This window comes from Bradyrhizobium sp. (assembly GCF_016213215.1).
Taxonomy (GTDB): Bacteria; Pseudomonadota; Alphaproteobacteria; order Rhizobiales; family Xanthobacteraceae; genus Bradyrhizobium.
In genome coordinates this window covers 54,284-169,626 of sequence record NZ_JACRAW010000008.1, presented here as the reverse complement: position 1 = coordinate 169,626, position 115,343 = coordinate 54,284, and the positions used below count along the sequence as shown (strand labels likewise).

Below are 115,343 nucleotides of genomic sequence, written 5' to 3'. Positions count from 1 at the left end.
CAGCGAGCGCCTGGATGCGCTCGGAGAAGCGCTTGACAAACTGATCGCGGTCGGCGCCCTTCGTCAGCCGAGCAATCGCCTGCACCACGGCCAACATGTTCTTGGCACGGTGGTTGACTTCTTTCAGCAGCAGATTCACCTGCTCCTCGCGGCGCCTGCGCTCGCTGATGTCGCGCATGATGCCGGTGAAGTGGCGCTTGCCGTCGAGACGCCACTCGACCACCGCGAGGTCGGCCGGGAAGCTGGTGCCGTCCTTGCGCCGCCCATTGACCTCGCGGCCGATGCCGATGATCCGGGCCTCACCGGTCTTGAGGAAACTGCGAATGTAGCCGTTGTGCTCCGACCGGTACGGCTCGTCCATCAGCATCGAGACGTTATTCCCCACGATCTCGGCCGGCGTGTAGCCGAAGATGCGCGCGGTGGCGGGATTGACCGACTCGATGCATCCCGCGTCGTTGATGATGATGATGGGATCGACAGCGGTGTCGACGATGGTGCGCAGGCGCTCCTCACTGTCGCGCAGCGCCTGCTCGGCCGCCTTCTTGTCGGTGATATCCTGGCAAGTGCCGATTGCACCGAGCAGCTTGCCGGACGCATCGAACTCCAGGGTGGCTCGTTCGCGCACCCATTTAACCTCGCCGCCCACCACGATCCGGTGCTCGATATCGTAGGGCACACCATTAATCGCTGCTTGCCAATTGCGGTCGACAAGGGCGCGGTCATCCGGATGCACGGTGCCAAGGAACGTTTCGTAGGTCATGAGCGTGCCCTCGGGCAGCCCGAAGATGCGATGGCTTTCGGCAGACCAAGAGAGCTCGTTGCGGTTGACGTCGAGCCGCCAGCTCCCTGTGTGAGCGACGGCCTGGGCGCGGTCGAGGTCTTCGAGGCTGCGGATCTCGCCTCTGCGCGCCGCAGCCTCGGCTCGCTTGCGCTCGGCGATGAGCGCGGCAATGGCGAGGGCGACGAAGGTGGTGACGAGGATGCCGAATTGCGTGGCGAGCACGCGCTCAGCCAGCGTGAAGTCGGGGTCGGCAAAGCGGCCGCGCCCCAGGGCGAACGAGCCGAGGATGGCGAGGCCCAGCACCGTCGATCCGATGGCCGCGAACAGCGGCCCGCTGCGCACGGCGAGCCACAGCAGCAGCGGCAGCTCGTTCGACAGCGGTGCGACCATGATCCAGCGCCCGAGGTCGACGCCAAGGAGGCCGAACGCGTGCACCGATACGAGCGCGTGCAGGCTGAGAACCAGCGTGCCCTCGATCAGCTCCTGCCGCGGCGGCGGCGAACGCAGGGCCGCAGCGAGCGTGACCAGCACCGGTGCCAGCATCAGGATCCCGACTACATTCGACCATACCAGCCGGTGCCAGAGCATGAGGAACGGAAACGCCATATCGCCGGAGGCCTGTAGCGCCCATGCGATCAAGGGTTGCCAGAGGCATGTGGCGACCGCGACGGCGCCGAACAGACCGAGCACGCTCCTCAAATCCGTGAGGGTGAGCGGCCGTGGCAGCCAGCGATCGATCAGCGCCACGACCAGCAGCGCCTCTCCGGCGTTGGCGATTGCGTAGATCAGGCCGACGCCGATCTCGAGCCCGGCGAGCAGGGCGGCTGGCACGGTCGCGGCAATGACAGCCACCGCGATCAGCGGACGGACCGCCGGTCTGAGGATAAGCATGGCGCCGACGGCGACACCCGCGGCCGGCCACACCTGCGCCACGCCCTCCGGCGCTTTGATGACAAGACCCAAGCGCGCGGCGAGGAGGTAAGCGATGGCGACCACGAGCGCGGTGCCGAAATCGACAGCACGCAGATCCCGCAGCTTGCGCCACGTATCCATCCGATCACCGATCATGCCGGGTAGCTTCAGTATCGGGCACCCCATTTCCGGCAGATTAGGGAGTGCTCGCGGAAGCCACAATGGCAGAGTAAAAAAATTGCCACCAAACGCGCTGCCACAAGCCGCGAGGCTAAAGGGGGCGGATGCCCATCGTATGACGGCGGAGGCTGCTGGTTCCAGTGGCCGGAGCTCAGCATCAAGCCGCCACTCGGTCGTTGCCCGGAACCAGCTACGCGTCCGATTTGTGCGCTACGGCCGCGCCAGGTACGCCTCAAGATAAGTCTCCTTGATTTCCCGCTGAGGCATGAGCTGCTCAGGCACCATGTCTTCTACGAAGGTCCTTTGGGGTCAGATTACTATCGTGTTCGCGATTGTGCTCATCACGATGTGGGCTGCGACGCAATGAGTTGCCTGGAAGCTCGGATTCCAGGCGCAGCTCGGAAAGCCTTGGTTTGAGTTGAGCCAGGGATGCCCGGTGTACCTGCCACCCGGTCGGCAAGACGGAGGGATCGACCCCGTTCCGGTTTTCGCTCCACGTCGGCGATGTCGGACATACGTTGGTCGTCGGACCGACCGGCGCCGGCAAGTGTGATCCCAATAACTACGCACAGAATGTGCTGAGAATTACTGTGACATTGCATCAATTCGCCAGCCTTGCGCTCCGGCTCTGAGGGCTTCGGTCCACGCTTGCCTGGTTTGAGGGGCGCCCGGTCAGTCGCTCGAGCCGGGCGATGAAGCGATCTCCGAGCGGCCGGCCGATGCTCGCCGCGGCGCGCATCCGATCGAACAGGTCGGCGTCCGGAGTGTCGTCGAGTAGATCGGCGAAGCGCCTGAAGCGATCCCTGATCGGTGCCAGCAGTCACACCGTCATCCTTGCCGCGCAGATGCGCGGGCGTGCTCGACCATCGCCAGTCCTGCGCCCGCTGCACCAGCCGTGCGCGCACCGGGTTGAGCGATACATAGCGCAGTGCCGCCGCGAGATATTCCTCATCCATGGCAACCGCGCCGAACCGGTCTTGCCAGAAAGGACCCGTGCGTTTGCGAGCGGCTATTCGCGCAACATCGGTCGTCTTCTGCCGCATGTCACCAAAGGTGCCGTTCGATAAGAGCAGTCGGAGTCAGCTAGAATATGATAAGCATCATGCCTCGCCCTTGACGGGCGGCAACAATGCCGAACGTCGGCGGGATACGTCCTTCTTCAGCTCCGTTCGGAGGATGCGAAGCGACCCTGATCGCAGGCGCAGTTCCCGCGAGTTCTTCCAGGCTCCGTTATCCTTCGGGTCGCCTTCGCCCACACTGGTATGCCTTAGACTTGATTTGTATCAACCTGGTTCGGTGAAGTATCCCTACGGTGAAAATGGTCAATCACACCTAGTTGCCGCGCCGTGCCTTCTTACGAGATCAGGAGAGTTCAATGCATCTGTCTCGATCGTTGACATTCGCCGGGTTGGCAGTAAGCGCATCGCTGGCAATCGCCGGCATCGCAGTGTCCAGCGGACCAGCGGAAGCCGTGGTCTACTGTCAATACGTAGACTATCCACCAAGCTGCGTCGCAAGGGCGGGCGTTGTGCTCAGGCCGCGTCCAATCGCGCGTGAGGCCGTGCGACCAGGAACGCCAATGAATCGTGGCGGTCCGGTTGACCGAGCTGGCCGTCGGTAGATTGCGGATCGAAATGCTCGGCTATCAGACCAATGGCCCGGCTGTGCAGCCGGGCTACTGGCCGTAGGTCGAGATGGCAGCCTGCTATCGAAACCCGCCGAGATGCCGAAGCAGCGTCCGTTTGCAGCCATATTGGGCTGCTCCGAAGCCCGCGTGCCCGTCGAGCCGGTTTTTAACGAAGGGCCGATGACCTTTTCGTGGTCTGCATTGCAAACGCACTCATCGGCCTTCTTCAAACGATCGTCCAGTCGCGCATCAAATCCTACATCTACGGAGAAGGGTGACCCTCGGGGCGCTGCTCACGGCACCGACGTCCGATCGGTCATTTCCCGCCGCGTCAGCCCGTCGCTGTCTGATTGACAGAGATCAAGAGGGCCGCTCGCCGTTCGTGGCGAAGTGACCGGCAGCTCCCAGGAGATCAGGCAACCATGCTTCGGCAATTGGTGTTTGGAGGTGCTGTCAGTCTCGCGAACATCGCCGCTCATGCAGCGGCGATGGCGTTGGTCATTGGCACGGCGCGGACTGTCGCCGCCAAATGGACGTCGGCAACGACGGTGCACCTGGCTGCCGTGATGATGGCAACCGCCGCAGTCTTGATGATGGCTCATACCTGCGAGATAGCAATCTGGTCATTGGGATACGCACTCGTCGACGCGACGCCCGAGACGTCGGATCGACTGTACTTTGCATTCGTGAACTTTACGACGTTGGGATACGGAGACATCGTTCCTGTACCGCGGTGGCGGCTGCTTGGACCAATGACGGCGATGAACGGTGTACTCTTGTTCGGATGGTCGACGGCTGTGATTTTCGAGGTGTTGAGATCGACGCTTCAGAACGCGAAAGCGCCGCCGCCATAAGCAAAGGGAGCTACTTCTCGCCGGGAGCACATGTTGCCAGGACGTCTTCCAGCGTCAGCGTGCGGCGTAAGCCGCCAACTTTCTCTTCCAACCCTTCGGCTCTCAACAGATCGCGCACCGAACCGTGGGCGCCAACGATCCGAAGGACGATACCGTGGGCCGAAAGCTCGTCATGCAACTCGTGCAGCATCTTCGCGCCTGCGAGGTCGAGATAGGGCGAAGCCGAGAGATCGCACACGACCAGGCGAACCGGCGCGGGGGATTTTCGGATACGTTCGAGCACGGATTGGCAAACGCCCTCAGCGTTCACGTAGATAACGGAGGATTCAGGGCGGAAGGCAACAGCCGAATCGAGCGGCTCATTCTCCGGATGCCGCGTCACATCCGAATAGCTGTTCGTGCCGGGAATGCGACCCAGGAAGGCGATATGCGGTTGGGACACGCGCATGAGCAGAAGCAGTACGGATCCCAAGGCAGCGAGCAGGATGCCGTTCAGGATGCCGAGCGCCAACACGCCCACCAAAGCGATAGCTGCCGCATAGAAATCAAGCCGGCTGACTCGCCACATGCGCATTAGTGCCGGGAAGTCGAGCAGCCCGTAGATGGCGGTGAGGACGACGGCGGCGAGCACGGCTTTCGGGAGAGTGTCCAGGAAGCCGGTCAGAAACAGCAGGCACAATGCAAGTGTAGCCGAAGCGAAGACAAGTGCGAGCGGCGTCCGCGCGCCAGCCTTGTCGTTGACAGCCGATTGCGACAGACCGCCGGCCACCGGATAGCCCTGACCTAGGGCCGCCATCAAGTTGGCGCCTCCGATGCCCAGAAGCTCCTGGCGGGGGTCAAGGGTATATTTGTGCGTGGCAGCGAAGGTGCGCGCGGCTGAGACCCCCTCGATATAGGCAAGCAAGAGGCAGCCGGCTGCCAGCGGGATAATGCCTTCGACATCGACTATCCTGAGTCCGGGCAAGTTCATGCTGGGCAGACCCGGTGGAATTTGTCCGGTCGTCGGCACGCCGAGGGAAGCGAGCCCGAGCCGGTCCGCAAGCAGGATCGAGAGGGCGACCACCCCGAGGGCGATGGGACGTCCCGGCGCGAACCGTTCTCCGACCACGATCAGAATGATGGCCAGCACGCCTATTGTGAGTACAAGCAGATGCGATTGGTCGAGTTGTCCCGCGAACAGCCAGGCACGATCAAAGAAGTTGTGTCCTCCGCCCGGCACGCCGAACAGGCCAGGCAGCTGTGTCATGGCGATCGTCAGGCCGGCTCCGGCCTTGAAGCCAACCAGAATACTGTCGCTGATCAGCTTGACGAGCGCGCTGAGCCGCAGCAGCCAGGCAAGGAAGCACAATACAGCGACGGTCAAAGCAGCAAGGCTCGCGATCTGGGCATAGCGTGCCGCATCTCCCGCCGCCATCGCGCCCACAGTTCCGGCGATCATCAATGAAATGGCTGACGTCGGCCCCACAGCAAGCTGCCGGGATGAGCCGAGCAGGGCGTATCCGAGGCCTCCGAGCAGATAGCCGTAGATTCCGACCTGGGGCGGTAGCCCGGCCAGACCGGCATAGGCGAGTGAGACGGGGATGGCATAGGCCGCCAGCGTTATCCCTGCAACAACGTCACCAGACAACCACTCAAGGCGATAGTCCCGCAGCCATGCGGCCGGCGGAAACCAGCGGAGCAAGCGCTTCTCTGCCTGCGGATGGATCGGGTCAATCATGGCTAAGCATCCCAGCAAGTGAGGGATTTGGCTGGTGATCCAATCGAGGACGCGTCGATGCCATCTTGATCCACATCAACATCATTACTCTCTGCTGAGACTTACATCGAACTCATTGCTCTCTGCCGGAAGTGTGTGTTCCAACCGCGCTGAAACATCTCGGCTGGCGATGAAACATCGAAATCAGGCGTCCAAACGTGCAGATGAAAGAGACTTTGTTCATATTGTGTCTCCGGATGATCGCGCCGAGGAATCGCGTGGGCTGGGTGCTTGCGCGCGGGCACGCGAAGGTCTGCGAGAGTTCTGCGACGACCAGCGGTTATCCGGGGACTTCGAGTGAGGAGTTTGACGAAGCGAGTTCGCTTCGGCCTAATGCCGACCAGACCGAGCATGACTATGCGGCCTTGAAAGCCGCCGTGCGAAAGGGCGAGATCACTGCCTGCAACGAGGCATGAGAGCGATGCGGAACCACGGCACTCGAGAACTCAGTCTGGTGCCTCGCAACGGTACCTTGCGTGGGCTGGTTATCCTTGGCCTGCTGACCATGGCATCCGCGGCCGAAGCTTTACCGCTGACTCCGTTTCGTAACGAATATCAAGCCCGCCGCTATTGCCCCGATGACGTTGTTGTTTGGCTCGATTTTCGCAAAGAGATCTACTACTTCAAGCGGCAGAAACGTTACTCGCAGGGGAGCGCAGGCAGTTTTGTGTGCGAGAGGGAGGCGCGCGCCAGCGGGTTCCGGCGTTCGCTGCTCGGAATTCGATAGCCTGTTAGTTGGAAGCGCAGCATTCGGGTTAGACGGCGTATTCCGCCTTTACGGTCCTGACGTTGATCAAGCAGCGATATGTCCGATCATATCGGCCTTGTTCACGCAACACTTGGGAGCTGCCATGGGTCAGAAGCCGAAGATGGCTCGCAGCCGTTTCGACGTGAACGATGAGGTGATTCATTTCGCGATCAGAATCAGCCTGCTTGCGCTGCTTGTGTACTGGACGTTCGTGCTGGTTCAGCCGTTCCTGGCAATCCTGGCATGGAGCGTGATCCTGACGGTCGCGCTGTATCCAGCTTACGAGCGGCTGGCCAGAGCGCTGGGCGGTCGCCGCGTGCTTGCAGCTGTGCTCGTTACCGTCGCCAGCCTGGCCATCGTGATCGGGCCGGCGACCTGGTTCGCCGTGAGCCTGGTGGACGGCCTGCGAACAATCTCCGACAGCGTTAGTTCGGCCGAAATTACGGTCCCGCGGCCACCGACCTGGATCAAGGAATGGCCCCTTGTTGGTGGACCCTTCTACGAGTTCTGGAGTCTTGCCTCGACGAATATCGCCAGCGCACTTGCTGAATTAGGGCCACAAGTGAAGGCCGTGGCCAAACCTCTTCTCGGCGTGGCGTCAAGCGTCGGCGAGGGCATGCTCAAGTTCTTGCTGGCGGTGGTCGTGATGGGATTCCTGTTGCTGCCGGGGCCCCGGATCGTTGAGGGCGTGAGGGCGCTCCTGACCCACGTCATTGCCGATAGAGACGATGAGTACCTCAAGCTGACGGCAGCAACCATCCGCTCGATCTCGCTTGGAGTTCTCGGCGTCTCGCTGCTTCAGGCGTTGTTGGCGGGCATCGGGTTCGCCATGGCGCAGGTACCCGGAGCGAGCGTTCTCACGTTCTTTGTGTTGCTCCTGGCTATCGTTCAGATTGGGGCGGCGATTGTGATGCTCGGTGTCCTTGTCTGGGCCTGGACCACGATGGACAGCACAGCAGCCCTTATTCTGACCCTTTACCTGGTGCCCGTAGGTCTGTTGGACAACATCCTGAAACCTTTCATCATGGGGCACGGTCTGAAGACACCGATGCCTGTCATCCTCGTTGGTCTATTGGGCGGAACGATTGCTCATGGCGTGATCGGCCTGTTCCTCGGTCCCATCGTGCTGGCTGTCGCATGGCAGCTCATGCTGGCGTGGATGCGTGACAATACCTCGAAGGTCCCAACAGACGGGCCGGTGCACGAGCGCGTTGGGTTGTAGGGATCTGGAATCCGCATCGGTGCAAGGCGAGCCGGAGTTGCCCTGTCAGTCGTTGTCGAACTGGCGCTCGAACCGCTGAGCCGGGGGGCCGCGGTGCGCCGCCGCAAACTGGTGGAGGGGCACCGTCGTTGTGATCGTCAAGATATTCGAATCGACGGCTTCCAGTGTCAGCCTTTGGCCGTTCTCCAAGGCGTTGATCAGTTTTGCGTCGGCCGCCGTTGCCGCAACGCAAGCGTTGGCCAGGCACCAGGAGTAGGGAATTGTCATCGGGACGTCCTGATCGATGCTCAGCCTAATTCCCGGCGGCAAATAGAGGCCCACCGGCATGAAGACCTGCAGTCGAGCGTCTCCGTTCGGACTGTCAATCAGGTCAACTCGGATCGCGACTTGACGAGTATCCCACGTACCAGTCGTCGTCGTGCGACACACGACATTCGCCGAAGGCGGCGTGAAGCACAGCTTCTGCCAGGCGGAATACTCGATTGGCCGCGGCGCACGCTCGCCGCGCGGTGCGACGTCAGCCGCGGGAGAGTCTGGACGGGGTGGCGGCAACCCCTCGGCCAGCGAGCCCTGTGGCGCCATGGTGCAGATGCAAATGGAGATGCCAAGGCAAATCCGCTTTGCCGGGCGAGCGATCCTGCGGCTCATGTTGCCTCTCCCTTCCTCGTCAGGGGTGCTTTTGAAGGAATTCGCTGACCAGAGGGCCTCGCCGTGCAATGCCAAGTCTCGCCGTCGCCTTCATTAGCAGTGTTGATCTGGATCAACCACTCTGAGATATTGGGCCGTGTACGCGGCGCTGGTGAAACCGCTGAACCGGGAAGGGAGATTCGGATGAAGTATCTCGTCTGGCTTAAGAGATCAGCCGCTTCGATCGCCGTCGCGGTCGTGGTCACTCTCGCATCGACAGCGACGCCATCTCAAGCTGAAACCGGGTCGGTCAGAGTCGTATTCACCAAGGCCGGCTTCATCGTCGGTGTCGGCGGCGGCCGCGGGGTCCTGACGTTTCGAGGACGGCATTATCCATTCAACGTATCCGGCATGAGCTTTGGGGCGACGATCGGGGGGTCCACCAGTCAACTTGTCGGGCGTGCCTTGAACCTTCGAAGTCCGGGAGACATCGTCGGAAGCTACACGGCCATAGGCGCCGGTGCCGCCGTGGCAGCCGGCGCCGGCGGCGTTCAGCTGCAAAATGCCAGAAACGGCGTCATTCTGCAGTTGAGCGGCGCCAAGGTTGGCGTCGAACTGTCTGCGGCGCTGAGCGGTGTGCAGATCACAATGGAGTGATTGAGCGTGGGCAACGGCGCCTGCCGAAGCTGAGTAAAGTTCGGCAGGCTCTTGTGAGAGGACTAGTAGCGTTCCGGAACGAAGTTCATTTTGTGCAGCGAAGCGTTGTCATCGTAACGGGCTTTCGTTGATCGCTTCGGAAGCTTGATCTGCTCGCGCGAGATGCGCTTGTACGGAATCGTCTTGAGCAGGTGCGAAATGCAATTCAGGCGCGCGCGCCGCTTGTCATCCGAACGGACGACATGCCACGGCGCGTGTTTCGAGTTCGTCGCCTCAAACATCAGATCGCGGGCTCGGGAATAGTCGTACCAGCGACGGTACGACTCCGTGTCCATCGGGCTCAACTTCCACTGCCGCAGCGGATCATCGATCCTGGCTTCGAACCGCCGCTCCTGTTCATCCATCCCGACTTCAAGCCAGAGCTTGATCAGGTTGATGCCGCCGTCGACGATGTACTTCTCGACTTCGGGACAAAGGGAGAGAAAACGCTTGTGTTCGTCGGGGGTACAAAACTCCATGACGTATTCCACGCCAGCGCGATTGTACCAGCTGCGGTCGAAGATCACGATCTCTCCGGCCGCCGGAAAATGTTGCATGTAACGCTGAATGAACATCTGTGTCTTTTCCCGGTCCGAAGGAGCGGGAAGGGCGACCACGCGAAAGACGCGCGGGCTGACCTTTTCGGTGAGGGCTTTGATCGTGCCGCCTTTTCCAGCGGCATCACGACCTTCGAAGATAACGATTACCCTCTGTCTTCTTTCGACGACCCATTGCTGGAGATGGCAAAGCTCGACTTGAAGCTTGCGTAGTTCCTTCTCGTAGGCCTTTCGCTTCATTTTCGAGTCTTGGTCATCCTTTGCCATCAAGGCCTCCCGGTGCCGTCGGACCGTCGCGGCGCCCTGAGTGGGGCACGTTAGCCCCACTTCAGGGTGATGCCGATGTCGCCGGGCATGCCGCCCGGGAAATCGATGATTTGGAAGGCTATCTTGTATCCGCGCGGACGCAGGTAGTCGTACCAGAGCTGATACATTTCCTTCGGTAGTCCGGTCAGCGTCTTCTCCCACCCCGGTTCCTGCTGGTTGATTGCGCGACCGCGATCGGTGCAAAGCGCATTCGGGAACCGGTAGACCTGGACCTCGTGGAGTCCGTTTCTTACAGCGCGCTGAATGACGTTCGACGCGCGGCGGATCTTCTCTTCCTCCGATAAGCCCGATGGCTTCTTCAGCTCGTCGAGGAGCGCTCTCTTTTCGGCATCTGCTGCGGCTGTTTGACGCGCTTGCTCTTCGGCCTTTTCGGCCTCGTTAAGCGCCGCCTGTTTCTGGATGTCCTTTGCGGTTGGCAGCAACTGGTCAATGTCAACCATCGTCAGTCTCCTCGACGTTTGCTTGCTTATGGAAGAAACGAGATTGTTACGTAGCGTGACAGCTGGTGTTCTGCTTGAGGTAGATCAATACAACAAAATAGCGCATCATACTAACTGCAGCGATCGGGCGCAGCACAGCATGGAGCGGAACAATGTCGGCAGAGAAACCGCAGTTACCTGTCAATCCGTGGCTAGGCGCCTTTACGCCGGCGCTGGAATACATGATCGACGCAGCCCAGCGCGGTGTGCTGTTCTCCGACATTCTCCGGCAGCGCGGGAACCAGTATCGGGAACATCTTGCCGAAGAAATTCCTCACGTACTGAATTACGATGCAGAATTGGTCATTGATGGACGAACTCTGCCACGGCCGGTGAACTATTTGCTCGTGCGCATTCTTCCGCCAAAGGGCGTCGAGGTTGATCTGAAGCGGCGCCCCTTTGTGGTGGTGGATCCGCGCGCGGGACACGGTCCAGGCATTGGCGGATTTAAGGCAGACAGCGAAATCGGAGCTGCGCTGAAGGCCGGCCACCCATGCTATTTTGTCGGGTTCTTTCCCGACCCGATGCCCGGACAGACGATCGAGGACATCGCAAGAGCTGAGGCGGTGTTCCTGGAAAGGGTGATCTCGCTGCATCCGGATGCAGACGGCAAGCCGTGTGTGATCGGCAATTGCCAGGCCGGATGGGCAGTGATGATCCTGGCATCACTCAGGCCGGAGCTGTTCGGTCCGGTTATTCTGGCGGGCAGCCCGCTCTCGTACTGGGCCGGCGTGAAGGGCAAATATCCGATGCGCTATTCGGGCGGGTTGCTTGGTGGCAGCTGGCTGACCGCGCTCACGGGGGACATGGGCGCCGGCAAGTTCGACGGCGGCTGGCTTGTTCAGAATTTCGAGAACCAGAATCCAGCGAACACGCTGTGGACCAAGCAATATAATGTGTATTCAAAAGTCGACACCGAAGGTCCGCGTTACCTTGAGTTCGAGCGGTGGTGGGGCGGCCATGTCAATCTGAACGCCGAAGAAATCCAGTTCATCGTCGATCAATTGTTCGTCGGTAACCATCTCGCGTCGGGTGACATAACAACATCGGATGGCGCAACCATCGATCTTCGCAATATCCGCTCACCGATCGTCGTGTTCTGCTCCGAGGGTGACAACGTCACCCCGCCACAGCAGGCGCTGGGCTGGATTCTGGATCTCTACGACGATGTGGACGAGATCCGCTCGTACGGTCAGACCATCGTGTACACCGTGCACGGAACCGTCGGGCATCTCGGAATCTTCGTCTCCGGCGGCGTTGCAAGGAAGGAACACAGCGAATTCTCCGACAATATCGACCTGATCGATGTGCTTCCGCCCGGGCTCTACGAGGCAACTTTCGAGCAGAAGTCCGCCGATACGCTCAACCCGGATCTTGCCCTCGGAGACTGGGTGATGCGTTGCGAACCGCGCACCCTCGACGACATCAGGGCCATGGGCGGCAATTCGGCAGAAGATGAACGACGGTTCGCGACTGCCGCGCGCGTATCCGAGATCAATCTGGCCCTCTACCGCGCCTTCGCACAGCCGTTTGTCAAGACGATGTTCACTCCACAAGTTGCGGAGTGGTTGCGCCGCTGGCATCCGGCGCGGCTGCAATACGAGCTGTTCAGCGATGCCAATCCGTTCATGAGTTGGATCGGAAAGGCGGCCGAGCAGGCGCGGGAGCATCGCAAGCCGGCCTCGGCCGATAACCCGTTCCTGGCTGTCCAGGCGAAGATGTCGGAGCAGATCGAGAAAGGCCTGGACGCCTGGCGCGAGGCTCAGGAAAAGCTTTCGGAGTCGATCTTCCTGGCCGTCTATGGCTCGCCGGCCTTGCAGGCTGCTGTCGGCATTGATCCGGCGGTGTCCAGGCCGCGAAGGCCCGGAAAGTCACTTCTGCATCGTCAGTTGATCGAAGCGCGGATTGCCGAACTGAAGTCGCACATCAACCAGGGTGGTTTGCTCGAGTGCACGATCCGAGGTCTTCTCTATGTCGGAATGGCACGTCGCAAGGTGGATGAGCGAGGCCTCCAGGCGCTCCGCCGGGTCCGGCTTTCCGAGAAAGAGCCGCGGCTGACGTTGGCCCAGTTCAAGCAGATCGCGCGAGAGCAGTATTTCCTCCTGCTTCTGGAGCCTGAGGCAACGCTTGCTGCCATTCCCGCGCTGCTGCCGGCGAGCCCGGAAGAGCGTCAAAACGCGCTCAATCTTATGCAGCAGGTACTGAGTGCGGTCGGAGAACTCTCCGGAGAGGCGGCGGAGCGGTTCAAGCGCGTTGTATCGCTATTTGGCGCGAGCGGACCGGCGCTGCCATCGCCGGGTCAAACCAATGTTCCTTTCGCCACCGTCGAGCGGGCGAAAGCGTCTTCGCGACGGCATTAGGGGAGAACCATCGAAATGAGCGCCAAAACGAAAGAGAGTGCGGCGGTCCAGTCCCACGCGAAGTATGGGCGCTTGATCGCCGCTGCGAAGCAGGTACCGCCAGCGGCAACCATTGTCGTCTATCCGTGTGATGAAACCTCGTTGCGCGGCGTTTGCGAGGCGGCCGAAGCCGGACTCATCGAGCCGACGCTGGTCGGTCCAACGGCCAAGATCAGGGAGACGGCTGCCAAATTCGGCTTGAACATCGCGGGATTCGAGATCGTTGAAGCGTCGCCCAGCGAGGCAGCCGCGGCGAGGGCGGTCGAACTGATCCATGAAGGAAAAGGCGAGCTGCTGATGAAAGGCAGCCTCCATACCGACGAACTGATGCGCAGCGTCACGGCGAAAGGCACAGGGCTGCGGACGGAACGGCGGATCAGCCACGTCTTCATCATGGATGTGCCGACCTATGCGGAGACGCTCTTCATCACCGATGCAGCGATCAACATATTTCCCGATCTGGATTGCAAGCGCGACATCGTCCAGAACGCCATCGATCTGTACACCCAAACGGTCACTGGCACTCCGAGAGTGGCCATTCTGTCGGCGGTCGAGAACGTGACGGCGAAAATTCCGTCGACTATCGAGGCTGCGGCGCTCTGCAAGATGGCTGAACGCGGGCAGATCACGGGCGGCGTGCTCGACGGTCCGCTGGCGTTCGATAACGCCATCGACGAAGAAGCGGCGCGGATCAAGGGGATCAAGTCGCCAGTGGCGGGCCGCGCGCAGATCCTGGTCGTGCCGGATCTCGAGGCCGGCAACATGCTGGCAAAGAATCTCGCATATCTCGCCAAGGCGGATAGTGCGGGCATCGTGCTTGGCGCCCGGGTTCCGATTGTGCTCACTTCACGTGCCGATTCCGTGCGGGCGCGAATGGCATCTTGCGCCGTAGCCGTTCTGTACGCCGATGCCCGCCGTCGCTTGCACCCAGTAGCAGCCTGACGGGGATCATCATGGATACAATCCTGGTCACGAATGCCGGCTCTTCGAGCGTAAAGTTCCAGGTGTTTGCCCTGGAGCCAAATGGCGCATTGAAGCGGGAGGTTCGAGGCCAGGTTGATGGGATCGGTAGCCGCCCGCGATTGCGGGCGACCGGGGCCAACCGTGCCGTCCTGGTCGACCGTACCTATGAGAACGACAAGCTCCGCGACGTTGCAGCAGCCCTTGCGACGGCAGGCGCATGGCTTCGCGAGGAGCTGCGCATCGATCCGATCGCGATCGGACATCGGGTTGTCCATGGCGGGCCGGACTACAGCCGGCCCGTACGGGTAACCGCTAGTGTCTTGCACCGACTCGAGCGCTATATCCCGCTGGCGCCGCTTCATCAACCTTATAACCTCGCGCCGATGCGGTCGATTCTGGCCAGTATGCCCTCTTTGCCGCAGGTAGCGTGTTTCGACACGGCCTTCCATCGCGGGCATAGCGCGCTTGCCGATCACTACGCCTTGCCCGTCAGCCTCTATGAGGAGGGCGTGCGCCGGTACGGCTTCCATGGTCTTTCCTATGAATATATCGCCAGCGCGCTGCCGCAGGTTGCTCCTGAGATTGCTGCCAAACGCGTGATTGTCGCGCATCTGGGGAGTGGCGCTTCGATGTGTGCTCTCGAGCATGGGCGGAGCGTCGAAAGCACGCTCGGGTTTACGGCGCTCGACGGCCTGCCGATGGGTACGCGGCCCGGTCAACTCGATCCGGGTGTCGTGCTCTATCTGATCTCGGAGAAGGGGATGTCACCGGCCCAGTTGCAGGATTTCCTTTACCGGGAATGCGGCCTCAAAGGGCTCTCGGGCATCAGCAACGACATGCGGGAACTGCAGGAGAACAGCGACCCGCGCGCAGCCTTTGCCGTGGACTATTTCGTCTACCGGGTTGGATTGAATGCCGGGATGCTGGCTGCCGCTTTGCAGGGCGTCGATGCGTTCGTGTTTACGGCCGGGATCGGTGAGAACTCGCCGAAGATCCGGGCGGCCATTGCCAGCAGGCTGAGCTGGCTCGGGGTGTCCCTCGACGCAGCCGCCAACGCCGACAACAGAACGAAGATTTCACGATCCGATAGCCGCGTGCCGGTCTATGTCGTGCCGACCGACGAAGAACTGATGATTGCGCGCCACACCCTGTCGCTGTTGCAAGAAGGATCAACGGCTCAATCAAGCACCGCGAGGACGCCATGACCATTCCAACCTTCCCAGAGACCAAGGTCGCCCTTAAGGGACGAAAGGGCTTGATCGTCGGCATCGCCAATGATCAGTCGATCGCGTGGGGCTGCGCCAAGGCATTTCGCGCGCTCGGCGCCGACCTCGCCGTCACGTATCTTAACGAAAAGGCGAAGAAACACGTCGAGCCGCTCGTCCTCGAGCTCGAGGCACCGATCTTCATGCCGCTCGATGTCATGACGGCCGGGCAGACCGAGGCCGTATTTGACAGGATTGCGAAGGAGTGGGGCGAACTCGATTTCCTCGTTCACTCGATCGCCTTTTCTCCCAAGGCGGCGCTGCACGGACGGGTGATCGACGTTGAGCGAGACGGCTTTCTCGCAACGATGGACGTCTCGTGCTGGTCCTTTATCCGCATGGCACATCTGGCGGAGCCGTTGATGAAGAACGGTGGGACGATGTTTACGATGACCTATTTCGGAAGCCAAAAAGTGGTGGAAAACTACAACATCATGGGCGTTGCGAAGGCGGCTCTCGAATGTGCGGTTCGCTACGTCGCCGCCGAAGTCGGCCCCAAAGGCATCCGGGTCCACGCGATTTCGCCCGGTCCGCTCGCCACGCGCGCCGCTTCAGGCATCCCTGAGTTTGATGAACTGATGGCGAAGGCGCAGGCCAAGGCTCCCGCCCGCAGCCTCGTCAGCATCGACGACGTCGGCAAGGCCGTGGCGTTCCTGGCTCTGGATGGTGCGAAGCTCATCACCGGTGATACGATCTATATCGATGGCGGCTATCATATTATCGACTGAGCGGGCACCGGGAGACCGGTTGCCTGAGAAAGGAGTGTGCCGTGGCAGCACAGCCTAACCCAGTAGCGACGCACGACCTTCCGTTCTTTATTACGGCGCCCGGCGACACCGACACGTTGTTTAATGTCGTGGCAGTGTTTGTCCTGTTGTGCGTTATCGGCCTGGGGGTCATCTTTTTGACGATCCATTCGCTGCCGGAGCGAGTGGCGCACAAATCGAAGAAGGTTCAGTTCGATATCGTCGCGATACTTGGCCTGCTCGCGCTGCTCTCGCACGAGCACGTGTTCTGGGTCGCCGCTTTGCTGCTGGCCTTCATCGATATCCCGGATTTTTCCACGCCCGTTAAGCGGGTCGTAACTGCCGTGGAAGCGATCGCGAGGCAGCAGGCTCCCGCAACTCTCAAGACATCGGATTCGGGCGAGGAGATGCCAAAGACACCGATCGAGGGGCAGCCTCAACCCGGCGGCCCAGTTTCCGATGATGCCGCGCCGGAACGCAAGAGCAAGAAGGGCACCATCCATGCTTGAGCTGATGCTGTGCTCGATGCTGACCCTGCTGCCGGATTATCTGGTCCGGCGCTACGTGCAGGGCAAGCGCATCGGTTATGAAATCACGCTCTTCTCGGTCTGGTACGAGCTCCGCTGGGGCATCACGCTGTGCCTCATCCTGACGGTGCTTCTCATCACGATCGTCCTTTACCACCATCCCTCCTCGACCAACGTAAATTCGCTGTTTCGGACCATTTCGATCTTCCCTGAGATCGGAGGGCGGGTAGAGGCGGTCTATGTCGGCTATAATGACATGGTGAAGAAGGGCGACCCTCTGTTCAAGATGGACACCACCAGGCAGCAGGCGGCCGTGGAGACGGCGCGCGCCCGGATCGCCGAGGTCGACGCGGCGATGGCGACTGCCAAAGCGGATGTCCTGAGCAGTGAGGGCAAGCTTTCCGAGGCCAAGGGAGCCTATGAACAGGCTCTCGATGAGTTGCGCACGAAGACACAGCTTCAGCAGCGTAATCCGGATATCGTGGCGGCGCGAGAAATCGAGAAACTGCAGACGTTGGTGGCGACGCGACAGGGAGCGGTGGATTCCGCTGCCGCAGCCAAGGAGTCTGTAGAGACACGTGTTGTTTCGGTGCTGCCGGCACAGAAGGCGAGCGCCCAGGCGGAGCTTGCCGCGGCAACGGTCGAACTCGAAAAGATGACAACCTATGCCAGTGTCGACGGTCGGGTTGATCAGTTCGTCCTTCGTGTCGGTGACCTGGTGCAGCCTGCGCCAGTGACCAGGGCCGCCGGCATTCTCATTCCCGCCGGCGCAGGCGAGGACCGCCTGTTGGCGGGATTCAACCAGATCGAAGCACAGGTGCTGAAGGTCGGGATGGCCGCCGAAGCGACCTGCATCAGCAAGCCGATGACCATCATTCCCCTCGTGGTGACGAGAGTGCAGGACGTTATCGCTGCGGGCCAGATCCTTCAAACCAATCAACTCACCGATCTGTCGAAGATCGGACCGCCCGGCACCGTCCTGGCTTTCCTCGAGCCGCTCTATCCTGGCGTTCTCGATGACGTCCCCCCGGGTAGCAGCTGCATCGCCAACGTCTATTCGAACCACCACGATGAAATTCTGTCGAAGGACACCGGATCCCTGAAGCGGGTCTATTTGCACCTCGTGGATACGGTCGCTCTTGTCCACGCCCTCGTGCTTCGTCTGCAAGCCACAGTGTTGCCGTTGAAAGCGCTGGTATTTGGAGGTCACTGAGCAGGTGGTCTCAATTCAGCGACCAGGCGAGAGTCATTACGCTCGCCCCTGAAGCCGTTGTTTTTGATTTCGGAGAACAGCGATGTTTTGCATGAGGTTGATGAGACTAGCGATAATGGTCCTTTCTGCGGTCACGCTGGTGCCGGCCAGTGGGTTTGCATTTGAGCTATCCGGTGCCTGGGCGTCACAGCAAGATCTCTGCAGCCGGGTTTTCACCAAGAAGGGCAATGCAATCGTGTTTGCCGAGCTCTCTGACCTTTTCGGGTCCGGTTTTGTGATCGACGGGAAACGGATCAGAGGCAGGACAGCAAAGTGCACGATCAGTTCGCGTAAGCAGGAAGGAGATAACATCGAGCTGGCGGCATCCTGTGCGACCTCGGTTATGAGTCAAAGCGTGAGATTCAATCTGAAGGTACTCGATGACGATACGATCGTTCGAAATTTCCCGGACATTCCAGACATGACGCTGAGATACAGCCGGTGCAGGCTGTGACTGCGCGGCACGCATGCCCGATCTGCGGCTTTCGTGTGTCAGGTCATGTATTTGAATGATGCTTGATGTGGATCAACCTGATCATATGTCGATCGGCGATCTTGGGGGCTGCGTAAGGGAGGCGATGACGATGAGTACAGATCTAGCTCAATGGACGTCCCGAAGCATGTCCTGGCTGGGCAAGTGTGCCATGACCGGTGGGCTGGCGTTATCGCTCTGTGCGACGGCGCGAGCGGATGATGCCACCAAGATACTCAAGGCGATGTCCGACTTTGTCGGCGGCCAGAACACGATCGCGGTCACCTTCGACAGCGATATCGAAGTCATCACAACCGAATTGCAGAAGATACAATTCACCAGTTCCGGGCAGGTGGTTCTAAACCGACCCGATAAGATGCGTATTCGCCGCACAGGCGGCTACGCCGATGTCGAGCTCGTCTATGACGGGAAGACGGTTACGTTATTCGGTCACAACACGAACCTGTACGTTCAGGAGCAGACATCCGGCTCGATCGACCGGGTTTTTGACGAGCTTCAGGGTCGCCTGGGCACCGCAATGCCCGGGACGGACCTGCTGGTTGCGAACTCGTTCGATACGCTGATGACCGACGCTGTCGATGCCAAGCACATCGGCCAAGGTATGGTGGACGGCGTAGAGTGCGAGCATCTCGCGTTCCGTACGCCGGAAGTGGATTGGCAGATCTGGGTGGAGACGGGAGCGCGGACGATACCGAGGAAATATGTGATCACGAGCAAGACGGTGACCGGCGCTCCGCAGTACACGGTCAGGATCAAGGAGTGGAAGTCCGAGGTGCCGGGGGACGCCAGCGCTTTCGCTTTCAAGGCGCCGAACGAGGCAAAGAAGATCCCGGTCGAAGCCCTGCGCGATTTTGATGAAGTGCCCGCAGGCGTTCCGTTTGTAGGAGGCAAGAAATGAGCCGCTCAATCCGCAAGACCTTCACTTTTGCTGCTGCGATCGCCACGATGTCCGCAGCTCTGATCTGCAGTGAGGACCTGCTCTCCGGTGGTGCAGCGGTTTCGTCCGCCGAGGCGCGGGTGGGCCGTCCGTTGACGCCGATGAGCTACGCCGGCGTTGCGCGCCGAACCACGCGTCGGGCTGTGGCTGTCGGAGCAGCCGCGACGGCGGGCGCCGTCGCGTACGGAGCTGCAGGCTGTGCGCAGGTCGTGGACGCGTATGGCCGCGTCGTCACCCGGTGTTACTGAGATCCAGCGCCCCCACGCTGCGAAAGCCACGAGGTCGCTTGAGCTCCCGAAACGCGCTGGTTCGACGTGAGTCAACCGAAGGCATCCCGAATGTGAAATGATGATCGATGCGTGGAGAGGGCAACATGCAGCTCTGGCTGATACCGACTTTCTATGCAGTTGGAAGTGTTGTGGGCGGCTTCGTCGTGCCGCGTCTTGAGACTGCTTTCTTCGGGTATAGCCTCAATCTATCGACCTCCTCAGCCCAGGCGTATCTGTCCTCGGTGGCATCGGGCATGATGGCGCTTACGGGCATCGTGTTCTCGATCGCTTTCGTCCTCGTCCAATTCAATGCCATCGTCTATTCGCCGCGACTGGTTGTCTGGTTTGCGCGCGATCGGCTGCTGTTTCATTCCCTGGGCATGTTCGTGGCGACGTTCATGTATAGCCTCGCCACGCTGGCCTGGATCGATCGCACGGATACGCCCGGAGTGCCGCTGGTTTCGGGGATTGTGGTCGCAGGGATGCTGATTGCAAGCGTGCTTATGCTGTCGCAGCTAGTAGAGCGGCTGAACAATCGTCAGATCATGCGCGTGCTCCATATCCCGGGAGATACCGGCAGGGAAGTGATTCGCAGCACCTACCATGCCGTGCGATGGTCGACATCAGGCAAGCGCGGGCCAGACCAGCTGCGGCTGCAATCCGAAGCGGCACTTATCATCAGGCACGAGGGAAAGCCGCGAGCGGTAACCTCGATCGACATCGAAAGAGTGGTCGACTATGCCCATGACATCGACGGCGTCATCGTCGTGGAGTGTGCCGTCGGCGACACTCTGATTGAGGATAGCGCCATCCTGCGACTTCACGGAAAGACTGGGCTCTCGGAGAAACGGCTCAAGGGGTGCATTCATCTGGGAGACCAGCGCACGTTCGAGCAGGATCCGAAATTCATTGCGACTGCTGGTCGACATTGCGATCAAGGCGCTGTCTCCGGCGATCAACGACCCGACAACGGCCGTGCAGGCGATCGACCAGATCGAGGACTTATTGCGACGGCTGGCCAAGTGCGATCTCGAGACTTGTCATGCGTTCGATGGGCAAGGCATCCTGCGGGTCATCTATCGGATGCCGACATGGGATGACTTCCTCGCACTCGCGTTCGACGAAATTCGCCAATTCGGATCGACCTCTATTCAGGTGATGCGGCGCTTGCGTTCGGCCCTGGTCGAACTTGCCGGCTGCGTCGGCGGCGAGCGTGCAAGGTTGGTGCGTACCTACCTAGGTCATCTCGATTCCACTATCGAGCGATCTACCTTCGACCCGCAGGATCGGATTGCGGCTCGGGTTGAGGACCGCCAGGGCCTAGGCTTGTCGCGCCAGCAAGAGAACGGCCAGCAGTCAGCCGCCAAGTCCGGCACAGCAGATTAGGCATCAAACGTTATGACGCCGCAACAATCACAGCCGGCAACTAGCGATAATGTTGCCCAATGACCTCGGCAACACAGGCGGGGCGCTCCCCGCCCTCGATCTCGATTGTGACCTTATAGACGACCCGCAGCGCGTCTGGCGGTACATCCTCCGCCTGGACAACCGCGACACGGCCGCGCAGGCGGGAGCCGACGGCGACGGGGGACAGATAGCGGATCCGGTTCGCCCCGTAGTTCAATGTGTTTCGCAGACCCTTCACTCCAACGATGGAACGAATGAACATAGGAATGAGGGACAATGAGAGCAGGCCATGCGCGATGGTCTTGCCGGCCGGCATTTCGCGTGCCGCGCGTTCCGGGTCGACGTGGATCCATTGCTCGTCGCCGGTGGCATCCGCGAACTTGTTGATGCGCTCCTGGGTGATCTCAAGCCAGTCGCTGACGCCGAGCTCGCTGCCGACGGCTGATTTGAGTTCGCTCAAATCGTTGAACACGCGCATCTTCGTCCTCCAGCCTCGGTTTGCTCTCAGATCGCCATTGCCGGAACAGCGGCGGGTACAATCAGTTCTGCTTCAGTGTTGGACACAACGTCGGCGACGCTGACACCAGGTGCAGTTTCGATCAGCGTGGCGCGGCCACCAGGAAACCCGATCACGGCCATCTCGGTCACCACGAGATCGATCACCCGCGCCGACGTCAGGGGCAGAGTGCATTTCTTGACGATCTTCGACTTTCCCTTGGCGACATGCTGCATGGCCACTACGACGCGTCTCGCGCCGGTGACCAGATCCATTGCGCCGCCCATGCCAGGCACCATCTTTCCCGGGATCATCCAGTTTGCCAGATGTCCTTCTCCGTCGACCTGCAGTCCACCCAGCACGGTCATGTCCACGTGACCGCCCCGGATCAGCCCGAACGACGTCGCGCTGTCAAACGTGCATGCACCGGGCAGGGCGCTGATCGGCCGACCGCCTGCGTCCGTCAGCAATGGATGCTCAAGTCCCTGTTCGGGGATCGGACCGGTTCCAATCAAGCCGTTTTCTGACTGGAAGAAGACGTGCAGGCCTTCGGGGACGTAGTTCGCAATCAGGGTCGGAATGCCGATCCCGAGATTGACCAGCATGCCTTGCCGAAGCTCCAGCGCGACACGCCGCGCGATAATGGTTTGTGCGTCCATGATCTCACCCATTGGCGACGAGATAATCCACAAGCGGTCCCGGCGTAACCACGTGGTCTGGCGCGATGACGCCAACCGGCACGATATTCTCCGCGGTCACAATCACGGTGTCCGCGGCCATTGCCATGACCGGGTTGAAGTTGCGGGCTGTCAGTGCGTAGGAAAGATTGCCCTGATAGTCTGCGAGAAACGAATGGATAAGGGCAAAGTCCGCGCGTAGCGCGGTTTCGAGCAGGTAGCTCTTGCCGTCGAGGTCGATTTTGCGCTTGCCGGCCTCGACCACCGTGCCGACGCCTGTCGGCGTCAGCACGCCACCAAGACCGCAGCCCCCGGCCCGAATGCGCTCTGCCAGCGTGCCCTGCGGAACGAGATCGACCGCCATCTTCTCGGCCATCATCTGCTGCTGGGCTATAGGGTTCAGCCCGATGTGGCTTGCCGTCAGTCGCGCGATCTGCGCGCTGTCGACGAGCTTGCCGATCCCCTTGCCGGGAAGGCAGGCATCGTTGGCGATGACGGTGAGTCCGGATTTCCCTTGGCGCGCCAGCTCGTCAAGCAGGCGTTCGGGCGCTCCCACGCCCATGAAGCCGCCGATCATGATGCTTGCGCCATCCGGGATCATGGCGACCGCGTGTTCCACGGAAACGACCTTCATTGCGCACCTCCCTTGGAGAGTGTCAGGAATGACTGTGCGCTGTTGCCTAACGCCAGTCTTGATGTGCCTCAAGCCGAGCGGCCGAGCGTGTCACGATGTCTGTCGCTCGGCAACACCGATGCCTTTCAACATACCGAGCCACAACATGCGCACCTCCTCGTGACGGCGCTCGACGGCGGCGCTCACGGCATCGCGATGCGACAACAATGCCGGGCTTTTCAGGAACAGGATTTGCGCCTGCATCATCCGGCCGCTCTCGAACTCAATGCGGCGCAGCGCAAGAACGAACGAATCCTCCGCGGGTGCTTCAACCGGCAGCAGCGCAGCCGGCCTGATCGCGGCATGCAAGGCGTGGCCGAACGCCGCCAGATCGATCAGAGCCCCCTGGCCAGCATCGTCAAAGCCCGGGACCGGCTTTGGCAGCCATGATGTCTCCCAGGAAAGCGCGAGCAACGGCAGTTCGAGATCGGGTACCCAGGAAGTCGCGTGCAGGAGCAGGGATACAATCTCCGTCTCCCGATAGAGTTGCGCATGCAGTTCCGTCTCCCAGCCGCACTGAAGGTGTGGCGGCAGGGCGAAAGCGAGCTGCCGAGCCAATGCGCCGTGCGCCGAGATCAGGAATGCCGATATCCTTGTTTGCTGGCGGGCGGGCACGCGGCCGGCAGGGTCGAGGGGACCAAGGAACCTGCTCATGGTTTCGCAATCCGTACAGGGATGGCACGCAGGTGGTCGTAACCGGCTGGAAATGCGGTAATCTCGCCACCGGGCTCTTCGGGAGCGATACTCACCCGTCCTCCGCCGATCCATCGTTTGGCGATCACGTCAGTGGCAAAGCGCGCGAGCAGATCCGCGGTAAGTGCCGCCTTTTCAAGCGTGAAAGCGTGAAAGGCGCGGGGAATGATCACGAGCTCGCTATCCGGGATATGCGTCCGCAGCGTTTCATGCAGCGAACGTGGCGTGAGGAAATCGAACTCCCCATTCAGGATCATTGTGGGAACCCGAATGGCGCCGAGCCGCTGGGTGAGCGGCTTGAACTCGAGAAAGGACTCCATCAGGTTCTGCAGCGCGTAGACGTCGTTGGTCAGCCACCCTTGCCGCTTCACCTCGTCCAGCTTGCCCACTAACGGCGCAAGCCACGCATCCGACAGATTCATGGGAAGCAGCAGGTCCTGCAGGAAGCCGGTCCCGCCGAGGATCAGCCCGGTGCGCATCGCATTTCCCAGCAGGAGCAATTGCGGCGAGAGCTCCGCAAAGGTGCTCATTGGCACGAGCCCGTTCAGCGTCTCGCCGTGCTCGATGGCGTAGCGCAACGCGACAAGGCCGCCGAAGCTTATCCCCGACAGAAATATTGGTCCGGATCCGAGCTGTTCGATCAAGAGCCGCAACACGGCTACGTGATCGTCCTGGCTGATGAACAATGTCGGCTTGTCGGATTCGCCTTGTCCCAGCAGGTCGAAGGTGACGACACGAAAGCCCCTCGCCGCGAGCGCGTCTCGATAGGCCGTCCAGAGTTCCGCGTATTGTGTCAATCCGTTGACAAGCACGTAAGCCGGCCCGGTGTCCGGACCGCTCAAGTCATAACGAATGACATGAGAACCGTAAGACAAAAAGGCCATGCGACAATTCTCGCCAATATCGCGCGCACTAGACCGCGACTGGATGTCGACGAGTTGATGTATGTCAAGCAATGGGTTGAAGTATCGTGCCTGCTGGAGATCTGCTGTCAGTATGTTGAGGGAGGAATGCCATGCGAAGGCTACTACTCAGTCTGATGATCGTCTGTGTCGGCATATCTGTTGCATCTGCGCAACCCTATACTCGCAGATCTTCGCAGATGCAGCATGACGCGCTGAAGAAGAGCTACGAGATTGCGAACTTCCGCCTCGGCGGAAAGTACGATTTGAACGATCCCTCGAAATGGGAGAACGGAGGAGAGGGCGGTACGACGCTGGAGTCGCTCGGCGCAGGAAAACTGCGCACCTCATACATCGCGATCGGCACGGCGCGGCGCAATGCCGCGGGTGAAATCACCAACGCCGTGATCATCAACTCGTACTACTCGGGCGATTCGACGGACATGTACGAGCAGTGGGTCAAGGGTACTGCCCTGTCGGGCGGCGTGCCGATCATCGGCCCGGGCAGGCCGATCGATACTGATCGGTACTACGTCATCATGGTTGACCCGCTGGGGACATGGGGCGCCAGCAAACCGTCCGATGGGCTCGGCATCAAGTTCCCGCAATACAGCTATTATGACATGGTGCAGGCAAACTATCGCATGCTGCGCGACCATTTGAAGGTCGCACGTGCGGCGCTTGTGACCGGCGTCTCGATGGGCGGCACCCAGACCTATGTCTGGGGCGTCATGCATCCGGAATTCATGGGTGGGCTGATGCCGATCGGCGGCACCACGCAGTCCGACGCCGAAGATCCCGTCGGCAACTGGACCTTCCAGCTGATGACCGCCGCGATCGAGTCCGATCCGGTGTGGCAATCGACAAAGGGCGATTACTACAAGCTGCCCAAGGAAAAGCATCCGATGCCTGGCGTGGCATTCGGCTGGTCGGTGCTTGGCTTGACCGGTTACGATTTTGCATTCCGAACGACACAGAGCTTCGCCTCGGTGCAGCCTGAAGTGTTCTATTGGGACCCGCCGAACGAGAAGGCCGGCACCAGCGTTACGAATCGCGCCAAGCTGTATGACGCCGTCGATCTCGTCTGGCGCAACCGGGTGGGCGAGACTCACAACGTCAACCCCTATCTCGGTCGCATCCAGGCCCGCACCATGGTGATGCATATCACCAACGACTTGTGGTTGAACTTCAAACTCGCGGAGCGTGCGGTTGACCGCGTGCCCGGCGCTCAGCTGATCGCCGAGGAAAGCCCTGTCGCCCATTACGGCGTGTTCTCGATCATCAACCATCGGAAGAACGATCCGAAGTTCGTTGCATTCATGGATGATGTCGCGGATCTCGACCGGGCGCAGAAGTTCGAGGACAAGAACTATCGCGTGCCGGGCGTGGCGGCGAAAATCGATCCCAATAAGTCGTTCTGGAAGGACTTCGTGACTTATCCCTATCCGGTCAAATACGCCAACGCGAAGGATAGTCGCGGCACGTCGTGGCAGATCGGCTACATGGACGAATATGCCGGCACCGACAGGGATCCGAAGGTGCTTGTCATTATCCATGGCAAGGGTGCGTTTGGCGGCCACTACGGCAACGTCATGCAGTATGCCCTGAACATGGGTCTGCGCGTGATCGTGCCCGATCTGCCGCATTATGGTATGTCCGGGCCCGGCAATCTCGACAAGAGCCCGGCGCGCACCATGCAGGATATGCGCGATGTCGTGCATGACCTGGTCGTCAACCAGCTCGGCGTCAAGAAGGCGGTCTATCTGGGACACTCGCTCGGTGGCCAGCTCGTCATGGGCTACGCCCTGACTTGGCCCGACGCGGTGCAGAGCCTTGCCCTTGAAGCGCCTGCCGGTCTGGAGGAGTACCCGCGCGAGATCGCCATCTCCCAGGACAAGAAGCTACGCCTGTTCGACGCGTCCTTCGCCCGCGATTTCGACAAGTGGAAGCAGACGTGGGATCAGACCGGAATCCTGGCCGCCGAGATCGCGCGTCCGGAACAGAACGTCCGCGACTTCTTCTACTTCAAGAAGCGTGATCCGAATACGGGTGCGGTGTCGGCGTCGAAGAGCGGCTACTTCTACAGCGACAGCGAGTATGCCCGCTTGCACACCGAGCAGCGCGTCGGGCTGACCAAGGGTAATCCCAAGGAGCTCGAACAGTGGGCCAATATCTTCATCTTCGACATCTACACCATGGTGGCGGAGTTGCAGCAGGACGATCCGAAGAACCTTTACGAACGGCTCACGCAGATCAAGATGCCGATCTTCCTCGCGTTCGGCGACAGGGAACCGTTCATCCCGGGAACTGCGTTCAACGGATTGACGGACCTCGGACGCGACATCATCACGCCGTTCATGACTCGCATGACCAATGCGGGTAACCGGCCGATTCTCAAGATCTATCCGGAAACGGGGCATTTCATCCATACGGACAACCCGGTGGCATATCCCGTTGACGTGGTCGATTTCGTGACCAAGGGCACCGTTGATACCAGCTCACCGCTTGCGACCGATCGCATGATCAAGGGTTCGGTGGTGTCCGCTCTGCCGGTGGCGCCCACACCGCCCGGCCCGTCGCCGACGGCGGGTCTGAACAAGTAGGTGCCACATGCCAAAGGTGCGTGCCGGTGAAGTCCAGCTGGGCTGGCGGGAATGGGGAGAGGGGGACACCACCGTCCTCTTCATCCACGGCAATCTTGCCAGCAAGGACTGGATCGATCTGGCCGCACCGCTCTTTCCCCGCGGCGTACGCGTCGTGGGAATTGACTGGCGCGGCTGCGGCGACAGCGATCGCCCGCTGCCGACAAAGGACTACGCCAACTATTCGATGCGCCAGCATGCCGCCGACATGCTGGCGGCTCTCGATGAGCTGAAGATTTCCGTCTGCCACCTGGCGACCCATTCCACCGGCGGGATCATCGCAGCGCGCATGCTGCTTGAGCAGCCGGAACGCTTCGGAAGGGTACTTGCCCTTGATCCGATAACTCCGCTCGGAATGACTTTCAACGACGAGCAGATCGATCTGTTTCGCGCGATGATGAAGAGCCGTGAAGTCACCCGCGCAGTGATGGCAACGGCAGCATCCTCCCTGTTCGTGCCGGAAAGCCTTGCGCCAAACGTGATGCCGCAGTTTCGCGCCGGGCTCGGCGAGCTGCAACCCTTCTTCGAGCGCATCCTGGTGCAGACCTTTGGCGTCTCGGAAGGAATATGGATCGGCACACCCTTCAATCTCAACCTCGAGCGGGAAAGTCGCGAGTTGGAGCGGCGAATGGCAGAAATCAGCCACCCGCATCTCGTGATCTGGGGCGAGAAGGACGGATGGATTGCACCAGCGGATCTGTCAGCAATGGCGGCGGCGATGCCTGACTGTCGGGTCGTGACCATACCCGGCGTCGGACATTCGATGAATGTCGAAGCACCAGCTCTCTACGCCGGCTATTTCGGCGCATGGTTCGGTGGCTTGAGAGGCAAGGGAGCAACTTGAAGGAAGAAGGCGCCAGCGCCGGACTTTTGCGCTGGTCGTCGCAAGATCGATTGACGCAGCACGGATGGCGCCTCGGACAGGCGCTCTGTATTTACTGGGAGCTAGCGCAATGGTGATCCTCAGGAGCGCACTGCTGGTCCTCGCATTTCTGACTGCGGTCATACTGCCGGCGAGGGCGCAACAAGGCACGAGCGATGCAGCGGCGGCGCAGACGGGCCAGCCTTTGCTGAACCCGCAGCAGCTGGAAGCGCTCGTCGCGCCGATCGCGCTCTATCCGGACGAACTCCTCGCCAATGTGCTGGCGGCATCGACATATCCATTGGAAGTAGTGCAGGCCGATCGGTGGCTCAAGGAGCGCAAGTCGCTGAAGGGTGATGCGTTGAAGAAAGAGGTCGAGAAGCAGTCCTGGGACGACAGCATCAAGGCGCTTGCGAGCACCGCGGACGTCCTTGCGATGATGGGCGAAAAGCTCGACTGGACCAAGGATCTGGGAGACGCGGTGCTCGCGCAGCAGCCGGACGTGATGGATGCGATCCAGCGGCTGCGTACCAAAGCCTATGACAACAAGAAGCTCGTCACCACCAAGCAGCAGAAGGTTAGCGTTCAGACCCAGGAAAACAGGCAGATGATCGTTATCGAGTCGGCCAATCCCGAGACGATCTACGTGCCGTATTACGATCCGGGCACGGTCTACGGAACCTGGCCCTATGCGGATTATCCGCCGTATTACTTCGGTTACCCGTCTTATATCGGGGCTGGCGTGATCGCAGCGGGTCTCGCCTTCGGTGCCGGTTGGGCCATCGGACGTTGGGGCAATTACTGGGGCGGTGGATGCAACTGGGGCAACCGCAACCTCTACATCAACCACTACAACAGGACAAACAACTTCGGAAACAACTGGCAGCACAACCCGGCGCACCGCCAGGGCGTCAGATACAACAACGCCAATGTGCAGCAGAGATTCGGCAACAACAATCTGCGGACCGGCGCCGCGGACCGGATGGACTTCCGTGGCCGAAGCGGCGACCAGGTGCTCAAGCCCGGCGGCGATCGTGCGGGCGCAGGAGATCGTGCAGGAGACCGTGCGGGTGACCGCGTTGGCGACCGGGGAGGTGATCGCGCAGGCGATCGCGGCGGCGCCGATCGCGCCGGCGCGCGTGACCGGGCGGGAGCCGATCGTGCCGGCGCTTCCGACCGCGGTGCGGGCGCTCGAAAGGGTGGCGGCGAACGAGCCAAGGCGGCCGATCGGGGCGCTAAAACAAAAGGCAGTGCGAAACGAGGTGGTGGCCGCGACAGCGCCTTCTCCAATGTTTCTCCAGGCAGAGCCGCCAGCGCGCAGTCGGCGCGTGGCAGGCAGAGCATGGCCAGCGCCGGAATGCCGAGAGGGGGTGGCGGCGGTCCCCGCGTCAGCGCCGGTGGCGGTCCCCGCATGGGTGCCGGCGGCGGCGGAATGCGCGGTGGCGGCGGCTTCGGCGGTGGTCGGGGCGGCGGCGGTGGCGGTGGCCGGCGCTCGGATCTCGCGCTGAAGCATGACGTCGTCCTGCTTGGGCACCTCGCCAACGGCCTTGGCTACTATCGCTTCAGCTATCTCGGCGGCAACACCGCGTATGTCGGCGTGATCGCCCAGGAGGTGGAGACGGTGAAGCCCGAGGCGGTTACGCGGGGACGGGACGGCTACCTGCAGGTCTCTTACGACAGGCTTGGTCTCAAGTTCCGCACCTACAAGGACTGGCTTTCGGCTGGTGCGCACATCCCGGCGCAATCAAGGTGATGACGATGGCACTCTCTCATTCGACACACGCCTGGTGCTTGTGCCTCGCGGCGACCGGAGCGATCGTCTGCCTGACCGCCGGGCCTATTCATGCGCAACAAGCGTTTCAGAGCCCGGATGCGGCTGCCGGTGCGCTGGTCGCCGCGGTCAAATCCGGTGCCAGGCAGGACGTCGTCAAGGTGCTGGGCAAGACCGGCGAGGACATCATCGGATCCGGTGATGAAGTAGCGGACGCCGCCGGGCGGGAGCGCTTCGTCAAGCTCTATGACGACAAGCATTCGATCAGCCAGGAGGGTGAGGGCAAAGCCACGCTCATCCTGGGCGCGGAGGATTTCCCGTTCCCCATCCCGCTGACGAAAAAATCGGCGGGATGGGAATTCGATGCCGCCGCCGGCCGTATCGAGATCCTGCAGCGACGTATCGGACGTAACGAGCTTGATGCGATTCAAACCTGTCTTGCCTACGTCGATGCACAAAACGAATATGCGGACAAGGATCGCACCGGGGCAGGGCCCGGTGTCTATGCAGGGCGGATCGTCAGCAGCCCCGGCAAGAAGGACGGCCTGTACTGGCCCTCTGGGACAGATGACAGCCCGCTAGGCGAGCTCGCAGCGCAAGCGTCGGCTGAAGGCTACAGGGCGGGCAGCGAACCCAGGCCCTACCATGGCTACTACTACCGCATCCTGACGCGGCAGGGGCCAAATGCTCCGGGCGGCGAACTTGATTATGTCGTCAGGGGCAAGATGATCGGCGGCTTCGCGCTGGTCGCCTATCCAGCCGAGTATGGCAATTCGGGCGTCATGACTTTCGTGGTAAACCATGCCGGTGCGGTCTACCAGAAGGACCTGGGTCCGCGTACCGCCGAGCTCGCGAGACGGATGACGGCGTTCGACCCTGATCGCACCTGGAGCAAGGTCGACGCCTCGAGCAAATGAGATGCAGTTCTGTGCGGTCGCGAAGCGAGTCGGCACAGTGGTTCTGGCAATTTCAGCAAGGAGGCAGTGATGGCGAGTCAAGCGCATTTCTACCTGAACTGGGCCAAGGAACGGATCGACGAGATGGATGCCGTCCTGGAGACGTTCGAAGGGAAGGCCACACAACTGACCGCCGACGCCCGAGCGGTCGCGGACAAGGCAGTTGCGGATCTGCGAGCGAAACGCGATGCTTTCTTCAATGACATGAAGAAGCAAGCCGAGGAAGGCGAGGCCGCCTGGACGCAGGCGAAGCAGCAGCTCGAGTCGCAATGGAACGGTTTTCAGGGCGAAGCTAACAAACACTTCGAAAAGCTCGTGCAGCAGGCCAACCAGCAGCGGTCGGCATTCGAGCAGATCGCAGCCGCGCAGATGAAGGCCTGGCAGGAAGCGGCCGAAAACATGCAGGCGGCCTCGGCGGAGTTTGCGGCAGACCGTCGGGCGAAGCTGGAAGCGACCGCAGAGCAGATGAAGACGGAAGCGTCTGCCGCGCAAGCAAAGCTCCAGGAACTCGCCAAGGCTGGCGCGGCCTCCTGGAACGTCTGGAGCGCCGCCTTGACGGAATCTCGCGCAGCCTTTGACCGCGCCAACCAAGCGGCATGGGATCAGTTCAAGCGCGCTTCGGCAGCCTAGGGTAGGACCTGTTCCTATAATGGATTGGAGTTCGGAATCAGCCGGTCGTCGCCACGCCCCGGCTGTTTTCCTCCATTTTCAGCCCCCCGCGTTGGGGAGGGGGCGCCGCGCGCCGAATGCGTACTGGCGAGTCGAACTTTGACGACGGCGTCTCGCTCAATAAAACCAGCATCCGTTTCAACATTGAAAGCTCGGACGTGCTATGCTCGCTGGCATCGCATCTATCGTCACCGGTCGCTATCCAGAGCACGAAGCGACTGATGGCGCGACGGAGCGGGATTGATTCAGATCAACTGGCCGTTGCATCGATGCCTCTCTCGGAGGCGCACGGCTTTCCCGGATTAGCTTGCTTGAAGGAGTGCGGACATGACTGGTCTGAGTGGCAAGACAGCCGTTGTGACGGGCTCGACGACGGGCATAGGTCTGGCAATTGCACGCGCATTTGCCGGAGCAGGAGCCAACATCGTGATGAACGGTCTGGGCAATCCGGATGACATCGAGAAAGTGCGCAGACAGATCGAGGCAGATTTCGGCGCCAAGGCGGTCTATTCGCCTGCGGACATGTCGAAGCCGGCGGAAATTGCGGAGATGGTTGCTCTTGGCGAGAGAACGTTTGGCGGAGTTGATATCCTTGTCAACAATGCCGGTATCCAATTTGTCTCGCCGATCGAGGAGTTTCCGATCGAAAAATGGGACGCCATCATCGCGATCAACCTGTCATCGGCGTTTCACGCGATCCGGGCTGCGGTGCCGAGCATGAAAAAGCGCGGCTGGGGCCGCATCATAAACACGGCCTCGGCGCACTCGCTCATCGCTTCCCCGTTCAAGTCCGCCTATGTCTCCGCGAAACACGGCATCGCCGGGCTCACCAAGACCGTCGCGCTGGAGCTCGCGACGTTCAAGATCACCTGTAACTGCATCAGTCCCGGCTATGTCTGGACGCCGCTGGTCGAGAAGCAGATTCCCGAGACCATGAAGGCGCGAAACCTGACCAAGGAACAGGTCATCAAGGACGTGCTGCTTGAGGCGCAGCCGACCAAGGAATTTGTCACTTCGGAGCAGGTCGGTGCGTTGGCTCTCTTCCTCTGCGGCGACGATGCAGCCCAGATCACCGGGACCAATCTGTCGATCGACGGCGGGTGGACCGCCGGGTAGGGCGTTCGGCTCCATGAGGCGAGGGGAGCCCCATCTGCGGCGACCAAGGTGCAGATGCCCGCGAAATGAGTCCATTGGCTTGAGGTCGTTCGAAGGAAGACGACGGGTCGATGCCGGAATTCATGGATCAGGTCCCAGCGAATTGGTGGCGGGCGTGGCCACCGGCTATTGTCGCATGATGGCGGTCCAAGGTGCCGTCGCCTGGTTCGTTGCGCCTTAGTACACCCGCTGCGGCCGAGGTCGACCGTAGCCTTGGGGCCGTGTCCAATACGGGTTTTCCTGGCACATGGCCGAGCGACCAGATGCTGACGCTCTGCACTGGGCCATGGTCGTATAGCGGCACTCGATGTAGCTGCCGCTGAGGATCCAGACCTGCAAGCAAACGGGATAGCTTGGATCATAGGTTTGGGCGTGAACTGGGGCCGCCATGAGTCCAAACGCGAGGATGATCGGATATAGCAGGTGCATGGTGTGGTCCATCCACGTTAATCGGTGCAGGGGCAGGGAGACGACGCCTCAGTCGCAATCTAAAGTGGAGAGTGCGGCAGCGGTCCTTACGGCTGCATTGACGAGCTGATCAGCCTTCTTCGACTGCTTATTCGCAATCGATGAGAGGGTGACCAGGATCAACCATCCGCTCAATGCGGTACCATGCCATGATGAAAACGTGATCGCCATCGCGACCGCATTTACCCTGAAATATTGGCTCCTCCTCGCCTGCGCGGTCGCATTGGTTCTGGTCGTAAGCTCTCGTTGGGTGTTTTCACGGTAACAGCACGGCCGATCCAGAGAGGATCGTGCCGCATCGTTTCATTCAATACTGCCTCGTTTGCCAGTGGACAGGGCAGGTGCTGGTCGGCTATGAGAAGCGACAGCACACCTGTCCGTTTAAGCCAACAACAAAGCTCTAAGCGCGCATCAAGCTGAGCCGACCATCCGTTGTCGTGGTCGACTGGAAATCATTACGCTCGCGAGAAACGGCGCAGCTAGTCGAGCAGATTCACTTGGGCGCGGGAATACATCCTCTCTGCAAGCAATCACCCGAAAGCGATCGCAGGAAAGTCGAAGGCGCGAGTTGCAGGGAGCTGCAACGCCGATCATTCCACTTGATGTAGTTCAAGCGATCAGGAGTATAGTTTGCCCGCCAACGCATTTGCAGCAATATGAAAATGAGAAGCAGTTACTGGTACCGCATAGACGAGGAAATCTACCGTCAAGGTGATGTGGCATCCAACATCTACCAGGTTCTGAACGGCGCGATCCGCATGTCGAGAAGGCTCCCAGACGGACGTCGTCAGATTGGCGCCTTCTATTTTCCCGGAGACGTTTTTGGATTCGAACCGAGCCAACGCAATCGTTGGAGCGCCGAAGCCATCGTCCAGCCAACAATAGTTCGTCGGGCTAAACGGCTCGAGTTCATGCGGAAGGCTCAGACAAATTTGGCGCATGCTCATATTCTTGCGACCGTAACGGCGCGGGATCTGCTGCACGCCCAGGAGCACGCCGTTGTGCTTGGTCGGCTCGCTGCGGCAGAGCGTATGGCGGCCTTCTTCCTGCAGATGAATGACCGGATCGGCGCTAGCGGGGAAATAGAACTGCCGATGAGCCGCGAGGACGTCGCTGATTACTTAGGCCTCACCGTTGAGACAGTCGCCCGCGAAATCTCGAAGCTCCATGCCCAGGGAATTTTGAAGCGAAACGGACCGCCGGCTTGGGTACGTCGGCTCAGCCTTCGACGCCCAGAGCGTTTGCAAGCAATGCTGCCTCCGCTGTTGACGCTGGAGATGCCAGCGGTCAGCGAAGACGTAATTGACACGATCTTTCCTACCACAATAGGTGCGGCGAGCGCACGTGTGCCGAGGAGCAAACGCCGTCGGCCTACGCGTCATGCGTCCACCGACTTGGCCGGTCAGTCCGGCAGCGCCCGAAGAACGAAAGTCGGTGGTGCCGAGGGATGACATCATCCAAGGTGCAGAGTCCATTGGCTTGAGGTCCTTTGATCGTGTCCCCTGGCGTGGTGCAGGTGAAGCAGCCGAAGTATTGCCCCGACACACAATCTCATCAGACGGACTGTCCTCATGAGACGAACTTCCGTCGTGTCTGGACGAACGGTATGACGGTTTCAGCAAAGCTTGATGGCAGCAGCCGTTTCGACATCTCGATACTCGCATTCGGGACGCGTTCGAGGAAATCATCGGAATCGGAAAATGTGCTCATCGCACCTGCCAGCGCCTCGACGTTACCTGTCGGTACGATGAATCCGTTGACATTCTGCTGCACGAACACGTCTCCGGCTCCGCATTCATCTGTACAGATTACTCCCAGGCCCGCCGTAACAGCCTCCTGAATCACGACACCCCACGGCTCCAGAATGCTGGGCAGGACGAGGCACGCCGCATCCGCCAGGACCTCGGGCAGCTGTTTGGCCTGGACGAATCCAATGTCCTGGATTCCGGGTACTCCGGGAAAGAGATGCTTGAGGGGCCCGTCACCGGCAACAATCAGTGGCCATGGGTCCCGGCTGTGACGGCTGTACAACCGATACGCCTCCACCAGGACTGGAACGCCCTTCACGGGCGCATAACGGCCCACGAACAGGAATTTCTTCCGTTTGCGAACATCGGTGGGATGCCGTCCGGGCGCCAGCGTGTGCCAATCACAAACAGCAAAGCCCTCAGAAATGTCGTCAGGACGAAAGCCCATTTTGAGCGCGAACTTCATCTGTCTCGTCTGCCGCGCCGCAGGACCTCCTTGACCGTCGACATATTTGGGACCGCAAAGAAGAGCGCCGTCGAACACGGAGTGGAAGAAATGTCGCCGCAGCGCCCGTCCTCCCCACTGTTTCAGAAGAAGCGGAAAATCCCTCCTGCTTCGCAGAGCTCCGAAATGGCCGCGCCATTGGCTGTCAAGACACACAACGCGCACGGCCCGCCCCGCCCACCGCTTCATCAACTGGCGATAGGCGCGCCTGCGCCATGACAGAACGATGATCCCGTCCGGCTCGAACTCGCGCAGGGCACGGTCGAGAGCGTCAAGTTCTATTTCAGCGCCGTAGGTGAATTCGGCCTCGACCGGCCCAAAGCTCTCCTCGGCAAACCTGTATTGGCCATTCAGACTGCCGACGTGTCCGTGCTGACGCGCACGAAAGACCATCACGTGATGTTCGGACCGAAGGTATTGCACGGTCGCGTCGATATAGCCGGTCCAGTATGCCCAAAGGAATGCAAGTCGGATCGGCCGACAAGAACCATCATGCGCAAGTCGCCCGGCAATCTCCAGAACGGGATTTCCATGCATGTCGCGCTCCAAATCGTCGCGTCCTAAATCGCTGGCTGGTTGGAAGTGCTCACCCGATTACAGGCCGTCGGGAAGCGCTGCGCGCCGACTTGCCGGTGCCCGCAGGGCGAGCGTTCGTCCAGCCAATCGTAAGAGCAGCGATGACAAATAGGGGAGTCCACGCCGGAGCGATGACGACTCCTCCCATAGTTTGCCCCATAAGCGTCGCCCCGAGCAGCACAAAGCCAATTTCGCTCACGCCCAGATTTGCCAGCGCGAGTGCCACGAGGGCAGCGACAACGGCGCCTCCGAGAATGCCAAATGAAATCCAGAACTGCCAAAACGAGTTTGTAAGCAGATGACTCGTCTTTCCCTCGCTGAAATTGATCGCCATGCCCGGAACGCTGTCGACGTCCGCCGCATTGGCACCCGCTATCATGTTTTCGATGACCGGCGAGAACGCGTCCATCACGTAAGGCGCCATTTCCGCATCGCCTCCCAATCCGAAACCAAAGAAGGGACTCGTATCCGCCATGCTGGACGCAAGACGGTGCGGTCCAATCTGACGAGAGTAGAAGCTGTCTCCCTTGACTATGTCCTCGATCACGCCTCCGAACTCGTCGCCAGCATGCATGAGCAGCGAGGTCGAGGTGGTGGTCACGACGAAACAGGCAAACAGTAGTGCCGATTTGGCCAATCGCACGCCGGGATTGGCGCTCCTTCTCAAGCCGTGAACGATCAGCCCGATCACGCAGATGGCAACGGCATAGAATATGGTAGGCGAGCGAATCACAAAGATCGCAGCTGCGGTCAGCAGCGCAGCGACAACAAGCCTTCTGAACCCCCAACGGTCCGTATCGGCGAGCAGCCACCCGCACAGAGACAGGCCCCAGAAGATGCCGACGAGCGAAGGTTCGGAGGCAAAGACGGTCGGTCGCACGGCGCCGTAGAGCTGCAAGTCTCGGGCTGTGTCACGGTAATACTCCTGATGAATCAGCGACCGGATTGCGTCGACAAACGGCCTCAATCCGAAATGCACCTCCAATGTCGCGACGACCAGGATGAGGACAGCGATAGACAGGAACACGCGGGAAACCGTGCGCGAGTCCAGCGAAGATAGTCCGAGAAAAAGGCCGCAGTTGGTGATGAGGGCCACGTACAGCTGCGCCAGCGAGAGCAGGCGACGTGACGGGGCGACCGCGTACGGGATCGACAAAGCGAAGAACGCCACGGTTGCCGTCAATAGCAGACCGGCGGCGACGACCACCCCCGTCGAGATCCGCCGCAACTCGAGACAGATCAGGGCAAGGGACGTTGCGAACGCCGCAGCGTAGGGGAACAGGAGACTCCCTGAGGCCGAAAGATTGATGGACCAGAAGATCGAGAGTAGCGTGACGACGGACAAGATTACGCGGAGGTGCTTTCTGCCAAGAGGACCAGCGGTCGCGCTTGATCGCGCTGGAGCGTCCATGTGCCTTCCGGCATACGTTGAGAGCACCGGATCACCCCCCGGGCGGCTGAACTGGTCCGAGATGGCCAAGGGCTGCAGTTGGAACGGATCTCAGCTTGGACCTGCCGCATATAAACGGAGGCGGTGGGGATCGGTTCCCCTCCGACCGAGGACCTCGAGGAGCGGTTTGCGTCGGAATTCAGGGCTTAAAAACTGAGCGCTCGGCGACGCCTCAACCTCAGGTTCGAACGGCGGTTGGCGAAGCCGTTGTCGCGGCTGGTTTCAATGGAACTCGGGCAGAGGAACTCCGGGCCGGTGGGTCTCGTTGTAGCCGGCAGTATCCCCGGGCCATGGTGGAGGGCAGATGAACACAATGAGCTTACCCAAGCTCCTGTATGACCTTTGGCGAGTCTCGATGATTTTGGCGGTTCTGCTCGCCCCGGTCGCTGCGCGCTGCGAGTACCTTCTGGCTCCCGGCGACGTGCTCGAGATCGAAGCAGTCGGAATTCGCGATTTGCGGCATCGGGTCATGATCGATCTGAATGGCCAGGCCTCATTTCCATTGATCGGGGATATCAAGGCGGCGGGCCTCAGCGTGGCCGAATTGCGCAAGCAGGTGAAGTCGATCTTTTCAACCAAGGCTTTTCGGTCCCGCGAACTGGATCAGCAGGGGCGCCTGACGTCGCGGGACGAGGTGGTCACCGTCTCTCCCGACGAGGTTAGTCTGACGGTGGCTGAATATCGGCCGATATACCTCAATGGCGACGTGGCCAATCCAGGGACACAGGCATATCGGCCTGGAATGACCGTGCGCCAGGCCATCGCGCTTGCCGGGGGCTATGACACAATGCGGTTCAGGGGACGGGACCCTTTTCTGGACTCATCGGATTTTCGCGGTGAGTATTATGAACTGTGGACGGAATTCGCCAAGGTGCGGGCCCAGGCTGAACGCTTCCAGGCCGAACTCGATGGGAAGACCGCCCTTGGACAAGCTAACCTGGACGATCTCCCGCTTCCATCGGGGGTGACGTCGAAGATCGTGGACGTCGAAGCGCAACGGCTCAGCGTCGACAATTCCGATCATCAGAAGGAAAAACAGTATCTCGAGAACGCCGTCCAGGCGGAGGACGAGCGAATTGCCACGCTTCAGCATCAACGAGAGACCGAACAGAAGAATGCGGATACTGACGCTGCCGAATTCAAGGAAGTGCAGACCAATTTCAGCAAAGGGCTGGTGCCCATGACGCGGCTCTCGGACTCGCGCCGGCTGACGCTGTTTTCAGCCACTCGGGTGCTTCAGACGACCGCGCTCATAGCCCAGGTGGAGCGCGAGCGCAGCGAATTCGCCAGACGATTGGAGCGCGTGCAGGACCAGAGGCGGGACAACCTGCTGGCAAAACTACAGGACGCCAACGTCCGACTCGCCACGATCCGGGCTCGACTCCAGGCGGTCGGCGACAAATTATTGTACGCGGGTGTGGTGCGATCTCAACTAGCCCGCGGAGCCGGTCGTGAGCCAGACATCAAAGTGTACAGAAATGACAACGACACGTTCGGCAACATGACTGCCAACGAAGAGACCAGACTCATGCCGGGCGACGTTGTCGAGGTGCGGCTGCGACTGGAGGGCTTGCCCAAATTCACTGAGTCTGGATCACCCGCGGCGGGCAACGAAGGTCAAAGAGAAGCCGGTGGGGAACGGAAATAGCACTCGCTGTTGTGGGGTGTATAGCGATGCATCGAGCCAAGATTGGTCTTGTTCAGAATCGCACCAAGCAGCTTGTGGTGCACCTCTTGCGCTGAAGCCAAGGCGCATTGCACCGTCTCGGTCAAGGTCTTGCCCCACTCGACCACCAGCACGTACGCGTCGATCGTCACGGTTGAAGCCCGGACCTCGATGACCGGCGCAAGGGACGGCAAATCCACGATAACATAGTCGTAGCGCTGCCGCAGCCCTTCAAACATCGTACGGACGCCATCCGATGTCAGAAACTCCGTCGCCTCGAACGGCCCGGGCATCTCCACGAGAGGGAAGAAGTGCATCTTGCTCGCGCGATCGATCTGCAGGACTTCCTCGATGGCGACGCCCCCAAGGACCAAGTCGCACCAGCCCTTCAAGGCACGCGGGGTCATGGAGCGTGACAGCGTCCTCTTGCGAAAGTCCGCATCAACGAGCAGGACTCTGCGTCCCGCGCGCGAGACGAGCTGCGCAAAATTCGCGGCAACGGTCGACTTGCCTTCCCTGTCGAGCGCGGATGTGAATCCGACGATCCGCGACGGCTGATCCGGCAGGAGAAGATCGCACGACAGCCTTATCGAGCGGATTGTTTCGGCGAAATGTGACGTCGGATTTGTCAATACATAGGAGAGGATGCCCTCGGACTGCATAAGTTTGGGATCTGCTGTCTTCTTGCGGGGCCACATGCGCATGTCCAGCGGTCGCCAATAGGGCTTCTGGATCCACTCGAGCGCGCCGAGACAGTCGGTCTCCAGCCGCTCCGCAACGTGCTCGGGCGTCCGAAACGTCCGATCCGACAGTTCCGCCCAGGCCGCAACCCCAAGGCCGATGCAAAGTCCGCCGAATACCGCAATCGGCAGCACGAAGACGGGACTCGGCCTGCTCTTCTGGGCCGGCGGCAAAGCCTGGCTGACGACTTGACCTTCGGCGAATTGAAATGACTGCTGCTGACCGGATTCGGCGTACCGCTCGAAAAAGCTGTCATAGAGCCTTCGGTACGTCCTTGCGTTTGCCCGAAGCTCCGTCAGCCTTGCCTGCTCGTCAACTTCATTCTTTGATTGGAATTCCTGGACTTGCTTCTCTGCATCGGCCGCCTTCTTCTGAAGGTCACGCAGCCGGGCTTCCAGCCAATTGGTCGCGGTCTCTGCGGCATGGTTAGCGGCATTGATCCGATTTTCGATGTACGCGTTGGCGACGGCATTCGCAATTCGGGCGGCTTGCCGGGGATCAGAATCGGTAAAGTTGATCTTGATGACCGCCGAAAGGCCGACCCGCGACACTGACAGATTTCGGCGCAGGACGCGCATGGCGTCCTGTTCGGCAGTCAAACCTGCAGTCCTCGTCCTCATGAAAGCCGCGTTTTCCGCCAGTTGAAGGCTTCTGATAACGGACACTGCGATTGCATCCGATTTCAGGATCTCGACCTGGCTGTCGACCGTCTTGGAATCGACAGAACTATCGCTGCTCGCCGAATCGAGCTGAACAGGGCGAATTTTCGGTTTCTCGATGTATAGAACGGCTTCCGCCGTGAAGCGCGGGGTAGCGAAAAGGAGATAGGCAGCGGATGATCCGACCGTCAGTGCAAGAAATGCCAGTATCACCCGTAGGTTGCGGCGGATAAAGGCGGTGCCGGATCTGAGGATCTCGGCCGCTGGAACAGCGGGGGGCTGTTCCACGTCGCCGAGCAGAGCTGCCGACTTGCGGGCTTGCAACATCTAGGGCCGAAAACGGTGGGAGCCAAACGCGTACTAACGCCCTTCATGTTCCAATGTTCCGCGTTCCTTACGGAGGCGCCCCTGGCCGATGCTGCCAAACGAAAAGGCGCCGGGGAACCGCGATCAAATGTCCGCTTGGCTGGGAAATCGCGGTGGCGCGGAAGTCCCGTTCATGCCGACCTGTCGTAGGCTAAAGGCTCCTGAACGGCCTCCCGCGAACCTCCTCCGAGTTCTCAGCGCGCCCGGTTCAGAGATCCGTGACGAGCGAGCGCCGCCTAGATGTTCGCAACGATGAGATTGAAGATCGCGTTCTTCGGGCCAGCAAACGATTGGCTAGTCGAAATCTCGAAGTGAACCCGATCCCCGGGGGCTACACGATAATCCGGATGGTTGGTGTTCTTGATCACGGTCGCAGCCTTCACGCCACTGGCGCCCTTTGTTATGGCGAGCTTCATCGCTCCGGAATCGATCGGGCGTCCGTTCTTGTGGAGAGCCAGCTCGATCTGTCCGGCCGTCACCTCCGCGTCCAGGCTGACCTCGATCGCCCATATCCACCCCGCAGCCGCCACAGCCTGGACCTTGAACGCGCTGGGTGAGTCGTTCGGCACGCGATCCATCCCCGACGTCAGGCTGTTCTTGTAAAAGCGAAACACTTCCGTGGTCGCGAAGCTGACGTCAGTCAAATGCGGGTTGTCCAACAGAAAGACATGGGGAGAAACAATGTCGGCAACACTGCGGAACTGAACCCGTGCATTTTGTGTGGTGGCCAAGGTAAGCGCACCCGACTTGTGTCTGGTCGCAACTTCCTGACAGCCGTCGATGACCACTTCCGCCCCGGCGCTGGCGTTGAATACGGAGTGCGGCTGCGTGCTGTCGATGGTTGTGAATCGCATCTCAACGCCTTGGAAACGGTAGGTGCCCTGTTGAGTCGGGCCATTGCCGCTCAGGTCAAAAATGACATTCCGCGGGCCGTCGGCTATTGTGCATTGCTCCATTCGCCACGCGCGCACGTTGACCTCCGTCGTTCCGCCCCAGCAGACGAGCTGAGGGCCGCGGCCGAAGTTGATCTCGACATTGTCGATATTGACGCTTGCGCAACCCGCGAGGTGAATGAGTTCCTCTTCCGCCGCATGCCGAAGCGCGTAGACGTGCGAGATCAGGATATTCGGCATTCCCTCGACCGGGTTGGTCCTCAGGCGAACGGCTGCGCCACTCGCCTCGTAACCGCTGAAGAGGTGCGACATAACACATCCCCATACATTCAGCTGGCGACCGGGCGCCTGCACTTCCCGAGTTGAGACCAGTCGACAGCCGTTGTGGTTCTCGCAATTGTCGATCTGAAAATCAGCGTACCCGCCGTCGTCGAACAGGAACATGTTGGAGTCCTTGTTCGCAATAGGTTGTTTGCGCGACCACGCCGCTCGGAGGTTTCTTACGCTGAAAGCACGGTTGGTCGTATCACGATAATCGTGACCACGGCTTGAAAACAGGAAGATTGGCTTGTTGTCGGCGGTCTGCGTGATCGTGACTCGCCCTGCCTCTCCGGTGATCGCCCAATCGTGCTTGCCATGTGGAATGGATAGTGCGTCGGAGATCAAATATGATCGGGGCGTTCCGGGAATCAGCAGTTGCATCTTGTTGTTGCAGGCGTAATCGATCCCCCGTTGAAAGGCGTTCGTGTCGTCGTGTACACCATCGCCGACCGCTCCGAATTTCCGGACGTCTAGTCGAGCTTCAGTGCTTTCGGGCTGGTTTGACTGCGCACGAACTGAGCCCAAAAGGCCGCCCGAAGCCGCTAACGTGAGCAAGGCGCGCCGGTTCATGTCATTTCTCCCTTGGATTCTCGTTCACCTCCGGGCACTCCCGGCCGGGGCACGTTGAATAGCCGCAGTCGTCCGTCCGGATTTCCGGGGCATCCGTTTCCAACCGGCGGAAAGGCACGGCATGCAGACGCGAGCAACACGTCCTACGCGCTCCGGCGGGATTCGCTTTCCCAATGAGGAGGGCGGAGGTCCAGCCCCTGCGCGTCACGCAAATGTTGGATAAACGACTCCAGTCCCTTCGAGGCTATCATTCGACGGGCCTCATAGAGCTTGGCGTCCACCAGAAATAGGTTCCAGAACGCCTGCAGGAAACAGAAGACGAGACCCTGCTGCCCGTCGAGAAACCCCAGTCGAAACACGTAGCGATACAGGTAGTACGCGAAAGCTCGAAGGTAGGGCGGGAGAGCGGGATATATCCTGGTTTTGACCCTGTGGTAAATGACCTGTCGCCTGGACATCTTGCCGCTCAACGCATGCTGCGAGAGGCCCAGCTGCAATTCGCGGTCGAGCAGGTCGATCACCCTCCGGCTCGAGTATTTGTTGTGCTTGTCCGTCCACCAAGTCAGGTCGTGCAAGTTCTCGTCGATCAGGTCCCCCGGGCAGTAATCCACCTGTCCCTCCTTGACGACGCAGTACTCGTCGATCCAACGCTGTTCCACCTGGCCAAGTCCCGTCCGCCAGATTTTCAGGACCTTCATCGGGTAAAAGCCTCCGTGGCGAATTGGGCGCCCCAGAAACACGACCAAACGGTCTACGTAGAAGCCGGAGACGGTAGCCGGCGCACGGGGGATGAGTTCCTTCATCGACGATGCGAGCTCTGTCGAGATGTACTCATCTGCGTCAATCCGCATCACCCAATCGGTATCGATCGGCAGGTTGTCGAGCGCCCATTGAAATTGATCGGCCTGATTTTTGAACTTTCGTTGCACTACCTCGGCGCCGTGGTTCCGGGCGATCTCGACGGTCGCGTCTGTCGAAAAGGAATCGACGATATAGATGCGCGGCGCGAGAGGCGTGAGGCTGCGAATGCAGCGTTCCAGGTGCAGTTCTTCATCGTAAGTCAGGATGATCGCGGTGAGCGACAATCCCGAGGCCGGGCCTTTTGTGATCACGGTCACGCCTTCGCGAGCGCCAGAATCGGCCACGTGCGTTGCTCCGGTTTCGGGAACCCACGCGCTAACGCTGCTGACGGCTGCAGGTTCCAAGCATCGTACTTTCGTTCCGGACTGATGCAACCCACGTGCGGACTGTGCGTTGCGTATTCGGGTTGGGAAGGGTCATCCCTTCATGTGCGGTGTTGCAGGTTTCCTCGGTCCGTGGAGCGACCGGCTGCTGGATGCGATGCTCGATGAGATCAATCATCGTGGCCCAGACGGCCGCGCCATCTGGCGGGATCGGGAGGCGAATTTCGCGGTTGGCCACACGCGTCTGTCGATCATTGATTTGAGTACTGCCGCCAACCAGCCAATGCATACGGCTGATGGGCGGTACGTCCTCTCATTCAACGGCGAGATCTACAATTTCAAGGAACTGCGCGGTGAACTCGAGAACGCCGGTGTGGTATTTCGCACCAGGAGCGATACGGAGGTGCTTCTTCGGCTGTTTGAATCCGATGGCCAGTCCTGCCTTGGCCGGCTGAACGGCATATTTGCTTTTGCGGTCTGGGATCGCGCGTTGCGGCGCCTCTTCATTGCGCGCGACCAGCTTGGCGTCAAACCGTTGTACTATGCGGCGCTACCCCACGGGTTTCTGTTTGCGTCAGAGCTTAAGGCATTGACGCTGTGTCCGGATGTGGCTCGCGACATCGATGTGGGGACGGTGGCGAACCACCTGGCATTCGTCTGGTCATCTTCTGCTTCCACCATGCTCAAGTCTGTTCGGAAGCTGCGGCCCGGTCATTGCGCCTGGATCGATACCGATGCCCGGGTGAGTATCCGGCAATACTACGAGATTCCCCTCCCGCCGCCGCGCCGCGAGCGAGTTGAACCAGCGGCCTTGCTGACTCTGTTCGATCGCGTTGTCGCAGATCAGATGGTCGCCGACGTGCCCATCGGCGCCTGTTTGTCCGGAGGCGTCGATTCCAGCGCCGTCGTGGCGTCGATGTGCAGAGCGACTGATCCCGCTCGCATCGTCACATTCTGTGCAAGCGTGCCGAAGGACCGCAACCATGCCGACAACTTCGGGGACGATGTTGTCCATGCACGTGAGATGGCAAGAAGGTTGAAGGTCCCGCTGGTCGAAGTGCCGACCACGGCGCAGCTTGTCAGCGAGCTTCCCCAAATGCTCTGGGACCTGGACGAGCCGACCGGCGACTTCGCCGCCCTGCAAACCCGAATGATTGCTGCAGAAGCGAGGCGACACGGCGTCAAGGTCCTGCTGACGGGTACCGGAGGAGATGATCTCTTCACGGGATACGGCAGGCACGTCGCGGCATTCATCTGGGCGGCGCTCGATCAGATCCCTTACGCGCGTCGGGCCACATCGCGCCTGATCAGCGGCTTCCCCGGTAATTCCGTCCTTGGGCGTCGGCTTGGCCGCCTTGGTCAGCTGTTGGCTTTGAGCGAGGACGAGATGCTGACGGATGCGATGAGCTTCTCGAGCTGGCCGGCGGGAGAGCTGAAGTCGCTGGTAGCGCCAGGTCAGCCGTTCGACGGTCATGGCCACCCGTTTGGCCGGTTGCTGGGCAAGACGCGCGAATTGCATCCAGTGGAACGACTGCTGCAATTGGATCTTCACGGATTCCTGCCGGACCTCAATCTCAACTATACGGACAAGATGGGCATGCAGGAGGGAGTCGAATTTCGCGTGCCTGTTCTTGACCTCCGGCTGGTCGCGTTTGCGATGCGCGTGCCGGTCTCGCAAAAGATCGGGCTCTGGCAAACGAAACGGATCCTGCGGAAGGCCATGTCGGACCGATTGAATCGGGGTGTTCTCAGGCGTGCGAAGCAAGGCTTTGGCGTGCCTCTCAGAGCCTGGATGGCCGGTCCAGCGCGCGGCTTGGTTGCGGAAATGACATCGCCGCGCGTCGTGACGGAGCGAGGCCTCTTCGATCCTGCCGCAGTCGCCAGGTTGCGCAACGCGTTCGACCAGAATCGAAGCGACGTGGCGTTCGTCCTCTTCACCCTCGTGTGCATCGAGATCTGGTGTCGTCAGCTGAGCTTCCGGCCGTCGCTCGCGAGTACGGATGCGAGAAATGCTGCGTAGTCCCAAGAGTGCGCGCCCGCACATCAGAGCAACGGTTTTTGCTGGAGCACGAGGATGAAACAGATCGTCCAAAGTGCAAGTACCGGCGCCTTGTCGGTGCGAGCCGTACCTGTGCCGCGCGGGAAGCCAGGGCACCTCCTGGTTCGCACGGCGGCCAGTCTGATTTCCGCTGGCACAGAGCGCATGGTCGTCGAATTTGCAAAACGGAGCCTGGTGGGGAAGGCAAGGAGTCGGCCCGACCTGGTGAAGCAGGTGCTGGCCAAAATTCATCGTGACGGACTCCTGGCCACCCTGGATACCGTGCGAGCGCGTCTCGACGAGCCATTACCGCTCGGTTACTCCGCCTCAGGCGTCGTTCTGGAAGTGGGCTCTGGGCTCGAAGGCAGGTTCCAGGTTGGCGATCGGGTGGCCATTGCGGGAGCGGGAATCGCCAATCACGCTGAGTATAATGTTGCTCCAGGCAACCTCGCAGCTTCTGTCCCAAAAGACGTGTCCCACTTCGAAGCGTGCTTTGGAACCCTCGCATCCATAGCGCTCAACGGCGTCCGCCTTCTAGAACCGAAGCTCGGTGATGTCGTCGGGGTGATCGGCGCGGGTCTGGTCGGTCAGTTGGCCGCTCAGCTGCTTGCGATCCACGGGTGCCGCGTGGTCTGCCTGGATTACAGCGCCGAAAGGCTCGCTCTGGCCCGGTCCCTCGGTGCCGAATTCACCTGGAATCTCGCTGACGGCAGTCCCTCTGAGTTCATTGGAGCTCAGACCAATGGTGTCGGTTGCGATGGCGTCGTGATCGCCGCCGCCACACGCTCAAGCGAGCCGTTTGACACGGCGGCGGACATCGCGCGTGACCGCGCGAAGATCAGCCTGGTCGGGATCACGGGGACGGCGTTTCCGTATCGCGAGTTCATGAAGAAAGAGCTTTCGGTCGTCGTCTCGCGGTCCTACGGGCCCGGAAGATACGACAGCGACTTTGAAAAGCGCAATGTGAAGTATCCTGTCGGCTGGATACGCTGGACCGAAGCGGACAATCTGGCCGAGTGCGTTCGTCTGATGAGTCCGAGCCGCACGCTCCGGCTCAACCCGACAGCACTCACGACGCATCGGTTCTCGATCCAGGATGCGGCCAAGGCCTATGAACTGGTTACGGAAGGAGCGGAGCCGCATCTGGGGGTTGTGATAGAATATCCTGCTGATCAGGACGGAATAGCCGCGCCGATCCCGGCTATCGAAATACGGTCTGGCCCGAATCCGGGACCAGGCCGCTGTGCCCTGGGAGTGATCGGCGCGGGGACTTTCGCGCGATCGAAATTGCTGCCCACACTGGCCCGGCACCCGCAGGTGATGCTGCATACAGTTGTGACGCAGCGCGGCGTTTCGGCTGAGGACACCCAGCGCAAATTTGGTTTTCGCCGTTGCGAAACTCACGAATCCGCAGTTTTCGATGATCCTGAGATCAATGCAGTTGTCATCACCACGCCGCATAGTACCCATGCGGCGCTAACCGCTCGCGCGCTGTCCGCTGGCAAAGCCGTCCTGGTCGAAAAGCCGTTGGCGTTGACGCGCGACGAACTGAATTCCGTCGTAGAGGCTCGCAATAGGTCTTCCGCATTCTTTCAAGTCGGATTCAACAGGCGATTTGCGCCGATGATCGCTTCCTTGCGTCGGCACCTGGTGCCGTTGCCTGGTCCAAAGAGCGTTCTCATGCGCATCAATGCGGGACAACTCGCAGCAGACAGCTGGCAGCGAGAACCGGATGAAGGGAACGGCCGCATCCTCGGCGAGCTGTGTCATTTCGTCGACTTGGCCCGGTTCCTGATCGGGGTGCCGATTATGACGGTCCGAGCTGATGCCACGCGTCTTGTTCGCGGGCTGTGCGAGGACGTCGCCGTCGCGATCCGCTTCGGCGATGGCAGCCTATGCACCCTGGTCTATACGGCACTCGGGGATCCAGCCTACAGCAAGGAAAGAATTGAATGTTACGCTGGCGGCACGGTCGCCACCGTCGACAATTTCCGGACGCTGGAGATCGCCGCGAACGGCAGCGTCCGACGCCAGTCGAGCAGATTCAAGCAGGACAAGGGTCATCGCGGCGAGCTCGAGGCGTTCGTCGCTGCGGTCGTGGAAAACGCCGGCGCTCCTGTTCCGGAATCGGAGATTGTGGAAACGAGCCTGGCGACGATTGCCATTGTCGAATCGCTTCGAACCGGATCGGTCGTGTCTCTATGAACCCCGGCCGCACACTCCGAACGGTGCGCTACCTGAGTGCAGAGCAATTGTACTATCGCGCATGGTCGCGCGGACGATGGGCGATAGCCGGAAGGTATCCCATGCTGTTCCATCGATTGGTTGAAAGAACAGCTCGGGAGCTTCCGAATCCAGAATTCCGCGATCCCCTGCTTCACGCGGCAGAACATGTTCTCCGTCTGCAGAATTGCGTTCACGGCGCGCAGCTTGCGGAGATCGCAGAAGGGAGATTCCGGTTTCTCGGCAGGTCAATGGATTTCGGCGGGATCGATCGCATCGCCTGGCGCGTCGAGATGGGCGAGGGCAATAATCGCCTTTGGCGGATGACGTTGTCGTATCTGGGTTGGACCGTACCACTCCTCGCCCGAGGCGCTGCCCGGGACGTGTCCATGATACGTCGGGCAATCGACAGCCTCGTGGCCCAGAACCAGTGGAACGTTCCGGGCGTCTTTCGAGACGTTTGGCATCCGTATTCTGCAAGTCACCGCCTGATAAACCTGCTTGCGGGATACGCACTGTTTCGTGCTGCGGGCGGGCGCCACTCGGATGATCTTGCGGCTTTGCTCGAACACGCAAAGTTCTGCGCTGCATTCGTCCTGCGCAATCTGGAGCGTGATCTCCAGTTCAATCACCTGTTGAAGAACTACGTGGCGCTCTCTTTGTATCGCGCGGCCCTCGGGCAGAACACGACCCGCTTGGGATTCCTGGACCGCGCGATACGACGGACGCTGGATCAGGTCGTGCTGAGCGATGGCGGCCATGCCGAAAGATCGCCGATGTATCACGCATTATGTCTGGTCGACCTGCGAACGTTGCAGGCCGCCAACTCGGCCAATGCCCCTTGGCTGGAAGCAGCCATTTCAGCGATGCAGTCGGCCCTCGGCGTCATGTGCCACCCGGACGGCGATATTGGCCTGTTTAACGACTCGTGGTTCGGCGAGGCTCCATCGGCTAGCGAACTTGCACCACCGGCGGTGGACGGCCGGGTCGCGCTGCCGGAAACAGGATACGTTCGACTGTCCGGCCAGAACGATGCCGTCATTTTTGATTGCGGACCCTGCGGTCCTGATTCCAATCCGGGGCACGCGCATGCGGATTTCCTCAGTGTTGAAGTCTCGGTCGCCGGCAAGCGGTTCCTCGTCGATCCCGGTGTGCCAACATACTCCCAGGGGCCTGCGCGGGATCATTGCCGATCCGCTTGCCGTCACAACGGACCGCACGTCATCGACGTCGAGCCCATCGAGTTCTGGGGGTCCTTCCGTGTCGGACGTCGGGGATTGGCACTTCCTCTGGAGGATCCGACCCTCGGCAGTGTGGTGCCGCTGTGGGCGGCGGGATATCAAACCGGCTTTCGTCCAGTGGGGGCTGATGTGGCCCGCTGGGTCGGACTGTGGCCCGGGTGCGCTTTGCTCATCATAGACGTTTGGCGCGGTGTTGAACCGGCACGTGCACGCGGTCGCTTCCTGGTGCCGGGAACGTGGTCCGCGTTGCCTTCCGGCGCATTCGCAGCAGGCGGGGTGCAGGTGAGCCTCAACGTGCTTTTGGGAAAACGACATCAGGTCGTCGGCGACAAATGGTGGCCGAAATTCGGGGAGTCGGAATCTGCGCACAGCATATCCATACATCCGGTACCGGACGACGATGGTTCTGTCGCGGCGACCTTGTGGATTTGGAAGGAGCGGGTACCGGCAACGAGTCTTCAAGCTTGCGGCATAGCAAGAACCTTGCTTGCGCACTGCCGGGGACACTTGCCATGAAAATCGTCGTGTGCGGGCTCGGATACGTCGGTGTGACAGTGGCCGCCTGCATGTTGCGAAAGGGCGCGATGGTGGTCGGCGTTGACGTAAACCCGCAAAAGGTGGAGATCGCTAATGCGGGTCGCTCTCCCGTGAAAGAGCCCGGGGTTGAGGAAACCTTTGCGAAGGCTCGAGCCGAAAACCGCCTGACGGCAGCCAAGACGCTGGGAAGTACGCTCGCGGACGCGGATGTCGTGGTCGCGTGCGTCGGAACTCCGAGCTGTGAGGACGGCTCGCTCCAGCTGTCGTACGTATCTTCGGTTTCGGAGGAAATCGGTAGGGCGGTTCGGCAACGATCGCCCGAGTGCCGGCCGCTGCTGTGCGTATTCCGATCGACAATGCTGCCTGGCACCATGGAAACGGTGGTCATGCCTAAACTGAGCGCGGCTGCAGGAGAGCCGCCAGGTCAGCGGTATGAGCCGGTGTACAATCCGGAATTCATGCGCGAATCGACCGCCATCGCAGACTACTTCAACCCTCCGAAGATCGTCGTGGGCGAGCGGTTTCCTGGCGCAGCACAGGATCTGTACGGCATCTACGATGGCATCGATGCGCCCGTATTCAAAGTGCCGTTTGCGGTGGCGGAGATGGTCAAGTACGTGGACAACTATTTCCACGCGCTCAAAGTCTCGTTTGCCAATGAAGTCGGGAGATTGGCGCTCAGCTGTGCGGTCAACCCGGCAGACGTAACACGCATCTTCTTGTCGGACACCAAACTTAACGTCTCGCCCTACTATCTGCGTCCTGGCAATGCGTTCGGCGGATCCTGCCTTCCCAAGGATGTTCGTGCTCTCGGCGCATTTGGACGAAAAAACGGAATGGACGTGCCGCTCCTGCAAAGCGTGATCGCCAGCAATACCGCCCACAAGTCCTTTATCGCGCGCCTGGTTGTAGCGCACGCGCCGAAGGGGACACGCATCCTGCAGATGGGGCTTACGTTCAAGCCAGATACGGACGACCTCCGCGAAAGTCCGCTGGTTGAACTCGCCGCGACCCTGCTCGAGCAAGGATACGAGCTGTCTCTGTTCGAACCGGACCTGAAGCCGGAGCAACTCGTCGGCGCCAACCTGGCCTTTGCAGACTTGCATTTGGCGCGACTTCCGGAACTTCTGGTTACAGATTTCCGGCGCGCGGCGGCAAGAGCAGACCTGATCCTACTCGGAAAGCCGATGTCCGGCGTCAAGCTGCCCTCCGACAAGCGCTTTCTCAATCTCTATCGCTTCTAGGCGGCGACCTCTCGCCAGCTGAATTTGTGCGGGGTGTCGAACTATCGCGGGTGTCGCCAGGAACCGCGGAGAGGCTTGTGCATTCGATAAGGCGCGCGGGACTGGCGGGCATGCGATCCGGAATCTCACGGCGACACCGACACCGGTCAGGGGAGAGCCATGCCACCCAACGCAATGTTTCCCTCATCCATGAAAGTCAGGCCAGCAGTCCATCGGCTGAGAATTCTCCTTGTGTGCAGCCGGTTGCCGTTACCGATGATCCGTGCAGATCAATTGACTGTCGCGCACCTCATTTCGTTCCTGGCCGCGCGCGGTCATGTCCTGGACCTGTTCACGCTTGATACCGGAGAGGAGCCTACGCCTGAGCAGCGGGCCTGGCTGGATCAGCGCTGCCGTCAACTCCTTGTGTTCCGACAATCCACGGCACGCAGCATGCTCGGGGCGGCCCGGGCCGTCGCAGCCGGCAAGCCGATGCAGGTTGGTTGGTTCACCAATCGCGCTCATATACAGGCCGTCCGGCAAGCCATCTCGCTGAGGCAATACGACATCGCCTACGCCTATTACATCCGCAGCGCCGAGGCGCTCCGCGCGGTCTGCCCCGCCGACGCGGAACCCGACGCAGGCCGCCCTCCCACAATTCTCGGCATGCAGCTGTCGCAATCGCTGAACACGCGCAGGCTGGCGCAAAACTCCAGAAGGCTACGAGATAGGATCATATTTGCCGTAGAGCAGGGCCTGGTACGTCGATACGAGGCCAACATATGGCGCGATTTCTTCAGGACGGTCCTCATCAGCGAGAGAGACGCGGAGGAAATTCGCCTGGCCTGTCGCGAATGGTCGGTGCCGGAGATAAGCAATTACGTTCTTTCTCCGCACGGCGTGGATACGAGCCGATTCCGTCCGCGTCCGGACATCGAGGGCGATCCAGCCACGCTGGTCTTCTCCGGCGTGATGGGGACCAATACCAACATTCACGCGATCACCTGGTTCGCCAGAAATTGCTGGCCGCACATAAGAGCGGAGGTCCCGGGCGTGCGTCTGCTCATTGTCGGTCGGCGGCCGGCGCGTGAGGTCGTCCGTCTTGCTGCTCTCGACGACGCGATTACGGTGACGGGCGAGGTTGCCGATCCTGCGGAATACATTGCTCGCGCGACGGTCTGCATAAATCCAGTACAAATAGGAGCCGGCATGCAGAACAAGCTGATCGAGTATATGGCCTGCGGCAAGGCGGTCGTGGCAACGCCGGTCGCCAATGAGGGGATTAATGCAATTTCCGGAACGCACCTCCTCGAGGCCGCCGGTCCCGAGGCATTTGCCGATGCCGTCGTCGCGCTTCTGCGTAATCCGGCGATGCGGGCGGCTTTAGGGAAGAGCGCACGCGAGTATATCGAGCGCTACTGGACTTGGGAAAAGCCGTTCTCCGCGCTCGAATCCGAGATGTTGGCGATGGCGCGCTTTGAGCGCAAGCTGTCGAGCGTCATGCGCTGAAATAGAAGTGCATGACGGAATATGTGACGCGGCGCTTTGGTGACTCGCTTCTAGGACGCGGTAGTCGCTGCGCAACCATCGCCGGTCAGGAAGGCACCGACGTTGGCGACATACTCTGGCGTATCGCCTCGCGCAATCGACCAGTTGATCTGGGCGACGCAGAGCCTGATCCGCAACGAGTGACGGGACGAAACGAGAAGCACCGAACGCGGATCCGCCGCCAGGGCCAAGGTTGCCAAGATGGCCGGGTGGGCATCGGGATCAAAGAAGTCGAATCCATAACGGCTGGACAGAGCACTCGCCATCTCGGGCCGGTCGGCAATCGCGGCTCGCAACAGCGGAAGGCCGTAACGCAGAATGCCGTGAACCACACGCAATCCCGACCTATTGGCAGGCAGGGCATCACCCGGCGCATACCGATGCTGCCAGACATCACCATAGCGGATCGAGTGTTCGGCAGTTTCCTGCGTGCCGGTACCCAAAAGACGGACCCGTCCCGAGGATGCAAGCAGCGCCAATTCTCTGCGCAGCTCAGGCGTCATGTCGCCGGTCGTGGGCTCGTGTAGCAGCAGGATGTCAACCCATTCGGTCTTCAGCCTTCGCAGGCTGTCCTCAAGCGAGGACCGTACCTGGTCGGGATGGAACAATCCGGTCGTTACAAGAGCCTGCGCCTGCCGCAAGGCGAACTGTTTGACCTTAGGCAGCCGCAGCGCGACGGGGCGCAACGTCTTGCGCACGAATGAAAACAGACCGGGAAGCTTGGGCCGTGCAATTCCGACCTTCGTGGCCAGGATGAAGTCGCCGCGATGGGACCGGACAAGATTGCCAACGACGTCTTCGGCAAGCCCGTAAAGCGGCGCGACATCGATGTATCTGATTCCGGCTTCGTAAGCTGCTTCGAAAACGGCGATGCTCTCGCCGAGGCTTGCGCCGCCGGTCAAGCCTCCGCCGCCCAACCCTATGCGGCACACTTCAGCAGCCGAACCGGGTCTCCGGACCTTATGCATTTCGGTGACTCGTCAGCCGGTCGCACAAGCGAAGGGCGAGCGCCAAGGCGGTGTAGGTGCAGTTTGCATATCCCGATGTGGGAAAGGTGGCGGCGCCCGCTACATGAAGGTTAGCGGTGCCGTGAACCCGAAGATGTGGATCCACGACCCCGCCGTCGAACGTTGGTGCCATTCGAAGCCCGCCGCATTGGTGATAGCTGTCGACGCATTCATCCAGCAGTGAGATGTCGCGCGCACCGATCTTCGGATGAAGCTGCATGTCTGCGATGCCCGTTCTCGTCAGGGCATCCCGAACGATCTCGCAGAACCGGGCTATGGTATGGAGTTCCCGCCCATCAATTCGCCAGTCGAGGCGCACCACGGGCATCCCCAAGGCATCACGCCGCTCGCTATCCAGCCTGATCGCACTTTCGCGGAGGGGCACCTGCTCGCAATTTACGAGCAGTCGAATGCCCATGTCGGAATGATTGAAGATCCTGTGCTCTCGGAAATAGCGGCGGATCAGCGGACCCCAGATCCTAAGCAACGCAAGGCTATGACCCGGAACCGCTTTCAAATTTGGCGGGACTGCTCCGCGGAGCGCGGACGAGACGAACAGCTTTACGTTATCGATATGGTGCTGCAACGAAGAGTCAAACTGCAAAACACCGCTGATGTTGAGCAGCCGTTCCGCCTCTTGCACGCGCTCTGACAAACGCATTTTCGGCTGATACTTCTGGCCGCCGAGCAGGATGGAGTCAAAGATGCCGTCGAAGCTCTCGGTCTTCTTGCGAAGTAGCCGGGCTGCGCTGATTTCCAGATGGTCCTGAAAACAACATCCAAGCCACCTATTGCGGCCCCAGGGAGCTTGTCGATCGTTCTGCGCGGAAATCAGCAACAACCGGTTGGCCTCGACCGTTCCACAGGCGATCACGACGTGCCTTGCCGATACCCGGGCTGGCTGCCCATTGATCGATTTCATCACGACCGTCTTGACGTGATTTGTCCCCTCGTCAAAGACGAGCTCGCTGGCCACTGCATGAAGCATCAGCTTCAGGTTCGAACGTGTCGTGAGGTCCTTCCGAAACAGTCGCGCCAGGTTTCTCTCGCGCAGGGATCGCGTGAGCACGACCTCGATGGCGTCATCAAGAACCGGAGGGGCGAAGCCGGTCTGCTTCCAGACTTCCGTGTCGCGGCCGATGCCGGGCTTGATCCCGAGTAACTTGGCCGCACGGTCATAATAGGGCGCGAGATCCTCGAACTTCAGTGGCCATCCGCTGTTCTCGACCCATTGGCGTTGCGCGAAATCGATCGGGGTGTAAGGCATCAACGTTCCACCCCAGACGATACTGTTTCCGCCGAGCACGCGAATGCGGGCCTGTGAAAGCCCGTTGTGGGGACGCCCGTCATTGATTGCGGCGTTCAGCTTTTGCGCGGCCGGCTCCACCGTTCTTCCGCCGGACTCGAGCACGACGACCTCGTGCCCGGATCGCGCCAGCTGAACGGCTACGACAATTCCGATCGGGCCGCCGCCGATAACAACGATGTCACAGGAAGGCAACTCCCCGACACATATCTGGTCAAATTCCAGGATCACGCCAGCGGCCTCCCCGGGCGTGAGCGCCGGCGTGTGCGATCGATGCGTACGAGGCGGGCGGTCGAACGATCTGGATCCCACCACTGGTCCGGGCGCAAGCCGACTCTGCGAGCGCGGGCAGGGAGCATGTTGCGCTCACCGATGATCGGGGTTAGCCGGCGGCGACGAAAATGAACACCGGACGGCAATAGATCCCAATGTGCAAGCGATTGTCCGCACGACTTCGCTCCACCCCTACGCTGCCCGGTCGGGAGCATCTGTGGCGCCGACCAAAATGAACCTCCGGCGCCCATGATAGTTCCATTGCGATGCGAAAGAACAATCGGGCTCCCGTTCAGGGCAGGACTGGTCGCTGCGGCGGGACGGGAACTGGCGGCGCCGGTCGACTGGCGACCGGCGAGCGGTATGATGCGGCGATGTGCGTGTACCTTGCGGCCAGATTCCGACTGTGCGCTCCTCGGCAGACCCCGGCCGGAACGTGACGATGAACCTCCATAGCTATCTCGCACTAAAGGCGTCGAACACCGCTTTCCAACTCGTGTTCGGGATTCTCACCACGTACGTTTTCCTGCGGATTCTCTCACCGGATGTTTTTGCCGCCTATATTCTGATTTCCGCCATAGGCGGTTATTCGAGTTTGGCCGATCTTGGCTGTTCAAATCTAATCTACGTCAATATGCGGCAGGCGTATTTGGGTGGTCATCATCTTGGGGCCGCGTTTGAAGAAGCATTGGCGGCGCTTCTTACCTACTGCGCCGTAGTCCTGCTGGTGCTTTTCGTCGTCAGCGCACTGATCGTGGCCGACGTCATTGAAAACCATGGTGCGCCGCTAAATCTGATCCTGTACTTGCTATTCTGGCTGCTGCTGTTGCCGTGGAACATCGTCAGGACCGCTGCGAATGCGGTCGACCTTTATGTCCCTTTCGAAATCATCGAGTTGATACGCCGGTCGCTGGTGACCGGATTTCTGGTAAGCCTTCTGACCGGGCTTGAGGTCCGACAATATCTGATCGCGATAAACGTCGTTTGGGGGGGCTGCTTTCTGGTCGCGGCGTTTTACGGGCGCCGCCTATTTCGTAAATTCGGCGCCGGCAAAGAGTCGATCGGCGCGGCCGTGGTTCGCTTGTATCGTGATCGGCTGGCCAGCGTGAAGGCGGTCGCTGCTTTCAACGTCAGTGCATTCACCATCTATATCTTTCCCTATTTCATAATTCCAGCAATGTCGTTTCCCACGAATGCTCTGGTTGTATTCGATACGTTTTACAAGGTCGGCCGCTTTGGTGCGACGGCATACCGAGTGGCAGGAGATGCGTTCCTGCCAATGCAGACACGGGCAGTGCACGAGGGCAGAACGCGAGATTTGATGTCATCGGTCGCGAAGGTCATGGCCTTTCAGTTCGTCATCTTCCTGGTTGGAGCGATCTGTTTGTTGGCTGGATCGAACTGGATCTTTCCAGCACTCCTCAACGGAAAAGTGGAGATTAGCCAGGCGATCGTGTTGATGATGGTGGCAATGCTCTTCCTGGAACTCATTCAGCTCACGCTCGAGGCGATACTCATCAATTCAGGCTTATTCGAACCCATGGCAAAGCTGTACGTCGCCGTTGTGAGCGCACTCGGCACGGTTGCTCTCGTGAGTTACCTATGGGCATGGTCGTTCCCGCTGTTTCTTGGCGTGTATGTTCTGGTGTACGGGATCGGCGCGGTCCTGCACGTTCCGCTTTTCTTACGCTATCTCGGACCGAGCCGGGCAAAATCGCGTCGGCCAGCCTGACTGCAGGCCGGAATCGGCGCAGGGAGTCCGAGAGTGTCGTCATCAGCCAGCCGCCAGTTCGTGATCGGGGCGAAGATCCCTCGGCAGCCCTGTCCGGAGCCTCGGGGCTGCACTTCAGCGGGCGCCTGCGGAAACTTCGTTGGCGGACAGTCGGGCCGGTGAACGGCACCATACCGGGAGGGAGCTGGTAGTTGCCCAGGCGTGGACCGTCTTGACCGGCGCGGTTGCACTTGCGTTTTTGTGCGCGCTGTCCGGAACTCCTTGGCGGCCGGCGTGTTCCCAATGCGCGAGGTCCTCCATGGGGAACAGGCGTTGGCTCCACGATCCTTCCAACGACAAAGTTATCAATCGCCTCCGTTTTCGGTCCTGACCACCCGTTGCGGATTAGCGTGGGGCGGGAGGGTCAGCACGGTGACGAGCGAACAGCCGGTCCAGCGCGAATCCTCGGTCAGTTCGTGCGTAGAGTCTCTCGCGTGCCTGCAATCTTCCTGTCGACGTGATGTTTGAACGGCAACAGAGGTGGCAGGACTTATGCTGAAGAAGGCAAGCAAACTGCTGCAAACACTATCAAACCCGAGGTATTGGAGCGGACTGCGACACGGGATAGCTCCGACCATAGAACACAAACTGGCGCTGAAGGGGTTGAACATAAGGACAGTGCTCGACATCGGCGCCAACAGAGGCCAGTTTTCGCTGCTTGCCCGATGTCTCTACCCCACGGCGACCATTTATGCATTCGAACCCCTCCAGCGTCCTGCTGAGCGGTTCCGCGCGCTATTTGCTGATCAGGCAAATGTGCATCTCTTCCAGGTGGGCATCGGCGAGGCTTCGGGCGAAACTAAAATGTTTGTTGCGAACGATCATCACGCCTCGTCGTCGATCCTGAAGGCGCACAAGCAATCGGAGATATTCGGCTCGCGAGAAACAGGAGAGGAGACGGTTCGCGTCGGCCGACTCAACGAATTTCTGCCCCTTGAGCGCATACGTGCGCCCTGCCTGCTCAAGATTGATGTTCAGGGTTATGAGCTACAGGTCATAAATGGATGTCGTGAGGCGTTGCCCCTCATCGATTATCTGTACGTCGAATGCTGCTATGTCGAGTTGTATGCGCGTCAGGCGCTCGCTCACGAGATTCTGCGCCGGTTGGGGGAGCTTGGCTTCGCGCTCCGAGGCACTTTCAACCAGCACTATGATGCGGAGGAGGGCCCTGTGATAGCCGATTTCCTTTTCCAATCGTTGAGATCGATGGCCGCGGTCCGGGCGGCGTAGTTGAAGCAGCGGCTCTTCCCCAATCGCGCCGGGAGCGCGCCCGACATGCTCAAGAGCGACGTTCGCAGCTTCTGGGACAAAGGCTCTGCTGGCGAATTCTGGGCTGTCGGATCGGACGCGAAGTCGCGTTTCCTTACCGAGGAAAGGTCGCGTTACCAGTTTGAGCCCTTCATACCGGCTTTCGCCGACTTCGCCACGGCCGCGGATCGGGTCGTGCTCGAGATCGGCGTCGGCATGGGGTGCGACCATCGGCAGTGGGCGCGAGCGCATCCGAGACTCCTGCTCGGCACAGACCTGAGCTGGCGTTCCGTTGCCTACACGCGCGAGCGGTTCGATTTGTTCAATTCGAAGTCAAACCTGATCCTGGCCGACTGTGAACGTCTGCCGCTGGCCTCTGACTGCGTCGACATCGTCTATTCGTGGGGCGTAATGCATCACACGCCAAATACGCCGCAGGCAGTTCAGGAGGCCTACCGCGTGCTGCGGCCCGGTGGAATCGCCAAGATCATGATTTATCACAAGTGGTCGCTGACCGGCTATATGCTCTGGATGCGCTACGGCCTGATGCGAGGGCGGCCTTGGCGGGGGCTGGAATATATCTATGCGAACTTCCTGGAAAGTCCGGGGACCAAAGCCTACACGGTCGACGAAGCACGACAACTCTTTCACCATTTTTCCGACGTTCGCATCGCCATACAAGTGAACTATGGGGATCTGCTGCAGAGTGAGGTCGGCCGACGGCACCGCGGCCCGCTCCTCAGCATTGCAAAGAAGCTATGGCCTCGCTGGCTCATCCGCAGAGTGTTCAAGCGGCACGGCTTGTACCTCTTGGTGACCGCCGTGAAATAGAGCCACGCTTCGTCCTGTGCTCGAGGGATGGTGATGGACAAGAGACAAGAACGTGGGCTCGTTTCGGCGCTCACCGGTCTTCGCGCCATTGCTGCCTATTTTGTCGTGGTGTTCCACTACGGATCGACCTTCGCCAACTCGGTCGGCGTACCGTGGCCAATAGGCAAAATTCTCAGCAACGGATATCTTGGTGTGAGCTTCTTTTTCGTGCTGTCAGGCTTCATACTCGCCTACAATTATCGCAGCCCGCTGACGACATGGTCGGCCAAGAAGGCATTCTTTCTGGCACGGTTCGCACGTATATACCCCGTGTACATCCTGGCGCTTCTCGCAAGCTTCTCTATCGGAAGCAGGTACGTCGAGTCGGTGTCGATGGGCGCTATTCCTCAATTCGTGCTTCTGCAGGCCTGGGTTCCGTACACTGCCAGCATCCAGTATTGGAATACGCCCGCATGGACCCTCTCGGTCGAGGCACTCTTCTATATCAGCTTTCCGTTGGCTCTCGCGCTGGCAGCGAGCGCCTCAGACAAAAAGCTGGGCATTGCTGTCTGCCTGCTTGCGAGCATTATCGTGATAGGTCAGACACCTGCGCATAGTTTTGAGCGCTCCGCGCCGGCCGGGCTGGGCTGGGTGCCGTTGCCGCTCTTGCGTCTCCCGGAATTTCTGCTCGGCGTCTCGCTCGGCGTGCTCTGCACGCGAGGGAGATTGCAGAGTCTCGGCCGCGCGCCCGTTTTGCCGGCGATCACCTTTGCCACGCTTGGGTGTTTGGCTGTGCTTCCAAACGGGACCGTGCCCGGTCCGTTCGGGGTTCTTATGGGGCTGCTCATCGCATCCGTATTCTGGAGCGCCGAAAGCCGGATCCGGCGTTTGCTCTCAACGCGGCTCGTTGTCTTGCTCGGGGGCGCGAGCTACTCGCTATACCTGCTGCAGGAGCCTGCGCATGACCTGTTCACGTCCGTGTTCGACGGCCGAACCAAGCTCACCGTGATTGCCTACTATCCGATGGTCACCTTGCTTTCGATTGCCACGTTCGTTGTTGTCGAGGAACCGGCGCGAGAGATGATCCGTCGCTTCTTCGGAATGCGCAGCTCCGCAGGCGCGGAGATCATGCAGCGGATCGCAATAGCGGGTCCCGAGATGGACCGGCTCGAAATGGACGCTCAGCGGAGAGGCGGCGCGCCTCAGGCCGGGGGCGCTGCCGTGGTTGCCCGTCCCGATCAGGAGCGGTTCGGCGTGAGCCGAGAGCCGCCGCACGGTCCGCCCGCCGGGTGAAGCACAGGGGTGCGTTCAGGTCGAGCCTCAGGCGGCTGAGGTTGCGTCGACGGTGGAGATCGGACCGGCACGGCGGAGCTGGATGAACCAATCGTTACAGACGTGCCGCCGCGATCTTCTCGTTTGGAATTGCAATCGTATTCCAAACGGGGCGTTGCAAGGGAGACCGTGCTTCGGCCTCACCGTCCAACAATACATAGCGATGCGTTTCAAAGAACGCCGCCATCGGATCCTGGAGTTCGCTTGCGCACTCGATGAGAATGTTGGGGCGAATCGTCGCAATCGTCTGCGCGCCGCCGTGCAGAACCCCCATTTCCCCGCCTTCAACATCTATCTTGAGCACGGTCGGCGCGGCCAGGCTCCTGGCGAGCGTGTCGATCCGCATTGTCGGTACCCATCTCGTTTCCTCCGGAACAACGAACGCGTCCCGCCACTTGCCAACCGACTCCAGCTTGTTGAGCGCCCGACTGAACCTGGAGATCTGAAAGGCAGCCGCAGCATCCTCGCTCGAAATCGCAACGCTGATTGCGGACAGCTTGAGGTTTCGGTTCTGCCTCAGCCTGAGGCTCCGGATCAGGTTCCACGCGAGTTCCAAGTCCGGCTCAAAAGCATAGACGCGGCCACGGCGGACCTTGAGTGCGGCGGGTAGCGCAAACAACCCCAGATTCGCGCCTATATCCCACACAACGTCATCGACTCCCACCCATTCGCGAATGAACCGCTCATGCACGGGATCAACAAGCGACTTGCGGACGTCGAGTACGCTGAGGCTGCTGCTGGGCGAAACATAGGCCTGGAAAACACCGTCGTCCGTTCTGGCTCTTCGGCGAAAATACCTGGACTCGAAAAGTCTGTACAAGGCGCGCCGGTAACGGGGCGATTGCGCTCCAATTCCCATCGTTGATTTCCATCAGCCTTACGGGCACCCATCGCGGATGCCATCTCTCTTGAACCGCAAGTGTTTGAGTTCAGGCGCGGTCGCGACGGGCAGTCTGTAGGCGTTCATGCTCCCCAGTTCTTCGCTGATTGGCAAGACGGGACAATGCTCCTCGTCATCGGCCAGTGCGCGAGAGTCGGTCCGTTCTACATGTACGCGCGATAAAGAGGCATGTTCCGGTTCCCGGCGTGGAACAAGTGCGCAGAGCGGGTGAGCCGAAGATCCATCGCACTTGCTTTCCCAGCCAGCTCTCCTTGGAACGAACGTGTCAGGAAGAAATTGGTCCGGCCGGGAGACGGGGAATGCTCGAATCGAGTTTGCCCAAGGCGATGGCTGGTACGCCTCAAACGTCGGCTAGGAGCGACCTTCGACGGGCGCTTGCCTTGGGGGTTGCCGTGGCCGAAATGGCGGCAATCGCGATTTCGACCTATCTCGCCTTCATTGTCTACCATCTGGTGGTATGGAGCGCGCTTCCAGATACCATAGCTTACGGCTGGATTTGCACGGGTTTGGCGCTGATCTACGGCATCATTTGCCTGGCCGATAAGCAATACGACTCCCTTGGCGCCGAATGGAATCACAAAGCGCGCAGTCGAGGGGCGCTCGCATTGGCTCTGGCCTTCGTATTCCTCCTCGCTTTCATGTTCCTCACCGGAGCGGGTACCAGCTATTCGAGAGGAACGTTTCTCGCGCAATTGGCTGTCGCCTTGCCTGCGCAGCTCACCGTCAGAACCTTGTCACAGCGTGCCTTGGACGTTGCGCGAAAAAGCGGCCATTGGACATCGGGCGTACTGGTCCTGGTATTTCCCGGTGTCGAAAAACCAATGCGGCTGCTTGAGAGCTTGTCGACAAGGCCGGACGAGATACGCCGGATTCATTATCTCGACCGAGATGCATCTGCTTCGGAATTGCGGAGGATCCTGCGGGACAGTCGCACTCTTCACTGCGAGTCCGTGCTCTTACTGTTTGGCTCAGACAGCATGGACGCGGTCAGCCGTGCCGCCGAGATTGTTTCCGAAATGCCGGTCAGGGTTCAGCTGTTGCCGATCAGCATGCTGCAATTCATGCATTGCAGCCGGATCGGATTCTACGGCCGGGCGCGGGTGTTCGAGCTTGCATCAGGACCGAGCTGGGTCATGGACGTGCTGTTGAAGCGCAGTTTCGACCTTATCGTCGCTACCGTTGCGGGGCTGTTGCTGCTGCCGTTGATGTTGATCGTGGCCGTCCTGATTAAGCTGGACTCGCGGGGACCGGTCCTGTTTCAGCAGATCCGCCATGGATACAACAACAAGCCCATCAAGGTTCTGAAGTTCAGGACCATGTTTTCGTGCGAGGAGAGAGAGTTTCGGCAGGCAACACGGGACGATCCCAGGGTCACCCGCGTCGGACGGATATTGCGGCGAACCAATATCGACGAGCTTCCGCAGCTGCTCAATGTTATCCGAGGCGACATGTCGATAGTCGGGCCGCGCCCCCACGCAGTCTCGCACAATGAAACGTATGACGGTCAAATCGCGCGCATGTCGAGGCGACACAATGTCAAGCCGGGAATTACGGGCTGGGCACAGGTAAACGGACTCCGGGGCGAAACCGATACGTTCGAAAAAATGCGAGCGCGTGTGGAGCACGATCTGTACTACATCGACAATTGGTCACTTGCGTTCGATCTGAAGATCCTCTTGATGACGATCTTTTCGAAGAAGATCTATGACAACGCCTACTAGGCATGCGCTGTGCCGAGCATTGAACGGTTCCAGCACTGCTGGCTAAGCCGGATGGATCCGACGAGTTCCGGGTGATTCTCCGGCTTGATTAGGGTAGAGTCCGCTATCGCGTGTCGCGTTAATATGTGTGAGCGCCCCAACGGAGATGATGCCATGCCGACCTTCGTCATGCTCACCCGCTTGAACCCCGATGCGGTTCGGTCACCCAATGGACTTGAAGCGCTTGAGCGCGAAGCCATGAAGCGTGTTCGGGAAGAATGCCCTGGCGTCAAATGGCTCAACAGCTATGCGGTGCTCGGTCCTTGCGACTACCTCGATATCTTCTCTGCAAGCGACATCGAGGCTGCCGCTAAGGTCTCGGCGCTGATCCGGACTTTCGGCCATGCCCAGACCGAAGTCTGGACAGCGACCGAATGGGATCGATTCAAGGAAATCGTCCGAACGCTCCCGGGCGATAAGAAAAAGTAGCTGCACGGCTCGCGTAGACTCTCGCCGCCGTCAAAGCACATGCCTTCAGAGAATATGCGGCGCATCGGCGCACGAACCCGCGGATCGACGGACGGGATCAGCGCGTAGATGGGTTGAGCTTGCGAAAACCATCAAGCTTCTTCTTGCGCTCGGACCCAAGCTACGACATGGCCATCAACGGCACGCCGACGAGGGAAGATCATTGCGAAGGGCTCAACCCATCGGCTCAATTGAAAGCGCTCGGAAGCGGCTTTCCGGCGTCCGTGCCCTGCCACAGCGCGGCAGGGCGGATAGCTGAAACGCGCAATCCGCCGCTATTCGCTCAACAACCGGCGTGGCCTACGCCTTCGGTAATCCTGTCTGCACGGGCTGCTGGCGGCAATGGCAGGCCGCGACAGGACAGGCCAGACTTCGCGAAGCCGTCCGCCCTTGAAATCGCCTCATGAGATGCGTATATAGGCACAATCGATACTTGGCCGAATTACTGTCCGCTTCGCCTTGCTTTCCTGACGGGCGCGTTCGTTTCAGAAACTTCTCCAAAATCGACGAACCGGGACAATGGCCGCAGAACATTGCGTGTCATGTCCCACGCGCATCCCGTCACTGAAAGGAAATTCCATGACTATGGGAACTGTGAAGTGGTTTAACAACCAAAAGGGCTTCGGCTTCATTCAGCCCGACAACGGCGACAAGGACGTCTTCGTTCATATAAGCGCCGTCGAACGCGCCGGGTTGGGCACCCTCAACGAGGGCCAAAAAGTGTCTTTCGACATCGTTGCAGACCGCAGGACCGGCAAGTCTTCGGCTGATAATCTGCGCGCCGCCTAACTCGCCGTGCAACGAGCCACATCGCTCTGACCACGGATGTACTGGCAGAGCCTAAGGTCTGGGTCCCGCCACCGCTTTGCCGGTGCGCGGGATTTTCGTTTTGATCGTTTGCCCAGGCCTCGGGAGTGCAGCATTATTCCGCTGCGGCCATGCGTCTTTTGAATTGGGCGTACCGCTCGGTTTGATTGGCGACCCTGACCCAGCTATCCGAAAGACTTCGTAAGACCCTCGCCTCGGCCTCGCTCTCCGCCAAACCCATCAAACGAAGGCATTCCGCCGATTGATCCCTGCAACGATTTGCGGTGTCCATGGCCAATTTGGCTCCCCTCAAAAATCTGGTGATGGCTAAGCCGAGCTACGACTATGACCGCGAGAATGGGCAGCCGGCACGATAATCGGGGGACGATCGTCGCGAAGCCCCAGACCGGCGGTCATTTTGCTGCTTCGTCGGAATTTTCCAGGTGCGCTTCCGTTGTCCATCGGCGGCCGCAACTGGGACAGTACCATTCATTCGAGACTTTCGATGGCGCGTAACTTGAAGCATGCGGAGCCGTGATGACTTCCGAACAGACGCAAACGTCAGTTCCCTTGGCGGGTGAGCGGCGATGGTCGGTGTTTGCTTGCAGATTAAATCGAAGAGCCCAAAGCCGCTCGAATCGTCGATGAAAATGAATTGGATAAATCAGACCTTCCATAGGCTCTCCTCGCATTGCGGGCGGGAGCACAGCCGCGTCTCTCAGTCACCAGCGCCTGTGGTCGCATGCTGTTGATGCTACTAATATGGGATACGTCTCACCTAATAGATAGGGCTTGGACAAATATAGGGCCGGCGTTCGAAAGGTTGGTAGTCAGGAGGGGCCGATGATATCGGACGCCCGCGTGAAGTGCGTGCCCAACACCATGATCGTGGGCGTCGGCTGAAGAAAATCGTACTGCATTTCGAGTCCGACGCGAACCTTCAGTCTTAAATGCATCCCCGTTTACTTCACCCGACATGGCTACGGAAACGTCGAATACAAGCCGCAAGCTGCCTTAATTGGACAAATGCGGGCATTGCGCGAGAAATAGATAGCTATTTGGGGGGAAAGCGCGCACGGTTCGCCACATGGTCACGCGCTCGCGACGCGAAACGATTCATTTCCAGCATAACTTCCTGCTCAAGGGCGTCGATCGGCTGTTGCCACCTGGCGCATACGAGGTCATCACCGACGAGGAAATGATCGAAGGTCTTTCTTTTCCAAGCTATCGCCGCGTCGCCACGATGATCGTGGTTCCCGGTGAAGCGCCGCACCATTCCTCGATGGAGATGATCTCGATCAGCTCGGTCGCCCTTTCCGATGCGCAGCGCGAGGACGCGGTCGCAACTCGTGAGTGACACCCCGATCGATCTCGACAAGCATCGTAGCATGGCGGCGAAAGAGGCGTGTTACGTCCTGAATCTGTATGCGCTGACCTGCCGCCAACCGAAACGCATCACCGCGACCTCGCAATTGCCGTGCTTGCGAACCTTACCCGTCTCGTCCCGAAAGCTGAACGAGACGAATGTTCGGCCTCGACACTCGGACGTCTTCCCACGCGATCGAGACCCTCTCGAACGCGCAACTGAAAGCGCTTCATGCAAAATCTCTCCCCCCGTCACGTCAAGACTGAAGAATCGCTTCGCCTCGGTGTCGCCTCCGGTTGGTACTCCACGAAGGTCAGCGGAACATTCGTCTCGGGCCCGCACGATTCCGAAGCCGAGTGCCTGCTCAGGATCGCGGAAATCGATCCTCCTCCGCCGGTCAAGAAAAGACGATGATCCGCTTGCGCTGCCATTGTCTGCCGAAGGAAAATCAAATGACGCGCGCGGCAGCATCAGAGACTATTTATTCAATCGGATGGTGGTGCAGTCTTCGATGATGGACGGCGCCAGGAACATCCCGTGCGCCGTCAGCGCCTCGGCGATGGACGATCTCGAGCACGTCGCGCGGACGGCACCGGACCAGCGCAAACAACATGTCTGATCGAGCTGTGTGCCGGAAAACGTACTGACGCCGGGATCAGGGTAACAGCTGCTCCGGCAATGCGAGCGATACGCCCACACTCATGTCTTGCTTGAGGCCTTCTCGTTTGCGGACTTCGGCCTTGACGGGCAACAAGTACGTGCCGGATCTCTTGTCGGCGAAGATCGACGTTTGCCATTTCGTCTTTCCGATCGTGGCCGTCACCTTGATCGATCCCCACGCGCTGCGCTTGTGTGCGTGAAGGATCCGAATGTTGGCTGCCAGCTCGTCTGGCAACGACACGAAGTGCCAGGCGGCCTGCCCCGGATAGAGCCATAGCTTGGCTCGAAACGTGTACGATTTGTCTTTCATGAATTTGCGACAGTTGCTGCCCGAGGCCCGAGAGAGCCAGCCCGCATGTTTTTGACGGCAGTCGCTTCAGAAGTACAGCGCTTTCGGGTCCGGTGTCGAACCCCCCACGGCTTAAAATCGACGGGATCGCCCTGCAGCGTGAAGAGTGCGCCCCTTCTTTCGATTGCCGATCAAGGCGGCCTGATCTGCCTCAGCCGAAGCAAAGAATTGCAGGAGTTGCGACCATATCAGACGTCCTTGTGTGCAGTGTCGCCCGGGGCCGCTGCTAGCGCATCCTGCCACTCTCGCTCAGGGAGATCCCCGAGCAAATTAGAAAGCTTGACTGCGAGAGCACGAAGGCGGGCATTCTCTTCAAGCAGCCACAGAACATCGTGTGGTGCGGATTCGTCCTGTTCAAGCAGAGGCGACGAAATTTTGAGAAGCTCGTCGGGCGCAACGCTGGCGGCACCCCGACGACGGTCACGTCTGTTATGTGGCGGATTTCCGCTAGGCATGGCAAGTCCCCAAGTTCAGGACGTGCCCCCAGTCGTATAGAAACAGCTTGTACTGAGTCGGCGGCGAATTTGAGTCCGAAATAGGACTGCTAAGGTTCCGCGTCGTAGGCGTCAAGCACGGTTAGATCGGGCGCGACGTGTTTCGCGTCGCCTGCAACGCAATCGCTTCAGCGGTTGCATTCATTGCTGGATGTCCCTAGCTGATCAACATCAGGGAGCCATCGGATCAAGGATTGTCGTGGTCAATCACGCCGAATTCCGCGACCGGCGTGATCCAGTACATGAGCCTCGTTCCAGCGAACGCGGACTTCAGCCGTTCGAGCAACCGCTTGGCGTTTTGCCGCTCAAGAATCGTCCGAACGAGGATCTCGTCGGCGTGGCCCTTGACCAGTTCGGCCGAGGTCCGCAACCGCACTTCGGGACCGTGCCCGGCGGCTTCGGACGCCGTAAAACCTGATACGAGATCACTCTGTTCGCTGATGAAGTCGAACAGCTCGTCGCGAAGCGACCGAGCGAGGACCAGGGTGAGGCAGACAGGTTCGCCGGTCATTTGGCCTCCTTCGCAACGCCGCCAAACCGGCGATAAAGGATCGGAAGGAGGATCAGGGTCAGGGAGGTCGAGGACAGCAGCCCGCCGATGACCACGATCGCGAGAGGCCGCTGAATCTCCGATCCCGGGCCCGTAGCGAACAGGAGCGGGATGAGCCCCAGCGCCGTGATGCTGGCGGTCATCAAGACAGGCCGGAGCCTGCGTCTGGCGCCCTCGACGACGATGCGGTCCTCGGGCACGCCGTGAGCGCGCAGTTGGTTGAAGTACGACACCAGCACGACCCCATTCAGCACGGCGATGCCGAGCAGGGCGATGAAACCGACAGAAGCGGGGACCGAGAGATACTCGCCCGTCAGAACGAGTCCAAAGACGCCACCAATGAGCGCGAACGGAATATTGACCAGCACCAGTAGCGCCTGGCTGATCGAGCCGAAGGTGGTGAACAGCAGGATGAAGATGAGCCCGATGGCGACGGGGACCACGATCGAGAGGCGCGCGGCGGCACGCTGCTGGTTCTCGAACTGGCCGCCCCAGGTGAGCATGTAGCCCTGCGGCAAGGGCAGTTCGGCCGCGACCTTTTGCTGGGCTGCCTCGACGAATCCCACCATGTCGCGGCCGCGCACATTGGCACGGACCACGCTCATGCGATTGCCGTTCTCGCGGTCGATCTTGACCGGGCCGTCCACGCGGTGAATGTGAGCAACCTGCGACAGCGCGACGTGCTGGCCAGACGGAAGCGTGAGCGGCAGGCTCGCCAGGAGGGTCGGCGCCTCGCGCGTCGTTTCGCTGCCGCGAACGAGGATCGGCGTGCGGCGTCCCTCTTCAAGCGCGGTCCCGATCGTGCGACCTTCGATCTGGGTGCGCAGCGAGTTGGCAATGGTGTCGACGGTCAGGCCGAGGCGTCCGGCCTCCATCCTGTCAACGGTGATCGTGTAGTATTGTGCACCCTCGTTCAGGGTGGTGTACACGTCTTCGGCGCCGTCGATGCCGGACAGAATTGCAAACAGCTTGCTTGCGATCTTGTTGAGCTCGGCGATGTCAGGACCGAAGATCTTGACCGCGACGTCGCCGCGCACGCCGCTGATCATCTCCTGCACGCGCATGTCGATTGGCTGCGTGAACCCGAGCGACAGCCCCGGGAAGTTGGCCAGGACCTTTCTGAGCTCCTGGATCAGGGCGGATTTGTCCGCCGTCTTGCGCTCTTCGACAGGCTTGAGGACCAGGAACGTATCGGTCTGGTTAAGCCCCATCGGATCGAGGCCGAGTTCGTCGGACCCGGTGCGGGCCACGATGCCCCGGACGTCAGGCACCTTCGCGAGGATTTCGGACTGCAGCCTTTTGTTCATCACGTTCATCTGATCGAGATTGATTGAGGGCAGCGCTTCGACACTGATGATGATGTCGCCCTCGTCCATGGTCGGCATGAATGTCTTGCCCAGCTGAGTGTAGGCGTAGCCCGCGGCGAGAAGGGCTGCGACGGCAGCGATGATGACCTTGCGCTGATTGCCAAGCGACCAGACCAGTGCAGGCGCATACAGACGGGAAGCCAGTCGGATCAGCCATGGCTCGCCGTGTGAAGCCGTCTTGAGAACAAACGAAGTGGCAACAGGGATGACCGTGAGCGCGAGAAGCAGCGAGCCGGCCAGCGCGAAGATGATCGCGAGCGCCACGGGGATGAACAGCTTGCCCTCGAGACCCTGCAAGGTCAGCAGCGGCACGAAGACGATGATGATGATCAGAACGCCGGATGCGACCGGCTGCAGCACTTCGCACACCGAGCGAAAGATGAGGTGAAGGAGCGGCACGGATTTGCCGTGCGTCTCCTTGCCGAGGTTGCCGACGATATTCTCGACCACCACGACCAGCGCATCGATCAACATGCCGATCGCGATCGCCAGCCCGCCAAGGCTCATCAGATTCGCCGACATGCCGACCAGGCGCATGACGATGAGGGCGATGATGATCGCAAGCGGAAGGCTCAAGGCGATGACCAGCGAGGCTCGCCAGTTGCCGAGGAACAGGAGCAACAGGATAATGACCAGGACGGTCGCCTCGCCGAGGGCCCTGACCACGGTCCCGACGGCCCGGCTGACCAGCTGGCTGCGGTCGTAAAACACGTTGATCGTGACGCTCTGCGGCAGCGAAGGTTTGAGCTCTTCAAGTCGCTGGCGGACGTCGCGCACGAGTTGCCCGGCATTGGCCCCGCGCAGGCCAAGCACGAGTCCTTCGACCGTCTCGCCGTGACCGTCAGCGGTAACCGCGCCATAGCGGGTCAGGGCACCGATCTGGACGCGGGCAACATCCTTGACCCGGATCGGAACGCCGTCCTTGGTGTCGACGACAATGGCCTTGATGTCGTCGACCGTGCGAATAGAGCCCTCGATGCGCACGAGCGCGCCGTCCTCGCCCTGATTGACGCGACCGGCGCCGTCATTGCGACTGTTCGCTTCGATCGCGCGGCGGAAGACGTCGTAGGAAATGCCTCGTGCCGCGAGCGCATTGCTGAGCGGCACGATTTCGAAGGCGCGGACATAGCCGCCGAGGGAGTTGACGTCGGCAACGCCGGGGACCGTTCGGAGCGCCGGCCGGATCACCCAGTCGAGCAGGCTGCGCCGCTCGGCAAGCGACAGATCCGGGCTGTCGATAGTGAACATGAACATTTCGCCGAGCGGGCTCGTGATCGGCGCCAGCCCGCCACTCACGCCCTCGGGTAGATCGCGCGCGATGTTGGACAGGCGTTCGGACACCTGGTTGCGCGCCCAGTAGATGTCGGTGCCATCCTCGAAATCGACGGTGATGTCGGCAAGCGCATATTTTGTCGTGGAGCGGAGGACCTTCTTGTTGGGAAGCCCCAGCAGTTCGAGTTCGATCGGGACAGTGATCCGCTGTTCGACCTCCTCCGGAGTGAGGCCCGGCGCCTTCATGATGACCTTCACCTGGACCGGCGAGACGTCGGGGAACGCGTCGATCGGCAGGCTCGGCAGAACAACAGCGCCCATGCCGATCAGCAGGAGAACGCTCAATCCGACGAAGAGACGCTGCGATAGCGCAAATGCGACCACACGCTCGAGCATTACGGCACGGCTCCGAGCCCCAGCAGGACGCCGCGCAACGCGGAGATGCCGGTGACGGCCACTTCGTCCTTGTCCGTGATCGGGCCCGAGATCACGACATGATCCTGGTCCTCGGCGAGAACGGTAACCGGCACCGGACGGAAGCCGCCCTGGATCGCCACGAAGATCGACGCCTTCTCGCCGCGGCGGAACAATGCGCTGTAGGGAACCTCCCAGGCACTTTCGCTTGTCGAAAGGAAGCTGATCCGTGCCGCGGTGGTCTGCCCAGGGCGCAATTCGCCGGCGTTGGGTACCTCCGCCCGCACCAATATGGTCTGTGTCGCCGCGTCCGTCGTTTCCGAAACCAGGATGACCTGGCCCGGCTTCGCATAGCCGTCGATGTCCACGCGTGCGCCTGGCCTGATCGCGCGGATACTCGATGCCGGGATCGCAATCTCGGCCCACAGCGGCGACAATCGCGCGAGCTTGATCAGCGGAGCCGCCTGTTCGACCCGCTGGCCGGGAGAGACCAGTGTTTCAACGACGGTGGCCGACTGAGGTGCGGCGACGGAGAGCGTCGCGTTGATGGCGGCCTCACTGCTCAGCTTCGAAATTGCTGCGTCGGAAAGACCGCTGAGCCGAAGCATCTGCCGTCGTTCCGCGACAGCAATGCCGGCTTGTCGCGCCTCGGTTTGGCTGGCCTCCAGAACGCGTTGCGGCACTGCCTTGCCTTCGAAGAGTTCGGTGTTCCGTTTCAACTGCTGGGCAGCGAGAACGTCCTGCGCAACGGCATGCAGATATTCGCGTTGCAGCGAAACAAAGCTGGGACTTTCCAGCGTGGCGAGAGGCTCGCCGACCTTGACGCGGTCGCCCCGCGCCACGGACAGGCCGGTTACCATGCCCGCCACCGGCGCGCTTACGACCCACAATTGAGGTGTGGGGATCACGATCTGCGCAGGATATGGCAGCGTCTGATCGGTTCGGCTCGAGATGGGGTGGGTGATATGGACCCCCAGGCTTTGCACCTGCTCGGGGCTCAGCTTCACTTCGTCCTCGGCGATCGAGAGAGACGGCAGGCCGATCAACGCCAGTGCGAGCGTAATTTGAGCGAAGCTCTGCCGATACGTCGGGCGTGCTCTCTCCTTGTGGAAATTCATCATCGATCTTCAATCTTCCGCAAGTCCTGATCCTCGACCAGATCGGATCGGCCCGAGTGCATTATTCCCATCAGGGCGGTTAAGCTCTTGATTTCTGTCAATTTCGGTCACCACCCGTGGGAACCTGGTCGATAGCACAGGTGAATGCGATTTGCCCCTTCGCACCGTCAAGCAGCGCGGCTGCGCCGCTGCAGCGACAATGTGTCTCTGGAGATCGCTCCTTGTCACCTCCCGAAATCGCTGCCGTCGTGTCCTGCATCTTCTTGATAGCGACGACCCAAGGAGAAGGGCATTCGGATGGGTGGTCAAAGTGATCGCCGAACATCGGCTCTCGGCCATTATTCGATAATGCGACGCATTCGCGTCAACCGTCGATGGTGAACTTTTCGGGCAGAACGAGCAGTCAAAGCGCGCGAGCGAAGGTTTATCGAACTCGCAAACCGAACGGCGCTGCCTGAGGCTGTGACTCCGCCGCGCGGATTCCATCAGCGTGCAGCAGCAACTTTTAGGATGCGACCTGGTACCGCAGATGCGCACTTGAGGACCATCAACTCGCGCTTCAATGGTGATTTAGACTTCGAGAAATCGGGGGTTCCACGTCGGCGAAACGTCGATCCGCAAACTTGTGGGACAGGAGCCTTATGCCCCCGATAATCTCCGTCATCATCCCTGCTCACAATATCGGCAGGTACATTGGGCAATGCCTATCAGTCATGCTGGAGTTTCGTGCGGTCGCCATGGAGGTGATCGTCATTGACGATGGTTCGACGGATAACACCGCCGCGGTGGTGAGATCCTTCGCGGACGGTCGCTTGAGACTAGTGCGACAATTCAACCGGGGACCTTCGGCGGCACGCAACGCCGGCTTTCGGCTTGCGCGCGGAGAGTTCATCCTGCCGTTCGATGGGGACGATATCCCCGTCACAGAGAACTGGGAGCTCGTTATCGGCGCATTGGCCGCCGACCCGCACGCTGTGCTTGCGTTTGGCGCCAGAAGGCTTTTTTATGGCGATCGCGACGAGTTCCCGCGGAGCACGCCGTTTGGCGCCAAGCGCGCAACCGATGCGGCTGCAGTCCCCCGTATCTTCACTGAGAACTTCATGCAAATGGGATCGGCCTTTATCAGGCGCGACGCCCTGCAACGTACCGGACTTTGGAACGAGGGCCTGCGCATCGGCGAAGATTGGGAATTGTGGTGCCGCCTGGCATGTCTTGGCCGCTTCCTGTCTTATCCAGCGCTCGTCATCGGCGCTCGCGTGCATCCGCAATCGGCAATGGGGGCGCCCATTCGAAGCAGATGCACCGATCCGGGGCTCGCGGCCATTGACGCGATCTATTCGAATCCGATCGTCCGACAAGCCGCAGGCCCCTCACTCCGCAGCCTCAAGCGAAAAGCGCTCGCGTGGCAAACCTACCATTGGGGCACCAGGCTGATCCGCAACGGTGCACCATGGGCAGGAACCAGGGCTCTGGCTTGGTCCATCTCGCGGGATCCTTCCCGCCTGCTTCACCTTTGCGGGTTTCCCCTGCGACGCCTGCAACGTTTCCGGCAGCGGAAGAACCGCCTCTACGTTGGGATTCACGAATTGCAGCGAGTGCGCCCGTTTACTCAAGAGCGGAGTCCATCCCGCGGCTTCGATTGGCGCGACCATTCTGCCACTTACTCTCGGTTTGAAGGAGCTGGAATGGAGATCCGCGAAGACCTGAACGACGAAATGACCGGTGAAGGGAGGATCACCATCGACGGCGACGACGTCGGCTGCGTCGCCTATTCATTGACGCTCGTGTCCGAAGCTGGACCTCTGATCGCCGAGGGTTCGATCTCCGGGCCGGAAGAGTTGCTGCACGCGGTGAAGAAAGCGGAACAGCCGAAACTTGTCCTGGAGGAGGGGCCGGCGTTCACCCTCCGGTGCCGAGGCGGATCGCAGGGGCTGCGATGGGTGAAAGCGCTCAGGGAATGAGGAGCAGATCGTGCATTTGTCTGGTCCGAGCGTAGCGAGACCGTTGTCCGCAGCAAGGCTCAAGAGGACTCGTCGTTCATCGAAACAGCGCGTGCTCGCCTTGATCGAGGCGGAATGCGCGCAAGATCCGTTATCTCACTAAGGTCGGCGTCCGGCGATGAAGGCGCCGGCCGCAAGCTTCTGGCGCTCGAGGAGGCGACCGGACGGTTCGCAGGTGTTAGTTGAAGACCGCGGCCACAGTCAGAGCGCGGCCTCATTTCCTCGCAGGACAAAAGCCCCAGCCCAGGTCGTACGATCCGGGCCGGGGATTGAGTCGGGAAACGCACCCTCGATTCCGCCCAATCCAAACCATTCCTGGACTGGTGCGCAGTCGGCGCATAGCGGCGAGCGCTCTGCGCTGTGATCAGTTGGTCGGCGTCATCTGCAGCCACATGTCGAATCCACCGTAGATCATTCGCTTTGCATCGAACGGCATCTCTCCCTTGAGACGAGGATCCGCCATGCACTTCTTGTTGACGGCATCGCGATGCTCCCGGTTCCGGTAAACGATCCAGGAAAAAACGACGACTTCATCTTCCCTGGCCATCACCGCGCGGGGAAAGGAGGTCAATTCGCCGTAGGGCACGTCGTCGCCAATGCACTCGACGAGGTCGAGCGCGCCATGTTCCTTCCAGATGTCGCGGGCTTTTCGCGCCTCCGCCTTGTAGGCCTCGATCTTGTCTCTTGGAACCGCGAGCACAAAACCATCCACGTAGGGCATCAGACACCTCCCTGGGGTTGCGTTTCCCAAGGACGATCCAGCGGGCAGCAATCCGACAACGAGAGCCAAAACTTGCCCGCTGTTTTCGATATTGCGAGGCAGTTGCTGTAATTGGCGGGAGTGATGTTCCAGCGGCAGATGGAATGGCGGTCGCCCCGCTGCTAAGAGCCGGCATGACTTCGTTTCGTCCCGAGATCGCGGGCCTGCGTGCGCTGGCCGTCCTCAGCGTATTGTTCTTTCATCTGAAGCTGGCAGGTTTCCAGGGCGGCTTTATCGGGGTCGACGTCTTCTTCGTCATCTCGGGCTATCTGATATCCCGGAATATCCTGCGGGAGGCCGAAGCGGACGGCTTTTCCTTTGCGCAGTTCTACCTGCGCCGGACGCGACGGATTTATCCCGCGCTGATCGTGACGGTCCTGGTGACGTACATTGCCGGCGCGCTGTGGTGCGCGCCCCTGATGTTCAAGGGCGTGGCAAAGGAGGGCACCCACGCGCTGCTGTCGATCGCCAACATTCAGTACTGGCGCGAGTCGCACCAGTATTTCGCGGCGAACTCAAACGAACTGGCCTTGCTGCATTGCTGGTCCCTCTCCTTGGAGGAACAGTTCTATCTGGGCTGGCCCATCTTCATTGTCTTCGCACGGAAGATCAATCGGGCCTGGGAGGCCATTCTGGTCGCGACGGCGCTTTCGATTATCGGCGCGGTGATCGCTTCTCGGACAGACTCGTCCGCCGCTTTCTATCTCACTCCGTTTCGAATTTACGAGTTCGGATGCGGCGCGTTGGTGCTGTTCGCAGAGCGCTTCCGCGTCGGCGGCCTTGCCGCGGAAGGCCTGTCGCTGGCCGGCATCTGCGGCATCGTCGCAAGCGCGATGATGTTTCGGCCGGACATGCCGCATCTCGAGCTTGCCATGCTTGTTCCGTGCCTTGCGGCGGCGGGAACGATTCTTGCCGGAAGCCAAACTCTTGTATCCAGGCTGATCACCAACCCGGTCTTCATGGGCATCGGCGCGATCTCATACTCCCTGTATCTCTGTCATTGGCCCATCATCTACTTTGCGCGTTTCATCTTCGGCGAACTGGCCGAGAGCCTGCTAGCGACAATGCTGTTGCTGCTCGTCATGTTCGCCGTTGCCGCGCTCATGTACTTCTTTGTCGAGCGCGCCTTCATCCTGGTCGGCCCGCCGGCGGCTGGCAGGGGACGCAGGACTGCCGTCGCGTTCCTGTCGGTCATCCTGGGCCTCGCGAGTGTCACCCACTACACCCTGGTCTCAGGCGGATTGACCTGGAGAATGCCTGCGGACCGACAGGAGCTGGTTCGGCTGCAGGAATTTCCGTCGGAGAGCGACGTCATTCCCATGAGCGGGCCTTTGGCACTGAACCTGGTGGGGGACTCCCATGCGGTTCAATATCAGGCCGGGCTTTCGGGCCTGATGCAGCGTCTGGGACTCGGCATGGAGATACTGGCCAGCCCTGGCTGTCCGGTCCTTCATGGCGTTTTGCTGAAAGAACCCTTCAGGAAGAAACAATGCGAGGCGATGCGCGATCGCTCGTTCGCGCGCATCGCAAGCAACCGGCTTCCGATCGTCTACGTCCTCTATTGGAGCTCCTACGACGACGCAAAGATCGATCTGCAGGGCGAGAGCGGGCCGCAGTTCGGCCCGCTTGATGGGAAGGGCACCTACACCAAGCTGACCCGCGCGCTGGAGATGACGTTGGAACGCTTTGCCGCGGGCGGCAGACGTGTCCTCGTCATCGGCGCGCAAGTGGACGCCAATTGCTCGTTCAATTGGTCAAGGCTGTACCAGGGACCTCTGCCTCACGCCCCAGTGGCACCTTGCCCGCCTGGATCCAAAAAGACGGCGGAACTGGCCGGCGCCCGGATGAACGCCTTCCTTAACGGCATCGAATCCCGGTGGCCGGAGAATGTCACTCTGTTTCGTCCTGTAGATCATTTCTGCGATGACGAGTGTCCGACCATGAATGACGGCCTTTGGCTCTATCATGACGGGACGCACTTCTCCGTTGCCGGCTCTCACTACATGGTCGGCCGCGCAGAACCTGAGTTGATCAGGTTTCTCGCTCCCGAACGGCAGGCTTTGAGTCGTCCTTGAGCGCTTGGCGTTGCCCGTCTGCCGGTCGTCGTGCGGCGTATTTCGGCAGCCTGCGCATCACGACGGCGGTGCGTTGAAACAGCTTGTCACCCGCTGGACAGTTCGTTGTCACCTGCTCCGCGCACACGGATACCGCAGTGCGGCGCCGATTCGTAGATCCTTCCCGGAAAACATTGGCTTAGCGACCATCCGCGCGGGGGTTCGTCCACCTTGTCCAGTCTGGCCCGGCTCTTGCTAACGCCAGTATGATGGTTTTAACTAAACCTCATACTGGTGCGCCATGGCGGTTGGGTCGATGAAGGCTGAGTTTGTCCGCGCGGCGTCGTCGCGGGCCATCGACCCCGCAACATTCGGCCTCTTCGCAGGGATCATCTTTGCCAATGTGATCGCCTGGGCCTGGGCGTTCATGCTGTTCGCCGATCGGCCCGCGGTGATGGCGACGGCCTTGCTTGCGTGGGTATTCGGCCTGCGTCACGCCGTCGATGCCGATCATATCGCGGCGATCGACAATGCCGTTCGCAAAATGATGCACGAGGGCGCGGCGCCCCGCAGCGCCGGTCTCTATTTCGCGCTCGGCCATTCAACCGTCGTGATGGTCGCGACACTGGTCCTGTCCGCGACTGCAATGCGACTTGCCGGCGACAGCATGGTCAAGACCGTCGGCAGCGTGATCGGCGCCTCGGTGTCCGCCGCTTTCCTGCTCGTGATCGCGCTGCTCAATCTCGCCATCTTCATGAGCCTGTGGCGAACCTTCCGGGCCGTCCGCAACCATGAGGTCCATCAGCTTGAAGATCTGGACACGGTGCTCGCCGGCGGCGGCCTGCTGGCGCGGATGCTCGGTCCCATGTTCCGCATGGTGACGAAGTCCTGGCATCTCTATCCGCTCGGCTTTCTGTTCGGTCTCGGCTTCGATACGGCGACATCGATCGGGCTGCTCAGCATTTCGGCCGCGGAGGCGGTGCGCGGCGTTTCGCTGTGGAGCGTCCTGGTGTTTCCGGCTCTGTTTGCCTGCGGCATGGCCCTTGTCGACACGGCCGACAGCGTCCTGATGGTGAATGCCTATCGCTGGGCCTTCGTCGATCCGCTGCGCAAGCTCTGGTACAATCTCACGATCACCGGTGCCTCCGTCGTCGTTGCGCTGTTCATCGGCGGCGTCGAGGCGCTCGACCTGTTGGCCGATCGGCTCGGGCTTTCGGGCGGATTGTGGTCGGCGGTCGCTGGCCTGAACGACAGTCTGGCGAATTTCGGCTTTGCCGTGATCGGGGTGTTCGCCGCCGCCTGGCTCATGTCGGTCGCGGTCTATCGCGCGGCTTTCGCCGATCGACGTGCCGGCGTGCCGGACGGCTGCGGCGCGGATGTCATCGAGTGCGTCGATGCAGCCGAGGTGGCGTAGGCTCGGCGCGATCGCCCAGCGTTGCGGCGCGGCTTCGATGCTCGGAGCTTGTGCCGCGTTCTCGGGCGCCGCGCCCGCCACCGCGCAACAGATCGAAGCCGCTGCGCGCCCGCGCGAGCTTCCGCCGATCCACGTCAGCGTCGAGGAAGAAGGCTTTCGGCAGAAACCACTTCCTTCGCCGCGTCGCGCCCAAAAGCCGGCTCCAGCCAATACCAGGATCGTGGTGCATCCCGCTTCCAGCGGGGACGACGCTCAACGTGTCGCGTCGGGTCCTGTCGTGACGGCCGCCATGGCGAGCGAAATGGTGATCTCGGGCGATGAGGTGCGCGCACGCCCAGTGACGCGTCCCGGCGAATTGCTGGAAGCGGTGCCTGGCCTGATCGTCACGCAGCACAGCGGTGAAGGCAAGGCCAACCAGTACTTCCTGCGCGGCTACAACCTCGACCATGGCACCGATCTCGCGATCTATGTCGACGACGTGCCGGTGAACATGCGTACGCATGCGCATGGCCAGGGCTATGCCGACCTCAACTGGCTGATGCCGGAAACGATCGCCGCCATGAATATCCGCAAAGGGCCTTACTACGCTGAGGAAGGTGAGTTCAGCTCGGTGGGCAGCGTCCATGTCGGCCTGATCGACCGGGTCAGTAAAGCCATCCTGCAAGTGACGGCCGGCAGCTTCGGTTACCGGCGCCTGTTCGGGATGGACTCCACGAAGGTCGGCGGCGGTATGCTGCTCGTGGCCGGCGAAGCGGGCAGCTATAACGGTCCGTGGGACAATCCCGACGAGGTCCGCAAGCTGAACGGGCTGGTGCGTTACACGAAAGGCACCGCGCTCGACGGCGTGTCGATCACCGGCATGGCGTACTCCAGCAAATGGAATTCGACCGATCAGGTGCCGCAGCGCGCCATCACCGCGGGGCTTATCGGCCGTTACGGCAGCGAAGATCCGAGCGACGGCGGCAACTCCAGTCGGTTCGCGCTTTCCGCGCGCATCGCGAGAAGTGACGAGGCCGGATACTGGAAAGCCAACGCCTATGCCGTCAAAAGCGAGCTCGACCTGTTCAACAATTTCACCTATTACCTTGCCAATCCCGTGTTCGGCGATCAATTCCACCAGCGTGACGACCGCCTGATGACCGGCGCCAACGTCTCGCGCACGCTGAACGGCTCGTTTGCGGGCTTGCCGATGCAGACGACCTTCGGCGTGCAAAGCCGTTACGATGCGATCGATCTTGCCCTGACCGATACGTTCCGGCGCAGCTTCCTGTCCGGCAGCCGTAGTGACCGGGTAGGTGAGGGCAGTGTCGGCATCTATGGCGAAGCCACCATCCGCTGGACCGACTGGCTGCGGACCACCGCCGGCTGGCGCGGCGACTATTACGCAGCGAACGTCACCTCGTTCTTCAACGCCAGTAACTCCGGCAGCGCCAATGCCGCAATCGGCAGTCCCAAGTTCACCATGGTGGTCGGCCCGTTCAACAAGACGGAATTCTTCCTGGCCGCCGGCTTCGGCATGCACAGCAACGATGCGCGCGGCGCTACGACGACGGAAGACCCGGCCGATCCGACCGGCAAGCTTACGCCGTCGCCGCTCCTGGTGCGCACCAGGGGCGCGGAGGGGGGCGTCCGCACCAGGATCGTTCCCAATCTTGATTCCTCGCTCAGCGTCTTCATCCTGGACCAGGATTCCGAGATCCTCTTCAGCGGCGATTCCGGCGACACCTCGGCGAGCCGGGCCAGCCGGCGCTACGGCTTTGAGTGGACCAACCACTATCGTCCGACGTCATGGATCGACATCGACGCCGATCTCGCCATGACGCATGCGCGCTTTCTCGGCTACAATAGCGAGCAGGTCGCGGTCTATGCCTCTCTCGCCGGCTATCCCGAAGCCCAGATCGGAAATGCGCCCGGCAACTACATTCCGAACGCGCCGGCCATGGTGGCCTCGGCCGGCGTCACGCTCGGCGAAAAGACGGGCCCCTTCGGCGCACTGCGCTGGCGCTATCTGGCGTCCAGCCCGCTGACTGAAGACAACGCTTTTCGTTCGCAGCCGACCAGCATCTTCAACGGTCGCGTCGGCTACCGCTTCGACAACGGCTGGAGAGTCCAGTTCGATGCGCTCAATCTCTTCAACAGCAAGGCCAGCCAGATCAGCTACGCCTATGGTTCGCTGCTCAAGACGGACAGCCTGTACAATCTCTGTTATCCGGTGCAGATCGCTCCATCAGCTGTTTGCCGCAACGGCGTGATGGATTATGTGTTGCATCCGGTGGAGCCGATGGCGTTCCGACTTACGGCGGCGGGAGCCTTCTGAGGGGGAGGGTAGATGGGCACTAGCTTGAACCTTTCCGATTTCCGGCTGCATCCGCAGCGAACGGCGGTACTCGGAGAGGTGCACGCGCGTCCCTTTACGCGCCTCAGCGCGCCGGTTGGCGTGCTCCGCTTCGCATTCCTCAACCACGGCGATGAGGCCGCGGTCGATCGGCGGAATTTTGTCGAGTTCTGTGAAAAGCACGGCCTTGTCGCCCCCGAGGTTTCCGCCAAGCATCATCAGGTTGCGATCGGGCCGATCGTGCTGCGTTGGGAGCAGCACTCGGAGTTCGCGACCTTTACCTGGATCTGGAGCAACGCAGATTCCAGGGCGCGCCGGTTTGGTGAGGTCGGTGACGAACTGTCGGCGCTGATCCGCGCCTTGCCGCAGGCCGGACATCTCCTGGTCGCGGTCAAGCTCGAGGTGGAGCAGACGTCCGCCGCGGTCGAACGCGCCGAGCAGCTCTTCGACAGGACCAGCCTGGCGATGGTCAAGGTCAAAAGCGGCCCGGCCGTCGTCGCGTCGGATTTCCGCGCGGATGAAGAGGGTTTCGTCCGCATTCTCGTCTGCAATGACGGGCTGTCGCCGGGCCGGCTGGGCGCGCTGGTGCAGCGGGTGCTGGAGATCGAGACCTACCGGACGCTGGCCTTGCTCGGATTGCCGGCCGCGCTCGAACTCGCGCCGCCGGTCGACCGCATCGGGCGCCGGCTGGTCGAGGTGCTTGCGGAGATGCAGGGCGCCGAGGGACTGAAGGTCAATAATCATTTGCTCGATGAGCTGACCGCGCTCGCGGCGTCGCTGGAGCGAGGGGCGGCCGGCAGCCTGTTCCGCTTCGGTGCGAGCCGCGCCTATAACGAACTTGTCCAATCTCGCCTCGCGGTCATCGAGGGCGGCGAAATCGGAGGCTATCCCACCTGGTCGTCGTTTCTCGCCCGCCGCATGACGCCCGCGATGCGGACCTGCGCCACCATGGAAGACCGCCAGGCCAACCTGTCGATCAAGCTGGCGCGCGCCGCCGACCTCTTACGCACGCGCGTCGACGTCGAGCTTGAGGAGCAGAACCGCGACCTGTTGCGCTCGATGAACGAACGCACCCGGCTGCAGCTCCGCCTGCAGAGCACGGTCGAAGGCCTCTCGGTCGCGGCGATCGGCTATTACGTCGTCAGCCTGTTCGGCTATGTCGCCAAGGGAGCGCACGATTACGGGCTGCAGGTCGATCCGTCGCTGGCGACCGGAGTCTTCGTTCCGGTCGCGGTCGGCGTGATCTGGATCATCATTCACAACATCCGCACTCGGCACCTGAAAAACGACAACACACCGCCCGCGCGCGAGTGAGTTCCACGAGCGAAATCGTTCGGCCTGTGCTAGGGCATGTCGAGGGACAAGGAAAAGGGGCGCCCGCCTGCCTGCGGATGGAGACGCAAGGATGAGCCGATCTGACGGTATGACCAACGTGCTGTGGCTGCAGGGCGCAAGCTGCGGCGGCTGCACGATGTCCATCCTGGAAAGCGGCGCTTCGGGCTGGTTCGACGAGCTCAGGCAGTTCGGCATCAACCTGTTGTGGCACCCCTCCGTCAGCGAACAGACCGGCGAAGAGGCGGTCGAGGTGCTGGAGGCGGTGCTGGAAGGAAAGTTGCCGCTCGACCTCTTGATGCTGGAGGGTTCGGTCGCGCGCGGCCCGAACGACAGCGGACGTTTTAACATGCTGGCGGGCACAGATCGCTCGATCTATCGCTGGATTTGCGATCTGGCGCCGCGCGCGGATTATGTGGTCGCGGTCGGAAGCTGCGCCGCCTATGGCGGCGTTCCGGCTGCAGGCTCCAATCCGACCGATGCGGTCGGGCTGCAGTTCGAGGGTTCCGACCTCGGCGGCGCGCTGGGGGCGACCTTCCGCTCCCGGTTAGGCCTGCCGGTCATCAACGTCGCGGGTTGCGCGCCGCACCCGGGCTGGATGATGGAAACTGTGTTGGCACTCACGCAGAAGGATCTTTCCGCAACCGATCTCGACGCCCATGGGCGTCCCAAGTTCATCGCCAATCACCTTGCCCATCATGGCTGCTCGCGCAACGAATTCTACGAGTTCAAGGCGAGTGCCGTGTCCATGTCCGAGCGCGGCTGCTTGATGGAGCATCTCGGCTGCAAGGCGACGCAGGCCGTCGGCGACTGTAACCAGCGCTCATGGAACGGCGGCGGCTCCTGCACCAAGGGCGGTTATGCCTGCATCGCCTGCACGTCGCCGGGATTCGAAGGGGTACAGAACTTCCTGGAGACGGCAAAGCTTGCCGGCATTCCCGTCGGGCTCCCGACCGACATGCCCAAGGCCTGGTTCGTCGCGCTCGCAGCTCTGTCCAAATCGGCAACGCCCAAGCGGGTGCGCCTCAACGCGACCTCGGATCACGTGGTGGTGCCGCCCGGCCGGCCCGCGAACAAGCGCGCGCCATGACGCGCATTACGATCGGCCCCTTCAATCGCGTCGAAGGCGATCTCGAGGTGCGCCTCGACGTCGAGAGCGGACACGTCGTGCGCGCTGAAGTGACGGCGCCGCTCTACCGCGGTTTTGAGCAGATCCTCGAAGGCCGGCCGCCGCTGGATGCCCTGGTGCTGGCGCCGCGCATCTGCGGCATCTGCTCGGTGTCGCAGTCGGTCGCCGCGGCAAGCGCGTTGCGCGATGCCATGGGATGCGAGGCGGCGCCCAACGGGCTTCTGGCGACCAACATCGCGCATGCGGCGGAGAATGCCGCCGATCACCTGACGCATTTCTATCTGTTCTTCATGCCGGACTTTGCGCGCGAGGCCTATGCATCCCGCGCCTGGCACAACGCGACCGCCGAGCGCTTTACCGCAACGAGGGGCAGCGCCGCGCGCGAGGCGCTTCCGGCGCGCGCGCGGCTGCTCGAGACCATGGGTATCATCGCCGGCAAATGGCCGCACAGCATCGCCTTCCAGCCCGGCGGCACGACGCGCGCCATCGAGCTCGGCGAGCGCATCCGCCTGATGTCGATCGCAACCGCCTTTCGCGTATTCCTCGAACGCGTCGTTTTCGCCGACACACTGGAAAACGTGCTGTCGATTGCGACGGCCAGCGAACTCGACGGCTGGCACGCGGGACGGGCAGGCGATTTCGCGCATTTCCTGGGGCTTGCCGACGACCTTTCCCTCGCTCGCCTCGGCAAAGGACCGGGGCTTCTGATGAGCTATGGCGCCTATCACGGCCTCGAGGGAGAGCTCTTTCCTCGTGGCATTTTCGGTCGGCGCGCGCTGATCGAGCCGCTGCCCGTCAATCAGATCACCGAGGACGTGTCGCACGCCTGGATGCGGGAGTCCGCGGTCGATCCCGCCCACAGCACCACTGTCCCCGATCCCGACAAGCCGCAGGCCTATAGCTGGTCCAAGGCGCCGCGCCTGTCAGGCCAGCCGATCGAGGTCGGCGCGTTGGCGCGCCAAGCCGTTGCGGGGCAGCCGCTGGTGACCGACCTGGTGTCGACGAGCGGCAGCAATGTCCGCAATCGGGTCATCGCCCGCCTGATCGAGACCGCCCGCATTGCGCTCGCCATGGAGGAGTGGATCAAGGAGCTGCGGCTTTCCCAGCCCTTCTGCCTGGAAGCGCGCGAGATGCCCGACGGCGCGTATGTTGGCCTCGTCGAAGCCGCGCGCGGCAGTCTGGGTCATTGGCTCGCCGTGCGCGCCGGCAAGATCGAGCGCTACCAGATCATCGCGCCGACGACGTGGAACTTCTCGCCGCGTGATTCCTTCGACGTTGCGGGTCCGCTCGAACAGGCCCTGGTCGGAACGGATGTAGGCGATGCCGGTTCGCGCGCGGTCGCCATCCAGCACATCGTCCGTTCGTTCGATCCCTGCATGGTGTGCACCGCACACTGACCCGTGGCTGGATCATTGCCGGCGGAAACTTCGTTGCCGTCTGCAAATTGCGTGTTTCCGTCTTCCACTTTCTTTTCGTGTCTTCGCGCTTCGGCCTGGACGCTTCGATTTCGCAACAGATTGAAATCGTTTCAATTTCGTAACGCGCCCGATGTTGGCCTGCTTCTTGCTGTCCGAACGACAGCAATCAGTCTCGGCCGATCAGTCTCGGCCGACAAGAGATCAGATGGGAGGGCTCATGGGCGCGGCAACCGAAACCTTTTACAGCGTGATCCGGCGTCAGGGCATCACGCGCCGGAGCTTTCACAAGTTCTGCAGTCTGACCGCGACGAGCCTCGGCCTCGGTCCGCTCGCCGCGAGCCGCATCGCCAACGCGCTGGAGACCAAGCCGCGCATTCCCGTCATCTGGATGCACGGTCTCGAATGCACCTGCTGCTCGGAAAGCTTCATCCGCTCCGCGCATCCTCTGGTGAAGGATGCCGTGCTGTCGATGATCTCGCTCGACTATGACGACACCATCATGGCGGCGGCGGGCCATCAGGCCGAAGCCATCCTTGAAGAGACCCGCGCCAAGTACAAGGGCCAGTACATTCTTGCGGTGGAAGGCAATCCGCCGCTGAACGAGGGCGGCATGTTCTGCATCGACGGCGGCAAGCCGTTCGTCGAGAAGCTGAAGCTGATGGCCGAAGACGCCATGGCGATCATCGCCTGGGGCGCCTGCGCCTCCTGGGGCTGCGTGCAGGCGGCAAAGCCCAATCCCACCCAGGCGACGCCGATCGACAAGGTGATCACCAACAAGCCGATCATCAAGGTGCCGGGCTGTCCGCCGATCGCGGAAGTCATGACCGGGGTCATCACCTACATTCTCACCTTCGGCAAGCTGCCCGAGCTCGACCGCCAGGGCCGGCCGAAGATGTTTTACTCGCAGCGCATCCACGACAAGTGCTACCGGCGGTCGCATTTCGACGCCGGCCAGTTCGTCGAAGAGTGGGACGACGAGTCCGCGCGCAAGGGTTATTGCCTCTACAAGATGGGCTGCAAGGGCCCGACCACCTACAACGCCTGCTCGACCGTGCGCTGGAACGGCGGCGTTTCCTTCCCGATCCAGTCGGGACACGGCTGCATCGGCTGCTCGGAAGACGGTTTCTGGGACAAGGGCTCGTTCTACGACCGGCTCACCACCATCAAGCAGTTCGGCATCGAGAAGAATGCCGACCAGATCGGCATGGTGGCCGCCGGCGCCGTCGGCGCGGCGGTGGTGGCGCATGCGGCGGTGACCGCCGTCAAGCGCCTCGCGACCAAGCGCGAAGACGCCACGCAAGACACCTGATCGAATTCCAGGGAAAGCAACCATGGGCATCCAGACACCCAACGGGTTCAAGCTCGACAATTCCGGCAAGCGCATCGTCGTCGATCCGGTGACCCGGATCGAAGGCCACCTGCGCGTCGAGGTCAACGTCGACTCCGACAACGTGATCCGCAATGCCGTTTCCACCGGAACGATGTGGCGCGGCATCGAAACGATCCTGAAGGGTCGCGATCCGCGCGACGCCTGGGCGTTCACCGAGCGGATCTGCGGCGTCTGCACCGGCACGCACGCGCTCACTTCCGTGCGCGCCGTCGAGAATGCGCTTGGCATCATGATCCCCGACAATGCCAACTCGATCCGCAACATCATGCAGCTGTGTCTGCAGGTGCACGACCACCTTGTGCACTTCTATCACCTACACGCACTGGACTGGGTCGACGTCGTCTCCGCGCTGAAGGCCGATCCCAAGGCGACATCTGCGCTGGCGCAGTCGATCTCTTCATGGCCGCTGTCCTCGCCGGGGTACTTCAAGGACCTGCAGATCCGCCTGAGGAAATTCGTCGAGTCCGGCCAGCTCGGTCCGTTCAAGAACGGCTACTGGGGCCACACCGCTTACAAGCTGCCGCCGGAAGCAAACCTGATGGCGGTCGCGCACTATCTGGAAGCGCTCGATTTCCAGAAGGAGATCGTCAAGATCCACACCATCTATGGCGGCAAGAACCCGCATCCGAACTGGCTGGTCGGCGGCGTGCCCTGCGCCATCAATGTCGACGGCACCGGCGCGGTCGGCGCCATCAACATGGAACGCCTGAATCTTGTGTCCTCGATCATCGATCGCTCCCTCGAATTCGTCCAGCAGGTCTATCTGCCGGACGTCGCGGCGATCGGCTCGTTCTACAAGGACTGGCTCTACGGCGGCGGCCTGTCCGGCAAAAGCGTGATGTCCTATGGCGACATCCCGGAGAACGCCAACGACTACTCGGACAAGAGCCTGAAGCTGCCGCGCGGCGTCATCCTCAACGGCAACCTCAACGAGGTCTTGCCGATCGACAACGGCGACCCTGAGCAGATCCAGGAGTTCGTCGTCCACTCCTGGTACAAATATCCCGATGAGACCAGGGGACTGCATCCCTGGGATGGCGTCACCGAGCCGAACTATCAGCTCGGGCCCAACGCCAAGGGCACCAAGACCGACATCAAGGCGGTCGACGAAGGCGGCAAGTATTCCTGGATCAAGGCGCCGCGCTGGCGCGGCAATGCGGTCGAGGTCGGACCGCTGGCGCGCTACATCATCGGCTACGCGCAGAACAAGCCGGAGTTCAAGGAGCCGACCGAGAAGCTGCTCAAGACGCTCGGTCTGCCGGTCACCGCGCTGTTCTCGACGCTCGGCCGCACGGCGGCGCGCGCGCTGGAATGCGAATGGGCGGCGCACGAATTGCGCTACTTCCAGGACAAGCTGGTGGCGCGCATCAAAGCCGGCGACTCCTCGACCGCCAACGTCGACAAGTGGAAGCCGGAGAGCTGGCCAAAGGAGGCCAAAGGCTACGGCTTCACCGAGGCGCCGCGCGGGGCGCTCGGCCATTGGATCAAGATCAAGGACACCAAGATCGACAACTACCAGTGCGTGGTGCCGACCACCTGGAACGGCTCGCCGCGCGACCCGAAGGGCAATATCGGCGCCTTTGAGGCCTCGCTGATGGATACGCCGATGGCGGATCCGGAGAAGCCGCTGGAGATCCTGCGCACGATCCATTCTTTCGACCCGTGCCTGGCCTGCTCGACCCATGTCATGAGTCCTGACGGTCAGGAAATGGCGGCCGTCAAGGTTCGATAGGGGAAGCGCCATGATGGATGCAGCTGCCCGCAGGGCGGAATCTAGGATCGATGACGCGGATCTTGCGGCTTTGGCCGGCGATGTCGCAGGCGACCATGCGGTCGAACGTCCGACGCTCTACGTCTATGAAGCGCCGGTGCGTATTGCCCACTGGGTGAGCGCGTTTGCGATCTTCACGTTGATGGTGACCGGCTATCTGATCGGATCGCCGCTGCCGACGGTCAGCGGCGAGGCCTATGACACCTTCGTGATGGGCTATATCCGCTTCACGCATTTTGCGGCGGGGCAGGTGCTCGCGGTTTCATTCCTGGCCCGTATCGTGTGGGCCTTTTTCGGCAACGCGCACTCACGCCAGATCTTCTACATTCCGGTGTGGAGCAAGCAGTTCTGGTATGAAGTGTTCTACGAAGCCGCTTGGTACGCGTTCCTGGTAGCGAAGCCTAAGCGGTATGTGGGCCACAATCCACTGGCGCAGGTCGGGATGTTCACAGGCTTTACGCTGTTTGTGGCCTTCATGATCATCACCGGTTTTGCGCTCTATTCGGAAGGTACCGGCATCGACAGCTGGCAGCACAAGTTGTTTGGGTGGGTGTTCTCGATCTGGCCGAACAGCCAGGACGTTCACACCTGGCATCATCTCGGCATGTGGGCGCTGGTCACCTTCGTGATCGTGCACGTCTACGCTGCGATCCGCGAAGACATCATGTCGCGGCAAAGCATGATCTCGTCGATCGTTTCGGGCGAACGCCAGTTCCGCGATTAAGCTTGGAGACCGGCTCATGCCGACGAGTGCTGCAAAGCGGATCCTCGTGCTCGGGATCGGCAACATTCTGTGGGCCGATGAAGGGTTCGGCGTGCGGACGGTGGAGGAATTCCACCGCCGCTACGACGTTCCGGACAACGTCACCATCCTGGACGGCGGCACCCAGGGACTCTACCTCGTGAATTATCTGGAGGAGGCGGATTGCCTCATCGTGTTCGACGCCATCGACTACGGGCTCGAACCGGGCACGTTGAAGCTGGTGCGCGACGCCGACGTGCCGCGTTTTACCGGCGCCAAGAAGATGAGCCTGCACCAGACCGGCTTCCAGGAGGTAATCAGCGCGGCGGACCTGCTGGGGCGCTGTCCGCAACAACTCGCATTGATCGGCTGCCAGCCGCTGGATCTCGAGGATTGGGGTGGTCCGTTGACGGCTCCGGTGCGTGAGCAGATCGAACCGGCAATCAAGCTCGCCTGTGACATCCTCGCCGAGTGGGGTTCGCCGCCGAGGCCGCGCAACGAACCACTCGCGGAATCGGATCGGCTACTTGCCAACGACATCGATCATCTACATTACGAGACGAGAGCGCGGCCGGCCTAGCTGCCCGTTCCGCACTGCTGCCGGAGAAATGCCATGTGCCTCGGCCTGCCGATGACGATCGTCGAGACCGACGGCATGTCGGCCCTCTGCGAGTACGGCAGCGAACGGCGCCGCGTCTCCGTCCTGTTGCTGTCGGACCCGCCGGTCGGCGCCAAGGTGCTCGTCTACATCGATACCGCCATCCGCGTGCTGGATGAGGAAGAGGCGCGCCTGATTGCCGATGCCATCGAAGGGCTCGGCGCCGCGCTCAGGGGCGAGGACACAGACCGCTTCTTCGCCGATCTCATCGATCGCGAGCCGCAGCTGCCGGCGCATCTGCGCTGACTGGGCCAGCGGCCGAGTTCGAATTCAATGACATGATACCCGCCGCCGCTGCCGGCCAGGCTCTTGGATGTGCTCTTAGATCTGGAAGCGACGTTTCTAGCGCGAAAACAGATTTCCATCCCCGATGAAAAGAAAGTTGTCAGTTGTGGCTGGCTGGTTCCCGCGGGCGTCGGGAACAATGATATAAATCAAGCGGGTAGGTCCGGAAATCTTGTAACCGATCTGGCATAGGCCTTGCTAACCGTTATCACCAGCACAACCATAAAACTTGTCAGGGGAGGGCAATGGATTTCCAGCAAGGCAAACATGTTTTGGTGCGGGGCGGCCTGCCTGAGGTCGATGCCGCGAACGTTGACGACTTTCTCGCGGGCGTCGACGCAGCTGGCGTCGTTGCGGTCCTGCTATCGGCCGGAGACCCCGCGCGCTTTCCCGAGGCGATCGACATTGCCATCGTGCTGCCTGAACTGATTAAGGCCTTCCAGGGTCGGCTTCGCGGCGCGGTGATCGCGCGTGCGGCGGAAGCCGAACTTGGACAGCGGTTCGGCGTACGCGTGCAGCCGACGCTGATCCTCATCGCCAAGGGCGAGACGCTCGGGCTGATCGCGAAGATCCAGGATTGGTCGGTCTATATCGACCGCATCTCCAAGCTGATCGACCGGCCGCGCTCCAGCGGCGCCTCCGTCGTGGCGACCATCATGCCCCAGCATCGTTCACCGGGGGCGGGACTATGAAGGCGGGATTCTGGGTTGCCGCTGAAGGCGCTGAGCAGCCGGTCAGCGTCTTTCCGATCGGCGAGGAGAGCCTTAACACGGCCAATAGCGGACTGACCGCTGCCGGCGCGCTGGCAAAACTCGCAACGCTGGACAGCGCAGAACTGGCAAGAAATTGTCCCAATGCCGTCGAATTGCTGTCGAAGCTGGCGTCCGCCATTTCACAGCAGAAGAGCGATGGTCCGACGCAGCTCTTTCGCCTCGAGGCTCTCAACGATCTCGAGCGCAGGCTGATCGCGGACGTACTGGGCGAAGGCGAGGTCGCCGGCGTCGTGGCGCTGCCGGATGGCTCGGTCGCGCAGATTCAGGAATCGGTGCTTGCCGGAATCTGGCGGGTGCGGCTCGAGATCGATGCTGCCCACGAATATGTCGAGGTCGGTGCCATCCCTGAGATCGTCAGGCGCGCGGCTGTCGATCTCACCGCTGACGATTTCGGGATCGGCGAGGCGCCGGAAGGCGCCATGAACGTGCTGCCGGTGCTCGCCGAAATCCGCGAGCGCGCGCAAGCATGGCGTCCGGGCACGCGCTCGCAGATCATCAATTTCACGCTGCTGCCGATGAGCCCGGTCGACATGTCGTTCCTGCAGGAGACAATCAGGAATGGGCCTATCCAGCTCGTCTCGCGCGGCTATGGTGCCTGCCGGGTGCTCGCGACCGGCGTGCGCAACGTGTGGTCGGTGCAGTTCTTCAACGCCATGGACACCATCATCCTCGACACGCTGGAGGTGGGCGACGTCCCCACCGCGGTGCTTGCCGCGGACGAGGACTTCGAGGATTCGGCCGAGCGCCTGCGGGAAATCATCGAGGCCTATTTCAAATGAGCGGCTTTGAGAACTTCGGCGTACGCCAGGATCTTGCCGACGAGGCGCGCATGGAGTGCGGCATCTGCTGGAGTGTGTACGCTCCGGCCGAAGGCGATCAGGTGGCTCAGGTCGCGGGCGGCACGCCGTTTTCGGCATTGCCCGAGGACTGGCGTTGCCCGAACTGCGATGCGCCGAAGTCCAAATTCATGGCAGTCGAGCATGATGCATGAGGCGGACCAGCACCCCGTGTCCGACGGCGGTGTCGATCCCGCGGCGTGGGGCGCGGTGCTGGCCGAGGCCTATCGCGCGATCGGCGAGCGCACGATGCGCGAGCTACCGATCTATAATGACGCGCTTGGCGTCGAGCCGGTCGGCTTTCGCATCTTCAATGGCAGGATCGTGGGCATCATGATCACGCCCTGGTTCATGAATGTGGTGGTGCCGGCGAGCGACGCGTCGGCTTCTGTGGCGACGCCGGGATCGAGCCTGCGTTTTCGATTTCCCACGGGCGAGATCGATTTTACTGTCAGCGATGTGGCGCCTGTCGGCCGCATCGCGAGCTGCTCGCTGTTTTCGCCGATGTCGGAGTTCGCTGACATGGGGTCCGCCCGTGCCGTGGCTGAAGCGGCGATCGAGGCCTTGATGCAGCCGGCCGCGGACGATGAAGCGGAAAGCCGCCGGGCTGTGAAGAGTTCGATCGATCGGCGGAGCTTCCTGCGCGGCGCGCTCAAGGAGCAGCGCGGATGAGCATCGCCTTCCGCAACGAGATCGATGTCACCGTTGCTTTTGAAGGCAACGTGATCCGTGCGGTGGAGATCCTGCCGCGGGCGCGGCCGCCGCTGACGCGGTTGTTTGCCGGCAAGCCGGCATCGTCGCTACTTTCGGTGCTGCCGCGACTGTTCTCGCTGTGCTCCGCCGCGCATCAGGTGGCGTTCGTGTCGGCCGTGGAGGCCGCGCGCGGCGAAGACGCAAACCCGGAAGTGAAGCAGCAACGCATGAAAGCCGTCGTTGCCGAACGGCTGACCGAGCTGGTGCGCGGCCTGTTCCTCGGGCGGAGCGCGCCGGATCAGGCAAGCGCGGCGATCCTTCGCGAACTCTTGCAGACGCTTGCCGTAATCGGCGGCGGAAGCTCCGCCGGGGATGTGCGGCGTCAGGCGGTGTCGCGGATCAGTACGGCGCTCGCCTCGCTTGGCATTTCGCGCGACGCGGCACCGAAGCCCGGCAGCGCTTTGGCGCATCAACTCGCCAATTTGGAGGATGGCGCGCTGGCGCCGGTGGCGCTCGCGCCATCCTTCCTCTCCGCAGCCGATGATCGCGACATCGCTGTTCGGCTGATTGCGGAAGGGACGACATTCTCCGACGCGCCCGATCTCGATGGCCGGATTCCGGAAACCGGCGTGTGGGCGCGCCATTCCACGTGGAGCGCGGCCACGCCGGATCGTGGGGGACCGGCAGAACGGCTCAAGGCGAAGATCGCCGAGGCCGGGCGGCTCGGCGCCTGGCTCGAAGGAGACGAGGATCGTGTGCTTGGTGAGAGCTCCATCGAAAGCTACCGGCTGGGAGCAGGGCAGGGCACCGCTGCGGTCGAATGCGCGAGGGGCCGGCTCTATCATGCCGTCGAGCTCGACCGCGAAGGTCGCATTGTCCGCTTCGAGTTCCTGGCGCCGACTGAATGGAATTTTCACACCCGCGGCCCGCTGGTGCGGGCGCTGGAGGGGGCTGCGGTCGAAGATGGCCTCCCGGGTCGGGAAGCGGTCCGCGCCCTGGTCGGATCGTTCGATCCCTGTGTCGGGTTTAATCTCACCTTTCGCGAGGCGGTCCATGCATGAGATGGCGCTATGCGAGGGGATCATCCAGATCGTCGAGGAGGAGGCGCGCCGCCGCGCCTTTTCGAAGGTGAAGACGGTGTGCCTTGAGATCGGTGCGCTGAGCCATGTCGCGCCTGAGGCCATGAAGTTCTGCTTCGAGGCGGTGGCAGCGCGCACGATCGCGGCAGGAGCGGTGCTCGAAATCGTTGAAACACCCGGTGTCGCCTGGTGCATGGCCTGTTCGAAGAGAGTCGAGATCAAGCAGCGCTACGAGCCGTGTCCCTCCTGCGGTGGCTACCAGCTGCAGGTCACTGGCGGCGAAGAGATGCGGGTGAAGGAACTGGAGGTCGACTGATGTGTACGGTTTGCGGCTGCAGCGACGGAAAATCCTCCATCGAAGGCGCGGACGATCACGCGCACGACCACGCTCATCAGCACGATCACGCGCATCCTTATCATCACCATGGCGGTCACGACCACGGCCAAGGTCACGACCACGATCATGCAGGCCATGGCGCGCACCATCATCACCACCATCAAGGCGATGGGCACGGTCACGACCATCACCACCACGGCGCGGCTCATGATCACGCCACCGGCGATGCGGGCCTGGTCGACTGCGGTGCCAATCCGGCAGGACAGAAGATCGCCGGCATGAGCAGCGACCGTATCATCCAGGTCGAACGCGATATTCTTTCCAAGAACGACAAGCTAGCCGCCGCCAACCGGGCCCGTTTCCGGGCCGACGATGCGCTCGCCTTCAATCTCGTTTCCAGCCCCGGCGCCGGCAAGACCTCGCTCCTGGTCCGCGCCGTCTCCGATCTGAAGGACACGTTTCCGATCGGCGTGATCGAAGGCGACCAGCAGACATCGAACGATGCCGAGCGCATCCGTGCGACCGGCGTCCCCGCCGTCCAGATCAACACCGGGAAGGGATGTCATTTGGACGCGGCGATGGTGGCCGAGGCCTATGACCGGTTGCCCTGGCTCAATGGCGGCATTCTGTTCATCGAGAATGTCGGCAACCTGGTGTGCCCGGCGGCGTTCGATCTTGGGGAAGCCTGCAAGATCGTAGTGTTCTCGACGACGGAAGGCGAAGACAAGCCGCTCAAATACCCCGACATGTTCGCGGTCTCCTCGCTCATGCTGATCAACAAGATCGATCTTGCGCCGGTGCTCGACTTCAACCTCGCCCAGACCATCGAATATGCGCGGCGAGTGAATCCAAAGATCGAGGTGCTGACGGTCTCGGCCCGCACTGGCGAAGGCATGGCGACTTTCTATGCGTGGATTCGCAAGCAGTCATCCAGGATGAATGCGGCGACTTTGCGCGCGGTGTCCGGATGAGCATGGGCGTGCCCACCATGGCGAAAGAGGCGACCCGGTTGCGCCTGCACGTGCGCGGTGCCGTGCAGGGCGTCGGCTTCCGTCCCTATGTCCATGGCCTCGCCTCGCGCTACTCTCTTGCCGGCTTTGTCGCCAACGATCCGCATGGCGTCGTGATCGAGATCGAGGGCGAGCGGACGTCGGATTTTGTTGCCGCGCTGCCACGCGAAAAGCCGCCGTTGGCACGCATCGACCAGATCTCGGTCCAGGAGATCGGCAGCCTTGCCGCCGATGAATTCCATATCCGCGCCAGCGAGCAGGGCAGGGTGTCGACGCGGATCGTCGCCGATGCTGCGACCTGTCCGCAATGCCTCGAAGAGCTGTTCGATCCGAACAGCCGCTTCTATCTCTATCCTTTCATTAACTGCACGCATTGCGGCCCGCGCTACACCATTGCCGAACGGCTGCCTTACGACCGGCCGTTCACGGCAATGAAATCGTTCGCGATGTGCGCCGCCTGCGCGGCCGAATATGCCGATCCGGGCAGCCGGCGCTTCCATGCCGAGGCGATCGCCTGTCCGCAATGCGGCCCGCGCCTCAACCACGGGGTTGCGGACATTGCGGCAGCGATTGCCGAAGGCAAGATCGTCGCCATCAAGGGGCTCGGCGGCTACCAGCTCCTCTGCGATGCGCGCAACCACGAGGCCGTGCAGCGGCTGCGACAGCGCAAGCAGCGCGATCAGAAGCCGTTTGCCGTCATGGTCGCGGCTGCCGACGCGGTAGGTGAGATTGCCGAAGCCGCTGGAAGCGAAATTGCGCTGCTTGAATCAGCCGCGCGTCCGATCGTGCTGCTGCGGTCGCGGAATAGTCTGGCGCCGGCGCTTGCCCCTGGGTTGTCGCGGATCGGCGTGATGCTCCCGGTGGCGCCGCTGCATCACCTGGTGCTGCACGCGCTTCGTTCAATCCATCCGCGGGCGGACGGCGCTAATGGGGCCGTCGTCGCCACCAGCGCCAATCCCGGCGGCGAGCCGCTGGTCATCGCCAATGACGAAGCGGCGCGGCGCCTTGCCGGCATCGCCGACCTGATCGTGACCCATGATCGCGACATCTTCACGCGAGCCGACGATTCTGTCGTCTCGGTCGTGGCGGGGCGGACGCAATTCATTCGCCGCGCGCGCGGCTATGTTCCGGAGCCGATCCGCCTCGCGAGGCCCGTCCCGCCGGTGCTCGCGGTCGGCGGTGCGCTGAAATCGACCATCACCGTGACGCGCGGCGACGAAGCGTTCGTCTCGCAGCACATCGGCGATCTCGACACCGCTGAAGGAATCCGGTTCTTCGAGGAGACGGTCCGGCATCTGGTGTCGACCCTGGATGTCGAACCAGCGGTGGTGGCTCACGATCTGCATCCCAACATGGCTTCCACCCGCTTTGCCGAAGCGAGCGGATGCAGGCTGGTCCCCATCCAGCATCATCATGCGCACGCGGCATCCGTCATGGCGGAACACGGCCTCGAGGGGCCGGTGCTGGCGTTGGTCCTCGACGGCTACGGCTATGGCAGCGACGGCGGCAATTGGGGCGGCGAACTGCTGTTGTGCGAAGGCGCGCGCTTTCAGCGCATCGGACAGCTGGCGCCGCTCAAGATGCCCGGCGGCGATCGCGCCGCCCGCGAGCCGTGGCGGATGGCAGCTGCCATGCTGCAATCCTTGCGGCGCGGCGCCGAGATCCCGCAGCGGTTCGCGGCGCAGCCACAGGCCGAACGCCTTGTGGCGCTGCTCGACCAGCCCGATGTACCGACGACCACCAGCGCGGGCCGCCTGTTCGATGCGGCGGCAGGATTGCTCGGCATCACCGAAGTGCAGAGCTATGAGGGCGAAGCTGCGATGAAGCTCGAGGCGCGCGTTCGGCGCGCAGCGGTTTTCGACCGGGGCTGGGCCATCGAGGGCGGCGTGCTGTCCATGCATCCGTTGTTCGAACGGCTGGCCTTCGATGTCATGGATCCTACCCAGGGAGCGGAGCTGTTTCACGGCACCTTCGCGGCCGCCTGCGTCGACTGGATCGGACGCGCTGCGCGATCGACAGGTGTCGCCAATATTGTCCTGAGCGGTGGCTGTTTCCTCAACGCGGTTCTCAGCGAACAGGTGCAGCATGGCTGCATGGCCGCCGGGCTCAATCCGCTGCTGCCGCGTCAGGTGCCGCCCAATGACGGCGGCCTGAGCCTGGGCCAGGCGTGGATCGCCGCCCTCAAAATCAACGAATCCGACAGCCTGGAAGGAAGCCTCTAGATGTGTCTTGCCATCCCCGCTGAGGTCACGAAGATCCTGCCCGACGACATGGCCGTGGTCTCGATCGACGGCGTCAGCAAGGAAATATCGGTCGCGCTGATCGAGGATCTTGCCGTGGGCGACTACGTCATCATTCACGTCGGCTACGCTCTTACCAAGATCGACCCCGAGGAGGCGATGCACACCCTGGAGCTGTTGCGCGAGCTCAGCGGCGCAAGGCAGGAGTCGCCTCAATGAAATACGCCGACGAGTTTCGCGACAAGTTGATCGCGCAAGGCCTCGCGCGGGCGATCCGGGCCGAGGCCGATCCAAAAAAGGCCTATCGCTTCATGGAATTCTGCGGCGGCCACACCCACGCCATCTCCCGCTATGGCCTGGAGGACATGCTCCCCGGCAACGTGCGGATGATCCATGGTCCGGGCTGCCCGGTCTGCGTTCTCCCTGCGGGGCGCATCGACATGGCGATCAGGCTTGCCGAGCGGCCGGAAATCATTCTGTGCGTCTATGGTGACCTGATGCGCGTGCCGGGCTCGCAAGGTGCCTCGCTCCTGCGGGCCAAGGCGCGCGGCGCCGACGTCCGCATGGTTTATTCGACCATCGATGCGATCAGGATCGCGGAGGAAAATCCCGGGCGCGAGGTCGTTTTCTTCGCCATCGGCTTCGAGACCACGACCCCGCCGACCGCGGTGATGATCCGCCTTGCCGAGAAGAAGCAGCTTTCAAATTTCAGTGTGTTCTGCAACCACGTGCTGACGCCGCCGGCGATGCAGAACATCCTCGAAAGCCCTGACATCCGCAACATCGGCCGTATCGAGATCGATGGTTTCGTCGGACCCGCGCACGTCTCTACCATCATCGGCACCGAGCCTTACGAATTTTTCGCCGAGGAATTCGGCAAGCCGGTGGTGATCGCGGGCTTCGAGCCGCTCGACATGATGCAGGCCATCCTCATGCTGGTGCGGCAGGTGAACGAGGCGCGTCACGAGGTCGAGAACCAGTACAGCCGGGCGGTGACGCGCGAGGGAAACATCCGGGCCAAGGAGGAAGTTTCCGACATCTTCGAACTGCGCGACCAGTTCGAATGGCGCGGGCTCGGGCTCGTGCCCTATAGCGGCCTGAAGCTGAAGCGGGCCTACGCCAAATACGATGCCGAGGTCCGCTTTGCCATGGACGAGCTTCGCGTCGACGACAATCCGGCCTGCGAATGCGGCGCTATCCTGCGCGGTGTGAAGAAGCCGGTTGACTGCAAATTGTTCGGCACGGTGTGCACGCCGGAGACGCCGATGGGATCTTGCATGGTGTCCTCCGAAGGCGCCTGTGCCGCGCATTGGACCTACGGCCGCTTCCGCGATCATCAGCACAGGCGGGCGTCATGAGAGCCTATCAGCGCAAGCTCGACATCAAGAACGGCTGTGTCGACCTCTCCCACGGCTCCGGCGGCCGCGCGATGTCGCAGCTCATCTCGGGTCTGTTTCACGAGGCGTTCGGCAATGAATGGCTGGCGCGCGGCAACGACCAGTCGGCCTTTGACGTCCGCGCCGGCCGCATGGTGATGACGACGGACGGTTACGTGGTCTCGCCGCTGTTCTTTCCCGGCGGCAATATCGGCTCGCTCGCCGTGCACGGCACGGTCAACGACATCGCCATGGCAGGGGCGCGACCGCTTTATCTCTCGGCCAGCTTCATCATCGAGGAGGGGTTTCGCTTCTCCGATCTGAAAATGATCGCCGATTCCATGGGCGAGGCGGCACGCACCGCCGGTGTGTACATCATTACGGGCGATACCAAGGTGGTCGAGCGCGGCAAGGCCGACGGGCTGTTCATTTCGACAGCCGGCGTCGGCGTCGTGCCTGAGGGGCTTGATCTGTCGGCCGAGAAGGCCAGGGTGGGTGATCGCGTGCTGGTCTCCGGCAGCCTCGGCGACCACGGCGTCGCCATCATGTCCAAGCGCCAGAATCTGGCCTTCGAGACCGAAATCGTCTCTGACTCCGCGTCACTGCACGACCTTGTGGCGAGGATGGTCGAAGCGGGCGGTGCCGGCATTCGCGTGATGCGCGATCCGACGCGCGGTGGCCTCGCCGCGACGCTGAACGAGATCGCCCAGCAATCCGGGCTCGGCTTTCGGCTGCAGGAGGAAGCCATTCCGCTAAAACCTGCCGTTGCCGCGGCCTGCGAACTGCTCGGACTTGATCCGCTGTATGTCGCCAATGAAGGCAAGCTGGTTGCGATCGTGGCGCCCGAGGCTGTCGAGGCCGTGCTCGCAGCGATGAAGGCGCATCCGCTCGGCCGCGATGCCGCCGCCGTCGGTGAAGCCATCCCCGATGATCATCATTTCGTGCAGATGGTGACGGGCTTTGGTGGCGGCAGAATCGTCGACTGGTTGTCGGGCGAACAGCTGCCCCGGATCTGTTGAGCACGCCGATGCGCATCCTGCTCCTGTCCCATTCCTTCAACAGCCTGACGCAGCGGCTGCATGTCGAGCTGAGAGAGCGTGGACATGAGGTATCGGTCGAGCTCGATGTTCATCCTGATGTGACGCGCCAGAGCATTGAGCTGTACCAGCCGGATCTTGTGATCGCCCCGTTCCTGAAGCGGGCGATCCCGGAAGACGTGTGGCGTACCGTGCGTTGCCTGATCGTCCATCCCGGACCGCCAGGCGATCGTGGTCCGGCGGCGCTCGACTGGGCGATCCTCGAAGGTGCCTCCAAATGGGGCGTCACAGTGCTGCAGGCGGACGGCGAGTTCGACGCCGGCCCGATCTGGGCCTCGCGCACGTTTCCAATGCGGAGCGCTGCAAAATCCAGCCTCTATCGCCACGAGGTCACGCAAGGCGCAGTGCAGGCGGTCCTGGAAGCGATTGCGGCCATCGAAGCGGGACGCCCGGCGCCGGCGCCGATGCGGCATGACGATCCGCGCATCCGCACTCGGGGCGTGTGCCGGCAGGCCGACCGCACCATCGACTGGCAGAGCGATACGACTGCTGAGGTCCTGCGCAAGATCCATAGCGCCGACGGCATGCCGGGCCTCGTCGACAGCCTGCTTGGGCAGGACGTGCGCGTGTTCGATGCCCATGAGGCTCACGGTATTGGCGGAACCCCGGGCGAGGTCGTGGCGCAATGCGCCGGCGCGCTTGCCCGTGCCACGGTCGATGGCGCGGTTTGGATCGGCCACGTTCGCTGCGTCGAGCCGAAGAGCCTGAAGCTGCCCGCGGCGAAGGTCCTCGCAAACGAGGCCGCCGATCTGCCGCATCGTCCGGGATGCGGCTACGCGCCGATCGGATATCGCGAGCATGGCGATATCGGCGAGCTGGAATTCTCCTTCTACAATGGCGCCATGAACACCGAGGCGTGTCAGGCCTTGCTTGAGGCCTATCAGGCCGCGCTTGAGCGCCCGACCAGAGTGCTGCTGCTCACTGGCGGCTTCGATTACTGGTCGAACGGGATACATCTTGCCGAGATCGAGGCGGCCGAAAGCGCGGCCGACGAGTCCTGGCGCAACATCAACGCGATCGACGATCTGGCACGGGCGATCATCGAGACGACCGATCGGCTGGTCGTTTCCGTCATCCGCGGCAATGCCGGCGCCGGCGGGGTATTCTTAAGCCTTGCCGCCGACCAGGTGTGGGCGAGCGACCAGGTCGTGCTCAACCCGCATTACAAGGACATGGGCAATCTCTACGGCTCGGAATACTGGACCTACCTGTTGCCGCGCCGCGTCGGCGCCGCCAATGCGGCGAACATCACGCGCTGCCGCTTGCCGATGGGCATGGCGGAGGCCCGTCGTCTCGGCCTGGTCGACCGCGTGCTCGAACCTACGGAGATGGATTCCAATAACCTCGTAAAGCTTGCCGCCGCCACGGCCTCGGACGATGGCTATCTCGCACGGGTCGCCGAAAAGCAAAGGCGTCGCGCGGCGGACGAGGCGGCGAAGCCGCTCGAAACCTACCGCAACGAGGAGCTGCGCCGTATGCGGCTCAACTTCTATGGCTTCGATCCGAGCTATCACGTGGCTCGCTACAATTTCATTCACAAGGTGCCGAAGTCGCGCACGCCGTTGACCATCGCGCATCACCGGTCGCGGCGCGACAAGGGGAGCCGTCAGGCGGTGCAGTCATGAGCGTGCAGGGGACCATTCTTGTCGTCGATGACGAAATCCGCTCGCAGGAAGCGCTGCGGCGGGTGCTGAACCAGGATTTCGAGGTGCTCTGCGCCGGTAGCGCGGCGGATGCGGAGAAGCTGCTGGAAGGCGAGATCGTCCACGCCATCATCTGCGACCAGCGCATGCCGCAGGAATCGGGTGTGAGCTTCCTGAAGCGCGTGCGCGAGCTGTGGCCCGATCCGGTGCGGATGATCATCTCCGGCTATTCGGATTCCGAGGATATCATCGCCGGTCTCAACGAGGCCGGCATCTACCAGTACATCACCAAGCCGTGGCAGCCCGAGCGCCTGATCGAGATCGTCAGGGAAGCGGTCCAGCTCTATCGGCTGCAGAAGGAAACCGAAACCGTCGGCGTCGACGTCAAGGCGACGCCGGGCCACATCAAGAAGGTGGTCTCGGTCAAGCGTGGCGCCGCGAAGCAGCTTTACGACTTCGACCGAATTGTGCATTCGCCGGACAGCCCGATGCACCAGGTGATCGAGCTCGGCAAACGCGCGGCCGAATACGACATCTCCGTGCTGATCACGGGTGAATCCGGCACCGGCAAGGAGCTTCTGGCACGCGCCATCCACTACGGTTCGGCGCGCGCTTCCAAGGCTTTCGTCGTCGAGAATTGCGGCGCCTTGCCCGACGAATTGCTCGAAAGCGAGCTGTTCGGCTGCAAGAAGGGCGCATTTACCGGCGCCTACCAGGATCGCATTGGATTGTTCGAGGTCGCGGACGGCGGCACCATCTTCCTGGACGAGATCGGCGAGACCTCGCCGGCCTTCCAGGTGAAATTGCTGCGCGTGCTGCAGGAAAGCGAGATCAGGCCGCTCGGTGCCCAGCGCGTGCGCAAGGTCGACGTGCGCGTGGTGGCGGCCACCAACCGCGATCTAGAGGCCGAGGTCGAGGCGGGCCGTTTCCGGCGCGATCTCTATTATCGTCTCGCGGCTTTTCCGGTTCACATGCCGGCGTTGCGCGAACGGCCCATGGACATTTCGCTGATCGCCCAGGGTGTGCTCGCCTCGGTCAAGAGCTCGTTCAACCGTCCGAGCCTCCGGTTCTCGCCGTCGGCGCTGGAGGAGTTTGCCAAGTATCCCTGGCCGGGCAATGTGCGCGAGCTGCAGAATGAAATCCAGCGCCTGGTCGTGTTGGCGGATCAGGACGAGCTGAAATGCCCGCCGCAATTGGGGCGGCGTAATGGAAAACGTGCGGCACCCCCGCTCAGCGGCAAGCTCAATGGTTCGGCCACGCTGAAGGACAAGGTGGAGGATCTCGAGAAGTCGGTCATTGTCAGCTATCTGGAGAAGTTCGAAGGAAATATCAGCAAGGTCGCGGCCGAGCTCGGGCTGTCACGGGTTGGCTTGCGGAACAAACTGTCCAGGTACGACCTGAGGAAAAATGGCAAAGCCGACGGACTCTCCTGAGATTCCGGAAGCGGAATCGCTGCTCCGGCTGATTGCCAACCGCGGCACGATCGAGTTCGACCATGAGCGCGAGGGCGCCTGGATCGAAGTCATCCGCAAGATGGATGAGGTCTATTCCGACCTGCTGCGCTACGAGGTCGATCTCGAGCGAAAGAACGCGGAGCTCGAGGACGCGCAGGCCTTCGTCACCAACGTCATCGAGTCGGTCTCCGATATTCTCGTCGTGTGCGACGCGCGCGGGCTGGTGCAGCAGGTCAACTCCGCGTTCCAGAACACGCTCGGCCGCACGGTTAAAGACATCGTCGGCAGGAACATCGCCGACATCATCGATGTCGCAGACAACCCCAGGCTGGTGCCCCTATTGAAGCCGCGCTCTCAATCCGAGGTGGTGGATGGCGAGCTCAGGTTCGCCGCCGACGCCGGCAGCTCCGATCTGTTCGCCATCAACTCTTCGCCGCGCCACGATCATCGCGGCCGCTTCATCGGCGTGGTGTTGACGGGACGACCGATCGGCGAGCTCCGGCGCGCCTACGAGGCACTGCACAAGGCGCATCACGAATTGCAGCGGGCGCAGCGCCAGCTCGTCGAGCAGGAGAAGATGGCCAGTCTCGGTCGTCTTGTCGCAGGCGTCGCGCACGAACTGAACAATCCGATCAGTTTCGTCTATGGCAATATTCACACCTTGATGCGCTACCGCACGGCTCTGGTTTCCTATCTCGACGCCATCCACGGCAAGGCCAGGGGGAGTGATCTGGCAGCGCTCAAGAAGAGCCTGCGCATCGACGCCATTGTGGAGGATTTCGGTCCGCTGATCGATGGCACGCTGGAAGGCGCGGTCAGGATTTCCGAGATCGTCAAGAACCTGCGGCGGCTTTCCTTCAGCAAGCTCGGCGAGGTCGAACGTGTCAATCTCGAGCGTCTGATCAATACCGCGGTGCTGTGGGCGGTGCGCACCAAGCAGATGCGGGTCGACGTCCAGATGGAGATCGAGCCGGAGCTGTGGGTCTCGGGCAATGAAGGACAGCTTCACCAGGTGATCGTCAACCTCGTCGAAAATGCCATCGACGCGATGCGCGGTGTCAACGCGCCGCGCCTGAAGGTGTCGGCCTCGCGCGCCGGCGGCGAGATCCTCATCAGGATTGCCGACAACGGATCGGGGATCGATAAGGATCACCTCAGCCACATCTTCGAGCCGTTCTTCACCACCAAGCGCGTAGGTGAGGGGACGGGTCTCGGGCTCTGGATCAGCTACGGTATCGTCCGCGAACATGGCGGAGAGCTCTTTGCCGCCAACGAGCCGGAGGGTGGCGCGACGTTCTCATTTGCGCTGCCGGCGGGGTAGGAAAGAAAGCTGTTCACCGGCGATCCGGAAGAAAGCCGCTCTCAATCGGCTGATGCGGGTTCCATCCCTGCGCGGGGAGAATCCGACCCGTAATGTCGGACTCCGTATCTCCGGATACCCGCCAGGCCGCCAGTCCGAAATACGCGGTGAGCAACAGCCCTGTGACGATCAACAGCGCAATAGAAAGGCGACCCATGCGGAACCCCACAACTCGATCGAGTGCAGACGAACATTCGCGGCTGAGTCGGAAAATGCAGAGCAACTGACCTAACGCTAGTTTTCCACGCCGATGGCCCTGCTAAGAGGGCCTTATGATCGCGGCGTACATTATGGTCAGTACCGCGCCGACGAACACCAACATCACCACCACGTATGGCTTGACCATCGCGTGCTGAACGGCGATCGGGGACGCGATCTCCGCCGCAGGTCCATTGCCGACCGTTAGTGATGGCGTGACCTGAATGATATTCACCCAGCGATCTGTCCAGTTCGCGTCAGCGGAAGCGGAAGCGGGAACGGGAGCGGCCGCGGACACGTCCGCTCGATGGTTCCATGACAGTTGCGCCCGGAAGTCGGGAACACTGCCGCTATCAGGCAACATCTTCGACATCGATTCACGCCACTTGGATTCATGCGACTTGGATTCATGCGACTTGGACCGATCATTTCGTTGCTGAGCTTGCTCGCGGGCTTTGCGTGCAGCTCCGTGGACCGAACGGCGTCGGCCAGGCCTGGCGTCCCAGCAGCGATTTGGACCATGCCAATAGAGGTGTACCGAGCCAAAATGGCGCCGCGCCTCGGTCTTGGTCATGCAAGACTCCGACGCATATGAAGGGCGCGCTATCACCAATATCGATACAACGATCATTGCGACGCGCATGGGGCGCTCCGTCTCTTCCATCAGGTACAGAAGTTTCCGAAATGCGTCGGCCCAGATTGATGTTCAGGAAACAAAACGCGGCAATTATGGCCGGTTGGGCAACATGTCTGTCCTATTGGCGTCCCGCCTTGTCAGGGGTGGCCCAACGCCACGACCCACTGCGCCTGGACGACATCTGGAACTGGCCCTGAGAGGCGGCCAGCGTACCGCAAGTTCCCGGCGCGGGGTTCAGCTGACTGCCTCGACGCGTCACCCGACAGCGACATCCGGCAGATAGTTCGATCCCTCCGATCCCAGGAAATCGAACATCGCCTGTGCCGGCGGCAGCAGCACCTTGTCGCTGCGGCGGATCACGTACCACTGGCGCACGATCGGCAGACCCGCGACATCGAGGACGACGAGTCGGCCTTCGGACAGCTCGTGCGCAACCGTGTGCGCGGAGATCAGGGCGATGCCAAGCCCTGCCATGACGGCCTGCTTGATGGTCTCGTTGCTGCTCATCTCCATTCCGATGATGGGCTCGAGGTCTGACCTCTGGAACAGGCCTTCCATCAGCGTCCGCGTGCCCGATCCCGGCTCGCGGGTGAGAAAGGTCTCGTGCACGAGGTCGGTCAGGTTGAGGCCGGAATCCTTTTCCAGCCAATGGCCCTTGCGCGCGATGATGACGTGCGGGTTCTTGCCGAGCTGGCGGACATCGACATCGACGTCGGCCGGTGGCCGACCCATCACCGCGAAGTCGAGATCATAGCCATGCATCGCGTCGCGGATCTCCTCGCGGTTGCCGATCGTCAATTTGATGTCGATCTTGGGAAAGCGCCGGGAGAAGGCGGCAATCGCGTGGGGCACGAAATACTTCGCCGTGGAGACCGCGCCGAGATGCACCGAACCGCCCGTGCGGCCGGCGAGCAGGTCGAGCGCACCCTGGCAATCGGCGATCGCAGCCTCGATCCTTCCTGCGAGCGCCACCACTTCCTTTCCAGCCGCCGTCAGCAGCATGCCCTCTCCGGTCCGCTGCAACAGAGGAACGCCGGCGAGGTCCTGGAGCTGGCGCAGCTGCTGGGTCACCGCAGGCTGGGTCAGCCCGAGATGGTTCGAGGCCGCCGTCACGCTGCCCTTGACCGACAAGGCCGCCAGCGACCGTAGCTGCCTAAGCGTCAGGTGCCGCAGCTGTGCATTATAAGAAAAATCTTTGGCGCTCATTATAATTAGAAATTTCCTTATTAAGCCAGCTCTGTCAATTTCTTTCTTGCTGGCTCTGCCCGCGCCAACCCGACCCGAGGGGAACAAAGGCAGCGGCGGCCGCAGGGACGGACGCACATGACAGGGCAACTCACGCTTGAAGCCTATCTGCAACGGTATTCCGAAACCGGGCCGCTGGCCCTGATGGTCTCCGCTGCAATCGACGCGGTCGCTACGGCCGCCGTCGAAATCGCCGATCTGACGAGCCGGGGGCATTTGTCCGAAGTCTCGGGTGTTGCGACCGGCCACAACAGCGACGGCGATCTGCAGCACGATCTCGACGTTCGCACCGATGAGATCCTTCGCCGTTACCTCAGCCGGATTCCGATCGCCGCCGTTGCCTCGGAAGAAATGAGGGAGGCTGAGATCCGTGATCCGAGCGCGAAGATCTGCGTCGCCATCGATCCGCTGGACGGCTCCTCCAATATCGACATCAACATGACCGTGGGCACGATCTTTTCGATCCTGCCCGCGCCCGATGATCCAACGCTTGCCTTCCACCAGCGCGGTACGGCGCAGCTTGCGGCCGGCTTCGTGACCTACGGCCCGCAGACCTCGCTAGTGCTGACCGTGGGCGAGGGCGTCGACATCTTTACGCTCGATCGCGCTGCCGGCTGCTTCAAGCTGGTGCGACGGGGGGTTCGGATTGCCGAAGGCGCCGACGAGTTCGCGATCAATGCCTCCAACCGCCGGCACTGGGATCCAGCCGTGCGCGCGTTCATCGATGAATGCGTCGCCGGTGTCGACGGTCCCGCCAATCGCGACTTCAATATGCGGTGGATCGGCTCGCTGGTTGCCGAGACCCTCCGGATTCTCACCCGCGGCGGCGTGTTCCTCTATCCATCCGATGCACGGCCGGGCTATGGCGACGGCCGGCTTCGCCTGGTCTATGAGGCCCATCCGATCGCCTTCATCGTCGAGCAGGCGGGTGGTTCGGCCTCAACCGGGCGCGAGCGTGTTCTCGAGCTCGCTGCGCAGAACCTGCACCAGCGCGCGCCTCTGATCATGGGGACGCGCCACCAGGTGCAGCGCATCGAGGAATTACATTGCGATCCGCTGCTCGTTGCGAGCGTCTCCGCGCCCCTGTTCGCGCGGCGCGGCTTCTTCCGCTTGTGAGGGAGCCGGAATGTCCAGGAAGCATCCGATCATCTCGATAACCGGTTCCTCCGGCGCGGGGACGAGCTCCGTCAAGCGCACCTTCGAGCAGATCTTCCATCGCGAGGGCGTCAAGGCCGTCTACATCGAGGGCGACGCGTTTCACCGCTATGACCGCGCCGAGATGCGCGCGCAGATGGCGCGCGAAGCCGAACGGGGCAACAAGCACTTCAGCCATTTCAGCCCGCAGACCAACCTGTTCGAGGAGCTGGAGAAGGCGTTTCGCGACTATGGCGAGACCGGTAGCGCAGTCACCCGTCATTACATTCACGACGACGAGGAGGCCGCCCGCCATGGCAGCCCGCCCGGCACCTTCACGGCGTGGAAGCAGCTCCCCGAGGGCTCCGAGCTCCTGTTCTACGAGGGTCTGCACGGCGCCGTCGTCACCGACAAGGTCAATGTCGCGCGCTATGCCGACCTGAAGATCGGCGTCGTGCCGGTCATCAATTTGGAATGGATCCAGAAGCTGCATCGCGACCGCAGCGCCCGCGGCTATTCGACCGAAGCGGTCACCGACACGATCCTGCGCCGGATGCCGGACTACATTAACTACATTTGCCCGCAATTCACCGAGACCGACATCAACTTCCAGCGCGTCCCGACGGTCGACACCTCCAATCCGTTCATCGCGCGCTGGATCCCGACCCCCGACGAATCGATGGTCGTGATCCGCTTCAGGAATCCGCGCGGCATCGATTTTCCCTACCTGCTCTCGATGCTGCCGAACAGCTTCATGTCGCGCGCCAATTCGATCGTCTGCCACGGCGGGAAGCTCGACCTGGCGATGCAGCTCATCCTGACGCCGCTCATCATGCAGCTCATCGAGCGCAAGCGGGGCATCAAGTGAATCGGGAAATTCGCAAAGAAAACGGGAGGTTGTCATGAACATTTCGGTTCGTGCGGAGGCTGACCTGAACCTGGTCGCTCACCACGATCTCGCCAATGCCGTCCGCTTCCTGGCGGTCGACGCCATTGAGAAGTCGCAGTCCGGCCACCCAGGCCTGCCCATGGGCATGGCCGACGTCGCAACCGTCCTGTTCTCGCGCTTCTTGAGATTCGATGCCGCGCATCCGACCTGGCCGGACCGTGACCGCTTCGTGCTCTCGGCCGGTCACGGTTCGATGCTGCTCTATGCTCTTCTCCACCTCTCCGGCGGTGACGTCAGCCTCGACGACATCCGCAGCTTTCGGCAATGGGGTTCCAAGACGCCCGGTCATCCGGAGTACGGCCACACGCCGGGCGTCGAGACCACCACCGGGCCGCTGGGACAGGGGATCGCGACCGCAGTCGGCATGGCGCTCGCCGAGCGGATGGCCAACGCGCGCCATGGCAATGAGCTGGTCGATCACTTCACTTACGTGATTGCCGGCGACGGTTGCCTGATGGAAGGGATTAGCCAGGAGGCAATCTCGCTCGCGGGGCACCTGCAGCTCGGACGCCTGATCGTCCTGTTCGACGACAATGGCATCTCCATCGACGGGCCGACTTCGCTAGCGACCTCCGACAATCAACTCAAGCGCTTTGCCGCCTCGGGCTGGTCGGTCCGCTACGTCGACGGCCACGACCACGAGGCGATCGCCCAGGCCATCGCCGAGGAGCGCGCCACGGACCGCCCGTCGCTGATCGCGTGCCGCACCGTCATCGGTTATGGCGCGCCGGAACGCCAGGGCACGGAAAAGGCGCATGGTGCGCCGCTTGGCCCCGATCAGGCTGCTGCCGCCCGCAGGAATCTGGGCTGGGAGTACCAGCCGTTCGTCGTCCCTATTCCCGTCAGCAAGGCTTGGCGGATGATCGGGCAGCGCGGTCAGCTTGCCCGTCTCGCCTGGCTCGACCGGTACGAGCGGCTCGATCCGGCGCAGCGCGAACGCTTCGATCAGGACCAGGCTGTAACGATTCCCTGTGCCTACGAGCGGGCGGCGGGCAAGCTGCGCGAGCGGCTGGCGACGGAACGTCCCAAGCTCGCGACACGCCAGGCTTCGCAACTGGTGCTCGACGCGATCGCGTCGACGCTTCCGGGACTGATTGGGGGTTCGGCGGATCTCACCCATTCGAACCTGACGCAGAGCAAGACCCAGCATCCGGTCCGCCCCGGCGAGTTTGCCGGCGACTACATCCATTATGGCATTCGCGAACACGGGATGGCGGCGGCGATGAACGGCATCGCGCTGCATGGTGGCTTCATTCCCTATGGCGGCACCTTCCTCGCGTTCTCCGACTACAGTCGGCCGGCGATCCGTCTCGCCGCCCTGATGCGTCTGCGCGTCATCCACGTCATGACTCACGACTCGATCGGGCTTGGCGAGGACGGTCCCACCCATCAGCCGGTCGAGCATCTCGCCGCGCTGCGCGTCATTCCAAATCTCCTGGTTTTTCGGCCGGCTGATGCCGTCGAGACACTGGAAGCCTGGGACTGCGCGCTGCGGTCCATCGATCGTCCCTCGGTCCTGTGCCTCTCGCGCCAGGGTTTGCCGACCTTCCGCAGCGATGCGCGCGGCAAGAATCGGGTGGCGCGCGGCGCCTATCTCGTGGTCACCCCCGACGGTGGCCGCGACGTCACGTTGATCGCGACGGGCTCGGAAGTCTCGATCGCGCTGGAAGCCGCTCGCCTGCTTGCGACCGAGCATATCCGCGCCGCGGTGGTCTCGGCACCGTGCTTTGCGCTGTTCGAGGAGCAGCCTGATGAATACCGCGCCCATGTGCTGGGCTCGGCGCCGCGGGTCGGGATCGAAGCGGCGGTGCTCGGCGACTGGGCGCGCTGGATCGGGTCTGACGGCGAGTTCGTCGGCATGCGCGGCTTCGGTGCTTCCGCCCCGGCATCCGTTCTCTACCGCGAATTCAACATTACTCCCCAAACGATCGCAGCAGCGGCCAGGCGCTCGATCGCTCGTGAAGCAAAGCGCACCTAACCAGGCCGAAACACAAGCGAACGGAGAGATCTCTTGGCACGCATTACCCTTCGGCAACTGCTCGATCATGCCGCGGATCACGGCTACGCCGTGCCGGCTTTCAACATCAACAACATGGAACAGGGCATCGCCATCATGCAGGCGGCCTCCGCCGTCGACGCGCCGGTCATCATCCAGGCCTCGCGCGGCGCACGCAGCTATGCCGGCGACATCATGCTCTCGCACATGATCGATGCGCTGGAAAAGACCTATCCCGACATTCCGCTCTGCATGCATCAGGACCACGGCAATGACGAGGCGACCTGCGCCAGCGCCATCGCCAACGGCTTCACCTCGGTGATGATGGACGGGTCGTTGAAGGCGGACGCCAAGACCGCCGCCGACTACGACTATAACGTCGCGGTCACGCGGCGGGTCGTCGACCTCGCGCATTGGGTCGGTGCATCCGTGGAAGGCGAGCTCGGCGTGCTCGGCTCGTTGGAACATGGCGGCGGCGAGCAGGAGGACGGCCATGGCGTGACGGGCAAGGTGAGCCAGGACCAGTTGCTCACCGACCCCGACCAAGCGGCCGAATTCGTTCGCGCCACCAAGGTCGATGCGCTCGCGATTGCGATGGGCACCTCGCACGGCGCCTACAAATTCACGCGCAAGCCGGATGGCGCGATCCTCGCGATGCGGGTGGTCGAGGAGATTCATCGCAGGCTGCCCAATACGCATCTGGTCATGCACGGCTCGTCCTCGGTGCCGCAGGTTCTGCAGGACATGTTCAACGAGTTCGGCGGGCAGATGCCGCAGACCTGGGGCGTTCCGGTCGAAGAGATCGTTCGCGGCATCAGGAGCGGCGTGCGCAAGGTCAATATCGACACCGATTGCCGCCTGGCAATGACCGCGGTGTTCCGAAAAGTGGCGGCGCAGAGCCGCAGCGAGTTCGACCCGCGAAAATTCTTGAAACCCGCGATGGATGCGATGCGCGACTTGTGTCGCGAGCGCTTCGAGCAGTTCGGCACGGCCGGCCACGCCGCCAAGATCAAGGTCATTCCCTTGAGCGAGATGGCGCGGCGCTATCGTACGGGCGAACTCGATCCGCGCGTCGGCAGTCCGGCGTCGGTTGCGGCTTGAATGGCTGAGCGAACCGCGATGGGGCAATTTAAGGAGAACAACATGAATGCACATGCAGGAACGCTTCGCGGCAAGGAACGCTACCGCTCGGGCGTGATGGAATACAAGCGCATGGGCTATTGGGAGCCCGACTATGTGCCGAAAGACACCGACGTGATCGCGATGTTTCGGGTGACGCCGCAGGACGGCGTCGATCCGATCGAGGCATCGGCGGCAGTCGCAGGCGAATCCTCCACCGCCACCTGGACCGTGGTGTGGACCGATCGACTGACCGCGGCGGAAAAGTATCGCGCCAAGTGCTACCGGGTCGATGAAGTGCCGGGCGCTCCGGGGCAGTATTTTGCCTACATCGCCTATGATCTCGACCTGTTCGAGCCGGGATCGATCTCGAACCTGTCGGCCTCCATCATCGGCAACGTGTTCGGCTTCAAGCCGCTCAAGGCGCGGCGCCTGGAAGACATGCGCTTCCCCGTGGCCTATGTGAAGACCTTCCAGGGACCAGCCACGGGAATCGTGGTCGAGCGCGAGCGGCTCGACAAGTTCGGCCGGCCGCTGTTAGGGGCGACCATCAAGCCGAAGCTGGGATTGTCCGGCCGCAATTACGGGCGCGTGGTCTACGAGGCGCTGAAGGGCGGGCTCGACTTCACCAAGGACGACGAGAACATCAACTCGCAGCCGTTCATGCATTGGCGCGACCGCTTCCTGTACTGCATGGAAGCCGTCAACCGCGCCCAGGCGGCCTCGGGCGAGATCAAGGGGACCTATCTCAACGTCACCGCCGCGACCATGGAGGACATGTACGAGCGTGCCGAGTTCGCCAGGGAGCTCGGCTCGGTCGTGGTCATGATCGATCTCGTGATCGGCTACACCGCGATCCAGTCGATGGCCAAGTGGGCGCGCCGAAACGACATGATCCTGCATCTGCACCGCGCCGGTCATTCGACCTATACGCGCCAGAAATCCCACGGCGTGTCGTTCCGCATCATCGCCAAATGGATGCGGCTGGCCGGCGTCGACCACATCCATGCCGGCACGGTAGTCGGCAAACTGGAGGGCGATCCCAACACGACGCGCGGCTACTACGACATCTGTCGGGAAGACTTCAATCCGATGAAGCTCGAGCACGGCATCTTCTTCGACCAGTCCTGGGCCAGCCTCAACAAGCTGATGCCGGTAGCCTCAGGCGGAATCCATGCCGGACAGATGCACCAGCTGCTGGACCTGCTTGGCGAGGACGTCGTGCTGCAGTTCGGCGGCGGCACCATCGGCCATCCCATGGGAATTGCGGCTGGCGCCACCGCCAACCGCGTGGCGCTGGAAGCCATGATTCTCGCCCGCAACGAGGGCCGCGACTACCTGCACGAAGGACCGGAGATCCTGGCGAAGGCGGCGGCGAACTGCACGCCGCTGAAGGCGGCTCTCGAGGTCTGGAAGGACGTGAGCTTCAACTATCAGTCGACCGACACGCCGGACTTCGTGCCGACCGCTCTGGCCGCCGTTTGAGGAGAGACACGATGAGACTGACACAAGGTTGCTTCTCGTTTCTGCCCGATCTGACCGACGACCAGATCTACAAACAGGTGCAGTATTGCCTGGCGAACGGCTGGGCGGTGAATATCGAGTTCACCGATGACCCGCATCCACGCAACACCTATTGGGAGATGTGGGGCCTGCCGATGTTCGATCTCTCGGATGCGGCCGGCGTCATGATGGAGCTCGCCGAATGCCGCAGGGTGTATGGCGACCGCTACATCCGCATCAGCGGCTTCGATTCTTCCCATGGCTGGGAGTCGGTCCGGATTTCATTCCTCGTGAACCGGCCGGCGCAGGAGCCCTATTTCGCGCTGGAGCGGCAGGAAGTGGCCGGACGGGTCGTGCGTTACGCCACGCGGCTCTGTCCGTCACGGGAAGCGACGCCGTAAGGTGAAAGAGATTCCGCACGGAGCGCTTGCCTCCCCGCTCCGGGTTTTTGGCGGACAACTGCTTCGCCGCCAGCGGCGAAGCCCTTCTATTCGAGATGCCGATGCTTGACCTGCAATGCGCGAACAATTCGAGCCTGTGTGGCGGTGCAGCATCGCCGCCTTCTGGCTTCGACCTTCGGAAGGAAGCCGAGGCCGCAGGGATCACCGAGACGCTGCGGGAGCTGGAGCACGAGCTGATCGGCCTCAAACCGGTCAAGAGCAGGGTGCGGCAGATCGCTTCGCTTCTCCTGATCGAGCGCATTAGGCAGCGGGCGGGTCTCGTCTCTTCCCCGCCGACGCTGCACATGTCGTTCACCGGCAATCCGGGCACCGGCAAGACCACCGTTGCGTTGCGCATGGCAAAGATCCTGCACGGGCTCGGCTTCGTGCGGCGCGGGCAGGTGATCTCGGTGACGCGCGACGACCTCGTCGGCCAGTATATCGGGCACACCGCGCCCAAGACGAAAGAGATCCTCAAGAAGGCAATGGGCGGCGTGCTGTTCATCGACGAGGCCTATTACCTGCATCGTCCCGACAACGAGCGCGACTACGGGCAGGAGGCGATCGAGATCCTGCTGCAGGTCATGGAGAACCAGCGCGAGGACCTCGTCGTCATTCTCGCCGGTTACGGCGAGCGGATGACGAACTTCTTTGCCTCCAATCCGGGCTTTCGCTCGCGCATTGCCCACCACATCGAGTTTCCCGACTACTCGGAAGCGGAATTGCTCTTGATCTCCGAGTTGATGCTGAAGGAGCGCGGCTATAGCTTCAGCGCCGCGGCGCGCGAGGCCTTCGTGAACTACATCGCCTTGCGGATGACACAGCCATTCTTTTCCAACGCCCGCTCCATCCGCAACGCCGTCGATCGTATCCGCCTTCGACAGGCCGACCGGCTGGTTTCCGATCTCGATCGCATGCTGGAGATCAAGGATCTCGAGACCATCGATTCTTCCGATGTGCTGGCGAGCCGGGTCTTCAGCGCTTCGCCGCCTGGCGAGGGACGAGAGCCGTCGGAAAGGACGTCGTAAGTGCCGAAAGAGATCGCGATGGCGCGCTCGATCCTAGCTGCCGACTTTGCGAGGCTGGCAGAGGAAGTCGACAAAGCCGCTTGACGTGCACCTGATGATCGCGCCGGCCGATCCCTCTCAAAGCGTTTGCGCAAGCCGGTGTTGATATCATCACCCTCCCGCGCCGAGCCGGTCCGCATCTCGACCGCTCGCCGCAGGCCATTAGGGCGCTGCGCAAAAGGGCCGGCGTCAGATCGCTGAGGGATTGGCTCGCATGGCGGGGCTGCAATATAATTCAGGAGCCCTCTGAAATTTCGAAAGTTTGAAGTGTTTTCGTGCGCGCGGATCGCGACTCTTTTTTGTTCCATTCTTTCCCGAAAGTTAACAGTTTGGCGCTGTAGTAAGCCGTTTCTGCGTGCGGCTCGTGAAGACAGCCGCGACAACTTGCCATCCAAGCGAATCTGTTTGTCGCAAAACCGCAATCACCATGACGCAATGAAGGGGGACAACATCATGAGCATGATCCCGGAGAAGACCGTCATGGAAAACGTGCGTCGCTATCGGGCACTGGCATCGCTCTGCCGCCAGCAGGCGGCCTACCGGCCGCAGCAGAGCTGGCAGCTTCTCGGACAGGCCGAGCGCTGGGAGCACCTGGCGGCAGCCGAGCTCGAGGCCAGCTTCAGGGCTCGCAATGCGATGATGGATGGCGAGGCGAAAATCGAATCGCGTCAAGCCACGACAACCGCAGCGGCATAAGCCGCTCCGGTCGCGCTGCACGTAGCCTGAATTTTAATGGGACATCAGGGTGGGAACCGTCATGGTCTCCAGCATGGCGCGCGTAACGCCGCCCAGGAAGGATTCCTGCAGGCGCGAATGCCCGTAGCCGCCCATGACGAGCATGTCGAGACCCTCGTCGGCGGCCAATGACAGGATCATCGGCTGGATTTCCGAGCGTGCTCCTGAAAGCGCAATTGTCTTGCTCGTGAGTCCTGAGCGCGCAAGATGCTTTGTGAGATTGGCCGCCGAGACTTCGGCGGGAACGGACTCCGCCTCATTGACCGTGATGATGGTCAGCTCATCGGCCTTGGCGAGGAACGGCATGGCATCCTTCAGGGCGCGAGCGGCGACGCGGCTGCCGTCCCAGCAGATGCCGATTCGCTTCGCCTTGAAGGCCCCTCGGAAGATGTGGGGCAGAAAGAGCACCGGCCCGCCCGCCTGGAAAAGGATTTCCTGCGGCAGCGTATTGTCGAACGATCCCTGTTCCGGCTCCGGCTGCAGGACGATGCACAGGCCATAGAGCCTCGCGGTTGCGCCGACCGAAGCTGCGGCCTCGGCCGGGATCGCGCCGATGGGACGGCAGCTGTAGGCAATGCCGGCGTTCTTGGCTTCCGCTTCAAATACTTCGAGGGCGGCTTTCGCGCGCTCCATGGCGTTTTCGCGTTCGATCTCGAAAACTGCGGCAACCGCTGCGCCGCCTTCCATGACATAGGCGGCACTGGTGGACACGTACCCCACGGCCAGCGCATCAAGATGGAGCCCGTAGGTGGCTGCCAGCGAGACCGAACCATCGACGATCGGCCTCAAGGCTCGCTCGGTCGGGACATGGACAAGAACATCTTTGAACATCACGGCGCCTCCAGCGGAATCCATCAGCGGCAACATTCCATCAGATCGCAATTCTCGTGTTGACCTGAATCAAGCGGGTTTCGCAGGTTCGGCCCTGACGGCGGCGCCGTTCGGATAGGCAGGCCGGCTTGGCCGTGCACCTTTGATCTTTCGCAAAGGGGGCGGATTTCAATGGCTTAATAATGCTTCTTTAGCTTTCGACCTCGGTGTTCTTGCGAACCGGAGAGGATAATGGACAAGGATCCGTCGTCGCACAAACAAACCGTTGCGATCGGCTATATGTTCGCCGCCGGTATCTTGCTGGTCCTGCTGCAATGGGCATTGGCCACCTACAACACCGTTGAGAGCATCTCCTACAGCCAGTTCGAGCAGCTCATCACGGACGGCAAGGTCGCGGAGGTATCGGTCGGACAGGACCTGATTCAGGGCAAGCTGAGAGAGAACGAAAGGCTGGCGAGCGGCAAGACCGCCTTCGTCACCGCGCGCGTCGATCTGCCCCTTGCCGAGAAGCTGCAAGGCAAAGGCGTAACCGTCACGGGCGTGCCGTCGGGCG

The 115,343-nt window shown here is 61.5% G+C and carries 98 protein-coding genes and 4 pseudogenes (2 of these 102 running past the window's edge); 73 read left to right on the top strand and 29 right to left on the bottom strand.

Annotated elements, in window-relative coordinates; all coding sequences use genetic code 11:
- A protein-coding gene (locus tag HY852_RS02645; protein ID WP_291602379.1) for a PAS domain S-box protein crosses the window boundary here: on the bottom strand, window positions 1-1,849 show its 5' portion. Its footprint begins 494 nt before the window's first position; the window shows 1,849 of its 2,343 coding nt (coding positions 1-1,849); the start codon lies at window positions 1,847-1,849; its stop codon lies off the left edge, out of view.
- Window positions 1,850-3,248: 1,399 nt separating this feature from the next.
- Here HY852_RS02645 and HY852_RS02640 point away from each other — a divergent pair.
- The gene (locus tag HY852_RS02640) at window positions 3,249-3,494 is read left to right on the top strand and encodes a hypothetical protein (protein ID WP_291602378.1); all 246 of its coding nucleotides are present in this window, start codon (window positions 3,249-3,251) and stop codon (window positions 3,492-3,494) included.
- A 428-nt stretch (window positions 3,495-3,922) separates the two neighbouring features.
- Window positions 3,923-4,354, top strand: coding sequence for a potassium channel family protein (locus HY852_RS02635; protein WP_291602377.1), 432 nt, complete (start codon window positions 3,923-3,925; stop codon window positions 4,352-4,354).
- 10 nt (window positions 4,355-4,364) lie between these two features.
- Here HY852_RS02635 and HY852_RS02630 read toward each other — a convergent pair whose 3' ends face one another.
- Window positions 4,365-6,071: a SulP family inorganic anion transporter gene (locus HY852_RS02630; RefSeq protein ID WP_291602376.1), complete on the bottom strand. Its 1,707-nt coding sequence runs from the start codon at window positions 6,069-6,071 to the stop codon at window positions 4,365-4,367.
- Between the two features lie 544 nt (window positions 6,072-6,615).
- On the opposite strand from HY852_RS02630, the gene HY852_RS02625 reads away from it, so the two are divergent.
- Together HY852_RS02625 and HY852_RS02620 are read left to right on the top strand one after the other, a co-directional pair.
- Window positions 6,616-6,837: a hypothetical protein gene (locus tag HY852_RS02625; RefSeq protein ID WP_291602409.1), complete on the top strand. Its 222-nt coding sequence runs from the start codon at window positions 6,616-6,618 to the stop codon at window positions 6,835-6,837.
- Between the two features lie 124 nt (window positions 6,838-6,961).
- Window positions 6,962-8,080 (top strand): AI-2E family transporter, encoded by a 1,119-nt coding sequence (locus tag HY852_RS02620; protein WP_291602375.1) that lies wholly within the window; start codon window positions 6,962-6,964, stop codon window positions 8,078-8,080.
- 45 nt (window positions 8,081-8,125) lie between these two features.
- Here HY852_RS02620 and HY852_RS02615 read toward each other — a convergent pair whose 3' ends face one another.
- Entirely contained in the window at window positions 8,126-8,728 is a 603-nt protein-coding gene (locus tag HY852_RS02615) for an invasion associated locus B family protein (RefSeq protein WP_291602374.1), read from the bottom strand.
- A 183-nt stretch (window positions 8,729-8,911) separates the two neighbouring features.
- On the opposite strand from HY852_RS02615, the gene HY852_RS02610 reads away from it, so the two are divergent.
- Window positions 8,912-9,364, top strand: a complete 453-nt coding sequence (locus HY852_RS02610; RefSeq protein WP_291602373.1) for a hypothetical protein — start codon at window positions 8,912-8,914, stop codon at window positions 9,362-9,364.
- Between the two features lie 62 nt (window positions 9,365-9,426).
- Here HY852_RS02610 and ppk2 read toward each other — a convergent pair whose 3' ends face one another.
- Together ppk2 and HY852_RS02600 are read right to left on the bottom strand one after the other, a co-directional pair.
- A complete protein-coding gene (ppk2, locus tag HY852_RS02605) occupies window positions 9,427-10,227 on the bottom strand; it encodes a polyphosphate kinase 2 (RefSeq protein ID WP_291602372.1) in 801 nt (266 codons plus the stop codon).
- A 50-nt stretch (window positions 10,228-10,277) separates the two neighbouring features.
- Window positions 10,278-10,727, bottom strand: a complete 450-nt coding sequence (locus tag HY852_RS02600; RefSeq protein ID WP_291602371.1) for a hypothetical protein — start codon at window positions 10,725-10,727, stop codon at window positions 10,278-10,280.
- Window positions 10,728-10,879: 152 nt separating this feature from the next.
- On the opposite strand from HY852_RS02600, the gene HY852_RS02595 reads away from it, so the two are divergent.
- The 10 genes and pseudogenes from HY852_RS02595 (at window position 10,880) to HY852_RS27890 (ending at window position 21,003) form a co-directional block, all read left to right on the top strand.
- Entirely contained in the window at window positions 10,880-13,126 is a 2,247-nt protein-coding gene (locus HY852_RS02595; RefSeq protein ID WP_291602370.1) for a DUF3141 domain-containing protein, read from the top strand.
- Between the two features lie 15 nt (window positions 13,127-13,141).
- Window positions 13,142-14,107, top strand: coding sequence for a phosphate acetyltransferase (locus HY852_RS02590; protein ID WP_291602369.1), 966 nt, complete (start codon window positions 13,142-13,144; stop codon window positions 14,105-14,107).
- Window positions 14,108-14,118: 11 nt separating this feature from the next.
- Window positions 14,119-15,333, top strand: coding sequence for an acetate/propionate family kinase (locus HY852_RS02585; RefSeq protein ID WP_291602367.1), 1,215 nt, complete (start codon window positions 14,119-14,121; stop codon window positions 15,331-15,333).
- Window positions 15,330-16,121 carry an enoyl-ACP reductase FabI gene (gene fabI / locus HY852_RS02580; RefSeq protein WP_291602366.1) on the top strand — a complete coding sequence of 264 codons (792 nt, stop codon included), beginning with the start codon at window positions 15,330-15,332 and terminating at the stop codon, window positions 16,119-16,121. The genes HY852_RS02585 and fabI overlap by 4 nt, the downstream gene beginning before the upstream one ends.
- A gap of 41 nt (window positions 16,122-16,162) precedes the next feature.
- Complete coding sequence (locus HY852_RS02575) at window positions 16,163-16,648, top strand: hypothetical protein (protein ID WP_291602365.1); 486 nt, start codon at window positions 16,163-16,165, stop codon at window positions 16,646-16,648.
- Window positions 16,641-17,879 (top strand): HlyD family secretion protein, encoded by a 1,239-nt coding sequence (locus HY852_RS02570; protein ID WP_291602364.1) that lies wholly within the window; start codon window positions 16,641-16,643, stop codon window positions 17,877-17,879. Before HY852_RS02575 ends, HY852_RS02570 begins: the two co-directional genes overlap by 8 nt.
- Before the next feature lie 115 nt (window positions 17,880-17,994).
- Window positions 17,995-18,372 (top strand): hypothetical protein, encoded by a 378-nt coding sequence (locus HY852_RS02565; RefSeq protein ID WP_291602363.1) that lies wholly within the window; start codon window positions 17,995-17,997, stop codon window positions 18,370-18,372.
- A 166-nt stretch (window positions 18,373-18,538) separates the two neighbouring features.
- Entirely contained in the window at window positions 18,539-19,309 is a 771-nt protein-coding gene (locus tag HY852_RS02560; protein ID WP_291602362.1) for a DUF2092 domain-containing protein, read from the top strand.
- Between the two features lie 47 nt (window positions 19,310-19,356).
- On the top strand, window positions 19,357-19,596 hold the full coding sequence (locus tag HY852_RS02555; RefSeq protein ID WP_291602408.1) for a hypothetical protein: 240 nt from the start codon (window positions 19,357-19,359) through the stop codon (window positions 19,594-19,596).
- 107 nt (window positions 19,597-19,703) lie between these two features.
- Window positions 19,704-21,003: pseudogene (locus HY852_RS27890) on the top strand (DUF2254 domain-containing protein).
- A gap of 40 nt (window positions 21,004-21,043) precedes the next feature.
- Here the strand turns inward: HY852_RS27890 and HY852_RS02540 are convergent.
- The 5 genes from HY852_RS02540 to HY852_RS02520 all read right to left on the bottom strand — a co-directional run bounded on the left by HY852_RS02540 (window position 21,044) and on the right by HY852_RS02520 (window position 24,447).
- Window positions 21,044-21,502 carry a MaoC family dehydratase gene (locus HY852_RS02540; RefSeq protein ID WP_291602359.1) on the bottom strand — a complete coding sequence of 153 codons (459 nt, stop codon included), beginning with the start codon at window positions 21,500-21,502 and terminating at the stop codon, window positions 21,044-21,046.
- Between the two features lie 26 nt (window positions 21,503-21,528).
- Complete coding sequence (locus tag HY852_RS02535; RefSeq protein WP_291602407.1) at window positions 21,529-22,179, bottom strand: 3-oxoacid CoA-transferase subunit B; 651 nt, start codon at window positions 22,177-22,179, stop codon at window positions 21,529-21,531.
- Window positions 22,180-22,183: 4 nt separating this feature from the next.
- The gene (locus tag HY852_RS02530; RefSeq protein ID WP_291602358.1) at window positions 22,184-22,831 is read right to left on the bottom strand and encodes a CoA transferase subunit A; all 648 of its coding nucleotides are present in this window, start codon (window positions 22,829-22,831) and stop codon (window positions 22,184-22,186) included.
- Between the two features lie 90 nt (window positions 22,832-22,921).
- On the bottom strand, window positions 22,922-23,524 hold the full coding sequence (locus HY852_RS02525) for a hypothetical protein (protein ID WP_291602357.1): 603 nt from the start codon (window positions 23,522-23,524) through the stop codon (window positions 22,922-22,924).
- Window positions 23,521-24,447 (bottom strand): alpha/beta hydrolase, encoded by a 927-nt coding sequence (locus HY852_RS02520; protein ID WP_291602356.1) that lies wholly within the window; start codon window positions 24,445-24,447, stop codon window positions 23,521-23,523. Before HY852_RS02520 ends, HY852_RS02525 begins: the two co-directional genes overlap by 4 nt.
- A 131-nt stretch (window positions 24,448-24,578) precedes the next feature.
- Here HY852_RS02520 and HY852_RS02515 point away from each other — a divergent pair, with 131 nt between their 5' ends.
- From HY852_RS02515 to HY852_RS02490, 6 genes are all read left to right on the top strand, one after another.
- Window positions 24,579-27,068, top strand: coding sequence for an alpha/beta hydrolase (locus HY852_RS02515; protein ID WP_291602355.1), 2,490 nt, complete (start codon window positions 24,579-24,581; stop codon window positions 27,066-27,068).
- 7 nt (window positions 27,069-27,075) lie between these two features.
- Complete coding sequence (locus HY852_RS02510; protein WP_291602354.1) at window positions 27,076-27,951, top strand: alpha/beta hydrolase; 876 nt, start codon at window positions 27,076-27,078, stop codon at window positions 27,949-27,951.
- Between the two features lie 109 nt (window positions 27,952-28,060).
- Complete coding sequence (locus tag HY852_RS02505) at window positions 28,061-29,722, top strand: DUF3300 domain-containing protein (RefSeq protein WP_291602353.1); 1,662 nt, start codon at window positions 28,061-28,063, stop codon at window positions 29,720-29,722.
- Between the two features lie 5 nt (window positions 29,723-29,727).
- Window positions 29,728-30,657 carry a DUF2950 domain-containing protein gene (locus HY852_RS02500; protein ID WP_291602352.1) on the top strand — a complete coding sequence of 310 codons (930 nt, stop codon included), beginning with the start codon at window positions 29,728-29,730 and terminating at the stop codon, window positions 30,655-30,657.
- A gap of 123 nt (window positions 30,658-30,780) precedes the next feature.
- Window positions 30,781-31,326: a hypothetical protein gene (locus tag HY852_RS02495; protein ID WP_291602350.1), complete on the top strand. Its 546-nt coding sequence runs from the start codon at window positions 30,781-30,783 to the stop codon at window positions 31,324-31,326.
- 366 nt (window positions 31,327-31,692) lie between these two features.
- Window positions 31,693-32,481, top strand: coding sequence for a 3-hydroxybutyrate dehydrogenase (locus tag HY852_RS02490; RefSeq protein WP_291602349.1), 789 nt, complete (start codon window positions 31,693-31,695; stop codon window positions 32,479-32,481).
- Window positions 32,482-32,697: 216 nt separating this feature from the next.
- Here HY852_RS02490 and HY852_RS02485 read toward each other — a convergent pair whose 3' ends face one another.
- On the bottom strand, window positions 32,698-32,910 hold the full coding sequence (locus HY852_RS02485; RefSeq protein WP_367116311.1) for a DUF3551 domain-containing protein: 213 nt from the start codon (window positions 32,908-32,910) through the stop codon (window positions 32,698-32,700).
- Window positions 32,911-33,650: 740 nt separating this feature from the next.
- Here HY852_RS02485 and HY852_RS02480 point away from each other — a divergent pair.
- On the top strand, window positions 33,651-34,439 hold the full coding sequence (locus tag HY852_RS02480; protein WP_291602348.1) for a helix-turn-helix domain-containing protein: 789 nt from the start codon (window positions 33,651-33,653) through the stop codon (window positions 34,437-34,439).
- Between the two features lie 118 nt (window positions 34,440-34,557).
- Here the strand turns inward: HY852_RS02480 and HY852_RS02475 are convergent, their stop codons facing one another.
- Both HY852_RS02475 and HY852_RS02470 read right to left on the bottom strand, forming a co-directional pair.
- Window positions 34,558-35,790: a glycosyltransferase gene (locus HY852_RS02475; RefSeq protein ID WP_291602347.1), complete on the bottom strand. Its 1,233-nt coding sequence runs from the start codon at window positions 35,788-35,790 to the stop codon at window positions 34,558-34,560.
- Between the two features lie 37 nt (window positions 35,791-35,827).
- On the bottom strand, window positions 35,828-37,024 hold the full coding sequence (locus HY852_RS02470; protein ID WP_291602346.1) for a hypothetical protein: 1,197 nt from the start codon (window positions 37,022-37,024) through the stop codon (window positions 35,828-35,830).
- A 547-nt stretch (window positions 37,025-37,571) separates the two neighbouring features.
- Between HY852_RS02470 and HY852_RS02465 the strand changes: the two genes are divergently transcribed.
- The gene (locus HY852_RS02465) at window positions 37,572-38,915 is read left to right on the top strand and encodes a polysaccharide biosynthesis/export family protein (protein WP_291602345.1); all 1,344 of its coding nucleotides are present in this window, start codon (window positions 37,572-37,574) and stop codon (window positions 38,913-38,915) included.
- Here the strand turns inward: HY852_RS02465 and HY852_RS02460 are convergent.
- The 4 genes and pseudogenes from HY852_RS02460 to HY852_RS02450 form a co-directional block, all read right to left on the bottom strand.
- Entirely contained in the window at window positions 38,885-40,273 is a 1,389-nt protein-coding gene (locus tag HY852_RS02460; protein WP_291602344.1) for an AAA family ATPase, read from the bottom strand. The genes HY852_RS02465 and HY852_RS02460 overlap by 31 nt on opposite strands.
- 60 nt (window positions 40,274-40,333) lie before the next feature.
- A pseudogene (locus HY852_RS27885) lies at window positions 40,334-40,660 on the bottom strand (Wzz/FepE/Etk N-terminal domain-containing protein); the annotation flags it as partial.
- 275 nt (window positions 40,661-40,935) lie between these two features.
- Window positions 40,936-42,483 (bottom strand): hypothetical protein, encoded by a 1,548-nt coding sequence (locus HY852_RS02455; RefSeq protein WP_291602343.1) that lies wholly within the window; start codon window positions 42,481-42,483, stop codon window positions 40,936-40,938.
- 143 nt (window positions 42,484-42,626) lie between these two features.
- Window positions 42,627-43,628: a glycosyltransferase family 2 protein gene (locus HY852_RS02450; protein WP_291602341.1), complete on the bottom strand. Its 1,002-nt coding sequence runs from the start codon at window positions 43,626-43,628 to the stop codon at window positions 42,627-42,629.
- Window positions 43,629-43,770: 142 nt separating this feature from the next.
- Here HY852_RS02450 and asnB point away from each other — a divergent pair, with 142 nt between their 5' ends.
- The 5 genes from asnB to HY852_RS02425 all read left to right on the top strand — a co-directional run bounded on the left by asnB (window position 43,771) and on the right by HY852_RS02425 (window position 52,438).
- Window positions 43,771-45,687 carry an asparagine synthase (glutamine-hydrolyzing) gene (gene asnB / locus HY852_RS02445; RefSeq protein WP_291602340.1) on the top strand — a complete coding sequence of 639 codons (1,917 nt, stop codon included), beginning with the start codon at window positions 43,771-43,773 and terminating at the stop codon, window positions 45,685-45,687.
- Between the two features lie 54 nt (window positions 45,688-45,741).
- Window positions 45,742-47,910, top strand: a complete 2,169-nt coding sequence (locus HY852_RS02440) for a bi-domain-containing oxidoreductase (protein ID WP_291602339.1) — start codon at window positions 45,742-45,744, stop codon at window positions 47,908-47,910.
- A 101-nt stretch (window positions 47,911-48,011) separates the two neighbouring features.
- Entirely contained in the window at window positions 48,012-49,685 is a 1,674-nt protein-coding gene (locus tag HY852_RS02435; RefSeq protein ID WP_291602338.1) for an alginate lyase family protein, read from the top strand.
- Window positions 49,682-50,950, top strand: a complete 1,269-nt coding sequence (locus HY852_RS02430; RefSeq protein ID WP_291602337.1) for a nucleotide sugar dehydrogenase — start codon at window positions 49,682-49,684, stop codon at window positions 50,948-50,950. The genes HY852_RS02435 and HY852_RS02430 overlap by 4 nt, the downstream gene beginning before the upstream one ends.
- Window positions 50,951-51,109: 159 nt before the next feature.
- Complete coding sequence (locus HY852_RS02425) at window positions 51,110-52,438, top strand: glycosyltransferase family 4 protein (RefSeq protein WP_291602336.1); 1,329 nt, start codon at window positions 51,110-51,112, stop codon at window positions 52,436-52,438.
- Between the two features lie 50 nt (window positions 52,439-52,488).
- Here the strand turns inward: HY852_RS02425 and HY852_RS02420 are convergent, their stop codons facing one another.
- Both HY852_RS02420 and HY852_RS02415 read right to left on the bottom strand, forming a co-directional pair.
- Entirely contained in the window at window positions 52,489-53,445 is a 957-nt protein-coding gene (locus tag HY852_RS02420) for an aldo/keto reductase (protein WP_291602335.1), read from the bottom strand.
- Window positions 53,438-55,021 (bottom strand): GMC family oxidoreductase, encoded by a 1,584-nt coding sequence (locus HY852_RS02415; protein ID WP_291602334.1) that lies wholly within the window; start codon window positions 55,019-55,021, stop codon window positions 53,438-53,440. The genes HY852_RS02420 and HY852_RS02415 overlap by 8 nt, the downstream gene beginning before the upstream one ends.
- A 484-nt stretch (window positions 55,022-55,505) precedes the next feature.
- On the opposite strand from HY852_RS02415, the gene HY852_RS02410 reads away from it, so the two are divergent.
- The 4 genes from HY852_RS02410 to HY852_RS02395 all read left to right on the top strand — a co-directional run bounded on the left by HY852_RS02410 (window position 55,506) and on the right by HY852_RS02395 (window position 60,185).
- Window positions 55,506-56,795, top strand: coding sequence for a hypothetical protein (locus HY852_RS02410; protein ID WP_291602333.1), 1,290 nt, complete (start codon window positions 55,506-55,508; stop codon window positions 56,793-56,795).
- A 531-nt stretch (window positions 56,796-57,326) separates the two neighbouring features.
- Window positions 57,327-58,064 carry an FkbM family methyltransferase gene (locus tag HY852_RS02405; protein WP_291602332.1) on the top strand — a complete coding sequence of 246 codons (738 nt, stop codon included), beginning with the start codon at window positions 57,327-57,329 and terminating at the stop codon, window positions 58,062-58,064.
- Window positions 58,065-58,109: 45 nt separating this feature from the next.
- Window positions 58,110-58,913: a class I SAM-dependent methyltransferase gene (locus HY852_RS02400; protein WP_291602331.1), complete on the top strand. Its 804-nt coding sequence runs from the start codon at window positions 58,110-58,112 to the stop codon at window positions 58,911-58,913.
- A 27-nt stretch (window positions 58,914-58,940) separates the two neighbouring features.
- The gene (locus tag HY852_RS02395) at window positions 58,941-60,185 is read left to right on the top strand and encodes an acyltransferase (protein WP_291602330.1); all 1,245 of its coding nucleotides are present in this window, start codon (window positions 58,941-58,943) and stop codon (window positions 60,183-60,185) included.
- A 94-nt stretch (window positions 60,186-60,279) separates the two neighbouring features.
- On the opposite strand, the gene HY852_RS02390 is transcribed toward HY852_RS02395, so the two are convergent.
- The gene (locus tag HY852_RS02390) at window positions 60,280-61,083 is read right to left on the bottom strand and encodes an FkbM family methyltransferase (RefSeq protein WP_291602329.1); all 804 of its coding nucleotides are present in this window, start codon (window positions 61,081-61,083) and stop codon (window positions 60,280-60,282) included.
- Window positions 61,084-61,424: 341 nt separating this feature from the next.
- Here HY852_RS02390 and HY852_RS02385 point away from each other — a divergent pair, with 341 nt between their 5' ends.
- From HY852_RS02385 to HY852_RS02375, 3 genes are all read left to right on the top strand, one after another.
- The gene (locus tag HY852_RS02385; RefSeq protein WP_291602328.1) at window positions 61,425-62,846 is read left to right on the top strand and encodes an exopolysaccharide biosynthesis polyprenyl glycosylphosphotransferase; all 1,422 of its coding nucleotides are present in this window, start codon (window positions 61,425-61,427) and stop codon (window positions 62,844-62,846) included.
- Between the two features lie 153 nt (window positions 62,847-62,999).
- Window positions 63,000-63,314 carry a GYD domain-containing protein gene (locus HY852_RS02380; protein WP_291602326.1) on the top strand — a complete coding sequence of 105 codons (315 nt, stop codon included), beginning with the start codon at window positions 63,000-63,002 and terminating at the stop codon, window positions 63,312-63,314.
- A gap of 618 nt (window positions 63,315-63,932) precedes the next feature.
- Window positions 63,933-64,142, top strand: a complete 210-nt coding sequence (locus HY852_RS02375; RefSeq protein ID WP_291602325.1) for a cold-shock protein — start codon at window positions 63,933-63,935, stop codon at window positions 64,140-64,142.
- A gap of 851 nt (window positions 64,143-64,993) precedes the next feature.
- Here HY852_RS02375 and HY852_RS02370 read toward each other — a convergent pair.
- A pseudogene (locus HY852_RS02370) lies at window positions 64,994-65,104 on the bottom strand (transglutaminase family protein); the annotation flags it as partial.
- Between the two features lie 143 nt (window positions 65,105-65,247).
- Here HY852_RS02370 and HY852_RS02365 point away from each other — a divergent pair.
- Complete coding sequence (locus HY852_RS02365; protein WP_291602324.1) at window positions 65,248-65,517, top strand: hypothetical protein; 270 nt, start codon at window positions 65,248-65,250, stop codon at window positions 65,515-65,517.
- A gap of 240 nt (window positions 65,518-65,757) precedes the next feature.
- Window positions 65,758-65,940, top strand: coding sequence for a hypothetical protein (locus HY852_RS02360; RefSeq protein WP_291602322.1), 183 nt, complete (start codon window positions 65,758-65,760; stop codon window positions 65,938-65,940).
- Between the two features lie 241 nt (window positions 65,941-66,181).
- On the opposite strand, the gene HY852_RS02355 is transcribed toward HY852_RS02360, so the two are convergent.
- The 4 genes from HY852_RS02355 to HY852_RS02340 form a co-directional block, all read right to left on the bottom strand.
- On the bottom strand, window positions 66,182-66,496 hold the full coding sequence (locus HY852_RS02355; protein WP_291602320.1) for a DUF1905 domain-containing protein: 315 nt from the start codon (window positions 66,494-66,496) through the stop codon (window positions 66,182-66,184).
- 720 nt (window positions 66,497-67,216) lie between these two features.
- On the bottom strand, window positions 67,217-67,540 hold the full coding sequence (locus tag HY852_RS02350) for a DUF3240 family protein (protein ID WP_291602318.1): 324 nt from the start codon (window positions 67,538-67,540) through the stop codon (window positions 67,217-67,219).
- The gene (locus tag HY852_RS02345; protein WP_291602316.1) at window positions 67,537-70,614 is read right to left on the bottom strand and encodes a CusA/CzcA family heavy metal efflux RND transporter; all 3,078 of its coding nucleotides are present in this window, start codon (window positions 70,612-70,614) and stop codon (window positions 67,537-67,539) included. Before HY852_RS02345 ends, HY852_RS02350 begins: the two co-directional genes overlap by 4 nt.
- The gene (locus tag HY852_RS02340) at window positions 70,614-71,753 is read right to left on the bottom strand and encodes an efflux RND transporter periplasmic adaptor subunit (RefSeq protein WP_291602315.1); all 1,140 of its coding nucleotides are present in this window, start codon (window positions 71,751-71,753) and stop codon (window positions 70,614-70,616) included. Before HY852_RS02340 ends, HY852_RS02345 begins: the two co-directional genes overlap by 1 nt.
- Window positions 71,754-72,391: 638 nt before the next feature.
- On the opposite strand from HY852_RS02340, the gene HY852_RS02335 reads away from it, so the two are divergent.
- Window positions 72,392-73,711, top strand: coding sequence for a glycosyltransferase family 2 protein (locus HY852_RS02335; protein ID WP_291602313.1), 1,320 nt, complete (start codon window positions 72,392-72,394; stop codon window positions 73,709-73,711).
- A 403-nt stretch (window positions 73,712-74,114) separates the two neighbouring features.
- On the opposite strand, the gene HY852_RS02330 is transcribed toward HY852_RS02335, so the two are convergent.
- On the bottom strand, window positions 74,115-74,471 hold the full coding sequence (locus tag HY852_RS02330; protein WP_291602311.1) for a DUF1428 family protein: 357 nt from the start codon (window positions 74,469-74,471) through the stop codon (window positions 74,115-74,117).
- 173 nt (window positions 74,472-74,644) lie between these two features.
- On the opposite strand from HY852_RS02330, the gene HY852_RS02325 reads away from it, so the two are divergent.
- The 25 genes from HY852_RS02325 to HY852_RS02205 all read left to right on the top strand — a co-directional run bounded on the left by HY852_RS02325 (window position 74,645) and on the right by HY852_RS02205 (window position 102,897).
- Window positions 74,645-76,585, top strand: a complete 1,941-nt coding sequence (locus HY852_RS02325) for an acyltransferase family protein (RefSeq protein WP_291602309.1) — start codon at window positions 74,645-74,647, stop codon at window positions 76,583-76,585.
- A 295-nt stretch (window positions 76,586-76,880) separates the two neighbouring features.
- On the top strand, window positions 76,881-77,978 hold the full coding sequence (locus HY852_RS02320; RefSeq protein WP_291602307.1) for a HoxN/HupN/NixA family nickel/cobalt transporter: 1,098 nt from the start codon (window positions 76,881-76,883) through the stop codon (window positions 77,976-77,978).
- Between the two features lie 289 nt (window positions 77,979-78,267).
- Entirely contained in the window at window positions 78,268-80,295 is a 2,028-nt protein-coding gene (locus HY852_RS02315; RefSeq protein ID WP_291602404.1) for a TonB-dependent receptor, read from the top strand.
- A 12-nt stretch (window positions 80,296-80,307) separates the two neighbouring features.
- Window positions 80,308-81,627 (top strand): DUF3422 domain-containing protein, encoded by a 1,320-nt coding sequence (locus HY852_RS02310; protein ID WP_291602305.1) that lies wholly within the window; start codon window positions 80,308-80,310, stop codon window positions 81,625-81,627.
- A gap of 91 nt (window positions 81,628-81,718) precedes the next feature.
- A complete protein-coding gene (locus HY852_RS02305) occupies window positions 81,719-82,735 on the top strand; it encodes a HupU protein (protein ID WP_291602303.1) in 1,017 nt (338 codons plus the stop codon).
- Window positions 82,732-84,171 (top strand): nickel-dependent hydrogenase large subunit, encoded by a 1,440-nt coding sequence (locus HY852_RS02300; RefSeq protein WP_291602302.1) that lies wholly within the window; start codon window positions 82,732-82,734, stop codon window positions 84,169-84,171. The genes HY852_RS02305 and HY852_RS02300 overlap by 4 nt, the downstream gene beginning before the upstream one ends.
- A 238-nt stretch (window positions 84,172-84,409) precedes the next feature.
- Window positions 84,410-85,501 (top strand): hydrogenase small subunit, encoded by a 1,092-nt coding sequence (locus HY852_RS02295; protein WP_291602301.1) that lies wholly within the window; start codon window positions 84,410-84,412, stop codon window positions 85,499-85,501.
- 22 nt (window positions 85,502-85,523) lie between these two features.
- Window positions 85,524-87,314, top strand: a complete 1,791-nt coding sequence (locus tag HY852_RS02290; RefSeq protein ID WP_291602300.1) for a nickel-dependent hydrogenase large subunit — start codon at window positions 85,524-85,526, stop codon at window positions 87,312-87,314.
- 10 nt (window positions 87,315-87,324) lie between these two features.
- The gene (gene cybH, locus HY852_RS02285; protein WP_291602298.1) at window positions 87,325-88,077 is read left to right on the top strand and encodes a Ni/Fe-hydrogenase, b-type cytochrome subunit; all 753 of its coding nucleotides are present in this window, start codon (window positions 87,325-87,327) and stop codon (window positions 88,075-88,077) included.
- 16 nt (window positions 88,078-88,093) lie between these two features.
- Entirely contained in the window at window positions 88,094-88,675 is a 582-nt protein-coding gene (locus HY852_RS02280; protein ID WP_291602295.1) for a HyaD/HybD family hydrogenase maturation endopeptidase, read from the top strand.
- A gap of 33 nt (window positions 88,676-88,708) precedes the next feature.
- Window positions 88,709-88,999, top strand: a complete 291-nt coding sequence (locus tag HY852_RS02275) for a HypC/HybG/HupF family hydrogenase formation chaperone (RefSeq protein ID WP_291602294.1) — start codon at window positions 88,709-88,711, stop codon at window positions 88,997-88,999.
- Between the two features lie 284 nt (window positions 89,000-89,283).
- The gene (locus HY852_RS02270; protein WP_291602292.1) at window positions 89,284-89,730 is read left to right on the top strand and encodes a hydrogenase accessory protein; all 447 of its coding nucleotides are present in this window, start codon (window positions 89,284-89,286) and stop codon (window positions 89,728-89,730) included.
- Window positions 89,727-90,590, top strand: a complete 864-nt coding sequence (locus tag HY852_RS02265; protein WP_291602290.1) for a hydrogenase expression/formation protein — start codon at window positions 89,727-89,729, stop codon at window positions 90,588-90,590. Before HY852_RS02270 ends, HY852_RS02265 begins: the two co-directional genes overlap by 4 nt.
- Window positions 90,587-90,802 carry a rubredoxin gene (locus HY852_RS02260; RefSeq protein ID WP_291602288.1) on the top strand — a complete coding sequence of 72 codons (216 nt, stop codon included), beginning with the start codon at window positions 90,587-90,589 and terminating at the stop codon, window positions 90,800-90,802. Before HY852_RS02265 ends, HY852_RS02260 begins: the two co-directional genes overlap by 4 nt.
- Window positions 90,792-91,319 carry a [NiFe]-hydrogenase assembly chaperone HybE gene (gene hybE, locus HY852_RS02255; protein WP_291602286.1) on the top strand — a complete coding sequence of 176 codons (528 nt, stop codon included), beginning with the start codon at window positions 90,792-90,794 and terminating at the stop codon, window positions 91,317-91,319. Before HY852_RS02260 ends, hybE begins: the two co-directional genes overlap by 11 nt.
- The gene (locus HY852_RS02250; protein ID WP_291602283.1) at window positions 91,316-92,401 is read left to right on the top strand and encodes a nickel-dependent hydrogenase large subunit; all 1,086 of its coding nucleotides are present in this window, start codon (window positions 91,316-91,318) and stop codon (window positions 92,399-92,401) included. The genes hybE and HY852_RS02250 overlap by 4 nt, the downstream gene beginning before the upstream one ends.
- The gene (gene hypA, locus HY852_RS02245) at window positions 92,394-92,735 is read left to right on the top strand and encodes a hydrogenase maturation nickel metallochaperone HypA (RefSeq protein WP_291602281.1); all 342 of its coding nucleotides are present in this window, start codon (window positions 92,394-92,396) and stop codon (window positions 92,733-92,735) included. Before HY852_RS02250 ends, hypA begins: the two co-directional genes overlap by 8 nt.
- Window positions 92,735-93,727: a hydrogenase nickel incorporation protein HypB gene (gene hypB, locus HY852_RS02240; protein WP_291602279.1), complete on the top strand. Its 993-nt coding sequence runs from the start codon at window positions 92,735-92,737 to the stop codon at window positions 93,725-93,727. The genes hypA and hypB overlap by 1 nt, the downstream gene beginning before the upstream one ends.
- Entirely contained in the window at window positions 93,724-95,988 is a 2,265-nt protein-coding gene (gene hypF, locus HY852_RS02235; RefSeq protein WP_291602403.1) for a carbamoyltransferase HypF, read from the top strand. The genes hypB and hypF overlap by 4 nt, the downstream gene beginning before the upstream one ends.
- Window positions 95,989-96,225, top strand: a complete 237-nt coding sequence (locus tag HY852_RS02230; protein WP_291602277.1) for a HypC/HybG/HupF family hydrogenase formation chaperone — start codon at window positions 95,989-95,991, stop codon at window positions 96,223-96,225.
- Complete coding sequence (hypD, locus tag HY852_RS02225) at window positions 96,222-97,364, top strand: hydrogenase formation protein HypD (protein WP_291602275.1); 1,143 nt, start codon at window positions 96,222-96,224, stop codon at window positions 97,362-97,364. The genes HY852_RS02230 and hypD overlap by 4 nt, the downstream gene beginning before the upstream one ends.
- Window positions 97,361-98,401 carry a hydrogenase expression/formation protein HypE gene (hypE, locus tag HY852_RS02220; protein ID WP_291602273.1) on the top strand — a complete coding sequence of 347 codons (1,041 nt, stop codon included), beginning with the start codon at window positions 97,361-97,363 and terminating at the stop codon, window positions 98,399-98,401. Before hypD ends, hypE begins: the two co-directional genes overlap by 4 nt.
- Before the next feature lie 8 nt (window positions 98,402-98,409).
- Window positions 98,410-100,104: a hydrogenase maturation protein gene (locus HY852_RS02215; RefSeq protein ID WP_291602271.1), complete on the top strand. Its 1,695-nt coding sequence runs from the start codon at window positions 98,410-98,412 to the stop codon at window positions 100,102-100,104.
- Complete coding sequence (locus tag HY852_RS02210; protein ID WP_291602269.1) at window positions 100,101-101,555, top strand: sigma-54 dependent transcriptional regulator; 1,455 nt, start codon at window positions 100,101-100,103, stop codon at window positions 101,553-101,555. Before HY852_RS02215 ends, HY852_RS02210 begins: the two co-directional genes overlap by 4 nt.
- Window positions 101,530-102,897: an ATP-binding protein gene (locus HY852_RS02205; RefSeq protein ID WP_291602267.1), complete on the top strand. Its 1,368-nt coding sequence runs from the start codon at window positions 101,530-101,532 to the stop codon at window positions 102,895-102,897. Before HY852_RS02210 ends, HY852_RS02205 begins: the two co-directional genes overlap by 26 nt.
- 298 nt (window positions 102,898-103,195) lie before the next feature.
- On the opposite strand, the gene HY852_RS02200 is transcribed toward HY852_RS02205, so the two are convergent.
- Together HY852_RS02200 and HY852_RS02195 are read right to left on the bottom strand one after the other, a co-directional pair.
- On the bottom strand, window positions 103,196-103,708 hold the full coding sequence (locus HY852_RS02200; RefSeq protein WP_291602266.1) for a hypothetical protein: 513 nt from the start codon (window positions 103,706-103,708) through the stop codon (window positions 103,196-103,198).
- 318 nt (window positions 103,709-104,026) lie between these two features.
- Entirely contained in the window at window positions 104,027-104,977 is a 951-nt protein-coding gene (locus HY852_RS02195; RefSeq protein ID WP_291602265.1) for a LysR family transcriptional regulator, read from the bottom strand.
- 117 nt (window positions 104,978-105,094) lie between these two features.
- On the opposite strand from HY852_RS02195, the gene HY852_RS02190 reads away from it, so the two are divergent.
- The 9 genes and pseudogenes from HY852_RS02190 to HY852_RS02150 all read left to right on the top strand — a co-directional run bounded on the left by HY852_RS02190 (window position 105,095) and on the right by HY852_RS02150 (window position 113,920).
- Entirely contained in the window at window positions 105,095-106,132 is a 1,038-nt protein-coding gene (locus HY852_RS02190; protein WP_291602263.1) for a class 1 fructose-bisphosphatase, read from the top strand.
- A gap of 10 nt (window positions 106,133-106,142) precedes the next feature.
- Window positions 106,143-107,018, top strand: a complete 876-nt coding sequence (locus HY852_RS02185) for a phosphoribulokinase (protein WP_291602261.1) — start codon at window positions 106,143-106,145, stop codon at window positions 107,016-107,018.
- A 34-nt stretch (window positions 107,019-107,052) separates the two neighbouring features.
- The gene (gene tkt, locus HY852_RS02180; protein ID WP_291602259.1) at window positions 107,053-109,077 is read left to right on the top strand and encodes a transketolase; all 2,025 of its coding nucleotides are present in this window, start codon (window positions 107,053-107,055) and stop codon (window positions 109,075-109,077) included.
- 33 nt (window positions 109,078-109,110) lie between these two features.
- The gene (fba, locus tag HY852_RS02175) at window positions 109,111-110,196 is read left to right on the top strand and encodes a class II fructose-bisphosphate aldolase (RefSeq protein WP_291602257.1); all 1,086 of its coding nucleotides are present in this window, start codon (window positions 109,111-109,113) and stop codon (window positions 110,194-110,196) included.
- Between the two features lie 42 nt (window positions 110,197-110,238).
- Window positions 110,239-111,699 (top strand): form I ribulose bisphosphate carboxylase large subunit, encoded by a 1,461-nt coding sequence (locus HY852_RS02170; protein ID WP_291602255.1) that lies wholly within the window; start codon window positions 110,239-110,241, stop codon window positions 111,697-111,699.
- 11 nt (window positions 111,700-111,710) lie between these two features.
- A complete protein-coding gene (locus HY852_RS02165; protein ID WP_291602253.1) occupies window positions 111,711-112,118 on the top strand; it encodes a ribulose bisphosphate carboxylase small subunit in 408 nt (135 codons plus the stop codon).
- Window positions 112,119-112,219: 101 nt separating this feature from the next.
- Window positions 112,220-113,185 carry a CbbX protein gene (gene cbbX, locus HY852_RS02160; RefSeq protein ID WP_291602251.1) on the top strand — a complete coding sequence of 322 codons (966 nt, stop codon included), beginning with the start codon at window positions 112,220-112,222 and terminating at the stop codon, window positions 113,183-113,185.
- Window positions 113,186-113,415 (top strand): annotated as a pseudogene (locus HY852_RS02155) (ribulose-phosphate 3-epimerase); the annotation flags it as partial.
- A gap of 289 nt (window positions 113,416-113,704) precedes the next feature.
- Entirely contained in the window at window positions 113,705-113,920 is a 216-nt protein-coding gene (locus HY852_RS02150) for a hypothetical protein (RefSeq protein ID WP_291602402.1), read from the top strand.
- Window positions 113,921-113,953: 33 nt separating this feature from the next.
- Here the strand turns inward: HY852_RS02150 and HY852_RS02145 are convergent, their stop codons facing one another.
- Window positions 113,954-114,790, bottom strand: coding sequence for a universal stress protein (locus HY852_RS02145; RefSeq protein ID WP_291602249.1), 837 nt, complete (start codon window positions 114,788-114,790; stop codon window positions 113,954-113,956).
- Window positions 114,791-115,021: 231 nt separating this feature from the next.
- Between HY852_RS02145 and ftsH the strand changes: the two genes are divergently transcribed.
- On the top strand, window positions 115,022-115,343 hold the 5' end (the start) of the coding sequence (gene ftsH / locus HY852_RS02140; RefSeq protein ID WP_291602247.1) for an ATP-dependent zinc metalloprotease FtsH. The gene runs 1,526 nt beyond the window's last position; 322 of the gene's 1,848 nt are visible here — the first part of the coding sequence; its start codon is at window positions 115,022-115,024; the stop codon falls past the right edge of the window.

Excerpts from the sequence above, each read along its gene's own strand:
- HY852_RS02630 (WP_291602376.1), bottom strand. The coding sequence starts at position 6,071 with ATGATTGACCCGATCCATCCGCAGGCAGAGAAGCGCTTGCTCCGCTGG.
- HY852_RS02280 (WP_291602295.1), top strand. The coding sequence starts at position 88,094 with ATGCCGACGAGTGCTGCAAAGCGGATCCTCGTGCTCGGGATCGGCAAC.
- HY852_RS02300 (WP_291602302.1), top strand. The coding sequence starts at position 82,732 with ATGACGCGCATTACGATCGGCCCCTTCAATCGCGTCGAAGGCGATCTC.
- hybE (WP_291602286.1), top strand. The coding sequence starts at position 90,792 with ATGATGCATGAGGCGGACCAGCACCCCGTGTCCGACGGCGGTGTCGAT.
- HY852_RS02610 (WP_291602373.1), top strand. The coding sequence starts at position 8,912 with ATGAAGTATCTCGTCTGGCTTAAGAGATCAGCCGCTTCGATCGCCGTC.
- HY852_RS02590 (WP_291602369.1), top strand. The coding sequence starts at position 13,142 with ATGAGCGCCAAAACGAAAGAGAGTGCGGCGGTCCAGTCCCACGCGAAG.
- HY852_RS02325 (WP_291602309.1), top strand. The coding sequence starts at position 74,645 with ATGACTTCGTTTCGTCCCGAGATCGCGGGCCTGCGTGCGCTGGCCGTC.
- hypF (WP_291602403.1), top strand. The coding sequence starts at position 93,724 with ATGAGCATGGGCGTGCCCACCATGGCGAAAGAGGCGACCCGGTTGCGC.
- HY852_RS02520 (WP_291602356.1), bottom strand. The coding sequence starts at position 24,447 with ATGGCCTTTTTGTCTTACGGTTCTCATGTCATTCGTTATGACTTGAGC.
- HY852_RS02515 (WP_291602355.1), top strand. The coding sequence starts at position 24,579 with ATGCGAAGGCTACTACTCAGTCTGATGATCGTCTGTGTCGGCATATCT.
- HY852_RS02200 (WP_291602266.1), bottom strand. The coding sequence starts at position 103,708 with ATGACCAAGACCGAGGCGCGGCGCCATTTTGGCTCGGTACACCTCTAT.
- HY852_RS02270 (WP_291602292.1), top strand. The coding sequence starts at position 89,284 with ATGGATTTCCAGCAAGGCAAACATGTTTTGGTGCGGGGCGGCCTGCCT.
- HY852_RS02600 (WP_291602371.1), bottom strand. The coding sequence starts at position 10,727 with ATGGTTGACATTGACCAGTTGCTGCCAACCGCAAAGGACATCCAGAAA.
- HY852_RS02510 (WP_291602354.1), top strand. The coding sequence starts at position 27,076 with ATGCCAAAGGTGCGTGCCGGTGAAGTCCAGCTGGGCTGGCGGGAATGG.
- HY852_RS02315 (WP_291602404.1), top strand. The coding sequence starts at position 78,268 with ATGGCGAGCGAAATGGTGATCTCGGGCGATGAGGTGCGCGCACGCCCA.
- HY852_RS02320 (WP_291602307.1), top strand. The coding sequence starts at position 76,881 with ATGAAGGCTGAGTTTGTCCGCGCGGCGTCGTCGCGGGCCATCGACCCC.
- HY852_RS02150 (WP_291602402.1), top strand. The coding sequence starts at position 113,705 with ATGGAAAACGTGCGTCGCTATCGGGCACTGGCATCGCTCTGCCGCCAG.
- HY852_RS02620 (WP_291602375.1), top strand. The coding sequence starts at position 6,962 with ATGGGTCAGAAGCCGAAGATGGCTCGCAGCCGTTTCGACGTGAACGAT.
- hypD (WP_291602275.1), top strand. The coding sequence starts at position 96,222 with ATGAAATACGCCGACGAGTTTCGCGACAAGTTGATCGCGCAAGGCCTC.
- HY852_RS02390 (WP_291602329.1), bottom strand. The coding sequence starts at position 61,083 with ATGGGAATTGGAGCGCAATCGCCCCGTTACCGGCGCGCCTTGTACAGA.
- HY852_RS02170 (WP_291602255.1), top strand. The coding sequence starts at position 110,239 with ATGAATGCACATGCAGGAACGCTTCGCGGCAAGGAACGCTACCGCTCG.
- cbbX (WP_291602251.1), top strand. The coding sequence starts at position 112,220 with ATGCTTGACCTGCAATGCGCGAACAATTCGAGCCTGTGTGGCGGTGCA.
- HY852_RS02260 (WP_291602288.1), top strand. The coding sequence starts at position 90,587 with ATGAGCGGCTTTGAGAACTTCGGCGTACGCCAGGATCTTGCCGACGAG.
- HY852_RS02525 (WP_291602357.1), bottom strand. The coding sequence starts at position 23,524 with ATGAGCAGGTTCCTTGGTCCCCTCGACCCTGCCGGCCGCGTGCCCGCC.
- HY852_RS02375 (WP_291602325.1), top strand. The coding sequence starts at position 63,933 with ATGACTATGGGAACTGTGAAGTGGTTTAACAACCAAAAGGGCTTCGGC.
- HY852_RS02295 (WP_291602301.1), top strand. The coding sequence starts at position 84,410 with ATGGGCGCGGCAACCGAAACCTTTTACAGCGTGATCCGGCGTCAGGGC.
- HY852_RS02495 (WP_291602350.1), top strand. The coding sequence starts at position 30,781 with ATGGATGCCGTCCTGGAGACGTTCGAAGGGAAGGCCACACAACTGACC.
- HY852_RS02210 (WP_291602269.1), top strand. The coding sequence starts at position 100,101 with ATGAGCGTGCAGGGGACCATTCTTGTCGTCGATGACGAAATCCGCTCG.
- HY852_RS02345 (WP_291602316.1), bottom strand. The coding sequence starts at position 70,614 with ATGCTCGAGCGTGTGGTCGCATTTGCGCTATCGCAGCGTCTCTTCGTC.
- cybH (WP_291602298.1), top strand. The coding sequence starts at position 87,325 with ATGATGGATGCAGCTGCCCGCAGGGCGGAATCTAGGATCGATGACGCG.
- tkt (WP_291602259.1), top strand. The coding sequence starts at position 107,053 with ATGAACATTTCGGTTCGTGCGGAGGCTGACCTGAACCTGGTCGCTCAC.
- HY852_RS02205 (WP_291602267.1), top strand. The coding sequence starts at position 101,530 with ATGGCAAAGCCGACGGACTCTCCTGAGATTCCGGAAGCGGAATCGCTG.
- HY852_RS02585 (WP_291602367.1), top strand. The coding sequence starts at position 14,119 with ATGGATACAATCCTGGTCACGAATGCCGGCTCTTCGAGCGTAAAGTTC.
- HY852_RS02570 (WP_291602364.1), top strand. The coding sequence starts at position 16,641 with ATGCTTGAGCTGATGCTGTGCTCGATGCTGACCCTGCTGCCGGATTAT.
- HY852_RS02305 (WP_291602303.1), top strand. The coding sequence starts at position 81,719 with ATGAGCCGATCTGACGGTATGACCAACGTGCTGTGGCTGCAGGGCGCA.
- HY852_RS02275 (WP_291602294.1), top strand. The coding sequence starts at position 88,709 with ATGTGCCTCGGCCTGCCGATGACGATCGTCGAGACCGACGGCATGTCG.
- HY852_RS02380 (WP_291602326.1), top strand. The coding sequence starts at position 63,000 with ATGCCGACCTTCGTCATGCTCACCCGCTTGAACCCCGATGCGGTTCGG.
- HY852_RS02505 (WP_291602353.1), top strand. The coding sequence starts at position 28,061 with ATGGTGATCCTCAGGAGCGCACTGCTGGTCCTCGCATTTCTGACTGCG.
- HY852_RS02435 (WP_291602338.1), top strand. The coding sequence starts at position 48,012 with ATGCTGTTCCATCGATTGGTTGAAAGAACAGCTCGGGAGCTTCCGAAT.
- hypE (WP_291602273.1), top strand. The coding sequence starts at position 97,361 with ATGAGAGCCTATCAGCGCAAGCTCGACATCAAGAACGGCTGTGTCGAC.
- HY852_RS02405 (WP_291602332.1), top strand. The coding sequence starts at position 57,327 with ATGCTGAAGAAGGCAAGCAAACTGCTGCAAACACTATCAAACCCGAGG.
- HY852_RS02335 (WP_291602313.1), top strand. The coding sequence starts at position 72,392 with ATGCCCCCGATAATCTCCGTCATCATCCCTGCTCACAATATCGGCAGG.
- HY852_RS02490 (WP_291602349.1), top strand. The coding sequence starts at position 31,693 with ATGACTGGTCTGAGTGGCAAGACAGCCGTTGTGACGGGCTCGACGACG.
- HY852_RS02395 (WP_291602330.1), top strand. The coding sequence starts at position 58,941 with ATGGTGATGGACAAGAGACAAGAACGTGGGCTCGTTTCGGCGCTCACC.
- HY852_RS02560 (WP_291602362.1), top strand. The coding sequence starts at position 18,539 with ATGTCCTGGCTGGGCAAGTGTGCCATGACCGGTGGGCTGGCGTTATCG.
- HY852_RS02195 (WP_291602265.1), bottom strand. The coding sequence starts at position 104,977 with ATGAGCGCCAAAGATTTTTCTTATAATGCACAGCTGCGGCACCTGACG.
- HY852_RS02215 (WP_291602271.1), top strand. The coding sequence starts at position 98,410 with ATGCGCATCCTGCTCCTGTCCCATTCCTTCAACAGCCTGACGCAGCGG.
- HY852_RS02420 (WP_291602335.1), bottom strand. The coding sequence starts at position 53,445 with ATGCATAAGGTCCGGAGACCCGGTTCGGCTGCTGAAGTGTGCCGCATA.
- HY852_RS02635 (WP_291602377.1), top strand. The coding sequence starts at position 3,923 with ATGCTTCGGCAATTGGTGTTTGGAGGTGCTGTCAGTCTCGCGAACATC.
- HY852_RS02500 (WP_291602352.1), top strand. The coding sequence starts at position 29,728 with ATGGCACTCTCTCATTCGACACACGCCTGGTGCTTGTGCCTCGCGGCG.
- HY852_RS02565 (WP_291602363.1), top strand. The coding sequence starts at position 17,995 with ATGGTCCTTTCTGCGGTCACGCTGGTGCCGGCCAGTGGGTTTGCATTT.
- HY852_RS02365 (WP_291602324.1), top strand. The coding sequence starts at position 65,248 with ATGGTCACGCGCTCGCGACGCGAAACGATTCATTTCCAGCATAACTTC.
- HY852_RS02410 (WP_291602333.1), top strand. The coding sequence starts at position 55,506 with ATGAACCTCCATAGCTATCTCGCACTAAAGGCGTCGAACACCGCTTTC.
- HY852_RS02190 (WP_291602263.1), top strand. The coding sequence starts at position 105,095 with ATGACAGGGCAACTCACGCTTGAAGCCTATCTGCAACGGTATTCCGAA.
- HY852_RS02440 (WP_291602339.1), top strand. The coding sequence starts at position 45,742 with ATGAAACAGATCGTCCAAAGTGCAAGTACCGGCGCCTTGTCGGTGCGA.
- HY852_RS02430 (WP_291602337.1), top strand. The coding sequence starts at position 49,682 with ATGAAAATCGTCGTGTGCGGGCTCGGATACGTCGGTGTGACAGTGGCC.
- HY852_RS02465 (WP_291602345.1), top strand. The coding sequence starts at position 37,572 with ATGAACACAATGAGCTTACCCAAGCTCCTGTATGACCTTTGGCGAGTC.
- HY852_RS02455 (WP_291602343.1), bottom strand. The coding sequence starts at position 42,483 with ATGAACCGGCGCGCCTTGCTCACGTTAGCGGCTTCGGGCGGCCTTTTG.
- hypA (WP_291602281.1), top strand. The coding sequence starts at position 92,394 with ATGCATGAGATGGCGCTATGCGAGGGGATCATCCAGATCGTCGAGGAG.
- HY852_RS02615 (WP_291602374.1), bottom strand. The coding sequence starts at position 8,728 with ATGAGCCGCAGGATCGCTCGCCCGGCAAAGCGGATTTGCCTTGGCATC.
- HY852_RS02185 (WP_291602261.1), top strand. The coding sequence starts at position 106,143 with ATGTCCAGGAAGCATCCGATCATCTCGATAACCGGTTCCTCCGGCGCG.
- HY852_RS02595 (WP_291602370.1), top strand. The coding sequence starts at position 10,880 with ATGTCGGCAGAGAAACCGCAGTTACCTGTCAATCCGTGGCTAGGCGCC.
- HY852_RS02290 (WP_291602300.1), top strand. The coding sequence starts at position 85,524 with ATGGGCATCCAGACACCCAACGGGTTCAAGCTCGACAATTCCGGCAAG.
- HY852_RS02230 (WP_291602277.1), top strand. The coding sequence starts at position 95,989 with ATGTGTCTTGCCATCCCCGCTGAGGTCACGAAGATCCTGCCCGACGAC.
- HY852_RS02540 (WP_291602359.1), bottom strand. The coding sequence starts at position 21,502 with ATGCGCGTGTTCAACGATTTGAGCGAACTCAAATCAGCCGTCGGCAGC.
- hypB (WP_291602279.1), top strand. The coding sequence starts at position 92,735 with ATGTGTACGGTTTGCGGCTGCAGCGACGGAAAATCCTCCATCGAAGGC.
- HY852_RS02250 (WP_291602283.1), top strand. The coding sequence starts at position 91,316 with ATGAGCATCGCCTTCCGCAACGAGATCGATGTCACCGTTGCTTTTGAA.
- asnB (WP_291602340.1), top strand. The coding sequence starts at position 43,771 with ATGTGCGGTGTTGCAGGTTTCCTCGGTCCGTGGAGCGACCGGCTGCTG.
- HY852_RS02145 (WP_291602249.1), bottom strand. The coding sequence starts at position 114,790 with ATGTTCAAAGATGTTCTTGTCCATGTCCCGACCGAGCGAGCCTTGAGG.
- HY852_RS02555 (WP_291602408.1), top strand. The coding sequence starts at position 19,357 with ATGTCCGCAGCTCTGATCTGCAGTGAGGACCTGCTCTCCGGTGGTGCA.
- HY852_RS02350 (WP_291602318.1), bottom strand. The coding sequence starts at position 67,540 with ATGACCGGCGAACCTGTCTGCCTCACCCTGGTCCTCGCTCGGTCGCTT.
- HY852_RS02425 (WP_291602336.1), top strand. The coding sequence starts at position 51,110 with ATGCCACCCAACGCAATGTTTCCCTCATCCATGAAAGTCAGGCCAGCA.
- HY852_RS02480 (WP_291602348.1), top strand. The coding sequence starts at position 33,651 with ATGAGAAGCAGTTACTGGTACCGCATAGACGAGGAAATCTACCGTCAA.
- HY852_RS02165 (WP_291602253.1), top strand. The coding sequence starts at position 111,711 with ATGAGACTGACACAAGGTTGCTTCTCGTTTCTGCCCGATCTGACCGAC.
- HY852_RS02625 (WP_291602409.1), top strand. The coding sequence starts at position 6,616 with ATGGCATCCGCGGCCGAAGCTTTACCGCTGACTCCGTTTCGTAACGAA.
- HY852_RS02355 (WP_291602320.1), bottom strand. The coding sequence starts at position 66,496 with ATGAAAGACAAATCGTACACGTTTCGAGCCAAGCTATGGCTCTATCCG.
- HY852_RS02400 (WP_291602331.1), top strand. The coding sequence starts at position 58,110 with ATGCTCAAGAGCGACGTTCGCAGCTTCTGGGACAAAGGCTCTGCTGGC.
- HY852_RS02385 (WP_291602328.1), top strand. The coding sequence starts at position 61,425 with ATGCTCGAATCGAGTTTGCCCAAGGCGATGGCTGGTACGCCTCAAACG.
- HY852_RS02360 (WP_291602322.1), top strand. The coding sequence starts at position 65,758 with ATGCAAAATCTCTCCCCCCGTCACGTCAAGACTGAAGAATCGCTTCGC.
- HY852_RS02530 (WP_291602358.1), bottom strand. The coding sequence starts at position 22,831 with ATGAAGGTCGTTTCCGTGGAACACGCGGTCGCCATGATCCCGGATGGC.
- HY852_RS02330 (WP_291602311.1), bottom strand. The coding sequence starts at position 74,471 with ATGCCCTACGTGGATGGTTTTGTGCTCGCGGTTCCAAGAGACAAGATC.
- HY852_RS02340 (WP_291602315.1), bottom strand. The coding sequence starts at position 71,753 with ATGATGAATTTCCACAAGGAGAGAGCACGCCCGACGTATCGGCAGAGC.
- HY852_RS02265 (WP_291602290.1), top strand. The coding sequence starts at position 89,727 with ATGAAGGCGGGATTCTGGGTTGCCGCTGAAGGCGCTGAGCAGCCGGTC.
- HY852_RS02310 (WP_291602305.1), top strand. The coding sequence starts at position 80,308 with ATGGGCACTAGCTTGAACCTTTCCGATTTCCGGCTGCATCCGCAGCGA.
- fabI (WP_291602366.1), top strand. The coding sequence starts at position 15,330 with ATGACCATTCCAACCTTCCCAGAGACCAAGGTCGCCCTTAAGGGACGA.
- HY852_RS02485 (WP_367116311.1), bottom strand. The coding sequence starts at position 32,910 with ATGGCGGCCCCAGTTCACGCCCAAACCTATGATCCAAGCTATCCCGTT.
- HY852_RS02640 (WP_291602378.1), top strand. The coding sequence starts at position 3,249 with ATGCATCTGTCTCGATCGTTGACATTCGCCGGGTTGGCAGTAAGCGCA.
- ppk2 (WP_291602372.1), bottom strand. The coding sequence starts at position 10,227 with ATGGCAAAGGATGACCAAGACTCGAAAATGAAGCGAAAGGCCTACGAG.
- HY852_RS02535 (WP_291602407.1), bottom strand. The coding sequence starts at position 22,179 with ATGGACGCACAAACCATTATCGCGCGGCGTGTCGCGCTGGAGCTTCGG.